The organism is Thioalkalivibrio sp. AKL9, assembly GCF_000377825.1.
In the GTDB taxonomy this organism is placed as follows: domain Bacteria; phylum Pseudomonadota; class Gammaproteobacteria; order Ectothiorhodospirales; family Ectothiorhodospiraceae; genus Thioalkalivibrio; species Thioalkalivibrio versutus.
Genome location: NZ_KB905103.1, coordinates 303666 through 416725 on the forward strand (window position 1 = coordinate 303666; position 113060 = coordinate 416725).

The following is a 113060-nucleotide window of genomic DNA, read 5'->3' on the forward strand; positions in this document are numbered from 1 at the left end:
GGCGGGCGAGCGAAGCGGCATCCTGGCTGCCACGTGCACAGAGCATCGCCAGACGGCGCTCCAGCCGCCGGCGACCACCCCCGAGGGCTGCACGAAAATCTTCCAGCTCGGCCGGGGGCAGGGCCGCCGGCCAGTCGTCGGCCTTCGCAAAGCGCGGCGAGGCCCCGATCAGCAGCAGCCCCTGGGGCCCCGACCACTGGCGCGCGGCGGCCAGCGCGACCAGACCGCCCAGGGACCAGCCCGCCCACACCGGACACTCGACATCCGCTGGCAGCGAAGCGATCAACGCCGCCGCGGTGCGCTCGGCATCCGCCAGCATCTCGCCATCACCGGCGGCCCCGTGCCCGGGCAGGTCTGGCGCCAGCACTCGTGTCGCACCCGGGAGCGCGGCCCGCAGCGGCGCCCACACCGCGCCGGAGAAGCCCCAGCCATGCAGGAGCACCAGCGTCGGAGCACCGCCCTGCGATTGCGCGGCAGGCACGTCAGCGCCCTGAACGGCGGCCACCGGCTTGCGTATCATGTGCGGTCGAATCCTCTCGCCAATCCGCGCAGGCAGGCTGACCGCTCATGGGCATCACAATCGGCATCATCATCGCGTATCTACTGGGATCGCTTTCCACGGCCATTCTGGTCAGCAAGCTGCTGCGCCTGCCGGACCCGCGCACCACCGGCTCGAAGAACCCCGGCGCCACCAATGTACTGCGATCGGGCGGCAAGACGGCGGCCATCATCACGCTCATCGGGGATGTCGGCAAGGGCTGGCTGCCGGTGTTCGTCGCCCTGCAACTGGACCTGTTCCCCGGCTGGGCGATCGGCCTGATCGGCCTGGCCGCCTTCCTCGGGCACGTGTTCCCGGTGTTCTACCGCTTTCAGGGCGGCAAGGGCGTGGCCACCGCGCTGGGCGTGATGCTCGCCATCAGCCCGCTGGTCGGCGGCCTGGTCCTGCTCACCTGGCTGGTCGTTGCCGCCATCTGGCGCTATTCGTCGCTGGCTGCCCTGGTCGCCGCCGGCATGGCCCCGGTGTACATGGTCCTGCTGGGCATGGACCACTGGATCAGTGCCGCCGTGGCCCTGATGAGCGTGATCCTGTTCATCCGTCACGACAGCAACATCCGCCGCCTGATGCGCGGGGAGGAATCGCGGATCGGCCAGAAGGACAAGGCCCCGGCGGCGCCAAAGGAATAACCCTTCGGCCTGCGGACGGGTTTACAGCCCCATCCGCAGCCCCCTTCATGCCACCGCGGGCGGCGCCAGCTCCGCCAGCGGCCAGCGCGCCCGCGCCGCCACCACCGGCGCCCCGGTTTCCGTCACCTGGCCGGCCTGCAGTCGCCGCAGCCCGGCCAGCGCGATCATCGCCCCGTTGTCGGTGCAGAATTCGGGCCGCGGGAAATACACTGGCACCCCCTGACGCTGCGCCATGGCCTTGAGCCCGGCGCGCAATGTCGTGTTGGCCGCCACGCCACCGGCGACCACCAGCGCCGGGGCCTCAGTTTGCTCCAGGCCGCGCCGGGTCTTCTCCACCAGGGTGTCGGTCACCGCTTCCTCGAAGGCGCGGGCGACATCCTCCGGCCGGTAGACCTGTTTCTTCAATGCGGTCAGCACCGCGGTCTTCAGACCGGAGAAGCTCATGTCCAGCCCCGGGCGGTCGAGCATCGGGCGCGGCAGGCGCAGGGCGTCCGAGCGCCCCTGCTCGGCCAGACGCGCGAGCGCCGGCCCACCCGGATAGCCCAGCCCCAGCAGCTTGGCGGTCTTGTCGAAGGCCTCGCCCGCCGCATCGTCGATGCTCTCGCCGATCAGGTCGTAGTCGCCCAGGGCACGCGCATGAATCAACTGGGTATGCCCGCCGGAGACCTGCAGCACCAGGAACGGGAAATCGAGCCCGGTATCCTCCAGAAACGGCGCCAGCAGGTGGCCCTCCAGGTGATGCACGGCCAGCGCCGGGATGCCCCAGCCCCAGGCCAGGGAGCGCGCTACCGAGGCCCCGGTCAGGAGCGCCCCCAGCAACCCCGGCCCACCGGTGTAGACCACCGCATCCAGGTCGTGGCCGTCCACGCCCGCCTCGTCCAGCACCGCGCGTACCAGCGGCAGCAACCGCTGGATATGATCGCGCGAGGCCAGCTCCGGCACCACGCCGCCGTAGACGGCGTGCAGGTCAGTCTGGCTGTACAGCCGGTGCGCAAGCAGGCCCCGGTCCGCGTCGATCAGCGCCACGCCCGTCTCGTCGCAGGAAGTCTCGATGCCCAGTACGATCATGGCGCAAGCATGCCGGGTTTCACGGGCCGCACCAAGCAGCCCCTGTGCGTCCGCGCCATTGCGTTGGGGCAAGCGCTCACAGTCGCCCCCGGCGATCCGGGATCCCGTCCAGCGGCAGATGTTCACAATCGCGGCCCAGGGCCATCACCTGAAAACGCTCGCCCATCTCCCCGGGCAGCGTCAGCATGCGCACGGCCTGAGCGGCCTGCATGGTCACACGGGCATCCTCGCCGCTGCCGACGCGCGCCTCGAAACGCCCTGGCAGCCCCGCCCCCAGCAGGAATTCGCCCTGTGCAGCATAGGCCAGCACGTCGAGACCCGCGGCGTCCGCCGCCTCTGCAACCCCGGTGAAATCTACGCTCGCGGTCAGATCCATCAGGCCCGGATGGGCCAGCGGGTCCTGGATCATCTGCTGGCGGTAATACCCCACCAGCGTCCCCTGGTGACGCTCCGGGGCGTAGTAGGCGCTGCGCGGAAAGCCATAGTCCACGATCACGGCGACCCCCTGTTCCAGGAAGTCGGCCAGCGCGGTCACCCACGCGGCCTGGGCCGGGCGCCATTCGGAGAGGTAGCCCTCGGGCCACGGGCCATGCTCGGCCTGGAGCCGCGCCACCGGCTCGGCGAGGCCGGGCGGGGCCGGGCGCTCGGCCAGGCTCAGGGTGCCGGCGGCATCGGTCGTGATCCCGACCTGCCAGACCCGGCCTTCACGCCAGCGGAAGAGCTCCACCGGCAGGGCATCCAGCACCTCGTTGGCCAGCACCACACCGCGCAACGGGGTCTCGGGCAGGGCATCCAGCCACGCCACCCGGGCGTACTCCGCGGGTTCAAGCGCAGCCTCCAGGTGGGCCTGCTGCCGCGCCCGCAGGTCCGGACTGACCTCGACGATCCAGTAGCGCTCCCACGCCACCCCGAGTTCGCGCAGCGTGGTGATCACATCCCCCGCGAGCCGCCCGCTGCCGGCGCCGAATTCGAGCAGTGTGCCGGTGCCGTTCAGATCGTCCCGCAACACCGGGGCCAGCCAGGTCGCCAGGGTCTCGCCGAACAGGGGCGACAGCTCCGGCGCGGTGACGAAATCGCCCCCCTCGCCCAGCTTGTGCGCCCCGTTCACGTAATAGCCAAGCCCCGGCGCATACAGCGCGGCCTGCATGTAATCGACGAACGGAAGGAACCCCTCGCCGGCGACGACACTCTGTTGCAGGGAGGCGTGCAGACGCCGGGCGATATCGGCGGCCACCGGATCGGCCGGGGCGTTTGTGCTAGGTTTCGGCGGCATCATGACGACGAATGGTACCAACCCGGGGGCAGGCGTGGCGCAGGTACAACCCGACAGCATGGACACGACGTCCGGGGAGGCACGGGTGGTGCTGGTCACCGGGGCCGCGCGGCGGGTCGGCGCAACCATCGCGCGCGGGTTGCACGCCGCCGGGTTGCGGGTACTGATCCACTACCGCGGCTCGCGCACGGATGCCGAAGACCTCGTCGCCGAACTGAACGCGGAGCGCCCGGACAGCGCCCGCGCCCTGCAGGCCGACCTCCTCGATCTGGTGGCAATCGAACGCCTGGCGCGCGAGGCCGAGGCGGCCTGGGGCCGCCTGGATTTCCTGGTCAACAACGCCTCGACCTTCTACGCCACCGCCGTGGGCGAGATCACCCCACAGAGCTGGGACGACCTGATCGGGTCCAACCTGAAGGCCCCGACTTTCCTCACCCAGGCCTGCAATCCGGCGTTGCAGCGTCAGCAGGGCGCGGTCGTCAATATCGTCGATATCCATGCGCTGCGCCCGCTCAAGGGCTACCCGGTGTACTCGGCGGCCAAGGCCGGGCTGTGGGCCCTGACCCAGGCCTACGCCCGCGAGCTGGGGCCGGACGTGCGGGTCAACGGCGTCGCCCCCGGCGCGATCCTCGCCCCCGAGGAGGCCGAAAACACTGGCACCCACGAGGCAATGATTGAACGCACCGCACTCAAGCGCGAGGGCACCCCGGAGGACATCGCGCGTACCGTGCGCTTCCTGCTGCTGGACGCGCCCTACATCACCGGCCAGGTGGTCCCGGTGGACGGCGGCCGGTCGGCATCGCAGTAGCCGCGACCCCGTCCCGCCGCGCTACACTGGTCCCAACCGAGCATTTGCGCCAGGAGACTGCAGCATGATCGATTCCAAACGCTTCGACGACCTCGCCCGCCGCATCACCGAAAGCCTGCCGGAGTCGGTACGCCACATGCAGGAGGACGTGCAGCGCCAGGTCCGCTCGTCGCTGCAAAGCGGCTTCGAACGCATGGACCTGGTGACGCGCGAGGACTTCGACATCCAGGTGGCCCTGCTGGAACGCACCCGCGAACGCCTGGCGGAGCTGGAGGCGCGGGTCGCCGCGCTGGAAGCCCGCCCGAGCGACGAGACCGGGCAGTAACCACCATCTGAAACCACCCGCCGGGCACGGAAGCCGGGCGGCAGAACGGAGGGGCACGGATGCCCGTCACCATCGCCTACGCCCGCGCCATCGACGGCATTCACGCCCCGCTGGTCACCATCGAGACCCACCTGGCCAACGGGCTACCCGCCTTCCAGATCGTCGGCCTGCCCGAGGCCGCGGTACGCGAGAGCCGCGACCGCGTGCGCGCGGCGATCCAGACCAGCGGCTTCGAATTCCCTCGGCGCCGCATCACCGTCAACCTGGCCCCCGCCGACCTGCCCAAGGACGGCGGTCGCTTCGATCTCGGCATTGCGCTGGGCATCCTGGCCGCCAGCCAGCAGATCCCGGTGGCAGGGCTGGCCCGGCACGAGTTCCTTGGCGAACTGGGACTGGACGGCACCTTGCGCCCGGTGGGTGGCACCCTGGCTGCCGGACTTGCGGCAGCCGACGCCGAGCGGGCGCTGGTGGTGAACCCGGAGGATGGGGCGGAGGCGGCCCTCGCCAGCCGCGCCCGGGTCCTCACCGGCTCGCACCTGAGCGCCGTCTGCGCCGCGCTGGCGGGGCGCGAGGCCCTGGTGCCGGCACAACCGCCCGAGCCGTCCGCACCCGCGCACCCCGACCTCGCCGACGTGCGCGGCCAGCACCAGGCGCGCCGGGCTCTGGAGATCGCCGCCGCCGGCGGGCATCACCTGCTGATGGTCGGCCCACCCGGGAGCGGCAAATCCATGCTGGCCGCGCGCATCCCCGGCATCCTGCCGCCAATGGACGAGGCCGAAGCCCTGGAGACCGCGGCCATCCACAGCCTGCGCGGCAGTTCGCACCTGCGCCAGGACTGGCGCGCGCGTCCGTTTCGGTCCCCGCACCACACCGCCTCGGGCGTCGCGCTGGTCGGTGGCGGCAGTACACCACGCCCCGGCGAGATCTCGCTCGCGCACCAGGGCGTATTGTTCCTCGACGAACTCACCGAATTCAGCCGCTCGGTGCTCGACGTACTGCGCGAACCGCTGGAGAGTGGCGTCATCCACATCTCGCGCGCGGCCCGCCAGGCCGAGTTTCCGGCCCGCTTCCAGCTGGTCGGTGCGATGAACCCCTGCCCACAGGGCTTCGATTGCGACCTCGCCGAACGCTGCGAATGCACCCCGGAGCAGCGGGCCCGCCACCGCAAGCGCCTTTCCGCACCGTTACTCGACCGGATTGACCTGGCCATCGAGGTCCCGCGCATCCCACCCGGGGACCTGGCCGGATCGGCCGACGCATCCGAAGACTCGGCCTCCGTGGCGAAACGCGTCGCGCGGGCCCGCAAGGTGCAGCGCGAGCGCCAGAACGGACTGAACAGCGCACTCGATGGCTCAGCCCTGGACCGGTACGCCGTCCTCGGCACGGCTGACCGGGAGCTGCTGGACAAGGCTGCGGAACGCTTCCGGCTCTCCGCGCGGGCCTACCACCGCATCCTGCGGGTGGCGCGCTCCATTGCCGATCTCAACGACGCCGAGGCGATCGCGACCCAGCACCTGACCGAGGCGCTGAGCTACCGCGCCCTGGACCACTGGCGCACGCAATAGCGACGACCAAAGAAAAACCCCGCCCAGGCGATACCTGGGCGGGGTTTTGTACTGCCGTTCCTACGGGGACGATCAGTCTTCGAAGGTGGCCACGTAGACGGCCAGGTCGGCGATGTCCTCGTCCGACAGGTTGGCCGCATTCGGCGTCATCAGCGCGGTCTGGTCGCCAACGGTCTCGCCGGCGCGGTAACGCACCAGCTTGTCGGCAATGTACTCGGCATCACGACCGGCCAGCTTCGGGAACACCGGGGTACCCTGACCCTGGGCACCGTGGCAGGCAACACAGGTGTTGTAACGCGACTGACCGCGCTCCGCATCACCATCTTCAACCGCGATGGCGGCAACCGCTTCGGCCTCTTCTTCGGCCGCCGCTTCGCCAGTCTCGGTAGTGGCGACCGGCTCTTCGCCCCCGGCAGCGTCTTCGGCGGCGGAATCGCCATTGCCGTTATCACTGCCTTCGTAGTCGTGATCGACCCCGGCCTCGTCCAGCATGTAGGCGACCACGTCGTGCACCTGCTCGTCGCTCAGGCTGGAATCGCCACCGCGCGCCGGCATGGCGCCGATGCCGTTGATCGAGTTGGCGAACAGGGTGTCCAGGCCCTTGTCGTTCAGGCGATTGCTCCACTCGTCGGTGTCGTCCTTGAGCGGGGCACCGGAAACACCAGCGTCATGGCAGGCCGCGCAGACGTTCGAGTAGATATCGCCCGGGGTCAGGTCCGCGGCTTCCTCGGCGCCATCCACCTCGCCGGACACCACCTGACCGATCGGTGCGATGCGCTGGGCGACGCGCTCGTCACTCACGGTGTCGGGCTGGGACACCTGCATGCCGCCAAGCCAGCCGGCCAGGTGCGACACCAGGAAAAGGACCGTACCCAGCAAGGCCAGGGACGAGATAAACAGCAACACCTTGTTCCCGGTGTCCATCTTGATCGGTTGATTTCCCACTTCTCTCCCTCCGAGATCCCGGCCTTGAGCGGCCATGTGGTGTGCTATTCGAAAGCCCTCGCGCATCAAGCGCAAATCGGGCGCAGAGTATAGGGCATCATGCAAACCACGACCACAAACCGAGTGTGGCGGTCAAATATGGCTGGACGCGTCAAAGCTCGCGCCCGTATCATTGCAGATCTTGCGCCCGTAGCTCAGCTGGATAGAGTACTGCCCTCCGAAGGCAGGGGTCGCAGGTTCGAATCCTGCCGGGCGCGCCATCATGACGACGAAGAAGGGCCCATTGTATGGGCCCTTCTTCGTTATGCGGATGGAACCCGGGGCCGGACGCCCCTTCTCCAGCCGAGGCCCGCTGAACGGGACAACCGATCCGCCCCACCCGGACAATCCCCAGTCTCTGCACATCGCAGACGACCGCCTTGCCCTCGCACAGCCCGATCAGACAACAGGCCCCACGGCCGCAGCCGGCAGCTCGACCTGCTGACACTGGCTCATGATCTGCATGAGAACGATCACGCGCTCTTCTCCGGTACGGGCGAGAAACAAGGCCTCGCGCCCCTGGAACGGCCCATCCGTGATGGTGACCGGCTGCTGCGGGGCGAAGTCACTGTCACGGGTAAGATCGAGACAGCCGCTCTCGGGGTCCAGGCGCAGGCGGATCCCCTCGATGACCGGCTCGGGAACCGGCACCGGGCTGGAGCCAAAGCGCACCAAACCAAGCACGCCGCGCGTGGAGCGAATTGGGGCCCAGTTTTCTGCGACCTCGCAAAGCTGTGCGAAGAGGTAGCGCGGAAACAGGGACTCGGTGACGGCGGTGCGACGCCCCCCGCGGCGAATGGGCCGGCGGATCAGCGGCCGGAACGTGCGGTACCCCTGGCGGTCGAGATTCGCCTCGGCGCGGGCTTCTTCCCGGGGTTTGCATTGAATGGTGTACCAGTGTTTCAAAGGGACCTCGTCGCAGCAGTGCACCGACAATGGCGCACCACCCATAGCATCAGCTCGCTCTAATGATAGGCCGACTGGCAGCAAACGTGCGTAGTTGCATCACGAAACTGGATGCACAGGGTTGCCGGGGCGATCGGCTACTGCCTTGATCTGGATCAAATTCGACAACCCGGGGCAGCGCTAGCTTCAGAGGTGCAACGACACCTCAGGAGAACCCTCATGCTGACCGAAATCATGTTCCAGTCGCCCATCGGCATTCTGACCATCATCACCCTGCTGGGGATCGTGGCCTTCTTTGGCTACGTGGGCTATTACATCATCCACGGCATGCGCCAGGACAAGCAGCGCGAATAAGACATCCGCGCCCGCCGGCCAGCGGCCACGACGGCCACGACGGCCGCCCATGAAAACGCCCGCGCAAGGCGGGCGTTCGATGTGCCACTTCAGCCAGCGGGGCTCAGGTGTGCTGGTCCCCGTGGTACAAGCGCACGACGTGCCGGGCCTCGGCGAAGAACAGCCAGCGCTCCATGATCACACCCGCCAGGGCCGCGACCAGGCCGAGCCAGGCCACGATGGCCGGCACGCCGGACAGGATCGCGGCGAACACCAGGATCGGGGTACCGAACGCGAGCAGGAACACGCCCATCTTCAGGGTGTCGGTGGTGTTCTTGCCTGCATCGTAGCCAAACTCGTCGGTCAGGAAGGTACCGGCGGTATGCCCGGTATCCAGCAAGCGCACGGTCGCGCGGTTGAAGGTGGTGGCGGTGTTGATGGTCGGGCCGGTCACGCGGGAGATCCAGAAGTAGTAGATCCCCTTGAGGACGCCGGCGATCAGCAGCAGCACGATGGCCACGCCCGCATGCATCGCGGTGGCGTTGCCGAACACACTGGCAATGGCGGCGAAGGCGACGGCGCCGGTGGCCACACCCAGCATGATGTAGTTAGCCGGGGTCAGCGCGGTGTTCCACTGGCGGATGGTCTTCAGGCAGCCGTAGATCATCCCGGTGGAGAACAGCGTGACCACCGCCAGCACGGCGGCGATGGCGCCAGCCACTGCGGCCAACGGACCGACTTCGTGGCCCTGCAGCAGCACGCCGAGGCCATAGATCGCGGCGAACGGGTAGAACAGCACGGCAAATACCGCCTCGCGCGAGAGCCAGGAGGTCTTGAAGCGCATGAAGGAACGCCAGGCGTTCTTCTTGTTCGCCAGGTGGCCCGTGGACAGCATGAGCCCGACGGTGATCATGCCCAGGGCCGCAACCCCGTGCGCGATCAGCTCGCCATGGCTCATGACCGGACCGATGCCCGCGAGATGGAAGGCCACCAGCAACAGGAACAGGCCGTAGCCCGCACCGGAGATGACAGTAAACAGAATGACGGAAAACGCCGGATGCATGGTTTTCTCTCCCCGATCGGGCGCGCTTAGCGCGCCACCATCTTGTTGACCCAGTCCTTCACCGAGGTGATCAGCGTGTTGGCACGCACGTCGTCGGTGGGGATGGAACGGGTGATCCGCGGCGGCAGATAGGTGTTGACCGGCTTGTAGCCAAGCTCGGGCATCTGCTTCACGCCGCCACGCTCGCGGACCAGGCGGCTCACCTCGGAGGCGTCGTCATCGAAGTCGCCGAAGAAACGCGCGTGCGCCGGGCAGGTGATGACGCAGGCGGGCTGACGCTCTTCCGGCGGCAGCTGCTCGTCGTAGATGCGGTCCACGCAAAGCGTGCACTTCTTCATCACGCCGTCTTCGCGGTCGAGCTCGCGAGCGCCGTACGGGCAGGCCCAGGCGCAGTAGTTGCAGCCCATGCACTTGTCCTGATCGACCAGCACGATGCCGTCTTCCGGACGCTTGTAGGAGGCGCCGGTCGGGCAGACATTCACGCAGTCGGCATGCTCGCAGTGCATGCAGGACATCGGGATGTTGACGGTCTTGTTGTTGGGGTAGTCCCCGACCTCGTAGTGGCGGATGCGGTTGAACCACACGCCGCTCGGGTCCTCACCGTAGGGGCGATAGTCGGTCAGCGGACCCGTGGTGCCGCTGGTGTTCCACTGCTTGCAGGCCACCGCGCAGGCATGGCAGCCCACGCAGGTGTCCATGTCGATTACGAGTCCAAGTCGCATGGTTGGTACTCCCTCAAATCGTTCGTGCGGGCAAGCCCCGCGATGGCCTTGAGGCCGTCGCGGAACCGGGCCGGATCAGTTTTTCTCGTCGTCCAGCGAACCGCGCGTGAGCACGTCGCGGATGTCGCGGTTCAGGTGCACGGGCTTGTGCGCGTGGTAGCGCAGCTGGTCCGGCGATTCGGACATGCCCGGCGTGGCCTTCACCTCGTCGAACTGCGGCCAGGCGCTCTGCTCGTCGGGACCGGCCGGGGTGATCTTGACCTTGAGGTCGTACCACGCGGCCTGCCCGGTGACCGGGTCGGAGTTGGTGATGTTGTCGATCGGGTCGCCCTTCTTCGGGAGCAGCTCGCTGATCAGGTGATTCATCAGGAAGCCCTTCTGCGACTCGTTCGCCTCCGGCTTCAGGCCCCAGGCGCCCTTCTGCTTGCCGATGGCGTTCCAGGTCCAGACGGTGCTGGGCTCGCAGCCCTCGATCAGCTTGACCTGCACGCGAATCTTGCCGTTGTGCGACTCCAGCCACACCCAGGACAGATCCTCGATGCCCATGGACTCCGCCTTCTGACGGTTCATGTACAGGTAGTTCTGGGCGCAGATCTGGCGCAGCCAGGCGTTCTGCGAATCCCAGGAGTGGTACATGAACATCGGGCGCTGGTTGACCGCGTAGAACGGGTACTCGTCCTCGTCGATCCGGGTCTGCTCCAGCGGCTTGTGCCAGATGGGCAGCGGATCGAAGTACTGGGTCAGCCGGTCCTTGTGCTCCTGCTTGGTCGGTTGCGGGCCGTCGTACAGGCCCTGGCCGGCCAGCTTGAAGCGCTGCTGGGTCTCGGAGTAGATCTCGATCGTGATCGGATCGGTCTTGCCTACCCAGCCGGCGTGCTTGGCCAGCTCCAGGTAGTCCTTGTTGGCGTAGCGGTAGAACTGCTGGTTCGGCGCCAGGTGGTACAGGAAGAACCCCTGGTTCTCGATGTACGCCTCCCACTGCTTCGGGTTCGGCTCGCCGCGCAAGTGGCTCTGGCCGTCCTTGCCGCGATAGCCGGACAGGAAGCCGATGCCCGGCTCCTTCTCGAAGTTGACGATGAAGTCCTTGTAGTCCGAGAACTTGCGGCTGCCATCGTCCTTGGTGAACGCCGGGAACTTCAGGCGCCCGGCCAGCTCGACCATGACCTCCTGCCACGGCCGCACGTTGCGATCGGGCTCGAGGATCGGGTGACGGATGGAATCCGCCGCCGCGGCCGGCTCGGAGATCGGGCGGTCGAGCATGGAGATGGTGTCGTAGCGCTCCAGATAGGTGGTATCCGGCAGCACCAGGTCGGCGAAGCTGACCATCTCGGAATTGAACGCATCCGAGACCACCAGGAACGGGATCTTGTACTCGCCGTTCTCGTCCTTGGACCGCAGCATGTCCATCACTTCGGCGGTGTTCATCGTGGAGTTCCACGACATGTTCGCCATGAAGAAGATCAGGGTGTCGATCGGGTACGGGTCGGCGTTGACCGCATTGGTCACCACCATGTGCATCATGCCGTGGTTGGACACCGGCGCATCCCAGGAGAAGGCCTTGTCGATACGCAGCGGGTTGCCGTCGTCATCGATGACCAGATCCTCCGGCGCGGTCGGGAAACCGAGCGGCGGGCTCTTCAGCGGGGTGTTCGGGGCGCATTCCTTGGCCGGCTTGATGCCCGGCGGGATGTGCTTCGGATATGGCGGCTTGGCCAGGTGACCGCCGGGGCAGTCCACCGAGCCCAGCATGATCTGCAGCAGGTGGATCGCGCGGCAGGTCTGGAATCCATTGGAGTGCGCGGAGATGCCGCGCATCGCGTGCATGGACACCGGACGCCCGAACACCTTGTCGTGCTTGCGGCCCCAGGAGTCGGTCCACTCGATGTCGAGCTCGATGGTCTCCTTGAACGCGACGTGGGCCATCTCCAGCGCCAGGCGCTCGGTCTGCTCGGCCGGGATGCCGGTCACCGCGGCGGTATTCTCCGGGGAATACTCGTCCGCCAGGTAACGTTCGGCCAGCAGGGTCATCACGGTCTTGACCGGGCGGCCGTCCGGGGCGGTGTACTCACCGAACAGGGCCGGCTTGATGTCGACCTGGCTGCCGTCGACGAAGGCCTCCTTCTCCAGTTCCCAGACCTGCGGGTTGCCGGCCTCGTCACGCAGGATCAGGCCGTCGCCCTTCTGGCCCGGGGTCTGTACCACCAGCTGGGTGGCGTTGGTGTAGCGCACCAGGAAGTCCCAGTCGAACTGGTCGTTCTTCAGCAGCACGTGCAGCATCGACAGCGCGAACAGGCCGTCGGTGCCGGGCTTGATGCCCACCCACTCGTCGGCGATCGCCTGGTAGCCGGTGCGCACCGGGTTGATCGCGACGAACTTGCCGCCGCTGCGCTTGAGCTTTTCCAGCCCGATCTTGATCGGGTTGGAGGCATGGTCTTCCGCCACACCCCAGAGCATGTGGTACTTGGTGCGATCCCAGTCGGGGTCGCCGAATTCCCAGAAGGCGAAGCCAGTGGTATACAGGCCGCCGGCGGCCATGTTCACCGAGCAGAAGCCACCGTGGGCCGCCCAGTTGTAGGTACCGAACTGGGTTGCCCACAGGCCGGTCAGGGCCTGCATCTGGTCACGGCCGGTGAAGAACGCCAGCTTGCGCGGGTCGGTCTCGCGGATCTTCTGCAGGCGCGCGGACAGGGTGTCCAGCGCCTCGTCCCAGGAGATCGGCTCGAACTCGCCAGCACCGCGCTCGGTGCCCGGCTTGCGGCGCATCGGCTGGTGCAGGCGCGCCGGGGACTGCTGCTTCATGATCCCCGCGTTGCCCTTGGCGCAGAGCACACCCTTGTTGATCGGGTGGTGCCGATTCCCCTGGATGTAGCGGACCTTGTTGTCCTGGACGGTAACCTTGATACCGCAACGACAGGCGCACATGTAGCAGGTGGTGTACTTGATCTCCTGCTCGCCGTGCTTTTCGAATTCGGGCAACGCGCTCATGGGGGCGACCTCGTGATCTCGGTTCAGTTATGCATCGCGCATTGTGGACGGAGCGGACACATTCTGCCAACGAGTCTTTTCTATTTGCGGATAAACCAGAATTATCGGGTGAAGATTTTTTTTATTGTGACGCGAATCCACAGATGATTTGCACGTTCGGGTGGCAAAGGCCGCAAAATGATCTACGATGTGTACCACGGAACATATCGCCCCACTCGACGTCACAGGCCCGCCAATGGAACACGCCGACACCCCCACGGAAGGAAACGCCCTGATCGACGCCTTCGGTCGCCGCATCGAATACGTGCGCCTCTCGGTCACCGATCGCTGCGATCTGCGCTGTTTCTACTGCATGCCCAAGGGCTTTCGCGACTTCGAGGAGCCGGAACACTGGCTCAGCTTCGAGGAGATCGAGCGCGTGATGGGCGCCTTCGGTCGCCTCGGCACCCGTCGCGTGCGCCTGACCGGCGGCGAGCCCCTGGTGCGCAAGAACCTCCCGGATCTGGCCGCGCGCCTGAATGCCCTGCCCGGCATCGACGATATCTCGCTGTCCACCAACGCCACGCGCATGGCGCGCCATGCGCAGGAGCTGAAGGATGCTGGCGTCGACCGGATCAACGTCAGCCTCGATTCGCTCAAGCCCGAGGTCTTCAAGGAGATCACCGGCGGCAAGCTGGAGAAGGTGCTGGACGGGCTGATGGCCTCCAAGGCCGCGGGCCTCGCCCCAATCAAGATCAACATGGTCGTGATGGGCGGGATCAACGAGCCGGAGGTCGAGGACATGGTCGACTTCTGCATCGAGCACGGCTTCACCCTGCGCTTCATCGAGACCATGCCGATGGGCGACACGGGCCGCCAGGCGAAAGAGGGCCATTACGTGAACCTGCAGGATGTGCGTGCCCGCCTGGAGCCGCGTTACAACCTGGTGCCCGGCGTGATGCCCGGGGGTGGCCCGGCGCGCTACATGCAGATCCCGGATACCGATGTGCGCATCGGCTTCATCACCCCGATCTCGCAGCACTTCTGCGATACCTGCAACCGCGTGCGCCTGTCGGTGGACGGCACCATCTACACCTGCCTCGGCAACGACCACAGCCTGAACCTGCGCCCCTACCTGCGCGAGGGCTGCACCGATTCGGAACTGGAGGACCTGGTGGTACAGGCCATCAACCTGAAGCCGGAACGCCACGAATTCTCCGAGCGCCCGGAGAAAGTCCTGCGCTTCATGTCCATGACCGGGGGCTGACGCCCGGTCAGCCGTCATCGCGAGAGCATGCCGCAGGAACGAGAAAGGCCCGCTGAAAGCGGGCCTTCTGCATGCCGGGAGGGCTGCGAGCCGCTTCAGTCGACGGCGCCTTCCGGCGGCAGCTTTTCCTTCATCGAGTCGGACAGCGGCACGTCGTGCACCACCAACACCGGCAGGCGCGCATTGCGCACCAGCCACTCGGTGGCAGAACCGGAGAGCATGTTGGAGATCTGGCTGCGCCCACGGGTCCCCATCACGATCATGTCCGCACCCCACTCTTCGGCGTGGCGGGAAATTTCCTCGGGGGCGCTGCCCACGGCGATGGCGACGTCGTCGTCTGCCTCGGCCCACTCCTGCATCTGGGCACGCACCTTCTCCTCCGCAGCATTGCGCATGTCCTTCGCGTTCAGCGGCGACGAGCCCGCACCACTGAACGCACCGGCAGAGCTGGGACCGGCCACGTCCGACGGCTTCATCACATAGAGCAACCGCTTCTTCGCCCCCGGGCAGTGCTGGCGGGCAATCGCCAGGGCCGAGGCCGAAGCGGGCGAGAAGTCGATGGCGATGATGACGCGCTGCAGCATGGGGATCCCCTTTGTGATCGCATGAAACCGACCCGGCGTACGCGCCCGGGGTCATGAAAACTTCAGAACCGACTACATAGAGTGGTACAATTTCGCGCCTTTCCTGAGCGGTTCTCAGTCTGTACTGGCACCGAACCGCTTGCAACCGCGCCATCCACTGGTGGCAACCGGGCCCGGCTACTTCCCGGGGAAGCGCGGATCCAACCCTTCGCGTGGATCCGCGCCTCCCAAAGTCTCTGGTACCTGTTCGTTCACCCGTTGATCCCGACCCTGGTCGGCTTCGGCGCGCACCGGTATTGGGGAACGCAACGTGCAGCAGACCATACAAGACTTCCTGTCCCGCCAGCGCAAGGTCTGGTTCTTCAATGTCCGCGGCGACCTGATCGCCGGGATCGTGGTCGCGCTGGCTCTGATCCCCGAGGCCATTGCCTTCTCCATCATCGCCGGCGTGGACCCGAGCGTGGGCCTGTACGCCTCGTTCACCATGGCGGTGGTGATCGCCTTCGCCGGCGGGCGGCCCGGAATGATCTCGGCGGCAACCGGGGCGATGGCCCTGCTCACGGTCACGCTGGTGGCCGAGCACGGGCTGCAGTATCTGCTGGCGGCCACCATCCTGACCGGGCTCATCCAGCTCCTGTTCTCGTGGGCCAAGCTCGCGCGCTACATGATGTTCATACCGCGCACCGTGCTGGTCGGCTTCGTCAACGCGCTGGCGATCCTGATCTTTCTCTCCCAGGTGCCCTACCTGGTCGATGGCGACACCACCATGTGGGCGCTGGTCGCGGCCGGCCTGATCATCCTCTACGGCCTGCCGATGATCCCGGGCTACCCGAAGCTCCTGCCGCCACCGCTGGTCGCGATCATCGCGCTAACCGCCGTCGTCTACTACATGGGCATGCCCACGCTGGAAGTCGGCGACATGGGCGACCTGCCCTCCGGCCTGCCGGTGTTCCTGTTCCCGGACATCCCGTGGAACCTGGAGACCCTGCAAATCATCTTCCCGACCGCGTTTGCGCTGGCGATCGTCGGCCTGCTGGAGTCGTTGCTGACCGCCTCCATCCTCGATGACCTGACCGACACCCCGTCGGGCAAGAACCGCGAGGCCCAGGGCCAGGGCATCGCCAACATCGTCACCGGCTTCTTCGGCGGCATGGCCGGCTGCGCGATGATTGGCCAGTCGGTGATCAACATCAAATCCGGCGGTCTCGGTCGGCTGTCCACCCTCGCAGCCGGGCTGTTCCTGCTGTTCTTCATCCTGGTGCTCGGCGATCTGGTGTCGATCATCCCGATGGCCGCGCTGGTCGCGGTGATGATCATGGTCTCCATCGCCACCTTCGACTGGGGCTCGCTGACCACGCTGCACAAGCTGCCGCGCACCGACGCCGTGGTGCTGATCGTGACCGTGGCCGTCACCGTAATCACCCACGACCTGTCGATGGGCGTGTTCGCCGGCGTGCTGCTCGCCGCGATCTTCTTCGCGCGCAAGATGGTCAAGGCGGTGGAAGTGAAGAGTGACCTGTCGGAGGACGGCAAGACCCGTATCTACACCGTTCGCGGCCAGCTCTTCTTCGTCGCCGTGGACAAGTTCATCGACAGCTTCGACTACCGCGAAGGCATCCATAACGTCGAGATCGACCTGACCCGCGCCTCGCTGTGGGACAGCTCGGCCGTGGCCGCGATCGACAAGGTGGTCGGCAAGTTCCGCCGTAACGGCATGGAGGTCGACGTGAAGGCCCCGCGCGGCGAGAGCGGCGAACTCCACGACAAGCTCGCCCTGCACGACAAGGGCGCCGACCTGGGGCCGGGCGGGCACTAATCCCGCCGTCCGCCTTCGGCACCGTCATTGCGAGGAGCCGAAGGCGACGCGGCACAAAAGCAGCGGAGCTGGGTTGAACGGCCGCAGGCCGGCCCGAAGGGCGTGCGGAGCGAGTAACCGCCATCCGGAACCACCGGCTCCCGACTCGGTGCCAGCTTTGGGAGGTTGCCACGGCCCCTGCGGGGCCTCGCAATGACGGTGCCAGGGGCGGCGCCCGGGAGCCAGAGAGATTGGACCTCGTGCCCGAGCGTGGCAGGCTAGGCGCATGATGAATCTGCGCCGGCCGGCACCCCCGACCGATCCCAGGGCCGAACGCGAGCGCATTCGGCGCGCCCTGATGTGGCCCATGCTCGGGGCCGGCATCCTGATCGCGATCCACGCGCTGCAGGAGCTGACCGGCGGTGACTGGTCACGCCTGGGCATCCTCCCGCGCGACGCGGTCGGGGTGCTGGGCATCATCACCTCGCCGCTGATCCACGGCTCCTGGGGCCACCTGCTGGCCAATGTCCCGACCCTCTGGGTGCTGGGCATGCTGACCCTCTACGGCTTTCCCCAGGCCACGCGCACGGCGGTGCCGCTGATCTGGCTGATGGGCGGGCTGGGCGTGTGGCTGTTTGCCCGCGAGGGGCTGCACATCGGGGCGTCCGGCCTTACCCACGGTCTGATGTTCTTCGCGGTCGTGATCGGGATACGCCGCCGCGATGCGCTGTCCATCGCGCTCGCCATCATCATCCTGTTCCTTTACGGCAGCATGCTGTGGGGCGTGTTCCCCAGCGGTCCCAAGGTGTCGTTCGAGGCACACCTGTTCGGCGCGGTGGTGGGCGCGGTCTGTGGCGGGCTCCTGTACCGGCGTGACCCGTTACCCCCGGCGCGCCGATCCTCCTGGGAGGACGACGACGAGACCGACCCGGAGACCCTGCGCAAGATCGAGCAGGGGCGGTTGGACGAGATCGAGCCCGGGAAGTCGTCGGACGAGCCGTGGCGTCGTGATTAGTCGGACACGCGTGTGGATGCGGTTCGCTGCGCTCAGCGCATCCTGCGGTCATGCTTCCGGACCCGCCGATCGCAGGGTGCCGTGAGCGCAGCGAACCGCACCGACCCCACCCCTCTCACTGTCCGAAATACATCCGCACCCCCGCCATCAAGGTCAGGCCCGGCGCTGGCTCGTAGTAGCGGCCGCCCGCCGCATTGATCCGGATGTTGTCGACATTGTCCGCATCCAGCAGGTTGTTGGCGGCGACGAAGGCCTCGGCGCGGGTATCGCCCTGCTGCCAGAACCGGCCGGCGCGCAGGTTCAGCGTCGTCTGCGGCCCCACCTTCTCCGTGTTCGCGTTATCCGCGTAACGCGACCCCACATGCAGCGCGTCCACGGTCACGAACCAGGGGCCGTCGCGCCAGTCGGCCTCGACGAACAACTGCTCGCGCGGCAGCCCCGGCATCCGGTTGCCGTCGAAGTGCTGGCCCCCGGCATCCGCATACTCCCGAAACTGAAAGCGGTTCAGACTCAGCGCACTGCTCAAGGTCCAGGCCTCCGACGCCCGCCACTCGACACCAAGCTCCACCCCTTCACGCGCCGTACGTCCCGCATTCTCATAGAAATCGCGGAAATCTCCCTCGTCGTCCACGACGATCTCGTCTCGAACCCGCGTGGCATAGACCGAGGCCTCCCAGGAGAGCTGCGGATTCTCGCGCCGGATACCGACCTCGATACTGCGCGCCCGTTGTGGGTCGACCTCGGGATTAAAGCCGCCTCCGCCCTCCGGATTGGCAAACTCGGTGAAGGTCGGGGTCTCGAAGTTGGTCGCCACATTCACGTAGGCGCGATACTCCGGCCGAAAGTGCCAGATCAGCCCGGCCATGCCGCTGGTCTCGTCAAAGGTCCGCCGGCCCGATCGGTCCGTGACGTCATCACCGTCGTCGAACCGCTCGACGAAGTGATCGTCGATGGACATGCGAATACGATCGTGACGGGCGCCGGCCACCAGGTTCCAGTCCGACCCGAGTGCGGTATCGGTCTGCACGAACACACCGCGCGAGCGGGCCCGCTCACGCTGGTCAAGCGCCAGACGGTCGAACGATTCCGGAGCCCGGTCGGCACACTCGCCTTCGTCTGGATCGAAAACCAGCCCGACAGAACAACGGCGAGTGCGGTCATCGCGCTGTTCTTCCAGGTCGATGCCGGTTAGCACACGGGTCGCCCCAACGTCGCGCTCGTACTGGGCATTGACTCCAAAGAAATCGCGCTCGTAGGCGACGCGGGAATCACCGGGGAAGGGCAACTGCTGCGCATAATCGCGCTGGGTCCAGAATCCGCCCAGGCGCAGCTCGCCCCCGGCCAGCGGCTGCTCCCATTGCAGGCCGGTGGTCAGCTGCTCGGCGGACTGGGTACTGTCCAGCGCCGTGGCCAGCGGGGCCGCGGCACGCCGATCCTCGCGCATCTCCTCGCGGGTCAGGCCGCCGGGGTCATCGGTGCGCGGCGCATCGAGGTAGCGCAGGTGAACGTTGAGGGTGCCGGCTTCCAGTTCCGAGGCGGTGTGCAGGCGCAGATAGCGCTTCTCGGCGGTGGACTGTTCGCGGTAGCCGTCGATGGCGAAATCATGTGCGGTCAGGGAATAGCGGTGGGTCCCATGGTTCTGCTCCGCCACCGCTTCGGCGCGACGATAACCGTAGCTGCCCATCAGCACGCCGCCACCGAAGCCGCGCGGATCCCGCCCGTCGCGGGTGCGCGCAGCGATCACGCCGCCAGAGGCGTTGCCGTACAACGCCGCGCTGGGCCCGCGCAGAACCTCGATGTCGCGCAGATTCAGCAGGTCGATCGCATCCACCTGCGACTGCCCGTCCGGCGTGGTCTCGGGGATCCCGTCCTGGAGGATGCGCAGTCCACGCACCCCGAACGGGGCGCGCGAACCGAAACCGCGGATCGAGATTCGCGCATCCTGGGCAAAGTTGTAGCGGTTCTGCGCGAACAGCCCCGGCACACGGTTGAGCGCCTCGTCCAGCTGCAGACCCTGGCGCCCCTCGGTGGCCTGGCGGTCGTCGACCCGGCTGACCGCCGCCGGCAGATCCGCCAGCGGGGTCGCCAGGCGCGGCGCCGTCACCGTGATCTCGACCGGATCGAGCACCGGCGGCGCCTCATCCTCCGCCCATGCCGGGGCGAGCCCCAAGCCTGCCAGGGGAAGCATCAGGACGGCCCCGCTGAATGCGCCACGGGCATCCCGGCCACTCGCACTGAGCAACCGCTTCGGCACGCTGCCGTTACTCCCGGAGAATCAGCCGTTCGGTCAGGAGCTCGCCATGGCCGAGGAAGGCGTCATACAACGCGCGGCTGCGCTCCGCCAGAGGAGAACCCTCTTCCCAGGCGCCGGGCCGATCGAACGCTTCCCCGATGCGGTAGCCATTGCCAACGGCCTGCACGAAGGCCGCGACCGACCGCGTGGTCACCCGGGGGTCGATGACGCGCCCATCGGCGTAACTGAGGGCCGCGGGGATCGTCCCGTCCTCCAGCTGGTAGTCCAGCGCACCCAACAATAACCGGTCGATCGCACGCCCCACCTGGCCTTCCAGCTCCGGGGTGCGCTCGCCGATCAGGCCCGCGGTGCCCTCACGCTCGCGCAGTAGCGAGAAGCCGCCAGTCAGCTGATGTACAAAACGCCACTGCGCCGCGGTATCCACGTAATCGGCGGCTGCTCGGGCATTGCCGTCCTCGAATTTCAGCCGGGCCGGAAGGCCCCAGTCGCGCATCGGGCCATGGCCCGCCATTACCGCACCGGCAATGGCTGCGGCGCGATCCGCCAGGGTCGCGGCGCGTTCGGCATCCGCCGAGTCACCGTACAGGTACAGCATCTCGTAGAGCGCCTTGTGGCCGCGCAACATCGCTCCGATCTGGTCCAGCGACCACTCCGCGCCCTGGTCAAGTTGATAGATGCCGGCCTCCGCGTCCCATGCCGCCTCCGCAGCCTCGGCCATGGCCCGGGCGACCTCCACCAGATCCTCGCGCGAGTGGCCCAGCCAGCCCTCCAGCGCGGCACGCTCCATCTTACCCATATCCTCTGCGCCACCCGGTTTGTCCTGGCGCACCCAGGCGTACGTCGCGGCATGCAGCGCGTCCAGCCCGTAGGCGAAGCCGTCGGCTTCGGAACCATTCGCCGCATGCATGACCCCGTCGGCGTGGCGCTCGTTGACGACATGGCTGGTGAGGATCGAGATCAATGGCGAGGGCGTATGCGTCAGCTCGTCGTACAGACCGAGATGCTCGAAACGCCCGGCGCTGTGATGCATGTGATAGAGGTAGGCCGCATCGGCATAGACCGCCGGGGCCGCCTCGTCATCACCCCCTGCATGCGCCCGGATGCGACCGTCGTCGACCAGCCGACCGTGCACGGTATCCAGCAGCTCCAGCCAGGTCTGGCCGACGGACTGCATGGGATCCTCCGACAGATCCGGCCGGTAGCCCTCATGGCCCAGCTCGCTGTCGCGCATCAGGCGGCCCTTGACGGTCAGCGCCCCCAACACCATGAACGCATCCTCGGCGGCCATGCCCTTGGCATGCACCAGGACCCGCTCGTCCGCATCCAGCCCCTGCGCCACACCCACCGGGGTGGCCTGGGCGTTCGCCATACCCGCCAGTGTGAACGCCACGACCGTGGCCAGCGCCTTTACGGATGTCGTCATGATCTTCTTCCCCTGATGTGTGTTCGACATTCGGGCAGATCGTGTCGCCCTTGCCTGAGCAGACCGGGCACGCTTCGACCGGTTCCCCCGGATAGCCGTTGCGTCTACACAACAGTGTTGCCTTTTAACGCGATCTTCATCGCAGCTTAACCGGGGCGTCACCCGGCCTCCCCATGCTTGCACCCTGTCGAGAGGCACTCGCGTCTCGCCAACGTTCAAACGCAAATAGGGGAGAAATCCATGAACCGCAAGCACCTGCTGACCAGCCTGATCGCCGCCGGCCTGGTCGTCCCGGCCCTGGCCACCGCCGACTGGACGCTGTACGGCCGCGCCCACCTGTCCGCCGACATCCTGGATGACGGCGCCGAATACAACGAATTCAACGTCTCGAGCAATTCCAGCCGCCTGGGCTTCAAGGGCGAGCGCGAATTCCGCGAACAGCTGGTCGGCATGTTCCAGATCGAGCAGCAGATCGATTTCGACACCAACGGCACAAACTTCGCGACCCGCGACACCTTTGTGGGCCTGAAGGGTTCCGAGTGGGGCATGCTGCGGATCGGCAAGTTCGACACCCCGTTCAAGCGCGCCCGTGGCCCGGCCAACTTCTTCGGCGATCAGGTCGGCGATATGCGCAACCTGACTCGCTCACGCGCCCAGACCGGACGTTTCGACGAGCGCTTCAACAACAGCATCCACTACCAGACCCCCAGCTTCGGCGGCCTGACCTGGAACATCCAGTACTCCAACGAGACCGGCGATGCCTCCACCGTGGACGGTGCGACCAACAAGGCCTACTCCACCTCGCTGAATCTCAACATGGGCGACCTGACCGGTGCCCTGGCCTACGAAAAACAGGAAGACGGCGCGATGGATCCGGATGCCTGGCGCCTGGCCGTTGGCTACCGCATCACGCCGGCCTTCCGCATGGGTGCCTTCTACCAGACCTCGGAAACTACCAATGGCGACGAAGCAGATGTGTACGGCCTGGGCGGGCAGTTCCGCCTGACATCGAACATGTACCTGAACGGCCACGCCTTCCAGCTGGATTCCGATCTGGACGATGCCGACGCCACCATGTATGCGCTTGGCCTCGAATACCGTGTCGACAGTGACCTGCGTTTCTACGGCAACGTCGCAATGGTCGACAACGACGCGAACTCCGCCTTGAGCCCCTGGAGTGCGGCCCGCAGTGCCAACCCCGACGATGCCAATCCCCTCGGCCAGACGGCCACGGCACTGTCGATCGGCATGCGCTACGACTTCTAACGCCGTAGCACGGACACCCCGACGGCCAGGACCGCCGGGGTGTCTACCACCCCAGGCCCTGCCGGATTACGCCCCGGCGGGGCCTTTTTCGTTGGTGCCCAGCTCGCGGACGGCAGCGAGGTCAGTCGCGCAGGTGCTGATTGACGAAGCGGGTGACGCGGATCATGGCGTCGCGCGATGCGAGGTCGTCGGCGAAGGTGCGGTTGTTGCCGTTGCGGAAGTCGAAGCCGCGGCCCACGCCCGGGTATTCGATCCAGTGCACTTCGCCCCCGCGGCTTGCGAGACCATCGGCGGCCATGCGCGCGGTGCGGTGGCGCTGGTACTGCTCCTCGTCCCCGATCAGGATCATCATCGGGATCTCGAGCTCGTTGACCTCGTTGGCGTAGCGATACACCTGGTGCGGCTCGCCCAGGTTCGGGTCCTGCAGGTGCGGGTAGTAGCCGGCCCAGCAGGCGACATCCTCGACCTGGCGCTCGAAGGTGACGGCGACCTTGAGCGCCTTGTAGCCGCCACGGGTGATGGAGAGCAGGCAGGCGCGATTGCCAATGATGTCCTCGCGCTCCAACAGCACGTCCAGGCCCTGGTTCAGGTCACCTTCCAGCTCGTAGTCATGGTCCAACGGATGACTCTCCATAAAGCGGCCGGTGTACAGATCCGGCGCCAGCACGACGAAGCCGCGCGCGGCCAGGCGCTTCACGTGCAGTTCGGCCAGATCGTCCAGGCCGCGCCGGCCATGGGTCCAGAGGATTGCGGGATAGTCCTCACCGTCCGCCGGACGGGCGACCATCGCCGGAATGCCGATGCCATCGCGCTCGTATTCGATGCGTTCGATCGCCACCTCGTGGTTTTCGAGATCGGCGTACATGACCCCGTCCTCCCACCAGTCGTCGTCCCACCACCAGTTGTCGGAACCGGTGGGTTCATCGGCCGCCAGCGGGGCCGAGATCAGGGCCGTGGCGGCCAGCAGACAGAAAGAACGCAGCACTGGAAACATCGGAAACCTCTCGTGGTGGACGTACGGACGCGATCGCCCTCGAAAGACGGACGGCGCGGGTGCTTTCTTCCGAGGGTAGTGCAATCCCGCAGGCCGTGCCCATCCCGCCAGGTTGGGATCATGCGCCGCCGGGAAACCCCAGCTGGCGCCAGGCCTCGTAGACCACCACCGCGACGGCATTGGAGAGGTTGAGGCTGCGGCTGCCCTCGCGCATCGGGAGACGCAGGCGATGCTCCGGCGGCAGGGTCTCCAGGACCGACTCCGGCAGACCGCGCGTCTCCGGGCCGAACAACAAGGCATCGCCATCGCGGAAGGTCGGGGCGTCGTAGCGGGCCTGCCCGCGCGTGGTCATGGCGAACACCCGGCCAGGCTGCACCGATTCCCGCCACTGGTCGAGGCTGTCATACTCTTGCACCCGGGCCAGCTCGTGATAGTCGAGCCCGGCGCGGCGCGCCCGCGCACTGTCCAGCTCGAAGCCGAGCGGGTGGATCAGGTGCAGCGCCGCCCCGGTATTGGCCGCCAGACGAATGATATTGCCCGTGTTCGGCGGGATCTCCGGTTCATAGAGGACGATGTGAAGCATGAGTGATTCGCGCACCGATCCGCGGCTGGCCCTGGAATTCTGCGGCCTGCATTTGAACACGCCGCTGGTGCTGCTGTCCGGCTGTGTCGGCTTTGGCGAGGAATACACCCGCGTGGCGGGTTTCTCCAACCGCGATGCCGGGGCCATCTGCCTGAAGGGCACCACGGGCGCCGCACGCCTGGGCAACGCGCCGCATCGCGTCTACGAGACCCCGGACGGGATGCTGAACGCAATCGGCCTGCAGAACCCCGGGGTCGATCACGTGGTGGACCACACCCTGCCGCAGCTGGATTTCGACGAGACGCGCTTCTTCGCCAACGTGTCGGGCTCCACCCTCGAGGAGTACATCGAGGTCACCCGGCGCTTCGACGACTCGCCCATCGACGCCATCGAGATCAACATCTCCTGCCCCAACGTGAAGGAAGGCGGCGTCGCCTTCGGCAATGACCCGGACATGTCCGCCCGGGTGGTCGAGGCCTGCCGCAAGGTCACCTCCAAGCCGCTGATCACCAAGCTCTCGCCCAACCAGACCGACATCGCCGAGAATGCCCGGCGCTGCATCGAGGCCGGCACCGACGCCTTTGCGGTGATCAACACCCTGATGGGCATGGCGGTGGACGTGGAGAACCGCCGCGCGGTCATCGGCAACAACCAGGGCGGGCTGTCCGGCCCGGCGATCAAGCCGATCGCGCTGCTGAAGGTGCAGCAGGTCTACCAGGTGGCCGCGCCGCACAACGTGCCGATCATCGGCCAGGGCGGCGTGATGAACGCCACCGACGCGCTGGAGTTCCTGATCGCCGGCGCCAGCACCGTGGGCGTCGGCACGGGCCTGTTCTACGACGCGCTGTGCCTGCCGAAGATCCTACATGGCATCAGCGACTACATGGACCGCCACGGCTACACCCACGTGCGCGACCTGACCGGCACCCTGCAGCTGAACGGTGCCGTCTCCGCCTGCGCCCCACCCGCTCCGCAGGATCCCACCACCTGAAAGGCCGGTTCACTAAAGAGCCTGTTGACCACGAAGCACACGGAGAAAGGCGCCAATTTTTCAGAGGGGTAGGATGCGTTGAGCCATGCGAAACGCATCGGGGCCGAGCCACCCCGCGTGGCCGATGCGTTTCGCATGGCTCATCGGCATCCTACCCGTAACAAGACGATCCCTGGTTTTCTCCGTGTCCTCCGTGATCTCTGGGGTTAAATCGCTTTTGCCCTTCTTCGTGCCTTCGCGGTGAAAAGACCTACTCGTCGTCGAGGCCGAGTTCCTGGATCTTGCGGGTGAGGGTGTTGCGGCCCCATCCAAGCAGGGCGGCCGCCTGCTGGCGGTGACCACCGGTCGCGTTCAGGGCCTCGCGGATCACCGTGCGTTCCATCTGCGGCAAGACCGAGCCCAGCAGGTCGTGATCGCCGCGCTGCCAGTGCTGACGGGCGACCTGGGCGAGTTCGGCGGTCCAGTCCCGCGGGCCGGCAGCGACACGGACCGGGGCACTCCCGGGCTCGGCACGGCTCTCGGTCGGCTGGTGCAACTCGGCCGGCAGGTCATCCAGGTGCACTTCGCGGCCCGACGCCATCACGGTGAGCCAGCGGCAGGTGTTTTCCAGCTGGCGGACGTTCCCCGGCCACGGCAAACGCTGCAGCTCCGCGACCACCTCGGGGCGCATGGTCTTGGCCTCTACCCCCAGTTCCTGAGCGACCTCGGCCATGAAGTGCTGCACCAGCAACGGGATATCCTCCGGCCGCTCGCGCAGGGAGGGCACGTGGATGCGGATCACGTTCAGGCGGTGGAACAGATCCTCGCGGAACAAGCCCGCGCGGACGCGTTCTTCCAGGTCCTGGTGGGTCGCGGCGATGATGCGCACGTCCACCCGGATCGGGGTATGGCCGCCCACACGGTAGAACGTGCCATCGGACAGCACCCGCAACAGACGCGTCTGCAGGTCGAACGGCATATCGCCGATCTCGTCGAGGAACAGGGTGCCGCCGTCGGCCTGCTCGAAGCGGCCCTTGCGACTCTGGTTGGCCCCGGTGAACGCGCCGCGTTCGTGACCGAACAGTTCGCTTTCCAGGAGATCCTTGGGGATGGCCGCGGTGTTCAGCGCGATCAACGGCTGGTCGGCGCGCGGGCTGTGCTGGTGCAGGGCCCGCGCGACCAGCTCCTTGCCGGTACCGGACTCGCCATTGATCAGCACGGTGATATTGCTGCGCGAGAGCCGCCCGATGGCACGGAACATCTCCTGCATGGCCGGGGCCTCGCCGATGATCGGGGTCTCCTCGATCTCGGGACCGGCGGGGCCGTTCTCCTGCCCGGCACGGCGCGCCTCCAGCGCGCGCTGCACCAGGGCCACGGCCTCGTCCACGTCGAACGGCTTGGGCAGGTACTCGAAGGCCCCGGTCTGGTAGGCGCCCACCGCACTCTCCAGATCGGAGAAGGCGGTCATGATGATGACCGGCGGCGGATCCGGGCGAGTCTGCATGCGAGCAAGGAAATCCAGCCCGTTCAGGCCCGGCATGCGGATGTCGGCGACGATGGTGTCCGGGACCGGATCGCGCTCGAGCGCCGCCCAGGCAGCGTCCGCGGTCTCGAAGCCGCGCACGGCGATCGCGTGACGCTGGAGGGCGCGTTCCAGCACCCAGCGAATCGAGTCGTCGTCGTCAATGATCCAGACGATGGGTTCCATCAGTGCGTCTCCTCCCGGCCCTGGGGGGAATCAATAGGAAGCAGGATGTCGAATGAGGTCGCCCCCGGGCGCGAATGGCATTCGATCAAGCCGTCATGCAGCTGGATCAGGCTCTGGGCAATCGGCAGCCCCAGCCCGGTGCCCTCGGCGCGCCCGGTGACCATCGGGAAAAAGATGCGTTCGCGGATCTCCTCCGGGATGCCGGGACCGTTGTCGCGCACACTCAGTTTGGCCACCAGCCGGTGGCGCTTCCCGGAGATCGTGTACTGGCGCAGGATCCGCGAGCTCAGGGTGATCTGCCCCCCGTCTTCCAGTGCATGCACCGCGTTCTGCACCAGGTTGAGGATCGCCTGCACCAGCATGTCGCGATCGGCCTGCACGTCGGGAATACTGGGGTCGTAGTCGCCGCGGATCTTCAGCCCCAGCGGCAGTTGCACGCTGACCAGGCCCCGGACGTGCTCCAGGACCTCGTGCAGATTGACGGCCTCGCGCCGCGGCATGTTGTTCGGCCCCAGCATGCGGTCGACCAGGCTGCGCAGGCGGTCCGCCTCGCGAATGATGATCTGGGTGTATTCCTTGAGGCCCGAGTCGTCCAGCTCGCTGGCGAGCAACTGCGCCGCGCCGCGCAGCCCGCCCAGCGGGTTCTTGATCTCGTGCGCCAGCCCACGGGTCACTGCACGGGTGATCGCCTGCTGCTTCTGCAACTGTTCCTCGCGGCTGATGCGCTCGTGGCGATCGATGGCGTTCAGTTCGAACAGCAGCTGGCCCGGCCGCTCGCCGGCGGCGTGCAGTGGCGTGATGATCACGTCGGCCAGGAAGCTGTCGGCTCGGAGGGGCTCCATCTGACGGGCACGCAGCGTGATCGGCTGATCCAGGGTCAGCGCCGAACGCAGGCGGTTGGCCAGATTCCGGTCCAGCTTGAGCCATTGCCCCAGTCCGTGGCCGACGATGCGTTCGCGACTAAGCCCGAGCAGGACCTCGGCCGCACTGTTCAGGCTGAGCAGGCGCAGTTCCGCATCGGTCACCAGCACGGCCGTGGAGAGGTCGTCCCACCAGGGCGGGGTGGTCATACCGGGATTGGCAGCGGGCGTAGTCATCGAAAGGCCTCAAGCAGGAATCGCGCCAAGCGAAAATCGCCGGGCGGGACGCTGAAGCCGAGGGCTGCGTCACACCAGAAGCCTGGCCGCCGACACCCTTGAAACCGAAACGCCCCAGAGTGGTGCAATAATAGCACCAATCTGGGGCGTCAACCGCACCACTTCGGTGCGCTATGCGAGTGCCGGCGTCAATTCGGGCCAGGCGTCACCGGCTGCGGCGCCCGGGGAGCCTGCGGTGCCTGCGGTGCCTGCGGTGCTCCGCCCGACGGAAACTGCTGGGGCCGTTGCTGCTGTTGCTGACTGCGCGGGATGGCCATGCGCAGCACGTTGAACTCGATGGTATCGCTGGCGCCCAGTTCCTGACCCGACTCGTCCACGACCCGCGCCTGCAGGGTATAGGCACCGCGGTTCAGGCCCTGGAAGGTCGCGCTCGTCGAGGCCCCCTCGCCGGCAGCCTCCCCGTCCAGCAACCAGACCACACGGTGACCGGCATCGGCGTCAAGCGCCGGTTCAATCTCGAGCTCCGCGGTCACATTGCCATCGTTCGCCCGCACGCCCTCGCCATCCCCCGGCCGCGCGATAGCGACCCGCTGGTAGGCACCCTCCGCTTCGGGCTGACCGCGCGGGCGCACGGGGCGCTCGAGGATCTCGCGCGCGCCCTCCAGCGGCACGCCCCGCATCGGCTCACGCACATCGACCGATTCGCTACGGCTCCCCTCGGGGGGGCGGTCGCCGAAGTGGACATTGCCTTGATCGTCGGTCCAGCGATAGACGTCGGCACTCAGGAGCGCAGGGGCGAGAAGGGCGGCCAGGGGCAACGCCAGCCAGACAGCGATTCGGAACATGGGCTTTCCTCCTTGGAAGGCACGGATCCACGACCCCGCCTCGTTGTGTTTGCGAACGACTGGCCCAGGCGCCCCACACGTCAGTGCGGGCCGACTGGGCCCTCAAGCCGCGGCGCGAACCCAGATACCCTGCAAGCGAGCCGCTTCTGCCTGAAGGGCTGCCAGCCGTTCGCGCTCGGTGCGCCCATCGGCCCCGGCCTCCAGTGCGGCAAGCCAGTCGTCCAGCGCAGCCAGGCGCAGCAGGGTTGGCGCCGCCCCTCGCTCGATGGCGGTCAACGGCCGCCGTCCGTTATATCCGGACAGCAACGCCCGGTAGCCCTCGGCATCCGGCCGCCCCGCGTCATCCACGGCGACCGCCAGGGCGAGCCGTGCAACCTGCCAGAAGGCCGGCACCGGCGCGGGCGGGAGGACCAGATCGGCCAGGCCGGCGCCCTCCGGATAGATGCGGACCGTCTGCCAGACGCTTCCCGCCAGCGGCAGGTCCTCGAAACGGTACAGCCCCTGATGGTGCAGCTCGGTATCCAGGATCGTCCGCGATTCGGCATCCAGCGAAGACGTGATTGTGTCCGCACGCTCACGCATCCTCTGCTGCAGCACGCCGCGGCGGTAGCCGTCTCCAGCGGGCAGGGCGCCGGCCGTGTGGCGGCCCTGCCAGTCGGCCGCGCGCTCGCCCAGGGCCTCCAGGCTGCCAGGCCCCTCGGCCGCGACCGTGCCCTGAATGGCCTGGCCACGCTCGAGCACCAGGACCACCTGCCCGGCCGCATCATCCGTACCCCGGCCGATCACGCGGCCACAGCCAGCAGGGACCTCGGCGACGGCCTGCTCCAGGGCCGGCGCCGCGGCGGCCGGCAGGCGCAGGCACTGCACCGGCCGGCCGTCGAGTTCCGGCCCCTCGGGACCGACCGTCAGTGCCAGATCGGCAAGCTCGCCGCAGCGCTGAATTTCGGATTCATTCATTACCATCGGAAAATCACCCAGGACGGGGGTACAAAGTCGGGATCCAGCTCGTTGCGGCGACCATCCAGCGTGCCATCGCCGGTGGTATCAATCAGGTAGTAGGTCGGGCCGACCGCGGGCGTAACCTCGACCATGACCAGCTCGCCCCCCATGCGGTACTCGCGCCGCGTCTCGCCATCGCGCTCGATAATGATGATGTCGGCTCCTTCCAGGGAGCGCTGCTCGCGGGCGCGCTCGTCCAGCACCGGAGGCGACGGGTCGGCAGCCTCGTCCAGTTCCGGCGGCGGCGGGGCACCCCCCCACTCGCGGTCTTCCTGCGCCAGCGCCAAACCGGGCACCAGCAGCAGGGCCGCCAGCAGCGACAGGGGCAGGCTCAGGCGGATCGGGGGCATCATCACAGCTCCATCAGTCGTTTCTTTTCTTCCCCGGACGGCTCGAAGCTGCGCGTCTCGTAGTGCTCGAAGATCGCGCTCACCACGTCCTCCGGCGAATCTACCAACGAGTATAGCTGCAGGTCCTCCTGGTCGATGGTGCCCTGTTCCACCAGGGTATCCTGGAACCAGTCGAGCAGCCCCTTCCAGAACTCGCTGCCCACGAGGACCACGGGAATACGTCGGGTCTTGCCGGTCTGCACCAGCGTCAGGATCTCCGCCAGCTCGTCCAGCGTGCCAAAGCCGCCCGGCAGGACCACGTAGGCGGATGCATACTTCACGAACATCACCTTGCGCGAAAAGAAGTGGCGAAAGCCGAGCCCGATGTCCTGATAGGGATTGGCACTTTGCTCGTGGGGCAGCTGGATGTTCAGGCCGATGCTGGGCGAGTGCCCGGCGAAGGCCCCCTTGTTGGCCGCCTCCATGATGCCCGGTCCGCCGCCGCTGACGACGGCAAAGCCGGCATCCGAGAGCTGCCGCGCGGTGGTCTCGCCCAGTTGGTAATAACGATGCTCCGGGGGAAAGCGGGCGGAGCCGAAGATGCTCACCGACGGCTTGATGTGCGCCAGGCGCTCGAAGCCCTCCACGAACTCCCCCATGATCTGGAAGATCTTCCAGCTCTCGCGGGTCAGGGCAGAGTCATCAATCGGGCGCAGGCCCGGGTGTTCGGCACGTTCACGGTTGTTCATGCGGCGGGTTCCTCGGATGGAGACTCAAGCGTAACGGGCGCCCCGCGTCCATACAAACGTGTCCATACAAATGGCCCGCACGAATGGGCGCCCCACGACCAGCCCTGTAGAATAGCGCGCGTTCCCTGTCCGGATTCCGCCTGCATGTCGCAACCGCCCCTCGTCCTGGTCGACGGCTCCTCCTACCTGTTCCGCGCGTTCCACGCCCTGCCGCCACTGACCGCGCCGGATGGCGCCCCGACCGGCGCGATGATTGGTGTGGCCAACATGCTGCGCAAGCTGCGCGCGGACTACGGGCCGGAACACATGGCGGTGGTGTTCGACGCCAAGGGCAAGACCTTCCGCGATGACATCTACCCCGAATACAAGGCCACCCGCCCCCCGATGCCGGATGAGCTGGCGGCCCAGATCGAGCCCCTGCACGAGCTGGTCCGGGCGATGGGCCTGCCGCTGCTGTGCGTCGGGGGCGTCGAGGCCGACGACGTGATCGCGACCCTGGCCGACCAGGCGGCACGCGCCGGCCACGCGGTGGTGATTTCCACCGGCGACAAGGATCTCGCCCAGCTGGTGGATGACCGCATCACGCTGGTGAACACCATGAGCGGCGTCACCCTGGACCCGGACGGCGTGCGGGAGAAGTTCGGCGTCGCCCCGGAGCAGATCGTCGATTATCTCGCGCTCATGGGCGACAGCGTCGACAACATCCCGGGCGTCGACAAGGTCGGCCCGAAGACCGCGGCCAAGTGGATCGCGAAGTACGGCGACCTCGACACCATCCTCGAGCAGGCCGACGACATCGGCGGCAAGATCGGCGAGAACCTGCGCGCGGCCACCGACCGGTTGCCGACCTCGCGCGAGCTGATCACGGTCAAGCGCGATGTCCCGCTGGAGGTCGGTCCCGACGACCTGGCCATCCAGGAACCGGACCACGACCGCCTGCTGGAGATGGTGCGCCGCTATGGCTTCACCCGCTGGCGCGCGGAACTGGAGAGCGACAACGGCGAAGCCGCCGGTGGCACCCCCGGACCGGCGCAGGCGCAGGGCCACTACCAGACCCTTCGCGAAGAGGCCGATTTTGCCCGTCTGCTGGAGCGCCTGGAACAAGCCGAGCGTGTCGCCTTCGACACCGAGACCACCAGCCTGGACGCGATGCGCGCCGAGCTTGTGGGCATGTCGTTCGCGTTCGAGCCAGGGACGGCGTACTACCTGCCGCTCGCCCATACCGGGCCGGATGCTGATCCGCAGTTGCCATTCGACGATGCTTTGGAGCGCCTGAAGCCCTGGCTGGAATCGGCGGACCACGGCAAGCTGGGCCATCACCTGAAGTACGACCGCAACGTGCTGGGCAATCACGGCATCACCCTGCGCGGCATTCAGGACGATACCCTGCTCGAATCCTTCTGCCTGGACGCGGGTGCCAACCGCCACGACCTGGATTCCCTGGCCGAGCGCCACCTGGACTACAAGACCACGCACTACGAGGACGTGGCCGGCAAGGGCGCGAAGCAGATCCCGTTCGCCGAGGTGGATATCGGCATCGCCACTGATTACGCCGGCGAGGATGCCGACATCTGCCTGCAACTGGATGCGGTGTTCCAGCCGCGCCTGAAGGAAGCGGAAGGCCCGGCGTTCGTCTACCGCGAGATCGAGATGCCGCTGGTCCCGGTCCTGGCGGATATCGAGCGCGCAGGCGTGAAGGTCGACCCGGACCAGCTCGGCGCGCAGAGCCAGGCGCTGCTGACCGAGATGGAGCGTATCGAGCGCGAGGCCTTCGAGGAGGCCGGCGGCGAGTTCAACCTCGGCTCGCCCAAGCAGATCCAGGAGATCCTGTTCGAACGCCTGGGGCTGCCGGTGCTGCGGCGCACGCCCAAGGGCCAGCCCTCGACCGCCGAGGACGTGCTGGAACAGATGGCGGGTGACTACGCCCTGCCACGCCTGATCCTGGAGCACCGCGGGCTGTCCAAGCTGCGCAGCACCTACACCGAGACCCTGCCCCGGCGCATCCACCCCAAGACCGGGCGGGTGCATACGTCCTATCACCAGTCGGGCGCGGCCACCGGACGCCTGTCGTCGTCGGAACCGAACCTGCAGAACATCCCGGTGCGCACCGAGGCCGGGCGGCGCATCCGCCAGGCCTTCATCGCCGAACCGGGCCACCAGCTGCTGGCGGCCGACTACTCGCAGATCGAGCTGCGCATCATGGCCCACCTGTCGCAGGACGCGGGCCTGCTGCGCGCCTTCGCCGAGGGGCAGGACATCCACCGCGCGACCGCCGCCGAGGTCTTTGGCACAGAGCCAGACCAGGTCTCGAACGACCAGCGCCGGGCGGCCAAGGCGATCAACTTCGGCTTGATCTACGGCATGTCCGCCTGGGGGCTGGCGCGCAACCTCGGCATCGAGCAGGGCGAGGCGCGCGAATACATCGACCGCTACTTCAATCGCTATCCCGGCGTGCACGACTATATGGAGAAGGCGCGCGCCAGCGGGCGCGAGAACGGCTATGTCGAGACGCTGTTCGGTCGCCGCCTGTACCTGCCGGAGATCAACAGTCGCAACGGCGCCCGGCGCCAGCAGTCCGAGCGCGTCGCGATCAACGCCCCGATGCAGGGCACGGCCGCCGACATCATCAAGCGCGCGATGGTACGGGTCGCGAACGACCTGTCAGAGGCGCGAATCGATGCCCGCATGATCATGCAGGTACACGATGAACTCGTATTCGAAGTCGCCGACGACGCACTGGATGCGTTGACCGACCTCGTGCGCCAGGCCATGAGCGGCGCCGCCGATCTCGACGTGGAGCTGGTGGTGGATATCGGCGTCGGCGCCAACTGGGACGATGCGCACTAAATGACGGACGCGCCCGCCATGCGCTTCAATCGGGTCGCCCCCTGGCTGGTCGCGATCCTGTTGCTGGCTACGGCCTGGGTGCTGGCTGATCGCTATCTGGACACCGGCGGTTCGGGCGACGTCACGATTCTCCAGCCGGGCGAGTGCGATCTGAACGTCGCCCCCTGCACCGCCACCCATCCGGCAGGCGGCACGCTCACCCTCGAGATCGCGCCGCGCCCGGTGCCGATGCTGCAACCCCTGGCCCTGACCCTGGATCTGGATGCGACCGCGCGGACCCACTTGGGCGACCCGGAGGCACTGGAACTGGACCTGGCCGGGGTGGAGATGTACATGGGCTTCCAGCGCCCGCGACTGGAACATACCGGCGACGGCCGCTACACCGGCGAGACGACGCTGCCCATCTGCACCACCGAGGCCATGACCTGGGCCGCCACCGTCATGCCCGCGGGCGACCCCGATGCGGCCCGGGTCCAGTTCCGCTTCGTCACCCGCCGCAGCCACAGCGACACACCCTGAGGGAGATCGACATGCAGCGCATTCCGCTGAGCAGCCTGTTATGGGCGCTGGCCGTGCTGGCGGCCGGCGCCCTGCTCGTCTTCGTGATGCTCCGCCCGGCACCGCCGCCCGTGCCCCAGGGGGCCGACCACGAACGCCTGCCGGTGGCGGATGCGGTATCCGGCGGGCCGATCGAACTGCCGGTATCCACCGAGGGCAACCGGTTCCGGCTCGCGGACCTGGAAGGGCAATACGTCTGGGTGTACTTCGGCTACACCGCCTGCCCGGATGCCTGCCCCACCAGCCTGGGCTGGATCAGCGCCGCGCTGGATCGCCTGCCCCCGGAACTGGAGGACAAGGTGGCCGCGGTACTGGTGAGCGTCGACCCGGAACGCGACGACGCCCAGCGCCTGGAAACCTACGTCGGCCACTTCCACCCGGCCATCCAGGCCGCCACGGGTTCCCACGAGGAGCTACGTCCCATCACCGAACGCTACGGGGTGTTCTACGAGCGCACCGAGATCGACTCGGCCATGGGGTATGTGGTGGATCACAGCTCTTCCACCTACCTGATCGGGCCCGAAGGCGAACTCCTGGAGATCCACCCGCACGGGACATCGGCAAGCGAGCTGGTGGCTACCTTGCAGGCCCGAATGGAGGGCCATGAAGGCCGCGAATAAGTTCGCCCCTTTCACGCAGAACGCCTGTGTAAGGCCGGGGCAATCGATTCTGTGAAAAAAATCGCAATCCAGACGGATCCGGCCGGAACTTTGCCCGGACGACGCTTTCTCACTTCATAAGCGCTCTAGCCCAGCGCGGCCCGCTTCTCTCCCTGAGCGGGCACTAGGCCTCTCCACCCCCTGTAGAGGCCGAAATTAGCCCCGGTCCCACCCCAAGGCCGGGGCTTCTTTTTGTCCAAGCCTCCTGACCCAACGCCTGACACCCGGACCCATGCCCGCGGGTCAATCGGACTCGTGGTCGACCAGCCAGTCGCCGAGCAGGCCGCGCAAATCGTCCACGCCCTGGTTTTTCAGGGAAGAAAAGGTCTGCAGCGTCGCCTCCACGCCCATGACCTCGAGCTCGCCATGGGCCTTGCGCAGCTGCCGATCGGCCTCCTGGCGCGAGAGCTTGTCCGCCTTGGTCAACACACAGTGCAGGCGGCAGCGCTCCAGCGGGACCCACTCCAGCAGCTGGCGATCCAGGTCCGTCAGCGGGCGGCGGATATCCATGATCAGCACCAGCCCGATCAGGTTTTGGCGCGTCCGCAGATATGCCCCCAGCAACTGGTCCCACTCGGCCCGCTTGCCGGCCGAGACCTTGGCGAAGCCGTAACCCGGCAGGTCCACCAGCCGCCAGTGCTCGGCCGGCGGCAGGCTGAACAGGTTGATCTCCTGGGTGCGTCCCGGTGTGCGCCCGACCCGCGCCAGTGCCTTGCGCCCGCACAGGGCATTCAGGGCACTCGACTTACCGGCATTGGAACGCCCGGCAAAGGCGATCTCGACGCCGGCATCCTCGGGGAGCTGGGATAGCTGAGCCACCCCGCGCATGAAGGCGGTCTCGCGGAATCGGGGTTGCATGGGAGGATACAGTCCTTGGCCGAGTGCGGGGCTCGGTTTATTTTTGAGTACAAATTAGCATTGTGCTATAAACTGCGCCCCTTATGTTGATCGCCCTACCATGGGGCACAAGGAACGGGTCGAGACCCGGCACGCATTTACAAGCAGGAGATTCTCCATCATGAACCACAAGCTTTCCGCTCTCTTTGCTGCCCTGTCCGTATCCCTGCTGCTCCCGCTGTCGGCGGCCCAGGCGGGCGATCCTCAGCGCGGCCAGGAACTCTCCCAGTCCTGCGCGGCTTGCCACCAGGCTGACGGCAACAGCGTCAACCCGGAATGGCCCAAGCTCGCCGGCCAGCACCCGAAGTACACCACCAAGCAGCTGCAGGATTACAAGTCCGAGCGCCGCGTGAACAGCCTGATGCTGGGCCAAGTCGCCAACCTGGACGAGCAGGACATGCGCGACCTTGCGGCGTTCTACGCCGAACAGAGCATCAGCAGCGGCACCGCCGACGAAGACGTCGTCGAGCGCGGCGAACAGATCTACCGCGGCGGCATCCCGTCGCAGAATGTCGCCGCCTGCATCGCCTGCCACGGCCCCAACGGCAACGGCAATCCGGAAGCGATGTTCCCGGCCGTCGCCGGCCAGCACGCGCAGTACAGCGCCGACCAGCTGCGCTACTTCCGCAGCGGCGATCGCGCCAACGACAACGGTCGCATGATGCGCAACGTCGCGCGCAACATGTCGGATTCCGACATCGAGGCCGTGTCCCAGTACATGGCCGGCCTGCAGACCGGTAACTGATCCGGTCCGCAGTTGCGCCGCGCAGGATGGGCGGCGAAGCGACCCAGGGAAGGGGCGGCCTCGGCCGCCCCTTTTTTTTGGGCGCAAGAAAAACACGCTTTGCGGGAATGCCTTCGTAGCCGCTTGCGTCATGGTGGGGCACGACCGAACTCCTCGGCACTCCATCGGTCCACCCAGTGCTCGCGGAACGCCCGTGCAGTTTGTCTTGGAAATTGAACCCCCTCGGGTTGCTTCGCATAGTCGCCAGGGTTAAAGCAGGTTTCAGAATGTCGAATATCGATCAGGCCGCAGACGCCGGCCCGTCCTCCGCATCTCGCCAGAAAGCCGCCCGCAAGCCGCGGCGCAGCCGCATCCTTGTGGATTTCATGGGCTCGATGACCCTCGCGATCACCCTGCTGGTGGCGCTGTCCATCGCCTCCGTGATCGGCACCGTACTGGTGCAGAACGAGCCCTATACGGAGTACCTGATGGATTTCGGGCCGTTCTGGCACGAGATCTTCGCCGGGATGGGCCTGTATCAGGTGTACTCCGCCACCTGGTTCCTGCTGGTGGTGGCCTTCCTGGTCATCTCCACCTCCTTCTGCGTCTACCGCCAGTCGCCCGGACTGCTGAAGGACCTTCGCCGCTATAACCTGCAGGTCAAGGAAAAGTCCCTGCGCTCGTTTCACTCGAGCGCCACCGGCGACCTCGACCAGCCGCAGGACGAATTCGTCCAGCACGCCCATCGGGTGCTGAAGGCCCAGGGCTTCAAGGCCCGCGAGAAGAACAGCGATGGCCAGACCGTTATTGCCGCGATGCGCGGGCGCTGGAACCGCCTGGGCTACCTGCTGACCCATGTCGGTATTGTCGTCATCTGTGTCGGCGCCCTGGCCGATGGCACGACCCTGCTCAAGATCAACGAATGGCTGGGGAACCTGGAGATCGAGACCCGCAGCGTGCCGATCTCCGAGGTCCCGCGCTCGGCCTGGATCCCGGACTGGAACCCGTCCTTCCGCGGTTCGGTGGAGATCCCCGAGGGCGCCTCGGCCAACGTGGTCTTCCTGCCGATGCGGGAGGGCTATTTCGTCCAGGAACTGCCGTTCCGCATCGAACTGGAGGAGTTCCGCATTGAGCGCTTCTCCACCGGCGCCGAGAGCTCCTACGAATCGGACCTGATCATCCACGATCCGAACCGCGACGAGCCGCTGCGGCATACGATCTCGGTCAACTATCCGCTGATCTACAACGGCTACGCCATCTTCCAGGCCAGTTTTGCCGACGGCGGCACCCGCCTGGACATCGACGCCATCCCGCTGGGTCCCGAGGCGCTGCAAGCGCTCGAAGTCCCCGGCCGCGTGTTCCAGGAGATGGACATCCCGACCCCGGATGGCGATACCCGCACCATCGAGTTCACCAACTTCCAGCTGGAGAACGTGGTCCCGCTCCTGAATGAAGAAGGCGTGCGCGAAAACCGGCACATGGGCCCGAGCTTCGACTTCCGCCTGATGGATCGCACCGGCCATGGCCTGTACTACCGCAACTACCAGCGCCCGGCCCTGCAGGAAGGGGCGATGTATTTCCTGAGCGGCGTGCGCGAGAGCCCGGCCGACGAGTTCCATTACCTGTTCCTTCCGGCCGATGCCGACAACTCGCTGGAACGTTTCCGCACCTATCTGGCCATGCTGCACAACCCGGAGGTGCGCAACGAGATCGCCCGCCAGGTCGCCCGTGACGACGACACCGTCGAGGGGTCGCAGAACCAGGCGATTGCGCAAACCGCGGCCGAACTCATGGGCCTGTTCGCCCAGGGCGGCTACATGGCCGTGCACAACGAGATCGAACGCCGCGTCCCGGCCGATCGCATCGAGGAAGTACGTGACCTGATGGTCCGCATCCTTCACGCCGGCCTCCAGGGGCTTTACATGGAGGTCCTGCAGGACGAGGGTGTGGTCTCGATCCAGGAAGAAGAACAGCGCTTCCTGGAGGACACGATCTCGGCGATCAACGCGATCAGCCTGTATCAGTCGCCGTTCTTCTTCCACCTGAAGGACTTCGAGCACCGCGAGGCCTCGGGCCTGCAGATCGCCCGCGCCCCGGGCCAAAGCACGGTGTACGTCGGCAGCACGATGCTGATCGTCGGGATCTTCCTGCTGTTCTACGTGTCCTATCAGCGCCTGTGGATCATGGCGCGGCGGCGCGAGGACGGCGAAGGCACCCACGTGGTGATGGCCGGCACCAGCAACCGCCATCAAGTGGAATTCGAGGAACGTTTCGCGCATCTTAAGCGCTGGATCATCGAGCAAAAGCCGGTCCGTTCGGACTCGGCTGGCGACGACAGTCACAACAAGAACGCCTGACCCGCGCGTCACCGGAGGAGCACACCATGTCTGTACCCCACGAGGCCCTGGATTTCGAACGGCCCGGTTTCTTCCGCCAACTGCAGTTGCGCGACTGGGCCTACTTTGCACTGATGGCCGCCGTAGCGGTGATCTCGCTGACGCTCTTCGGCGAGAACATGGACCGCTACGACATCGGCGGCCTGATCCTCGCGGTCGGCACCAGCGCCTGGATGGGCTGGTTCTGGCGCCCATGGCAGGCCTTCTCGGTCATCGTCGGGGTGCTGGCGCTGTTCGGCATCTGGCTTTACGGCGACAGCCTGGCCGCCAACGAGACCAATTTCTGGCTGAACTACATCGGTTCCGGTCAGGCCGGTGTCATGTGGATGAGCGTGTTCCTCTATCTCTCCACTGTCGCCTACCTGATGGGCCTGTTCTCCAATTCCGATTTCCCCGCCCGCGTAGGTGCCGCCTTCGCCTGGGTCGGCGCGGGTGCCGGGACCATGGCCCTGCTGGTGCGCTGGCGCGAGATCTACCTGACCGACCCGACCTGGGGCTACATCCCGGTGGCCAACCTCTACGAGGTGTTCATCCTGTTTGCGGCCCTGACTGCGCTGATGTACCTGTACTACGAGCAGCGCACCGGCTCGCGCAACATGGGCGCCTTCGTGATGCTCATCATCGCGGCCGCGGTCACCTTCCTGCTGTGGTACATGTTCACCCGCGACGCGCACATCGTAGAACCGCTGGTGCCGGCGCTGAACAGCTGGTGGATGAAGATCCACGTACCCACCAATTTCGTGGGCTACGGTGGCTTTGCCATCGCGGCGATGCTCGGCGTCGCCTTCCTGATCCGCGATCGCCTGGAACGCACGCGGCCGGACGCCGCGATCACCCAGCGCATCCCGTCCAAGGACACCCTGGACAGCGTGATGTACAAGGCCATCGCGATCGGCTTCGCCTTCTTCACTATCGCCACCGTGCTGGGCGCGATGTGGGCGGCCGAGGCCTGGGGCGGCTACTGGTCCTGGGACCCGAAGGAGACCTGGGCGCTGATCGTCTGGCTGAACTACGCGGCCTGGCTGCACATGCGCTTTACCAAGGGCTGGCGCGGGCCGACCATGGCCTGGTGGGCGATCGTGGGCCTATTCATCACGACCTTTGCGTTCCTGGGCGTGAACATGTTCCTGTCCGGCCTGCATTCCTACGGAGAACTGTAAATGAAGCGTCGTGAATTCATGGGCGCCCTGGGCGGCGCCGGCCTGCTGCTCGCCACCGGTACCAGCCTCGCGGCCGAATACCGCGAAGGTCAGCACTACCGCGCCATCCAGCCGCCGCTCGACACCGGCCTGGAGGACGGCAAGATCCAGGTCGTCGAGATCTTCTGGTATGGCTGCCCGCACTGCTACGAATTCGAGCCCAAGGTCCAGGCGTGGAAGCCCGGCCTGGCCGACGACGTACAGTTCGAATACCTGCCGGCACCGATGAACGATGTCTGGGCGCTGCATGCCCGGGTCTACTACACCGCCGAGAAACTGGGCGTGCTCGACGAGGTGCATCAGGCGTTCTACGACGCGATCCACGATCAGGGCCGCCAGCTGCGCTCGGAAAGCGCCATCCTGCGCTTCATCAACCAGCGCGGACTGGACGCCGACGAGTTCCGCGAAACCATGCGCTCCGACGCGATTCGCCAGCGGATCGTCGAGGCCACCGAGGCGGTACAGGACTACGGCGTGGGCGGCGTCCCCACCCTGGTCGTCAATGGCGAGGCTATCGTCTCTGCCAGCATGGCCGGCGGGCACGACGAAATGCTGGAGGTTGCCGACTACCTGATCGAACGTGCCCGCGGCTAACGCGGGCCCGTTCCGGCGGGTTCGGCCATGAGCGATCCGACCACCGCGCAGCGTCTGGTCGAGTGCCTCGAACAGGAGGGCGTTGAACGCATCTTCGGCCTCCCCGGGGAAGAGAACATGGCCGTTCTCGACGCCCTGGCCGATTCCCCCATCGAGTTCGTCACCACCCGTCACGAGCAGGGCGCGGCCTTCATGGCCGACGTTCACGGGCGGCTGTCCGGCAAGGCGGGCGTCTGCCTGGCGACCCTGGGGCCCGGTGCCACCAACCTGATCACCGGCGTCGCCGACGCCAACATGGATCACGCCCCCCTGGTCGCAATTGCCGGCCAGGCCAGCACCCATCGGCTGCACAAGGAATCGCACCAGGTCCTCGACCTGAAGGGCCTGTTCCAGCCGATCACCAAGTACAGCTCACAGGTGCTGGAACCCGAGATTCTGCCCGAGGTGATCCGCAAGGCCTTCAAGTGGGCCGAAGGCGGCAAACCCGGTGCCAGCTTCATCGAGCTGCCAGAGAACATCGCCTCGCTGCCGTGCCCGAATCCACCCTTGCCGGTACATGCCGGCCCGGCCGCCGTACCGGCCGAAGCCTCCCTGGAGGCGGCCGCGCGCCTGCTGAACGAGGCCCGGCACCCGCTGATCCTGGCCGGGAACGGCGTGATCCGTTCCGGCGCCAGCGGCGCCCTGGCCATGCTCGCCAGCGCCCTGAACATTCCGGTCGCCAACACCTTCATGGCCAAGGGCGTACTGCCGTTCCGCCACCCGCTGGCGCTGGGCTCGGTCGGCCTGCAAAGCCAGGACTTCGTGAATTTCGGCTTCCACAAGGCCGATGTGATCGTCTGCATCGGCTACGACCTGGTCGAATACCCGCCCAGCTTCTGGCATCCGGACGCCGACCGGACCCTGATCCATATCGACTCCGCGCCGTCCGAGATCGACGGTCACTACAATGTGACCGCCGAGGTACTGGGCGATCTGACGACCTGCCTGCACCGCCTGGCGGAACAGGTGAGCCCCCGCGAAGAGACCATCCTGCGTCCGCTACGCCAGAGTCTGATCGACGACATGAACGAGCACCGCAACGACACCCAGGTGCCGCTCAAGCCGCAGAAGCTGATCTGGGATCTGCGCACCGCCGCCGACCTCGACGCGATCATGATCACCGATGTGGGCGCGCACAAGCTCTGGATGGCGCGCATGTTCCGCTGCGAGCTACCCAATACCTGTCTGATCTCCAATGGCTTTGCCAGCATGGGCATTGCGCTGCCGGGCGCCATTGCCGCCGCCAAGCTCCACCCCGAACGCCAGGTGGTCGCGGTCACCGGCGATGCCGGCTTCCTGATGAACGTGCAGGAGCTGGAAACGGCGGTTCGCCTGGGCCTCAACTTCGTTGTGCTGATCTGGAACGACAACGCCTACGGCCTGATCGAGTGGAAGCAGGTGCGCGAATATGGCCGCAAGGCCTTCGTCGAGTTCGGCAATCCGGACTTCGTGCAGCTGGCGCAGTCGTTCGGGGCGCACGGCGTGCGCATCGAACCCGGCGACAGCCTGGAGATGGCGCTGCGCGAGGCCCTGGTAACACCCGGGGTCACGATCATCGACTGCCCAGTGGACTACAGCGAGAACATGAAGCTGACGGAACGTTTGGGCGAACTGGTTTGTCCATTCTGACAACGCGGATTTCCCCGCCAGCAGGAGACGACCCGCGATGACCTCGATCGCGTCCGGCCATGATCGCACCGCGCCCACCGGGCCCGAGGGCGCGACACAACCGGAAGCCTCCACCCCGGAACGCCTGGGATATCACCACGAGCAGGGGAGCCAGCGCCTGCGGCTATTGAGCTTCAACGCCCAGGTCGGCATCCACTCCTCCCGGTTGCATCACTACCTGACCAACAGCTGGAAGCACGTCCTCCCCTACGGTGGGCGCATGGACAACCTCGACCGGGTGGCGCGCTTTATCTCGGAGTTCGACATCGTCGGTGTGCAGGAGCTGGACGGCGGTAGCCTGCGCAGCAACTTCGTCGATCTGGCCTCCTATCTCTCCGAACGTGCGCATTTCCCGTATACCTACAACCGGATCAACCGCGATCTGGGGCAGTTCGCCAAGCACTCCCTCGCCCTGTTCTCGCGCCTGGAGCCGGACCGGGTGCAAATGCACCGTCTGCCCGGAGCGCTACCCGGCCGCGGCGCGATCGAGGCCCGCTACGCCATGGGCGACGGCGAGGAGCTGGTGCTGTTCCTGCTGCACCTGGCCCTGGGCAAGCGCACGCGGAAATCCCAGCTGGCCTACGTCGCGGAGCGCATCCAGGATTTTCCGCATGCCATCGTGATGGGCGACCTCAACTGCCAGCAGGACAGCGAGGAACTGCGGCAACTGATCGCGCGTACCGGGTTGATGGAGCCGATGGCCTGCCCCGCCACCTATCCCGCCTGGGACCCGCGTCGGGTCTTCGACCACATCCTGCTGACCCCCGACCTGCACGTCAGCGACGTGCGTGTCTACAACGTGGCGCTCTCCGACCACCTGCCGGTGGGTATCGAGATCGAACTGCCGCAGCGCCAGGCCCTTCATGATCCAGCGCACTAAACCGATGTCGAAAGACGGGTACGGTTCGAGCGCCAGTGTGCACATTAGTCCGTGTTTCCCTGGCATCCACCCCATTTCCGCGTTTAAATAGGCGCGCCTACTATCCGGGATTTCCCGATGTCCGACAGCGATCTGCGCAAGACCATTATCGAGCTCGAGCGCTCGCTGGATCGGGAGCGCGCCCTGCAGGACGCGATCCGCCGCGTCGCCCTCCGATCGCTCGCGGTGGTCTCCGCGAAGGTGCCGGCACTGGAAGGCGCCGTGCGCGACCTGACCCGCGCCATCGAATCCGACCCCGGCGACACCGCCTGGCTGGATCGCCTGAGCGGCCAGCTGGCCGATGCCGTGCGCTCCAGCGATCAGCGAGAGGACCTGGCCGACGGCATCCTCGCGGTCGTCCAGCGTGGCCTGCTCGGCTTCGAATTCCTCGACCCCGAGCTGGAGGCCCTCAACCGGGCCGCCGATCGGCGCGACAAGGCAGAGATCGAACGCACCCTCACACGCCTGTTTTCGGTGATGCACGACAAGTGCGAACAGGCAATGACGGAGCGCGAAGAACTCACCGAGGTCGTCGGCGAGATCTGGCACCGCCTGGAAGACGTGGATACCGCCCTGTCCGAAGACGAGGCGCGCGGCCAGCGCGCCCGGGAATCGGTCTCCGAGCTGCACGCGGGGATCTCCGGGGATGTCGAGCACATCAAAGGCCGGGTGGTCGACGTCGAGGACCTCGCGACGCTGCGCACCGAGGTGACCCGCGGTCTCGACCGCATGGTGGAGCGCGTCACCACGTTTCGGAACGAGCAGGAAGACGAACTGCAGGTGGTGCAGGAACGGAACCGCCTCCTGCGCTCCAAGGGCCGCAGCCTGGAGGGTCAGGTGCAAGCGCTGCGCAACCGGCTGGAACAGGCGCGCGCCGAAGCCAGTCGCGACAGCCTCACCGGCCTGCCCAATCGAATGGCCTTCGAACAGCGGCTGGAGCAACTCCCCGCGGAGCTCGAGAAATCGGGCGCGGCCTCGCTGCTGGTCTGGGACATCGACCACTTCAAGACCATCAATGACGAGTACGGCCACACTGCCGGCGACAAGGTCCTGCGGGCGGTCGCCGAGATCCTGGCCGAGGGCGTGCGCGAGCCGGATTTCGTCGCGCGCTACGGCGGGGAGGAATTCGTGATGATCATCCATCGCGAGCCTGACGCTGCATACAGCCAGGCCGATACCATCCGCGACGCTGTGGACCGTCTGATCGTGCGCTCCGGCAAGACGCGTCTGAAGGTCACCATCTCCGCCGGGCTGGCCGGAATCGATCCCGCCGCCGCCCCGGAGGCGATATTCGATGCCGCCGACCACGCGCTGCTACAAGCGAAAAAGCGAGGCCGTGACCGCATCGAGCGGGCCGGCGACTGATCCACTGCCGAGGGAACCCATGAACGGCACGCCTCAACCCCACCTGATCTTCGGCGAAGTCCTGTTCGATTGCTTCCCCGACGGTACGCGCGTCCTCGGCGGCGCACCCTTCAACGTCGCCTGGAACCTGCACCAGCTGGGCGAGGCCGCCTGTTTCGTGGGTGGAGTCGGGGACGACGCGGACGGCCGCAGCATCCGCGAGCGCATGAACCGCATCGGGATGGACACCCGCGGCCTGTACAGGCACCCCGCGGCCCCCACCGGCCAGGTCCGCATCGCCCTGGAAGACGGCGAACCGACCTACACCATCGTCCCTGACCAGGCCTATGACACCGTTCCGGCGGAATGGGCGGACCAGCTGCCGGACACCGCGGGCCTCCTCTATCACGGCACGCTCGCCCTGCGCGCGGACAACCGCGAGCTACTGGAACGGTTACAGGCCCGTGCACAACATCGTTTCGTCGACGTGAACCTGCGCGCCCCGTGGTACCAGCCAGACGACGTCCTCGCGCTGATGCGCGGGGCCGACGTGGTCAAGCTGAACACCGACGAGGCGGCCACGCTGGCCCCCGACGTCGCCGCACCGGAACGCTCGGCGGCGCTCCTGGAACGCGCCGCGATCCGCTCCGCCCTGATCATCACCCACGGCGCCGACGGCGCAGCCATCCACACCACCGATGGCCAGCACTGGCAGGCCCCGGCCCCCGCGGTCGACGGCTTCCGCGACGCCGTAGGCGCCGGCGACGCCTTCGCCAGTGTCGCCATCATCGGCCAGCAACACGGTTGGCCCTGGGCGACCACGCTGGAGCGCGCGCTCGGGTTCGCAGCCGCCGTCTGCTCCCTGCAGGGCGCCACCAGCGCGGATGCCACCTTCTATCGCGAGGCTTCGCGCGACTGGCGCTCGGCCTGACAGCGCCGGGACGCCCGGACTCAAAGATCGCACCCCGCGACATATCCCGCGCAAGCCTCCCTCTCTACGTTAGAAGCGGATGGGACGATCCGTAACCGATCTCTCGTTCTTCATCCATCGTGGACGGACTCTCCGTTACCGCTGCACGATCAATCCGCCCCCCCTGCCAGCTTCTGCACACTACTCTCCGGAAAAAGCGTTCACTCGCGCGGCGGGACCAGATGGGCTTGACCTCTGGCACCCGATCTAGAAGTCCACTGCCTTTAATATGGGTGCATATGGCGCTCGTATGAAAGGCAGCATTTAATAAAACTGGAATAGCGCTGTGTTGGCGCAAATTTGGTGACGGCCACAACGAAGAGGACGGCAGCACGCTCCAAGCGACGCGAAGGCACATATTCAGGAAGACTTGCGCGATAAACTTTAGCGAGCCGGCAGGCCTGCGGCGCGAGGGGAGATGCCACGCTGGCCCGCAGGGCTGGTATCCTCGCAGTCCATTGATGGCCGCCGTTTGGCGGTCCGCTGATTCGGTTCGGGCGGCGCCCGGACCGTGGATTCTGGAGGCCGCATGAGCAGTACCCACCGACCCACCGATATCCAGCTGCATCAGAAGTCGCGCATCCTGGAGCTGACGTATTCGGACGGCTCGCATTTCGAGTTGCCCTGCGAGTTCCTGCGCGTGTATTCGCCTTCGGCCGAGGTGCGCGGGCACGGCAAGGGCCAGGAGGTGCTGCAGGTCGGCAAGGAAGACGTGAGCATCACCGGGATCGAGCCGGTCGGAAACTATGCGGTGAAGCTCGTGTTCTCCGACGGGCACGATACCGGCATCTATGACTGGGACTACCTGCACGAACTCGGCACGAACCAGGAGCGACTGTGGCAGGATTACCTGGATCGGCTGAAAGAGGCCGGACACGAGCGCAAGACGCACTGACAACGGCACTTTGATGAAAGAAGAATCCGGCAAGACCCACTTCGGCTACCAGAGCGTCCCCGAGTCCGAGAAGGCCTCGCGCGTCGGCGAGGTGTTCCATTCGGTCGCCTCGCGCTACGACGTCATGAACGACCTGATGTCCATGGGCGTCCATCGCATCTGGAAGCGCTACACCCTGGAGCGCACGGGCGTGCGCCCAGGCATGAAGATCCTGGACCTGGCCGGCGGCACCGGCGACCTGGCCGGGGCCTTTGCCCCACGCGTCGGACCCAAGGGTCAGATCGTGGTCTGCGACATCAATGCCTCGATGCTGGAGGCCGGGCGCGACCGCATGCTGGACGAGGGCCATGTGGGTAACCTCGAGTTCGTGCAGGCGGACGCCGAACAGCTCCCCTATCCGGACGACTACTTCGACCGCGTGACCATCGCCTTCGGCCTGCGCAATGTGACCCGCAAGGAGCGCGCGCTGGCCGAGATGCGCCGGGTGATCAAGCCGGGCGGGCGCGTGCTGGTGCTGGAGTTCTCGCAACCGATGGCGCCGCTGCGCCCAATGTACGACGTCTACTCCTTCAAGGTGTTGCCGATGATGGGCAAGCTGGTCGCCAACGATGCCGACAGCTACCGCTATCTGGCCGAATCCATCCGCATGCACCCGGACCAGGAGACCCTGGCCGGCATGATGCGCGACGCCGGACTGGAACGGGTCGAATACGACAACCTGACCGGCGGCATCGTCGCCCTGCACCGCGGCACCAAGCTCTAGCGTTCTCATGGCCGAACCCTTCGCCCTGCCCAGTCCGTTCGCGGCCCTGATCGAAGCCACGCTGAACGAACACCTGGCCAGCGCCCCGGAGAAGGACCGGGCGCGGCTGGCCGGGCGTGCGATCGCGATCGTGATCGAGCCGCCGGGGCTCGCGCTGTCGCTGGTCGGGGCCGCCGACCGGCTGCAGGTTACAGGCGGCGTCGAGGAGCCAGTGGACGTGCAGCTGAAGGGCTCGCCGCTGTCACTGGCCGCGGCGATGGCACGTGACGACCGCTCCGGGTTGACGATCACGGGTGATGCAACCGTGCTCTCCGACCTGCAACATGCACTGCGCGATGCCGGCATCAACTGGGAAGATCTGTTCGAACGCTTTGCCGGCGCCGGAGCGGCCGGGCCGCTGCGCCACCTGCTGGACCAGGCGCGCGACAGCCTGCGGCACCTGGGCCGGCGCTCCGCCGAGGACACGGCCGACTACCTGCGCGACGAGCTCGAATGGCTACCGGCCGGCGGTGCGTTCGAGGCCTTCGCCGAAGACGTCGCCACGCTGCGCGACGACGTCGCCCGGCTGGATGCGCGGCTGCGTCGTCTGGAGGCACCGGCCTCCGCACCTGACGACCGGCAGGCCTGATGCGCCGCGCGCTGTACCGGGGCCTGCGGCTGTGGACCATTGCGCGAGTCCTGGTGCGCTATCGCCTGGACGTCATCCTGTTCACGCTGAAGCCACTGCGCCCGCTCAGCTTCCTGCTCTATCTCGCGCCCTGGAACTGGTTCCGCCGCACTGAAGGCACGCGCGGCGAACGCATCCGCCGCGCGCTGGAGGATCTGGGCCCGATCTTCATCAAGTTTGGGCAGATGCTCTCCACCCGGCGCGACCTGCTGCCGGACGACATCGCGATCGAGCTTGCGCGCCTGCAGGACCGGGTGCCGCCGTTCCCCAGTGACCAGGCGCGCGCCGTGATCGAGGCCGAGCTGGAACGCCCGATCGAGATCGCCTTCGCCGCCTTCGAGGACACGCCAATCGCCTCGGCCTCCATCGCCCAAGTGCACGCGGCCACGCTGCAGGACGGGCGCGAGGTGGTCGTGAAGGTGGTGCGCCCCGGCATCCTCAAGACCATCCGTGCGGATCTCGAGGTCATGCACCTGATCGCGGACCTGGCGGACCGCTACTGGTCCGAGGCCAAGCGCCTGCGCCCGCGCGAGGTGGTGGACGAATACGAAAAGACCATCACCGACGAACTGGACCTGATCCGCGAGGGCGCGAACGCCGCCGCGATCCACCGCAACTTCGAGGACAGCCACCTCCTCTACATCCCGGAGATCATCTGGGATTACACCCGCCGCAGCGTACTGGTGATGGAGCGCATCGGCGGCCTCCCGGTGGCCGATGTGGCCGCCCTGCGCGAACGCAACGTGGACCTGAAGCTGCTGGCCGAACGCGGGGTGGAGATCTTCTTCACCCAGGTGTTCCAGCACAACTTCTTCCACGCCGACATGCACCCGGGCAACATCTTCGTCGATGCCACCCACCCGGACGACCCGACCTACCTGGCCGTGGACTTCGGCATCGTCGGCTCGCTGCTGGACTCCGACCAGCGCTATCTGGCCGAGAACTTCCACGCCTTCTTCAACCGCGATTACCGCCGCGTGGCCGAACTGCACGTGGAATCCGGCTGGGTCCCGAAGGACACCCGCGTCGACGAGTTCGAGGCGGCGATCCGCACCGTGTGCGAACCGATCTTCCAGCGTCCGCTGGACGAGATCTCCTTCGGTCAGGTCCTGTTGCGCCTGTTCCAGACCGCGCGGCGGTTCAACATGGAGGTCCAGCCGCAGCTGGTGCTGCTGCAGAAGACCCTGCTGAACATCGAGGGCCTGGGCCGCCAGCTCTACCCCCAGCTGGACCTGTGGACCACGGCCAAGCCGTTCATCGAGAAATGGATGCACGAACGCATGGGCGTGCGCGCATTCATCCGCAACGCGCAGCAACACCTGCCGCGCCTGCTGGCGCACCTGCCGGAACTGCCGATACACCTGGAGAAGGCCCTGACCGTGGAGGAACAGCGGGCCGAGCGCGACGCCGCGCTACGCCGCCAGATCCTCGAGCTGGAAAACGGGCTGAGGCGCCAGTCCCGCCGCCGCAACGAAGGCTGGGCCGGCGTGGCCCTGCTGGCCCTCGCGGGGCTGGCCACGCAGCTGGAGGTCACCGCCTGGCAGGGGCTCGCCTGGCCGGTCTGGCCGCTCGCGCTGATCGGCGCCGGCGTGCTGCTGTTCAGCCTGCGCCCCGGCCCCCGGCGCCGTCCCGTCACGGACGACTGAGCCAGCCATCACGTGGGATGCGGCTTGAGTCGTAGCCTGACGCCACCTCACAGGGTCAAACGTCGAGCAGCAACCGCGCCGGGTCCTCGATGGCGTCCTTGATGGCGACCAGGAACTGCACCGCCTCGGCACCGTCGACCAGGCGGTGGTCGTAGGACAGGGCGACGTACATCATCGGCCGGACGACGACCTCGCCGTCCACCGCGACCGGGCGTTCCTTGATCGCGTGCATGCCGAGGATCGCGCTCTGCGGCGGATTCAGGATCGGCGTGGAGAACAACGAACCGAACACGCCCCCGTTGGTGATTGTGAAGGTGCCACCGCGCAGCTCGTCGATATCCAGCTTGCCGTCACGCGCGCGCTCGGCGTAGTCGCGGATGCGCCGCTCGATCTCGGCAATGGAGGCGTTGCCGGTATCGCGCAGGACCGGCACCACCAGTCCGCGCGAGGAGGAGACTGCGATGCCGATGTCGCTGTAGTGGTGATAGACGATCTCTTCGCCATCCAGTGCGGCATTGACGACCGGGAAGCGCTCGAGCGCGCGGCTGGCCGCGGCCACGAACAGACCCATGAAGCCGAGCTTGATGGAATGGCGCTTCTCGAAGGGCTCCTTGTAGCGGCTACGCAGGGCCATCGCCGCGGACATGTCGACCTCGTTGAAGGTGGTCAGCATCGCGGTGGTCTGCTTCGCTTCCAGCAGCCGTTCCGCGATGCGCGCCCGCAGGCGGGTCATCGGCACGCGCTCGATGCGCTCGGCTCGGTCTCCGGGGTCGGCCGGATGCGCCTGGGGTCGCGCCGCCCCGACGGAACCCGATGGCGTCGAAGAAGCCGCGGGCGCGCTGCGATCGCTGCGCGCCCGCTCCACGTCGGCACGCTGGATGCGCCCGTCGTCGCCGGTGCCCTCGACATCCTCCGGACGCAGGCCGGCTTCCTGCAGCAGGCGCCGCACGGCCGGCGTGGGCGGCGGGCTACCGGCCGCTCCGTTCCCGGCCCCGGACGGCGCGGGCTCGGGTGATGAGGCAGCGGCCGGTTCCTCTTCCCGTTCCCCCGTTGCAACAGACGCCGGCTTGCCGCCCTCCGTGGCTGTCGATGCCCTGGAAGGCGCTGCCTCATCCTCGGTCTCTTCGTCCGGGTCCTCCGGGGCGGCTTTGGCGGGCCCCAGATAACCCAGGATCGCGTCGGCCTTGACCACATCGCCCTCGTTGGCGGAGAGCTCCACCAGGGTTCCCGCACTGGGGGCCGACACCTCTAGGACCACCTTGTCGGTCTCCAGCTCGGCGATCAGCTCGTCGCGCTTGACGGCGTCACCAGCCTTTTTGTGCAGGGCGATCACGGTCGCATCGGCGACCGACTCGGGGAGTTCCGGGACCTGGATCGGGGTGCGATCGGATGCCATCTCGCTTCCTTGTTCTGTGCGTCTTTATCGAATGTTCAGGGCGTGGGGTGCGGCGTGTCACGCGAGCTGATCGGCCCGAACGCGCGCTCGAGCAGATCTTTCAGCTGCGCCTTGTGCACCTCGGGGTAACCGACGGCGGGCGCGGCGGCCGGGGGTCTCGCGACGGCGTGCAGGGTCTGGCCACGCACCGCCAGTAGCGGGTTGATACGCGGGGCGACAAACTCCAGGTAACCCTGGTTCTCCGGTTCATCCTGGACCCAGACGAATTCATCCGCCTCCGGATAACGCCCCAGCAATTCGGTCAGGCGCGCCTCGGGGAAGGGGTAACACTGCTCCAGGCGCAGGATCGCCGTATCCGCGTGCTCGCCCTCGGCCTGGCGCGCGGCCAGATCGTAGAAGATGCGCCCACTGGTCATCAGCACGCGCTTCACCTTGCCGGGATCCTCGATACGGGCGTCGTCGATGACCGTCTGGTACTGGCCCGTCGCCAGCGCATCGAGGTCGGAGACCGCGTCCTTGTGGCGCAAAAGGCTCTTCGGGGTCATCACGATCAGTGGCTTGCGATAGGGCCGCAGCATCTGCCGGCGCAGCAGGTGAAACATCTGCGCCGGCGTAGTGGGCACGCAGACCTGCATGTTCTCCTGCGCCGCCAGTTGCAGGAAGCGCTCCGGGCGGGCCGAGGAGTGCTCCGGCCCCTGCCCCTCGTAGCCGTGGGGCAGCAACAGGGTCAGGCCGGACAGGCGCCCCCACTTCTGCTCGCCGGAGGAGATGAACTGGTCGATCACCACCTGGGCGCCGTTCACGAAGTCGCCGAACTGCGCCTCCCAGACCACCAGGGCCTCGGGCGCGGCGGTGGCATAGCCGTATTCGAAGGCGAGCACGCCCTCCTCGGACAACAGCGAATCGATCACCAGGAAACGCGGGTGGTCCGGATCCAGGCGCCGCAACGGGACGATGGCCTTGCCGGTCTCCTGGTCGTGCAGGACCGCATGGCGGTGGAAGAAGGTGCCTCGGCTGGAGTCCTGCCCGGACAGGCGAATGCGGTAGCCGTCCTGGATCAGCGCGCCGTAGGCCAGGGTCTCGGCCGCACCCCAGTCCAGCGGCTGCTCGCCGCGCGCCATGGCCACGCGGGCATCCAGGATCTTCTGCACGCGGTCGTTCAGTCGGAAACCCTCCGGCGGGGTGGAAAGCTGCTCGAGGGTGCGCGCCAGACGGTCGGCGGGGGCGCCGGTGTCCACATCCTGGTCCCAGGTCTGGTTCAGATAGGGGCCCCAGTTGGTCGAGGATCCGGCATGGCTGTTGCGCTCGCGCAGCAACGACAGCGCCACCGGCTGGCCGGCATCCAGTCGGCCGCGATAGTCCTCCAGCGCTTGTTCCTGTGCGTCCTCGGTCGTCAGGCCCTCGCGGATCAGGCGTCTGGCGTAACGCTCGCGGGTGGTCGGCAGGTCGCGGATACGACGATACATATGCGGCTGCGTGGCGGCCGGCTCGTCGGCCTCGTTGTGGCCCTGGCGGCGGTAGCAGACGAGATCGATGACCACGTCCTTGCCGAAGCGCATGCGGTAGTCCAGCGCGATCTGGGTGATGAACACCACGGCCTCGGGATCATCGCCATTCACATGCAGGATGGGCGCGTTCACCATCTTGGCGACATCCGTGGCGTAATGCGTCGAACGAGCGTCCTTCAGGGTCGAAGTCGTGAAACCGATCTGGTTGTTCACCACCACATGCACGGTGCCCTTGGTGGAGAAGCCCCGGGTCTGGGACATGTTCAGGGTCTCCATGACCACGCCCTGCCCGGCAAAGGCGGCATCGCCATGGATCACCACCGGCATCACCCGGTTGCCCTTGCGATCGCCGACCCGCACCTGGCGCGCCCGCACTGAACCCTCCACCACCGGGGTGACGATCTCCAGGTGCGAGGGATTGAAGGCCAGCGCCAGATGCACCCGACCGCCCGGGGTATCCAGGTCCGAGGAGAAACCCATGTGGTATTTCACGTCGCCGGTGCCACGGTCGTCACGCGGACGCCCCTCGAACTCGTTGGCCAGCTCCTCCGGGGACTTGCCGAACAGGTTGACCAGCACGTTGAGGCGTCCGCGGTGTGCCATGCCGACCACGAACTCCTGCAGCCCACGCGCGCCGCCCCGCTGGATCAGGGCATTCAGCAGCGGGATCAGGCTTTCCGCGCCTTCCAGCGAGAAGCGCTTCTGCCCGACATAGCGCCGATGCAGATAGCGCTCCAGACCCTCGGCCGCGGTCAGACGCTCGAGGATCGCCAGGCGGGTGTCGTCATCGAAACCGAAGTGGCCATGGGCCGATTCCAGACGCTCCTGCAGCCAGCGCTTCTCGTCGGTGGCCATCAGGTGCATGTATTCCGCGCCGATGCCGGCGCAGTAGGTCTCCTTCAGCACCCGTTCGATCGTATCCAGCGAAACCCGCCCGTCGATGAACAGCGAGCCCGGATCAAAGGTGACATCGGGGCCGACCTGGTCGAGGCCGTGATGCTCGCGGCTCAGCTCGCGCGGTGGCTCCGGCGGTTCGCGCTCCAGAGGATCCAGACGGGCGCCAAAGTGACCGAGGTAGCGGTAGGCATTGATGAACTGCAGCACGCGGATCTGCAGCTGTTCATGGGCCAGATCGGGCCGATCGGTGGAGCGCCGGCGGCGTTCCGGGCGCGGCGCCCCTTCCAGCGAGCGGAAGTAATCGGCCCAGGCCGGCGGGACGGAATCGGGCTCGTCCTGGTAGCGCTCCAGCAGATCCTCGGCGAAAGCGAGGTTATCCGGGTGCAGCTCCTGCCCGGATACGGGGCTGTCCAGCCGGTGCCGGGATGGCATCTCGTTCATTCGCGGTCTCTTCCCATTCCTGATGCGTCGGCCTTTGGGACCTGATCGGCGCGCGAGGTTCCCGCGCGGAGTCGATGAATCAGCGTCTTCTTGAAGGCTGCCTCCGAGGGTAGCGCGTTTGCGCGGGCGAAGGCACACGGCCCGCATGCGGAACGTGCGATTCCGGCCGGGTTTCCCTACCATTCGCGCATGGATGTCTCCCCCCTGCTCGATTCCCTCAACCCGGCCCAGCGCGAGGCCGTGGCCGCCCCGCCGCATCCGGTGCTGGTCCTGGCCGGCGCCGGCTCCGGCAAGACCCGCGTGCTGGTGCACCGCATCGCCTGGCTGATTGGCGTCGAGGGCGTAGCCCCGCACAGCCTGCTGGCGGTCACTTTTACCAACAAGGCGGCGGCCGAGATGCGCGGGCGCATCGAGTCGTTGCTGGGGCACCCGGCCACCGGGCTGTGGGTCGGGACCTTCCATGGCCTCGCCCACCGCCTGCTGCGCCAGCACTGGCAGGAGGCGAAGCTGCCGCAGGCCTTCCAGATCCTCGACTCCGATGACCAGCTGCGCATGGTCAAGCGCGTGCTGCGTGCCCTGGAGCTGGACGAGTCGCGCTGGCCGCCCAAGCAGGCGCAGTGGTACATCAACGCGCGCAAGGACGAGGGCTCGCGCCCGGAACACCTGCCGGATACCGGCGACCCGGTCGCCCGCCAGTGGGTACGCGTCTACACCACCTACCAGCAGGCCTGCGAGCGCGCCGGTGTGGTGGACTTCGCCGAGCTGATGCTGCGCTCACTGGAACTGCTGCGCGACAACAAGGCCCTGCTAGAGCACTACCGCACGCGCTTTCGCCACGTGCTGGTCGACGAATTCCAGGACACCAACGACATCCAGTACGGCTGGCTGCGCCTGCTCGCCGGGGACAGTCCGGTGTTCGCCGTGGGCGACGACGACCAGTCGATCTACGGCTGGCGCGGCGCGAAGATCGAGAACATCCAGCACTTCCAGAAGGACTACCCGGGCACCCAGGTCGTGCGCCTGGAGCAGAACTACCGCTCCAGCGCCAACATCCTGAACGCGGCCAACGCCCTGATCCGGCACAACTCCGGCCGCCTGGGCAAGGAGCTGTGGACCGAGGGCCACGAAGGCGCACCGGTCCGCCTGTACACCGCGCTGAACGAGCAGGAAGAGGCGCGCTTCATCGCCGAGACCATCGCCCGCCACGTGGACCAGGGCGGGCTGTACCGCGAATGCGCGGTGCTATATCGCTCCAATGCCCAGTCACGCGTGCTGGAAGAGACCTTCATCGGCCGGCGCATGCCCTACCGGGTCTACGGCGGCCTGCGCTTCTTCGAGCGCCAGGAGATCCGCGATGCCCTGGCCTACCTGCGCCTGGCCGGCAACGGCGATGACGATGCCGCCTTCCTGCGCGTGGTCAACCAGCCCCCGCGCGGGATCGGCGAGAAGACCCTGGAGGGCCTGCGCCAGGCCGCCCAGGCAGCCGACACCAGCCTGCTGCAGGCCGCCACCCACGCGGTGGACGCCGACGCCCTGCCCGGACGCGCGCGCACCGCAGTCGCCGGGTTCGTGCAGCTGGTCCGCACCCTGCAGCAGGAGCTCCCGCGCCAGCCGCTGGCCGATCAGGTGGAACAGGCGATCGAGCGCGCGCAATTGCGCGAGCACTACAAAAAGGAAAAGGGCGAGCGTGGCGAGGCTCGGCTGGAAAACCTGGACGAGCTGGTAGGGGCCGCGCGCGCCTTCGACATGAGCAGCACCGCCGAGAGCGAGGAAGGCGAGGGTAATCGCTTGACCGAGTTCCTCGCCCACGCCGCGCTGGAGGCCGGCGAAGGTGCGGCCGACCCGCACGAGGACGCGGTACAGATGATGACCCTGCACTCGGCCAAGGGCCTGGAGTTTCCGCTGGTGTTCCTGACCGGCATGGAGGAGGGCCTGTTCCCCAACGCCCGCTCGCTGGAAGAGCCGGGGCGACTGGAGGAGGAGCGCCGCCTGGCCTATGTCGGCATGACCCGCGCCGAGCAGGAGCTGTACCTGATCCATGCCGAGACGCGGCGGCTGTATGGACGCGAGTCCTACAACGTCGCCTCGCGCTTCATCAACGAGATCCCCGAGGGCGCGCTGGAAGTGCTGCGCCCGCAGGCCTCACCGTATGGCGCGGGGCGCTTTGCCGCGGCCCGGAACAAGACGGCGGGCTTCGGGGCCATGGATGCGCAGGCCGCCGAGGCCTCCGCGGCGGGCCTGGCGATCGGCGCGCGGGTGCACCACGCGAAGTTCGGCGAGGGGCTGATCACCCAGTTCGAGGGTTCCGGCAACTCGGCCCGGGTCCAGGTGAACTTCGCCCACGCCGGCTCCAAGTGGCTGGTGCTGAGCTTCGCCAAGCTCGAAGTCCTGTAATCCACGGCTGAACGGCACGCCCGAAGCGGCCTTCCTGCACCACGAAGGGCACGGAGAAAAAGGACTCGAGGGGGTATCGCGCAAGGCCGGCGCATCCTGCCCGCGATGCCCCCCGTAGCGCACCCACCCCTGGCCGTCTTCGGACCTTCGTGGAGACACTAAAAAGCCCCGCCGAGGCGGGGCTTCGGGGCAAGCATGCGAAAGGCCCTTACTCGATTTTGATGTAGGCGAAGCCTTCCTCGTTCTGCAGCTCGGCCACGCGCACCACACCCGAGGGCACGAAGTTGACGTGGTCATAGATCAGGTCCTCGTCCAGACCGATCTGCGAACGGGTGATCTCGCACAGCTCGAGCTTCACGCCGTGGGTGCTGGCGAGGCTCATCAGGCGCCCACGCAGGGTGTCGCGCTCTTCCTTGAGTTCCTCGTCGGCCTCGAACGGGGTATCAGCCAGGTCGTCATCGGTCAGGAAGCGGATGCCGTGCGCCACGAACACGATGCGCACGTCGGCATCGATAAACTCGTTCTGGTAATGCGTCATCATGTTGTTGATGCTGGTCAGCATCGCGGAGAAGCGGCGCGGGTCGGCGAAGTCGGCGTGATAGACGACCTTGGCCTCCGGCTCGAAGGCCTTGGCCTGCGGCATGAAGGCAATGCTCGCCAGCAGGAGCGCCGCGAACAGCAGGGCCATGCCCGATGCTGTCGCCGGTGCGGCCCGAAGGGTCTGGTTGAATCGATTCATCCTGTTCTCCTTTGAATGGCTTTCTTTCTTCTACAGTAGACGCATGGACGGCCCCAGGCCATCCCCATCACGCGCAGGACCCGGTTGACGCTGGAGTGCCCCGGGGGTATGCTCTGCCGCCTTTCCAGAACCTAGCGATTTAACGCGAGGGAAGTACTTTGGCAAATATTGCTTCTGCCCGTAAGCGGGCCCGTCAGGCGGTCAAGAACCGCGCCCACAACATGGGGCTGCGCTCCCGTTTTCGCACGGCCATGAAGGCCGTGCTGAAGCCGCTGCACAAGGGCGATGCCCAGGCGGCCGCCGAGGCCTACAAAGAGGCCGTTCCGGTGATCGACAAGACCGTGAGCAAGGGCCTGATTCACCGCAACAAGGCGGCTCGCCACAAGAGCCGTCTGAACGCCCGCATCCGCGATCTGGCCCAGGGCTAAGCCCCCGGGTTCCGGGCCGGCACTGCCGGCCCGGCGGTTGCAGTGAATCGAAAAAAGCCGCTCCCCGATCTCGGGGTGCGGCTTTTTGTGTGGGCGCAATTCGTGAAGGCCTAGGATACTCTGATCCATTCGCGCGCCTCCCGGCACGCGCGTCCATCAGCGCGTCTTCAGGGCTGGAACACCCGCGCCTCGCCCTCGCCGCGCGGATCGGAAGCCGCCTCCAGGCGACCCGCCCCGCGCTCCCACAGGATGGCGTGCATGTCACCGAACGGACGCACCTGCGGCACCAGCTGATGCCCACGCGAGACCAGCTGGCCACGCAGTTCGGCATCGAACACCCCGGTCTCGTGTTCCACCCGATCGGGCAAATACTGGTGGTGATAGCGAGGCGCCGCGACGACCTCCTCGATGGATTGCCCCTCGAGCACGCCGAACACACCGTGCAGGACCATGGTAATGATGCGGCTGCCACCCGGCGTGCCCAGGATCGCCACGCGATCCTCGGTCTCGACGAAGGTCGGGCTCATGCTCGATAGCGGGCGGCGCTGCGGCGCGATGGCATTGGCCTCGAAACCGACCAGGCCATAGGCGTTGGGCTCGCCCGGCTTCGCCGAGAAGTCGTCCATCTCGTTGTTCAGTAGCACGCCCGTCCCGGGCACCACGTAGCCGGACCCAAACGGGTAGTTCAGCGTCAGCGTGGCCGCGACCCGGTTGCCCTCGGCGTCGATCACGGAAAAGTGCGTCGTCTCGCGGCTCTCGGCCGCGGCCGATCTCGGAACCTCGGCCTGCGGCTCCACTGACAGCGGCAGGTAGCGGCTGGGGGTGGCCGTGTCGGGATGGATGGTGGCGCGCAGGCCGGCCGCGTAGTCGCGCGACAGCAGCCGCTCCAGCGGCATATCCACATGGTCCGGGTCGCCCAGGTGCTCGGCGCGATCACGATAGGCGCGGCGCATCGCCTCGATGGTCAGGTGGACGCGCATATCCGGCGCCAGTGCCTCGAGGTCGTAGAACGCCAGGATGTTCAGGATCTGGCCGAGCGCGACCCCGCCGGAAGATGGTGGCGAGGCGGTGGTGATCGTGGCGCCAAGATAGTCCAGACGCACGGGGTCACGCTCGACGACCGCGTACCCCGCCAGGTCGTCCAGAGTCCAGATACCGCCGGCCTCGCGCACGCCGGCGACCAGGCGCTCGGCCAGATCACCGGTATAGAAACCATCACGGCCTTCGTCCGTCAGGCGCCGGAGGGTCACGGCCAAGTCCGGCTGGCGCAGAATCGCGCCTTCGTCCGGCAGGCGACCCGCCTCAAGGTAAATGTCTCGTGCGTCAGCCCCGTCGCGCAGGGCCTGATGACGAAACCCCGCCATCTGCAGGTAGCGGCCGCTGACCGGAACACCGTCCTCGGCCAGACGGATCGCCGGGGCCAGGCTGTCGGCCAGCGAAAGGCGTCCGTATTCCCGCGCCAGGTGATCCATGCCGGCGGGCATGCCGGGGATGCCGGCGCCAAGCACGCCATCCAGCGACAAGCCGTCGATCACCTCGCCGTCGGCATCCAGATACATGTCGCGGTCGGCCGCGGCCGGGGCGGTCTCGCGGGCATCGAGCATCACGCTGCGGTCAGAGGATGCCTCGTACAGCAGGAAGAACCCGCCGCCCCCGAGCCCGGAGCCGTAGGGCTCGGCTACACCCAGGGCAGCGGTAATCGCGACGGCGGCATCGAAGGCATTGCCGCCGTCGCGCAGTACGGCCTCGCCCGCCTCGGTGGCGGCCGGGTGAGCGCTCGCCACTGCGTGCTGCCCCGGGCCGGCCAGCGCCAGCGGCGCCGCCAGCGACAGGGTGACGAAGACCGCGCAGTGCAGGAGCGGGCGGCGCCAATCCATGTCGCGGCCTACTTCGCGGCCATCAGGGCGTCGTACTTGGCCGTCAGCTGCTCGCGGGTCTCCTTGTGATCGGGATCCAGCGGGATGCAGTCCACCGGGCAGACCTGCTGGCACTGCGGCTCGTCGAAATGGCCGACACATTCGGTGCACAGCGTGGGGTCGATCTCGTAGATCTCGTCCCCCGGGTAGATGGCCTCATTCGGGCACTCGGGCTCGCAGACATCGCAGTTGATGCATTCGTCGGTGATCATCAGGGCCATGGGCCGTTCCTCGTATCCAGTGGCGGGGCCCGGCTAGCGTGCTGCGCCGTTTTGTTCGGCCAGCATGCGCGCCACACCGGGGCTAACGAATTTTGAGACGTCGCCGCCCAGTCGGGCGATTTCCCGTACCAGACTGGAGGAGACGAAGCTGTACTCCTCCGCTGGCGTCAGAAACAGCGTTTCGACCTCCGGCGCAAGCTGTCGGTTCATCGCTGCGAGCTGGAATTCATGTTCAAAGTCGGACACCGCGCGCAATCCGCGCAGGATCACGTTGGCCTGCTGCGCATGGACAAAGTGCGCGAGCAGGACATCGAAGCCCTGCACCTCCACGCCCGGGATGTCACCCACCGCCTGCTCGGCCAGGGCCACGCGGGTCCCCAGCGGGAAGGCCGGACCCTTGTTGGGACTGGCGGCCACCGCGACCACCACGCGATCGAACAACCGTGCCGCACGCCGCACGATGTCCGTGTGACCGTGGGTGATCGGGTCGAAGGTGCCGGGATAGATGGCGGTAACGGACATGGGCGAAAGGCCGGCCGGGAAAGCCCCCATTAGACCGCAAGCACCACGAACAGACAAAATGCCTTTCGCGCACACCGCGCCCGCCCCAACCAAGGACTGCCCGATGAGTGATGACTACCGCCCCCCGCTCGCCGACTACTGGGACCAGCTCGAGTCCCGCTACGGCGGCGGCTTCAACTTCCAGCAGATCTCGCGCGACGAACTGGCGCAATTGGTGGAGCACCTGCGTCAAGCGGTAAAGAATGACCCGCAGGTCACGGACGTGGAGAAGCAGAACCTGGGCCTGGTGCTCAAGCACGCCGAACAGGCCCTGGAAAAACGCTCCGCCTGACGCAACAGGGACTGTCACTGCGAGCGTTGCGCGGTCATCCACACCCTGCCGATCGCCGCGGGCTTCGCGACTCGCGATGACGGAACCCGTGCGGTCTTACCGCGCGCGTGCCTCGGTCGCCACGGCACAGGGCGGCAGGACTCGACACTCGGCGCCGCCGTCCGGAGCCTCCGCCGCAGCGACCAGGGTGCGCGCATACGCTCCCGGTCCCGCCAGATCGGCCGCACAGCTCGCGGCCTCGCGTGCCTGCTCGCCGCATTCGCGGGCGATCAACACGTGCGCGAGGTTGTTCCAGCCCTCGTGGCGGGCCGGGTCGCGCTCGACCAGCGCCCGCAGGGCATTCTCCGCCGCCGGCAGATCGCCCTGGGCAAAGGCCACGTTGGCGCGGCCCACATAGGGGATCGGTTCATCGGGCCAGCGATCCATGGCGGTTTCGTAGCCCATGGCCGCCGCCGCAAAACGCCCGGTCTGTTCCAGTTCGTTGACCGCACGCAGCCAGCGCAGCGGCTGGGCGGTGGCCGGCAGGGTATCGGGGGGCATCACAAGGAAGGCCCAGCGCTCACCCCGCGCCCAGGTGCGCTCGAAGCGGGCAAAGGAATTCACGTGGCGCTGGATCGGGCCGCTGCGCAGGAAGATCTCCCGATCCTCCAGGTCGTATCCGATAACCACCGCAAAGTGCCATTCCGGGATCAGGGCCACCCCGAGGTTCTGGAACACCACCACCGGGTTGCCCGCCGCCACCTCGCGCAGGATCGCCTCCAGTTGGGGCTCGATACGGTAGGCCACCTGGTCGCGCGCGCGCACCGCCGCGCGCATCTCGGTCTGCAGGCTGCCCGCGCGGGCGGGGATGTAAACCTCCTCGATCAGATCATCCAGCGCGGCGTCGATACCCCGGGCATTCAACGCCGTGGCCAGCGCGGCGGGGCCGCACTGGTATTGCTCCTGGGGAAAGAACGGCGTGTCAGCCAGTTCGACGCGCGCCGGCAGGTCCGTCGGACGCTCGCTCGCCAGACCCGCGCTCTGCGGCGCGGTGGCACAACCGGTCAGCCAGAGAAGCGCGGCGAGCGCGAGAAACCCCGTAACTCGCCGCGTCGAGATGGACCCCATGCAGGGCGTGGCTTAGCGGGACGGTCCGACAAACGAGAAGATGTCGGTCACACCCACCGCATCCAGGATCACGAACACCACGAACACGATGGCGACCACACCCAGGACGCTGGCCGCGCCGGCCGGGTCGGTCTCCATGTGCGCCTCCAGCTGCGCCAGTTCGTCGTCGGTCAGGCGGGCCACACGCTGCTCGGCGCGCTCGGGATCAACCCCCATCTCGATCAGCTGCGCGCGAACCTCGGCGTCATTGAGCTGTTCCAGCAACTGGGCGCGGGTGTCGTCCGCGCTGGCCTGCTGGATCATGCTGCCGGTATCCAGCATGCCGACATCGGCGAATGCCGGGGTGGCGGGCAGCAGGGTCAGGGCCAGCGCGACCAGCAGTGCCGCGGGTGCGGACAGAACTCGACGGAACGAATGAACGCTCATGGGCAGACTCCTTGAAATCGGTGAACGGTTGTTAGAAGTGTAGCCCGCCAGAGCCGCGAATTGACCGGCCGCAAACGAAAATCGCGGCCGGTTTCACACGTCTGTCAGCTTTCGCCGGGGGCGTCGACCACCTTGATCTCGTACTCCAGGACCTCGACACCACGCGCCCAGGCCCCGCCGCACACGGAGTTGTCGCGCGTGCGCTCCTGGGTCTCGCCCGGACCCAGGGTGCGCCACAGGCGGGTCGTCGTGCGCACGTCGTCTTCCAGCTCTCCGGGACAGTTGTAGGCGGTCTTGGTGACCCGGACTTCCAGCCAGTCATCCGTGTTGTTGGTCGCGCGCCACTGTCCGCGCACATTGGCGCAGCCGTATTCGTGCATGCGGTATTCGAAGGCGACCTCGTCCGGCGAACCGTCCGCCGGAGCGAAGTAGGCGCCCTGGGCCGCGACCTGGCCGGGCGCGACAAACGCGGCGGCCAGCACACTGGCAGCGGTCAGGGCGAGAGTGCGATTGAGAATGCGCGAGTACATGATTTCCTCCATCCGGGATCCGGTTGTGGGCCCGTCTTGCGCGGGCTTGGCAGAGAATAGACGCTGGCCAGACGACGTTTGTGCCGATTCCGGTTGTCTGGCGGGGTTTTTTCCCGCCAGCCCCGGTCGTTGGCTCCCATCCTCGCAAACCGAGCTGAAACGCATATGAACGAGATCGTGCCCGATTCGACCCTGACCTGCCCGGAATGCGGGCACCAGAAGACGGAAACGATGCCCACCGACGCCTGCCAGTGGTTCTACGAATGCACCGGCTGCGGGGCCCTGCTCCGGCCACTTCCAGGGGACTGCTGCGTGTTCTGCTCCTACGGCACCGTGCCCTGTCCGCCCATCCAGCAGGAGGGCCCGGGCGGCTGCTGCGCCTCGTCATGAGGCCGGCGCGCGTGACCGCCGCCCTGGGACGCCTGCGCGGCGACTTCCCGCTGGAACAGCGCCTGCGGGATGCCCCCGAAGCCGTGCGCGCCGCCTATCTCGAAGTCCTGGAACACTGGCGCCAGCGCGGACGGCCACCAGAGGCCCGGGAGCTGGATATCCGCGCGCTGGAGCGACTGGCCGCGCTGGATGCCGTGGCGCATCAGGCCCAGGGTCTGGGCTGCTACCCGTACAGCGCCGCACCGGGCAGCATCACGGTCAGCGTCGCCGATGGCAGCCCGGTCGCCGCGATGTGCGCCGTCGATGCCCTGGCCATCCCGATGCTAAGCGGTGCACATAGCCGGATCGAGGCGGCCTGCAGCCACTGTGGCGCCGCGCTCAGCCTGGAATCCGGGCCCACCGCGGTTGCGGATACGGCCTCCGTGTGGGTGCATTACCGGCCGCGCCGCACGGACAACACCCCGTGCTGCACCAGCCTTTGTGAGGGCATCACCTTCGTCTGTGCGCGTTGTGCACCGGCCGAACACGCGGACTATCTGCGCGTCGACGAGGCGGACAGGGTCGCCCGGCAGTTCTTCGCCTTCCAGCGGGCCTGGCTGGACGCCGACGCCCACTCGCCCGGAAATGACTAGTCGGTCTTGACCTCGAACGGAGGGCAACGCTTGGGCAGCAATTCGCCCCGGATGCGCGGGTAGCAGGGCAGGCCCTGGTCGAACGGCGGGGCGTCCTCGCCCTGGATCAGCGGGCGCAGGTAATCGCGCGCGGCCTGGGTGATGCCGTAGCCGTCCGGGGTGATGTACTCGCGCGGCATGCCCTGCTCGACGTCGGCCACGGTCTCCAGCGGGGTAAAACCGATGCTCCAGCGGTAGGGATCGTTGGAATCGCGACGGATGATCGGCATGAAGGCATCCTCGCCGGCCACCACGCCCTCCACCGCCGCACGGCCACAGGCATAGGCCTGCTCCACGTCCACCTTCGACGCGATATGCCGCGCGGAGCGCTGGATATAGTCGACCACCGCCCAGTGCAGCTTGTGTCCGGTCTGTTCGCGGATCAGCTCGGCCAGGCGCGGGGCTGCGCCGCCCAGCTGGGTGTAGGCATACACATCATGGCTTTGTGCCACCGAGAACAGGGTGCCATCCGGATTCTTCAGACCCTCGGAGACCACCACCACACAGTAGCCGTGACGCTCGATCGTCCGGTTCAGGTGCTCGAGAAAGTCGTCCTGGTCAAACAGGGTCTCGGCGAACAGGATCAGCATCGGCGGCTGGCCATCGAACTCCTGCGCCAGTGCGGCGGCGGCCGCCAGCCAGCCCGCATGCCGACCCATTACCTCGAGCACGAACACCTTGGTGGAACTGGTGTGCATGGACTCGACATCCAGACTGGCCTCGCGCACGACCGTGGCGATGAACTTGGCGGCGGAGCCGAACCCGGGGCTGGAGTCGGTCACGGCGAGATCGTTGTCGATCGTCTTGGGCACGCCGATCGCCTTGATCGGGAAGCCCATGCGATCCCCCATCCTGGCGATCTTCAGCGCGGTATCCATGGAACCGCCGCCGCCGTTATAGAAGAAGGTGCCGATGTCATGGGCGCGGAAGACCTCGACCAGGCGTTCGTACTGCTCCGGATCCTTGTCAGGATCGCCCAGGTCGAAACGGCAGGAGCCGAACGCCCCGCCGGGGGTATGACGCAGGGCCGCGAGGGTCAGCGGGTCCTCCTGATCCAGGTCGATGATCTCCTCGCGCAGGACACCGAGGATGCCGTCGCGCGCCGCATAGATCTTGCCGAAATGGGCCGGATGGGCGCGCACCGCCTCGATCACCCCCCAGGCGCTGGCGTTGATGACGGCGGTAACCCCGCCGGACTGGGCGTACAGCGCGTTTTGCGGCATGCGAATCTCCCTTGTGGATACAGCCCCGGATGCCATGCACGACAAGTGCCAGCCCGCTCAAGCCATGAACTACCCGTCGGATCGGCCCATCCGGGTGCTTTTGCTACACTATGCCGGTTAAGACACTCGGCGCACCGGGGCCGTTCGCCCCGTCATGGTGCTCACGCACCTCGATTGCGCGGTGTCACCCGATTCACAACAGCATCAGGATTGCATCATGCATATCGGCACGACTTTGACCAACTACATTATCGAGACTCAGCGCGGTATCCAGGGCGCGACCGGCGAATTCACCGGCCTGCTGAACGATATCTCGGTGGCCTGCAAGAAGATCTCCGACCTCGTCGACAAGGGTGACCTGGTCGGCGTTCTCGGCTCCGCCGGCTCCGAGAACGTGCAGGGCGAGACGCAGAAGAAGCTCGACATCATCACCAACGAGGTGTTCATCGAGGCCCTGGGCCACAACGGCCACGCCGCCGGCCTCGCCTCCGAGGAGATGGACGAGATCTGCGAGATGCCGGCCGGCGCCCCGCGTGGTCATTACCTGGTCCTGTTCGACCCGCTGGACGGCTCCTCCAATATCGACGTGAACGTCTCCGTCGGCACGATCTTCTCCATCCTGAAGGCGCCGGAAGGCGTCTCCGATCCGAAGACCGAGGACTTCCTGCAGCCGGGCACCAAGCAGATCGCCGCCGGCTACTGCCTGTACGGTCCGTCCACCATGATGGTGCTGACCACCGGCAAGGGCGTGCAGATGTTCACCCTGGACAAGGACTTCGGCGAGTTCCTGCTGACCAAGGACAGCGTGCAGATCCCGGAAGACACCGAGGAATTCGCGATCAACATGTCCAACAGCCGCTTCTGGGAGGCCCCGGTCAAGCGCTACATCGACGAATGCCTGGCCGGCAAGGAAGGCGCCCGCGACAAGGACTTCAACATGCGCTGGGTGGCCTCCATGGTCGCCGAGGTGCACCGCATCCTGTCGCGCGGCGGCGTGTTCATGTACCCGATGGACTCCAAGATGCAGGCCAAGGGCACCGCCGGCAAGCTGCGCCTGATGTACGAGGCCAACCCGATGAGCTTCATCATCGAGCAGGCCGGCGGCGCCTCCACCACCGGTCGCGAGCGCATCATGGATATCAGCCCCACGGGCATTCACCAGCGCGTGCCGGTAGTCCTGGGCGCGAAGAACGAAGTGGAGCGGATCACCCGCTACCACAACGAGGGCTAAGAACCCCTCGCGCCTCGGGCACCCCGATGCGCTCCCCAAGGCCCGGCCCCGCAAGGCGCCGGGCCTTTTTGTTGCAATCAAGGACAACGCGGATGGGCTCGGACAAGCGCTGCCCAATCCGAACGGACGTGACGGATGACAGAGCCCTCGGATAAACGACCAGACGCCCCGACCCGGGGCGAAGCCTTTCGTTACTGGCTCAAGCTCGGCTTCATCTCGTTCGGGGGTGCCGCCGGGCAAATCGGGATGATGCACGAGGAGCTGGTGGAACGGCGTCGCTGGGTCTCCGAGAACCGCTTCCTGCACGCGCTGAACTACGCGATGGTCCTGCCGGGGCCGGAGGCGCAGCAGCTCGCCACGTATCTCGGCTGGCTGCTGCACGGCACCTTCGGCGGCCTGATGGCGGGGCTGCTGTTCATCCTGCCCTCGCTGGTCCTGATCACCGGGCTGTCCTGGGTGTACCTGGCCTTTGGCGACGCGCCCACGGTGGAGGCCGTGTTCTACGGCATTAAGCCGGCGGTGATCGCAATCATCGTCTATGCCGGCTGGCGCATCGGCGGACGCGTGTTGAACAACGGCCTGCTATGGCTGATGGCCGTTGCGGCGTTCCTGGCGATCTTTGTGCTCAACATCCCGTTCCCGTACATCATCATCGCCGCGGGGCTGCTCGGCTGGCTGGGCAGCCGGGTCTGGCCGGAACGCTTCCGCAGCGGCGAATCGCACAGCGCCGGCAGCCACAAGGCCACAGGGCCGGCCGTGGTGGACGACGACACCCCACCCGCGCCCTGGATGCAGTTTCGCTGGTCGCGGGTGTTCCGCTTCCTCTTGGTCGGCCTGGGCCTGTGGGCCGCGGTGTTCGGTTTGCTGCTCACGGTATTTGGCTGGGACGCCACGCTGACCCGCATGGGCCAGTTCTTCACCCAGACCGCGTTGGTGACCTTCGGCGGGGCCTACGCGGTGCTGCCATATGTCTATCAAGGCGGGGTGGAGACCTACGGCTGGCTGAGCCCGACCCAGATGATCGACGGGCTCGCGCTGGGCGAGGCCACGCCGGGGCCGCTGATCATGGTGGTCACCTTCGTCGGCTTCATCGGCGGCTGGACCCAGGCGTTTCTCGGCCCGGATCAGGTACTGCTGGCCGCCTTGCTCGGGGCGCTGGTCGCGACCTTCTTCACCTTCCTGCCGTCGTTCCTGTTCAGCCTGGTGGGCGCGCCCCTGGTCGAGCGCACCCGGGGCGATCTGCACTTCACCGGACCGCTGACCGGCATTACCGCCGCCGTGGTCGGGGTGATCGTGAACCTGGCCGTGTTCTTTACCTGGCACGTCCTGTGGCCTGCCGGCTTCGAGGGCACCTTCGAGTGGTTCTCGGCCCTGCTCGGCATCGCCGCCTTTATTGCCCTGGCCCGTTTCCGGGTGGGCATCATCCCGCTGATCCTCGTCTGCGCCGTGCTCGGCGCCGGGTATCGGCTCCTGCTGTAGGCACCCTGGCCTGCCGGGCCAGGCGAAAGGCACCGATCAAACCACTCGGCCCTCCAGGGTAGCCGCAGCCTCGGTATTCGCCGCCAGCACCTGCAGGTTGGTCACCGTGTGGTCCGCGATGTTGGTCAGCGCCTCGCGAGTCAGGAAAGCCTGGTGGCCGGTGACCAGCACGTCGTCGCGCTGCATCAGCCGCGCCAGGCGGCGATCGGGCAGCCCGGCCAGCGACCAGTCGCGGAAGAACAGCGAGGCCTCGTTCTCGTACACATCCATCGCCAGCCCGCCGAGCTGACCGGACTCCAGCGCGGCCTCGGCCGCATCCGTATCAACCAGCGCCCCGCGGGCGGTGTTGATCAGGAAGGCCCCGCGCGGGAGCCGCGCCAGACTGTCACTATTGATCAGGTGGCGGTTTTCGCGAGTCAGCGGACAGCTGAGGCTGAGCACCTCGGACTGCGCCAGCAGCGCATCCAGCTCGAGGTACTGGACGCCCGCGGCCTGCAGCTCGGCGTTCGGATACGGGTCGTGCGCCGCCACCCGGCAGCCGAAGCCCAGCATGATGCGCGCAAAGGCCTGGCCGATGCGGCCGGTGCCGACGATGCCCACCGAGCGGCCAACGAGATCGAATCCGGTCAGGTGATCGAGGCGAAAATCACCTCGCCGCGTGCGGTCCCAGGCGAGGTGAACGCGCCGGTTCAGCGTCATCAGCAGGGCGACGGCGTGCTCCGCAATCGCGTTCGGGGAATAGGCCGGCACCCGCGCCACGCGCACGCCACGCTCGCGGGCGCGGTCGATATCCAGGTTGTCGTAGCCGGAACAGCGCAGCGCCACCACATGCACCCCGTGATCGGCGAGCCCGTCGATCACGCGCCGATGCAAGTCATCGTTGGTAAAGACGCAGACCGCATCCGACCCTGTGGCAAGGTGCACCGTCTCTGCGGTCAGGCGTTCGGCATGCAGGAGAGGCTTCATGTCCGCCGCTTGAAAAGCAGGGAGCAGAAACTCGCGATCGTGTTGCTGAACACTGAATACGGTGACCCGCATAACGTTCTCTCTAATCCATAGGTTGAATAAGGGCTCGCGTAGTACCTGCGCACGCTAGGTCCCCAAGGGGTTTCCCAACGATGCCTCGTTCCGGTGTTTGCGCATGAGGGAGGAACCGGCCCTGGGCAGCGACGATGCGCGTGCCCCCATGGAACCGCCCCCGAGACCGGACGATGGCACCAGCATAACGCAGGATCGGGCGCTGTCACGGGCAGACTCCAACCCCCTGGTGGCTTTGTCAGACGAGGTCGCGGGGGATCTTCACGTCCCAGTTGCGGGCATAGACGCGACGCTCGCCCTCGTACGCATCCAGCTGGGCGTGGATCTCGAAATCGGTCGGGGTCGAGGTGAGCACCGTTCGGGTTACCGTGCGCACCGCCCAGTCGCCACGCCGGAAGCCGCGCTCCCACAAGGTCTCCCCACGCGCCGAGTTGAAGTCGTCACCCCGGTAGCTGTACCACTCCAGCGCCTTGCGCTGCATCTCCAGGTTCAGGTCGTCCAGCCGTACCGTCCCCGCATCGTTGGTCACCTCCAGGGTCGACTCGTCCTCGGCCAGGTCGCGAATGACCCGCCAGTTGTGCCGCTGCGGCGTTAGCTGATGGGTTTGTGTCGAGGGGGGCGCGCCCTCGGGGGGCGGGAAGGCGATTCGGGCATCCATGTCTTCGCGCGGCGCGCGCCGGGGCAGAAGCAGACGGCTCGCGCCCGCCATGATCCGCAGCCGCACCGGCCGCGGCGCCGGCCATGCCAGCGGGAAGTACGAAGTCGACAGCGACAGCCGGATGCGATGCCCCCCCGGGAAGCGCTGCGCGACGTCGTTGAACTTGACCCGGACGCGGTAGGTTTTCCCGGGCTCCAGGGGTTGCGGAGTCTCGGCGCCTTCGCGGTGGGTCAGGTTGAGCAGCCCGTAGGTGACGCGGGTCGCCTTGTCGTCAGTGGCAACATCGGACAATCGCGCCGCAACCATTGCGACGGGCTGGTCGACGCTCAACTCCAGCTCCAGCATCGCCGCGCCGAGGATCTCCAGGGACTCTTCCAGCGGGGCGCTGGTAAACACCAGGGCACCCCCATCCTCTTCGCGCTGGTCATGGGGCAGGTCCGGGGTCGCGGCATACGAGCACCACTTGCCGGCGAACAGTCCCACGCTCAACGGGGACTGCACGCTCATCTCGCGCTCCGGGATCACGACCGATCTGGTTTCCAGCCTGCCCGGCCAGGCCAGCATCAAGGGCTCGGGTTCGACGTTCGCCGAGGGCCAGTGCGGTTCCCCTACCCAGCGGCCAGGGCGTTCCTGGTAGTGGCTGGTTGGCGGGACGCTGTCCTGCATCCAGACCCGCAGCATGGGTTCGTCCATGATCCCGTTCTGCTCGCCCTTCAGCCAGCGGTCCCACCAGCGCAGACATTCCTGCAGGAAACCGATGGCCGGGCCCGGCACGCCCTGATGCGGATACTTGTGGCTCCAGGGGCCGACCAGGCCCAGTCGTGGCCCCTGCAGGTTGGCCAGCAGGCGAAAGACGGCATTGGAGTAGCCGTCCGCCCAGCCACTGACCGCCAGCACCGGCGTCTGCACCGCGGACCAGTCCTCGCAGATCGAGCCGTGTTGCCAGTATTCGTCGCGGCGCTGGTGGCGCAGCCACTGTTCCAGCCACAGGCCGCTGCCCTCCAGGCGCTGGAGCCACATCTCGCGCCAGCGCGCGCCCACGATCTCCGGATCCGGCGGCAGCGAGTTGTACGCGAACATGGTGGAGGCCCAGGACAGGGTGTCACCGAGCAGGCACCCGCCCATGTGGTGGATATCATCGGCGTAACGGTCGTCGGTGGAACACACGCTCACCACGGCCTTCAGCTCAGGCGGACGCAGGGCGGCGACTTGCAGGCCGTTGAATCCGCCCCAGGAGATGCCAATCATGCCGACGTTGCCATTGCACCAGTCCTGCTGCCCGATCCAGCGCAGGATCTCCACGCCGTCGTCCAGTTCCTGCTGCAGGTATTCGCCCTCCAGCACCCCCTCGGAGTCGCCCGATCCGCGCAGGTCCACCCGCAAGCAGGCGTAGCCGTGACCGGCAAAGTAGTGATGCATCGTGTCGTCGCGCAGCCGGGTCGAGTCACGGCGGCGGTACGGGATGTATTCCAGGATCGCAGGTACCGGCTGCTGCCCGGCGCCCGCAGGGCGCCACAGACGGGCGGCCAGGCGCGTGCCATCGGCAAGCGGGATCGGGATGTATTCCTCGACCTCCACCGCGCAGGGAAAGTCGTGGACAACATTCATGACTGTACCTCGCTCGGGGGTGTGGCGGGCTCGAACTCCATGGGTAGCCGCTCCATCACGCGTGTGTAGGTCCGCTCCAGTTCGGTGTTGTCCGCGGCCCCGATAAACAGGGTCGCGACCTCGTAGGAGTAGCTGTCCTGATAACAAAGCTGCGACAGCATCATGCCCTCCTGGACTTCGATCTGTATGGCCACACTCGGGAACTCGGCCTCGACGGCCGCGATGTCCGCCGGCGTGGGCATCCGCACGACCCGTGCATCCTGGTACCGGCGAACCATGAACTTGGCCGCACATCGGAAGGCCCCCTGGCGATGGGGCATCGTCGGCGCGCGCCCCAAGCCCAAATCAATCATCACCTGATGGTGATAGCAGCCATCCACCATCCGGAACAGCGGGGCATGAGACTTGGAGATGCGGGTGTTGATCTCCAGCAGCCAGATCCGGTCCGTGGCCTCATCCCAGTAGAACTCCACGTTGAACGGGGCGCAGTCATAGCCCACCTGCCGGATCACGCGGTCCGCTATCTCCTCCATCCGTGCCTGTACCGTCTGCGGAAGGATGGACGGGTACTGGTAGCGGGAGAATGAGGAGCCGGCCGCACCCTCGCGCAGGGAATCGACAGCACCGTAAATCCGGACCGCGCCCTGCCAGGCATACCCCTCCAGGGTGCACTGACGCCCCTCCGATATCAGCGCCTCGGCAATGCAGTGATTGCCATCGACCCCGGCCACCTCCGGAGGCAGTGTCGCGTGCCCCAGGACATGGTTGAAGGGCTCGCCGAAGCGGTCGATCTCCCTGCGGATCCGCTCCATGGCACGCCGGAAGTCGTCCACATCGTCGATGCGGAAGCCGAGGTAGGAGAGCACCGATTTCACCGGTTTGATCCAGAACGGAAAATCCAGGGTGACCTCGCGCAGGGGATCGTCGGCAAACGGGTTGACCGCGCAGAAGGCCGGGATGTGTTCGGGTGCAGCGCGGGCCTGTTCAAGCCGGCTCCAGTACTTGTGCTCGCACTTCAGCACGCTTTCCAGGGTCGGCCCCGGCAGGTCCCTGGCCTGACGCAGGAGGGGCAGGATCGTGCTGACCGGGAAGTCCCAGAAACCGACCACGGCATCCGCCGTGCCGGGAAACTGGCTCAACCGTTCGCGACCCTCGATCAGGATCCGACGCACCGGAAACCGGGCGCAGGGCTTGACCTCCTCGCGTGTGAACAGTGCGTGGAAGGCATAACCCTCCGCCCCAGGCAGGGTCTGGAGCTGGCCCAGATGGAAGTCGTCCAGACCGACGACGAAGATGTTGTGCCTCGCCGGCGAATTCATAACTGGCATCGTTTTCCCCGGACAACGGGTCGCCAGGGCCGCACACCGCCCTCCATGGAGTGTGGCAGGTATCCGGGTTATTACCAGCCCGGGATGTCGCTGGATCGCGCCCCGCTCTTGCCGCACTATGGACGGGTGTGGGGCCTTGCCGTACCGAGCGGCTCGCCCAAGGGCCAGGAGCCGTCTGTGGAAGTGATCGCACCACAAGCCGTGGATACGCTGATCCGCCTGCTGAGCGGCGACGGCTACGAGGTGGTGGGGCCGACACGGCGCGATGGCGCGATCGTCTACGACCGGGTGGGCGGCCTCGAGGACCTGCCGGTGGGCTGGACCGACGAGCAGGCCCCCGGGCACTACCGCCTGCGCGAACGCGACGACGACGCGCTGTTCGGCTACGTGGTCGGGCCGCATTCCTGGAAGAAGTACCTGTTCCCGCCCGAGGAGACCCTGTTCCGGCTGACCCGCCAGCCGGACGGCAGCTTCGTGACCCAGCCCGGCACCTCCGACGCGCCGCGCCGTGCCTTCATCGGCATGCGCGCCTGCGAGCTGGCGGCGATCGACGTGCAGGACCGGGTGTTCCTCGGCCAGGCGGTGCAGGACCGCGGCTATGCCGCCCGCCGGCGGGACCTGTTCATGGTTGCGGTCAGCTGCGCCGAGCCGGGCGGAACCTGCTTCTGCGCCTCCATGGATACCGGCCCGCGCGCCCGCGAGGGCTTCGACCTGGCGCTGACCGAGGTGATCGACGCCACCCAGCACTTTCTGGTCGCCGAGGCGGGATCCGAGGCGGGTCGCGCGATGCTCGACCGGCTCGATCCGCGCCCGGCCAGCGATGCCGAGCAGGCCGCCGCCGCGCGGGTGTGGGCCGAGGCACCGGAAAAGATGGGCCGGCAGATGCCGGCGGATGCCCGCGAGGTCCTGAACCGGGCCCTGGAACACCCGCGCTGGGAGGAGACCGCCGAGCGCTGCCTGTCCTGCTCCAACTGCACCCTGGTCTGCCCCACCTGCTTCTGCTCGCAGGTCGAGGAGGTCCCCGATCTGGAAGGCCAGCGCACCGAGCGCGTGCGGCGCTGGGATTCCTGCTTCAACCAGGAACACTCGCACCTGGTCGGCGGCGCGCACCGCGACTCGGTGGCCGCGCGCTATCGCCAGTGGATCACCCACAAGCTGGCCACCTGGCATGACCAGTTCGGCACCTCCGGCTGTGTCGGCTGCGGGCGCTGCATCACCTGGTGCCCGGTGGGCATCGACATCACCGAGGAGGTCACTGCGGTGCGGCGCGACCCGGAGGGCCGGACATGAAGGAGCTGCTGGCCATCATCGAGGAGCAGCCGTTCTTCGAGGACATGGAGCCCGCCCATCGGCGCCTGCTGGCAGCCTGCGCGGCGGGGCGCAACTACGAGGCCGGCGCCCGGCTGATGCGCGATCACGAACCGACCGAGACCTTCTGGCTGATCCGCTCCGGCCAGGTCGCGCTGGAGAGCCCGCTGCGCGAGGGCACCGTACCGTTCCAGACCCTCGGGCCCGGGGACATCCTCGGCTGGTCCTGGCTGCTGCCGCCGTACCGCGCGAGCTACGACGCCCGGGCGGTGACCGACATCCATACCTTGCGCTTCGACGCCGGTGTGCTGCGCGACCGCATGGAGGCCGACCCGGCCTTCGGCTACCTGCTGATGAAGCGCTTCGCCGCCCTGATCGTGCAGCGCCTGCAGGCGGCGCGGCTGCAGGGCCTGGACATCTACCAATCGGGAGGACCGGCTCATGGCGCCTGACACCATCCAGCCGCAGCCGGGCAGCGCCCTGCCGGAGCAGGCGATGGCGCCGCAGCCGTGGCGGATCCATTCGGTGCGCCGCGACGTGGCGAGCAACGAGGTCTTCAGCTGGGAACTGCGCCCGGAGCCGGGCGTGGAACCCGGGCCGCTGCCGGCACCCGGGCAGTTCAACATGCTCTACCTGTTCGGCGTGGGCGAGGTGCCGATCTCGGTATCGGCCACCACCGCGGAGGGCGGGGTCGTGCACACCACGCGCGCGGTGGGCAGCGTGACCCGCGCGATGCAGGGCCTGGAGGCCGGCGCGGTGGTCGGCCTGCGCGGGCCGTTCGGGTCGCAGTGGCCGCTGGAGCAGGCGAAAGACCGCGACCTGGTGCTGGTCGCCGGCGGCATTGGCCTGGCCCCGCTGCGCCCGGTGATCCACGCGGCCCTCGAACGGCGCTCCGAGTTCGGGCGCGTGGTGGTCTGCTACGGCGCGCGCTCGCCGGGGGACATGATCTTCCGCGACGAGCTGGATGCCTGGGAGGCGCGTGACGATCTCGATCTGCGCATCACGGTCGATCGCGGCACCGCGGCCTGGCGCGGCGACGTCGGCGTGGTCACCCAGCTGGTGGAGCGTGGCGGCTTCGACCGGCGCAACACCCTCGTAATGACCTGTGGCCCGGAGGTGATGATGCGCTTCACCGCCGCCTCGCTGGAACGCCGCGGGCTGAAGCCGGAGGACATCTTCGTGTCGATGGAACGCAACATGCGCTGTGCGGTGGGCTTTTGCGGCCACTGCCAGATCGGTCCGCATTTCGTCTGCCGCGACGGCCCGGTCTTCCCCTATCCGGTAATGGAACCGGCCTTCCGGGTGCACGAGCTATGAAGCGGGAACAGCCCACCCTGGCGGTCTTCAAGTTCGCCTCCTGCGACGGCTGCCAGCTGAGCCTGCTGGACTGCGAGGACGAGCTGCTGGCGGTCACCGACCGCGTGCGCATCGCGCATTTCCCCGAGGCCAGCAGCCAGCGCATCGACGGGCCGTGGGACCTGACCCTGGTCGAGGGCTCGATCACCACGCCGGAGGCGGCCGAACAGATCCGCGAGATCCGCAGCGCCTCCAGGTTCCTGGTGACTATCGGCGCCTGCGCCACCGCCGGCGGCATCCAGGCGCTACGCAACTTCGCCGATGTCGAGGAATTCACCCGCCAGGTCTACGCCCACCCGGAATACATCGAGACCCTGGCCACCTCGGATGCCATCAGCCAGCACGTGCCGGTGGATTTCGAGCTGCGCGGCTGCCCGATCGACAAGTACCAGCTCCTCGAGGTCATCAGCGCCTTCCTCTACGGCCGGCGCCCGCAGGTCTCCAACGCCAGCGTCTGCGAGGAGTGCAAGCGGGCGGGGCACGTCTGCGTGATGGTCGCCCACGGCACGCCCTGCCTCGGCCCGGTCACCCATGCCGGCTGCGGCGCGCTGTGCCCCGGCTGCAACCGCGGCTGCTACGGCTGCTTCGGGCCGAAGGAGACCCCCAACGCCCCCGGCCTGTCGGGTCAGCTGGAGACGCTGGGGATGGATCGCGCCACGCGCGTACGCTTCTATCGCACCTTCAACGCCGGCGCCGACGCCTTCCGCGAGGAGAGCGAGCGTCAGGAGAGCGGCGCGGCACCGCGCGAAGATTCAGGGAACCGGCCATGAGCGAGACCCGCACCATCGAAGTCGACTACCTCGCCCGAGTGGAGGGCGAAGGCGCGATGTACGTGCGCACCGAGGGCGGCCGCGTGGAGGAGGTGAAGCTGTCGATCTTCGAGGCGCCGCGCTTCTTCGAGGGCTTCCTGCGCGGGCGCGACTTCCGCGAGGCCCCGGACATCACCGCGCGCATCTGCGGCATCTGCCCGATCGCCTACCAGATGGGTGCCTCGCTGGCGATGGAGGACATCTGCGGCATCACCGTGGACGGCGTGCTGCAGGACCTGCGGCGGCTGGCCTACTGCGGCGAGTGGATCGAGAGCCACGCCCTGCACGTGTTCATGCTGCACCTGCCGGACTTCCTCGGCTATCCGGACGCGGTCACCGCCGCCAAGGACCACCCGGACATGGTGCGCAACGGCCTGCGCATCAAGAAGATCGGCAACTCCATCCTGCGCCTGCTGGGCGGGCGCGAGATCCATCCGGTCAACCTGCGCGTGGGCGGCTTCTACCGCGCGCCAACGCCCGCCGAGGTCGTCGGCCTGCGCGAGGAACTGGCCTGGGGCCTGGAGGCGGCCTGCGAGGTCGCCGAATTCCTCGCCACCCTCGACTACCCGGACCTGGAACGCGACTACGAATTCGTGTCCCTGGTGCACCCGGACGAATACCCGATCACCCACGGCCGCCTCGGCTCCAGCAGCGGCCTGGACGCGGCCATCCGCGACTACGACGCTATCTTCACCGAGGAACACGTCGCCCACTCCAACGCGCTGCACAGCCACCGCTCGGATTCCGGCGAGCCGGTGTTCATGGGCCCGCTGGCGCGCTTCGCGCTGAACCGCGAACGCCTCACCCCGCGCGCCGCCGAGCTGGCCGAACGCGCCGGGCTGGGGGCGGTCTGCCGCAACCCGTTCCGCAGCATCCAGGTCCGGATGATCGAGATCGTGCTCGCCTTCGAGGAGGCCCTGCGCCTGGTCGATGGCTACCGGACGGCCCCCACCGAGCCGGCCCTGCCGGTCACCCCCCGCGCCGGCACCGGCTTCGGCGCCACCGAGGCCCCGCGCGGCATCTGCTACCACCGCTACAGCATCGACGACGCGGGCCTCATCGCCGACGCCAAGATCGTCCCGCCCACCTCCGTCAACCAGCCGACCATCGAGGCCGACCTGCGCGAACTGGTACAGAACAACCTCGACCTTCCGGACGACGAACTGCGCCACCACTGCGAAGTCGCCATCCGCAACTACGACCCCTGCATCTCCTGCGCCACCCACTTCCTCGACCTGACCGTCGACCGAAAATGAACGGCGCCCGAAAGAGAGATGCGAGTTTCGGAAGGAACGCATGCGGAAGCCGACCAAACTGAATCAGGAAGAGCAGGAACTGCTCGATACCTTTGAAGCAGGCGAGTTCGAATCGGACAAGGACAACGAACGCAGGGCATCCATTGTCGAGGCCGCGGAAAATGGATCCCGCAAGACCCCTGAACAAACCCAAGAGGCCTCGGCCGACGATGGAAGATCGGCAGGCAAGGGCCCACTCGTCATCGGCATAGGGAACCCCTGGCGCGGCGACGACGGCATCGGCCACGCCGTGGTCGAGGCCCTGCAGGGCACCTCGGGCCTCACCACCGCCACCTGCAGCGGCGAGCCCGCCGAACTCATGGAGCTATGGCAGGGCCACGACCCCGTCATCCTGGTCGACGCCATCGTCACCGGCGCCGCCCCCGGTACCCTCCATCGTCTTGACGCCCGCGAGCCCCTGCCGCGCGGCGCCCGCTACTCCTCCCACGGCATCGGCCTCGCCGAGGCCGTCGAGCTCGCCCGTTCCCTCGGCGACCTCCCGGAAACCCTCATCGTCCACGGCATCGAACCCGCCCGCCTCGAGGACGGCGCCGGCCTCTCGCCAGAGGTCCGCGACACCCTGGCCCGGGTCATCACACGAATCACGGACAACCTCGCCGAGGCTGTGCCCCGATCCCGCCCGGCTCGCTGAATCGGTTCAGCCCAACGCCAGATTGCCGCCCCCTTCCGCGGCCCCGCAGGTGTTACGGGAAAGGGCGCACACTTGTTGTTCACCCATCCGGATCGTGAGCAACAAGCGGATTTAATGTTAACGCGATACCGACAACACCCGTTGGCGTTGATTTTCGGACCTTTCTTGAACACAAGCGGGATCGGGCGACTGGGTGACCCCGAAACCTCCAGCCGAAAGGTCCCGGGGTCATACCTTGCCTTTTTGCCACTGCCGAGGTCTGGCAAGCGGAAGGCAGGGCCCATGGGCGGAGGTATTCGGACCCGGGTACGGCTCCCACGGGTCCGGCCCGCGGGTCACCTGTAGCGAATATTGGACAAGGGTCGCCGTTGTATCCACTCTGCTATAAGGGAATTGAGTTGATGTGCTTCAATGTGGGCGGGTGCATCGGCCCCCTTGTACGACCACCGTTACCTTGAGGGGGGAACGAATGGAATCGGGTGACAAGCCCAGCATCCTGGAAGCGATCATCGGGCAGACCGACTATGCGGTGGTCATCACCACCGCCGATTTGGACCCGCCCGGGCCGGCATTCGTTTACGTCAATGATGCCTTCGAGCGCATGACGGGCTATACGCGCGACGAGGTCCTCGGCGCCACGCCTCGCATGCTGCAGGGGGAGGCGACCGAAAGTTCGGTCCTGGAGCGGCTCAAGGCGAACTTGCGCGCTGGCGATTCCTTCGAGGGGCGCACCTGGAATTACCGCAAGGACGGCACGCCATACCAGGTCGAGTGGACCATCACGCCGTTGCGCCTGGAAGGCCAAGGGATCGCGTATTTCTTTTCCGTGCAGAGGGAGGTCTCGGAACGGCACCCGCCGCAGGAAAGGTTGGCCACTCAGACCCGGCGATTGAGCGCCTTCCTGATCGCGGCCGGAACCAACCACGATCCGATCACCGGCGCCCTGAATCACCGGGGCATGCTGTTACGGCTCCAGCGCCTCATTGCCGAGACGAACGCCGCGCATTCGGTGACGGGGATCGTGTCATTGCACTTCAGGCGCCTGGACCGCGTCGATCAGGCCTTCGGCATCGAGGCGCTCAACCAGCTGTTGAACGATATCGGCGAGCGCCTCGGTAACCGGCTCGAGGCCAACGAATCCCTTGCGCGCTCGCACGAGCACACCTTCGCGATCCTCATCTCGGCGGCTACCGATGTGGCCGACGACGCGGATCGCCACCTGATGGCACGGGCCCATGCGCTGGTCGCCGCCGTGACGGAAGCGGGCTTCGAGGTCGCCGGTGACACGCTCCAGGTCCAGGTCTACGCGGGGGTCGCCCGCGCGCCGCCCGACAGCCGCGACGCACAGGAACTCGTCCTCCGCGCGGAGGAGGTCACGCAACGCGGAGCCAACAGCGACACGGAGCTCGTGCGCTGGGCAGATCACACGATCAAGCCGGCACAGCGCCAGCAGATCAAGTTCGAGAGCAAGCTGCAGCGTGCCGTCACCGAGCGGGAACTGGTGCTGCACTACCAACCGATTGTGGATCTGGCCAGCGGCGAGGTGGTGGGGGCCGAGGCCCTGGCACGCTGGCCTCAGCCTGACGGCCAGGCCCCCATCGGGCCGGATCACTTCATCCCCCTTGCCGAAGAGCTGGGGCTGATGGGTCGTCTCGGTACCCAGGTCTTCGAGGACGCCTGCCGCCAGCTGCATCGCTGGCAGGCGCACCCGGGCAACGCGGCGTTCTGGGTGTCCGTTAACGTCGCCCCGGCCCAGCTCCGGGACCCGGACATCGCCGACCACTTCAGCGCCATCGCGCGGGAAGTGGGCGTCTTGCCAGCGCACGTGAAACTGGAAATTACCGAGAGTGCGCTGGAACACGGCCTGGACGAGGTGATCCACGCCATCGATGCGCTCGCGGCCGCGGGCTTTCCCCTCGCCCTGGACGACTTCGGCACGGGTTATTCGTCGCTGAGGCGGCTGATCGACCTGCCGTTCAGCATCATCAAGGTCGACCGGAGTTTTGTCTCGCAGACACCGGATGGGCGCGGGGCGGGTGTCGTGGCAAGCCTATCGCAATTGAGCAGCCACCTCCACGTCCACGCCCTCGGCGAGGGCGTGGAGAACGCGGTGCACGTGGCCTTCCTGCGCTCACACAACTACCGCTTCGCCCAGGGCTATTACTACGCGAAGCCCATGGCAGCGGCCGACTTCGCGACCTGGTCGGGGTGGCCGCCTGACTGAGCCAACGTCGGCGTCAAGCGGGCGCGTACCCCCAGGCTTTCCCGGGTGAACGAAAGCAGGGGTTTGGCCCAGCCGACGTGTTGAATGCGCGGGCGGAATCCGGAACGCAGTATACGCCCGCGACCCGGCGTGGAGCCCCGGCGCACCCGGCGCGGGCAAGCTCAGATGTGGCCCATCGCCTCCATGGCGCGGGCGACCTTCACGAAGCCGGCGATGTTGGCGCCGACCGTGTAGTTGCCGGGCGCGCCGTATTCCTCGGCCGTTTCGTGGCAGGTGCGGTGGATGTTGGCCATGATCTCCTGCAGGCGCGCCTCGGTGTATTCGAAGGTCCAGGAGTCCCGGCTCGCATTCTGCTGCATCTCCAGCGCACTGGTGGCCACACCGCCGGCATTCGCGGCCTTCCCGGGGCCAAAGGCGATCCCGGCCTCGCGAAAGGTCTGGATACCCTCCGGCGTGACCGGCATGTTGGCGCCCTCGGCGACCGCGATGCAGCCGTTTTCGACCAGGACCTTGGCGTCCTTTCCGGTCAGTTCGTTCTGGGTGGCACACGGCAGGGCCACATCGCAGGGGATCTCCCAGATACTGCCATTCTCGCTGTACTTCGCGCCCTTCTTGCGCTCCGCGTAGGCACTGATCGGGCCGCGCTCGCGTTCCTTGATCTGGCGCACCAAGTCCAGGTCGAGCCCGTCCTCGTCGAGGATAACCCCGCGGGAGTCGGAACAGGCGATCACCCGGGCGCCCAGCTGCTGGGCCTTCTCGGTGGCATGGATCGCCACGTTGCCGGCCCCGGAGATGATCACGCGTTTACCCTCCAGCGAGTCGTTGCGCGCCTTCAGCATCTCCTGAGTGAAGAAGATCGCCCCGTAGCCGGTGGCCTCGGTGCGTGCACGGCTGCCGCCCCAGTCGAGACCCTTGCCGGTGAACACGCCGGCCTCGAAGCGGTTAGTCAGGCGCTTGTACTGGCCAAACAGGTAGCCGACCTCGCGCTGGCCCACGCCGATGTCGCCCGCGGGCACATCAGTGTACTCGCCGATGTGGCGGTACATCTCGGTCATCAGGCTCTGGCAGAAGCGCATGATTTCGGAATCGGAGCGCCCCTTCGGGTCAAAGTCGCTTCCGCCCTTGCCGCCGCCGATCGGCAGGCCGGTGAGGGCATTCTTGAACACCTGCGAGAAGCCGAGGAACTTGATGATGCCCAGGTACACCGAGGGGTGGAAACGCATGCCCCCCTTGTAGGGCCCCAGCGCACTGTTGAACTGGACGCGGAACGCCCGGTTGATGTGCAGCTCGCCCTTGTCGTCCTGCCAGGGCACCCGGAAGATGATCTGACGCTCGGGCTCGCAGATGCGCTGGATGATCTTGAGCTCGGCAAACTCCGGGTACTTCACCAGCACCGGCCCCAGCGTCTCCAGCACGCCATGGACGGACTGATGGAATTCCGTCTCACCGGCGTTGCGGTGCAGGACTTCCTGGTAAATGGGTTCGAGCTTCTCGTCGAGACTGCCGTTCATGGATCGCATCCTGATGGTCTGATTCGAACGCATTTAGGCATGCGGGTGCCGAGAAGACAATGCCGAGCGCCCCATGATGGTGCATTGCGTCACCGGCCGTGCAGCACCGGAAGGGAGCCAGGGAGCAGCGCCTCCGATGGAGTCACCATCGTCCGGCAACGCTCTGGGGCCGCCCGTCCGGAACGAGGGCACTTTTACTCGCCGGTCGCGGTCTCATCTGCTATGAATAGGTGAGCATCTTCGCTCGCCCCGGTCGCCTGCAGGTCTCCACCATGTCCGAACGTGCCCCCCCGATTGCCTGGACGCCGGCAGTTTTCTTTGCATTGACCAACCTGGCCGCGGTCACGCTGGTGCCATGGTGGTGGCTCACCCAGGGCTTCAGCGGCGCGGCCTGGCTGTTTTTTGGCCTGTTCCTGGTGCTAAGCGGCCTGGGCATCACGGTGGGTTATCACCGGCTCTGGGCGCACCGCACCTTCAAGGCGCGGGGGCCATTGCGCGTTCTGCTGGCGCTGAGCGGTGCCCTGGCGCTGCAGAACAGCATCTACAACTGGGGCGCGCGGCATCGCGTGCATCATCGCTACGTGGATGATGTGGAACGCGACCCGCATTCCATCAAGCGCGGTTTCTGGCATGCCCACATGGGCTGGATGCTGCGCAACTGGCCCACCAGCGAGCCCGACTATTCGCGGGTGAAGGACCTGGCGAAGGACCCGGTGGTGATGTGGCAACACCGGCATTACTGGACCCTGGCCTGGGGACTGAACCTGGGCCTGCCTCTGCTGCTGGGGCTGGCGTTCGGGGATGTGATCGGCATGCTGCTGCTGGCCGGCATTCTGCGCATGGTGCTCAGCCACCACTTCACGTTCTTCATCAACTCCCTGGCGCATTGGTGGGGCCGTCGTCCCTACAGTGACGACAGCACCGCCGTGGACAACGGACTGGTCGCCCTGCTCACCTGGGGCGAGGGGTACCACAACTTCCACCACGCCTTTCAGGCGGACTACCGCAACGGGGTGCGCTGGTGGCAGTACGACCCCTCGAAGTGGCTGATCAACCTTTTTGCCTGGACCGGACTGGTGTATGACCGCCGCTGGACACCGCGCTTCAAGATCATGCGCGCACGGCTGCACACCGAGTTTCGCCGCCTGCTCAATGCCGACCAGGCCGGGCCGGCGCACGACTCCTGGCGCGCAACCGTGGAGCGGGAGTATCAGCGTTTCCGCGATACCGTGAACCAGTGGCAGGAGGTGCAGGCGCGCAAGATGCGGGCCGGGCGCGAGGCCATGAACGATCGCTGGGTGCGCACGGAACTGCGCACCCAGTTCAAGGAACTGGAGTATCGCCTCAAGATGCAGCGCCGCCGCCTGCGCGCCCTGTCGGCCTCTCGTCGCGCGACCACGGCGTGAACGCGGGCCCCGGATTGCGGGGCCCGCGTACCTTCAGGCGCGATCACCCCCCAGCTTGGCTGCGACCCGGTCGGCCACCTTGCCACGGACCACAACCTCGTCGGCGCCCGCCTGGCGCGCCGCCTTGAGCATCGCCCCTTCCACGTGCGGGCCAAAGGCGAGAATCTTTGCGTCCGGGTAGCGCTCGCGCCAGGTCGACACCGCTTCCATGCCACGGCTGCCGAGGTCGACTACCACCAGGTCGGGCTGCTCCGGCGCCTGACTGCTAGAAACCGATGCGCCGGCCGAACGCCAGCGCGACTCCAGCCGCACGCGGGTCATCAGGTCGGGGGTGTCGAGGTGGATATGCATAGTCGGCCCCGGGCACGAAGCGAAGGCGTGAAACGAACACACTTTAGCCCCTCTCTGGCTCAGCGTCAGTCATTCGAGCGCCGAGAACACACCTGCCATGTCAGTGTTGATGATGCCCGCCTGCTGCGGGACGCTCCGCCCGCCGCACCACGGCCTGAAGATGCAGGTCGCGAAGGCCCTCCAGCTTCAGGCGGATCGGCACCTGCTGTCCTTGTTCGAGCGGCTCCAACAGATCGATCAGCATCACATGCAAACTGCCGGGCTGCAGCTCCACACGATCGTTGGCGGGAATGGTGATTGATGGAACCTCGCGCATGCGCATGACGCCGTGCTCGTCCTCGACGTGGTCGTGCAACTCGGTGACCGCAGCCACCGGCGACTCAGCGGAAACGATCTCGATGTCGCGATCGGTGGTGTTGCGCAGGGTCAGATAGGCCGCAGTACTCGGCATCGTCGGCGGCATCAGCCGCACCCACGGCTGGCCCTCGAGTTTGATGCCGTCCGGGCAGTCGCAGGCAGCATGCTCTGCAGCGTCATGGGTCGGCTCGGAAGCCACCGGGGTTGCCGCGCACAACAGGCCCACAAGCGCCAGTCCGCTCAGCGTTCGGTACAGAGGGATCATCGTTTTTCTCCTTGGGTAAGGCCGGACCAGCCGGAGCCGCGTCCGGCGATCGATCAAAATTCCACGGTCCACTTCGCCCAGAGGGTACGGCCTGGCTCGTTGATCGGCTGGGTGCTGGCTCCGAGATCGGCCGTACCGCGCTGGATGTGTTCGCTGTAAGTGCGATCGAACAGGTTGTCCACACCCAGCATCACCCGCGATCCGGAGGACACCTCCATGCCAGCGTACATCGCGGCGGTGGCAGAACCGGGGGTTTCTTCCTGGTCGAGGCTGTAGATGGTTCCATGGCCGGGATGAATCCGGTCCTGACGTGCGACACCTCGTACCTGGGCCCCGGCAAAGCGCCCGCCGGACTGGTACTCCAGGGCCAGGGTCATTTCAGCCGGCGGCGTCTGCGCGAGGGGCACACCATCGGTATCGTTGCTGGAGCGAACCCAGGCGGCACTGGCGCGCGCCGTCCAACGTGAGTTCATGGCCCAGGCAAGATCCATCTCGGCGCCATAGGTGGTGGCGTCCACGTTGCGCGCAGCCGGGGCCTCGTTGGCGATCAGGATGTAGTCGTCGTACTTGCCGTAGAACACGGCGACCGAGCCGGTGAGACCCCCGCGATGAACCTGCAAACCCGCATCCAGCTGGGTCAGGTTCTCGGTGTCGAGATCAAACACGCGGCGGCGTTCCCAGAAGTCAGCGGCACGCTCGGCGCGCCCCAGACCGACGTGCCAGCTTGCCGGGGCCGCATGGAGATCCTGCTCGTAACGCAGGAACCCGCTGGTCTGGTGAGTACGGTCGTGTTCCCCGGCCGCGGCCCCGCCGAAACCGTTGGCGGCCTGTGCCTCGGCCCGCGACCGGTCGGCACGCAGGCCAGTGACCAGGCGCTGGTAGTCCGAGAACGGGTATTCCAGCTCCGCGAACACGCCGGCATCCCGGAATCGGGCGGTATCCTGGCGCGGGACATCGCGCCAGCCGAGGGCCTCCATACCCATCAGGCGATTGCCCCGGTGCCGGTTGCGCTGGTGCTCGAGCCCGGCATGCAGCAGCACATCGCTCGGCAGGGCGAAGTCGGCAGCGATGCGCGCGCCGGTGGTCACGCGATCAGGGTAGCTGACCATTGGCATGTTCGGCGGCTCGCGCAAGCTATAGTTGTCCATCACATGGTCGATCTCGTTGTAGAACACCCGGGCCTCGACCTGATCCAACCACGGCGTGATGCGCTCGCGCGTCAGCGCTAGGCTGTAGCCGGTTCGTTCGAACTGCGTGCCGTCCATGCCGCGGTCGTCGTAGGCCGCCTCAGCATCCGAGCGGTCGAGGGTGAGTTCCACCAGGGTGTCGGCATCCGGCCGCCAGCCGAAGATCCCGGTGCCGCTCCAGCGCGAGTACTGCGAGTGCACCGTGTTGCCGTCGCCGTCCTTGTAATCGGCCTGATCGGACAGGGTGCCGATGCCGCGGATGTAGCCCTGCTCGCTGCCAGTGGCAACATCGGTGATCAGGTCGAAACGGTCGAAGCGCCCGACGGTGATCCCGGCAAAACCGGTCACACCGCCGTCGGCATCGAACACCGGGGCATCCCGCTCGAAACGCACCGTGCCGGCGGGATTGGCGCCATACCGCACGGTCTGGGGACCCTTGCGCACCTCAATGCGGTCGAAGGCCTGCGGATATGCGTAGGCGGTGGGCGGATCCATGCGTCCGCCGCAGCCGCCAAGGATTAGGTCATCGTCCAGCAGGATGGCCAGCCGCGAGCCACCCAGACCGCGCAACTCCGGATCGCCGCTGGTGCCACCCTTGCGGCTGACCGCGAAGCCGGGGATGGACGCTAGGTACGAACCTCCATCGTGTGCCGGCAACGGCAGGCGTGGCTGGCGTGGGTCGGTGGTGACCACGCCGGGCCCTTCCATTGCCGGTGCGGTGATCACCACCGGCGGCAAAAGGACGGCCGCTGGTTCGGACGTCCCATCGGCCAACGACGCACTGGGCCACATGGGTACACTGGCCCCCAGTACCATAGCCAGTGCGCGGCGCAGCGTTACATTCAGCATTACTACCTCTCCCTTGTCGTGATATCGAAGGCATCAGAGCAAGGGCCAGGCCAAACCGGTCAAGCGGCGGGCCATCGAATGCAGCGCTATGAATTGGCATGATTTTTTGGCAGACGGGCAACCGCAGGGGCTATAAACGGGTTCACCCGCATGTGGCATTTGCCACAGGGCACGGGTGATATCGCACATGCGCCAGCGATCTGGTTTGTCAGTACTCGCGGGGATAGGCAGGCTATATTGAAGGCAATCCACAGGAACTGCCGGCCACGGCGGCTGGCTGAATAGGTACGGACGGTGGGGATAGAAACCAGATCCGATCAGACGGGTGCTGAAATCATCGGCAATTCCCCGGAACTGCAGGCCGTGCTGCGCCAGGTCAGCATGGTGGCGGCCACCGATGCCACCGTGTTGGTGCTCGGCGAAAGTGGTACCGGCAAGGAGCGACTGGCGCGGCGCATTCATGCACAGAGCCGACGCCCGGACGGGCCGCTGGTAACGTTGAACTGTGCGGCCCTGCCCGCAGAACTGGTCGAATCGGAGCTGTTCGGCCACCGGCGCGGGGCCTTTACCGGTGCCAACTCCCACCAGACCGGGCTGGTACAGCAAGCGGCTGGGGGCACGTTATTCCTCGACGAGATCGCCGAGCTGCCGGCTGGGGCGCAGGCCAAGCTGCTGCGGTTCCTAGAGGCCGGGGAATGCCAACCCCTGGGCGCGGGGACGACCGAACACGTGGACGTGCGCGTGATCGCCGCCACCCATCAGGACCTGCATGCGTGGGTCGGTGCCGGACAGTTCCGCGCTGATCTCTATTACCGCCTGCAGGTGGTGCCACTGGAGATGCCGCCGCTGCGCCTGCGCCAGGGCGATATCCCGCTGCTCACCGAGCACTTTCGCAACACGCTGGCCGCCCACCATGGACTGACGCCGCCGACCTTTGCGCCAGCGCTGCGCAGGTGGCTGGCCCAATGGCCATGGCCGGGCAATGTCCGCGAGCTGAAGAACCTAGTGGAGCGCTGCGTGATCTTCATGCCGGGCCAGCAGGTGGCGCCGGGCGACATCCCAGACCACTGGATGCAGCTGCCGCCGGATCAGGCTGGTGGGCCGTGGGTTATCCCCCCGGGCGGATTGAGTCTGGAACGGGTGGAAATGGAGCTGATCCGTCAGGCGCTGGAACAGACCCGCGGCAACCGTTCGCGCGCCGCGCGCCTGCTGGGACTGACCCGCGACACGTTGTTGTACCGCATGAAGAAGCACGCCATCGGCTAGGTAACCACCTGAGAGCTGACAGACCCGCGGTCCCGGGTGGAGTGGGGCCGGGTCAGGCGCCCCGGAAACGGTTGCGGCCGGCTGACTTGGCAGCGTAAAGCGCGTCATCGGCGTGTGCGAGGATCACGTCGGGGGACTCGCCCGGTGCGGCAAGGTGGCCCCCGGCGCTGAAGGTGAGTGCCGTCTCCCCGGGCACGTCGACCGATGCGGCCGCCTCGACCAGAGCGGTGCCCATGGCATTCATGCGTTCGCTGTCGCACGGAAACAGCAGAACCAGGAACTCGTCGCCACCCCAGCGGGCCACCCGGTCCTCCGGGCCGAGGGCCCCGCGCAGTTTGTCGGCGACCCGCGACAGGGCCTCGTCACCCGCGGCATGTCCGTGGTTGTCGTTCAGGGGCTTGAAGTGGTCGAGGTCGAGATAGATCACGCCGAACGGGTCACCCGAATGCCGGGCGCGCTGGACGTGGTCGTCCAGCAGTTCGTCCATGCCGCGACGGTTGATGAGCCCGGTTAGCGGATCCTTCCGAGCCAGTCGGTGGAGGGCCTCGGTGCGTTCGCGCACCTTGCTCTCGAGGTCGCGCGTCTGTTCGCGGATGGCGTCGGCCATGCCCTGGTAGTGGCGGATCAGCCGGCCCATTTCGCCACGTCCATCGGGCAGCTCTACCGGCCTCAGGTCGCCTGACTGAATGCGAGCCATCGCCTGTTCCAGGGCAGTGGCCGGACGCAGGATCAGACGCTGCAATGCCAAATGGAACAGCAGCAGAGCGATCAGCAGGGTAAGGCCGAACACCACAAGCACCGGTGCGAAGTGGCGTACCGGCATGACCTCGTCGAGGTCCAGCAGGGTAATTTCGTACCAGCCCAGCGATGGAAGGTAGGCAATTCCGGCCAGCTGGCGCTGGCCATCGACCTGCACGAAGTCGGCTCGCACCTCGCCTTCCGGATCCGGGAGGTTGCGCAGCTCCTCCATCATTGCCTGGAGACGTTCCCGATCACGCGGGCGGTCCAGTAGCCGGTCCACGGTGCTTTTCTGCCCCTCCGGCTGGACCAGGCTGGCGAATTCGATGAACTCCGGATCGCGGTAGAGCTGGATGGCCCCGCTGAAGTCGGCGAACAGGGTGGTAATGCCAGGCTGGTCGATATCGATGACATCGCGCAGGACGTCCTCCAGCTCGAGCCCGGTGCCGGTCATGCCCAGAATGGTGCCGTCGCGGCCGCGGATCAGCACGTCGATCCACAGCTTGGTGACACCCAGCTCGGTATCCGGATTGACGTTCAGGTGAAAGTCCCGGCCCTCCTCGATCAGGCGGAAAAACCAGGCGTCGTCCGGCTTGTCCGGATCCAGGTGATAGCGCAGGGGTGCGTCGCGGAACTCGTTGGCCGCGTTGTTATGGTAGTAGGCGCCGGTTGCGCGCAGGGCGACGAAGTAGTTGTTGTCGCGGAAGTTGTTGCGAAAGCTCTCCATCTCCTCGATGGCGGCGGCCTCGCGGGCGGCGTCCTCCGGCGCACGGGCGAAGCGGCGGATGACGCCGGAATCGGCAAGCTGCCGGGAAAGGGCGATCTCGCGTTCCAGTGGCTGCTGCAGGCGGGCGCTGTCGTAGCGTACCTGGATCTCGGCTACGCGCTGGCCCCATTGTTCGATGATGCCTTCGGCGATCCGTTCGAAGGCAAGCCATGTGCCCGCCAGCCCCAGCAATACCAGGGCGCCGGCGATCAGCAAAAAACGGGTGCGCAGACTCATGCCGACGGGGCGGCTTGGTTGGAGCTGGACATGGGCCGAGTCTACCCCGGGAATTCCCGCGCCGCGAATCGGGTCGGTACCGTCCGGCCGTCCACCGGTTCGAGCTCCTGATGCGGCTCGTCCGCGTTGGTGTCCGGGATGACAGGCATCGCGGACGGTGCCAGCATCAGGGGAGTTCACCCTGTGGAGGAAAGCGGATGCACGAGTTTTCGCTGATGGCCGACCTGATGCGCAAGATCGAGCAGGTGGCGGCCGAACACGACGCCGCGCGGGTCACTCGGGTGCGGGTGTGGCTGGGCGCGCTGGCGCACATCACGCCGGAGCATTTCCGCGAGCACTTCGAGGACGGGACCCGCGGCACCGTCGCCGAGGGGGCCGAGCTGGAGGTGGAGACCTCGGACGACGAGACCCACCCCGAGGCCCAGCAGATCCTGCTGCGGAGCCTGGACGTGGCGTGAGCGCCGCCGCGACACGCGCCCCGTCGCCTGCGCGCTGGCTCCTGGTGGTCACCGGCCGGGTTCAGGGCGTTGGCTTCCGGCCGTTTGTCGCGGAGCGGGCCCGGCGGCTCGGCATCACCGGCTCGGTGGGCAACACGCCGTCCGGCGTGGTGATCCAGGCCGAGGGACGAGAGGCCGCGCTCGTCGCGCTGCGGGCTGCCCTGGAGCAGGAGGCCCCACCGGCCGCGCGGGTCGATGCGATCACCGTGACGGCATCTCGCCCCGTCGGCGATACCACCTTCCGCGTGGTTCAGGGTCCCGGGCAGGGCGGCGCGCCGGCCCTGGCACCGGACCGTGCACCCTGCCCCGACTGCCGCGCCGAGATCCGTGACCCCGCGGCGCGGCGCCACCACTACCCGTTTACCGCCTGTACGGCCTGCGGACCGCGCTGGAGTATAGCGACGGCCCTGCCCTGGGACCGCTCGCATACCACCCTGGACGGGTTCCCGCTGTGCGCGGCCTGCCGGGCGGCATTCGAGACCCCGGGGGACCGGCGCTTTCACGCGGAGGCCATGGCCTGCCCGGACTGCGGGCCGCAGGTAACGCTGCGCGGCCCGGACGGGAGCGAACACGCCACCGGCGAAGCGGCCCTGCACGCGGCGGTCAACACCCTGCGCGAGGGGCAGATCCTGGCGCTGAAGGGTCTGGGCGGGTTCCAGCTCCTGGTGGACGCGACCCGCCAGGATGCGGTGGCCCGCCTGCGCGCGCGCAAGCTGCGCCCGGACAAGCCGCTGGCGGTCATGCTGCCGGATGGCGACTGGCTGGACCAAGTGGCACGTGCCACCGGCGCCGAACGTACGCTGCTGGATGCGCCGGAGGCCCCGATCGTGCTGGTGGACCGCCGGCCCGGCGCCCCGCTGGCGGAGGACGTGGCGCCGGGGTTCAGCCGCCTGGGATTGATGCGGCCGGCGACGCCGCTGCATCACCTGCTGCTGGAGGCCTTCGCCGGCCCGCTGGTCTGCACCTCGGGCAACCGCGGCGGCGAGCCCCTTTGTATCGACACCGTGGAGGCGGTGACCCGACTGGGCATGATCGCGGACGGGATCCTGGACCACGACCGGCCGATCGCGCGGGCACTGGACGATTCGGTGGTCCAGATCGCCGCGGGCCGACCTCAATGCCTGCGCCTCGGCCGCGGGTATGCGCCGCTGCGAGTGCCCCTGCCAGACGCCGGGCCCGTCACCGTTGCGCTGGGGGGCCACCTGAAGGCCGCCCCGGCCCTGGCCCTGGAGGACGAGGTGGTCGTCGGCGCCCACGTCGGCGACCTGGACAGCGATGCGGCCCTGCACCGGCTGGCTGGCGAGGCCCGCGCACTGGGCGAGCTCTGTGGCGTGGACATCGCGCGCGTCGCCTGCGACCGGCATCCCGACTACGCCTCCACGTCGCTGGCCGGGGGCTGGGGGCCTCCGGTCGTCGCCGTACAGCACCATCACGCCCACGCGGCGGCCTGCCTGGCGGAGCACGGGGTACGCGAACCAGCCGTGGCGCTGGTCTGGGACGGCATGGGCCTGGGAGAGGACGGCATGCTATGGGGCGGCGAATGCCTGGCAGTGGACGCCGACGGGGGCTTTCAACGGCGGGGTCATCTGCGGCCCTTCCGCCTGCCCGGGGCCGAGGCCGCGATCCGCGAACCCCGGCGCGCCCTGCTGGGCCTGCTGCATGCCCACTTCGACGGCGATCCGGCCGCGCTGGAGGCGAGCCCCGCGCGGGCCTTGTTTACCGCTGCGGAATGGCACCCGCTGCTCGCGGCACTGGAGCGAGGGGTCAACGCCCCCTGGACGTCCAGCGTCGGGCGGCTGTTCGACGCGGTCGCGGCACTGGGCGGGCTGCGCACCGGTGCCGGCTTCGAGGGGCAGGCGGCCATGCTCGTGCAGCAGGCGGCGGAGGCCGCAGGGGGCGGGGTCGACGCCTCCGGCATTTCGCTGAGCACGGCCACAACGCCGTGGCGGGCCGACTGGGACCCGCTGGTCGCCGCGCTGCTGGCCGATCATGCCGGCGCGGCGACACCCGGACGCATGGCGGCCCGCCTGCACGGGGCGCTGGCCGGATTCGCGGTCGACGCCGCCCGGGCCGGGGGGCATGAAACCGTGGCGCTGACGGGCGGATGCTTCCAGAATCGGTGGTTGCTGCAACAATGCGTGGACGCGCTGCAGGCCGCCGGCTTCCGTGCGCTGTGGCCGCAGCGCATCCCGCCCAATGACGGCGGGCTGGCGCTGGGCCAGGCGGTGATCGGGCGCCGGGCCGCGGTGCCCCCGAACGGAGACTGAGCCCATGTGCCTTGCCATCCCCGGTCGTATCGACAGCGTGGACGGCGACGACCCGCTGTTCCGCCAGGCGCGCGTAGCCTTCGGTGGCGTCACGCGCGTGATCTCGCTGGCCTGCACCCCCGAGGCCGTGCCCGGCGACTACGTGCTGGTCCACGCCGGCATCGCGATCGCCACCCTCGACGAGGCCGCTGCCGAACGCACCCTGGCGGCCCTGCGCGAAATCCCCGCGCACGACCCGCCCGCCCCGGAGGGCCCGTGAAGCACCTGGACGAATACCGCGACCCGGCCCTGATCCTGCGCCAGGTGGAAGCGATCCGCGCCACCTGCACCCGGCGCTGGACACTGATGGAGGTCTGCGGCGGCCAGACCCACGCGATCCTGCGCCATGGCCTGGATGAACTGCTGGCGGACGCCGTCGAGCTGATCCACGGGCCCGGATGCCCGGTCTGCGTGACCCCGGCCGAAACCCTGGACCAGGCGGTACTGCTGACCCGACGCCCGGAGGTAATGCTTTGCACCTTCGGCGACATGCTGCGCGTGCCCGGGGCGCTGGGCGACCTGAACGCGGCGCGCGCGGCCGGGGGCGAGGTGCGCGTGATCTACTCGCCGCTGGATGCGGTAGCGCTGGCGCGCGAACACCCGGAGCGCGAGGTCGTGCTGCTGGCGGTGGGCTTCGAGACCACCGCCCCGGCCGCCGCGATCGCCGTGCTGCAGGCCGAGGCCCTGGGCCTGGGCAATCTGTCGCTGCTGGTCTCGCACTCACTGGTCCCACCGGCGATGGAGGCGTTGCTGGCCGACCCGGACAACCGCATCCAGGGCTTCCTGGCCGCCGGCCATGTCTGCACGGTGGAGGGAGCGACCGCCTATCACGCGATCGCCGAACGCTTCCGGGTCCCGATCGCGGTGACCGGCTTCGAGCCGGTGGACCTGCTGGCCGGGATCCACGCCTGCGTGGAGCAACTGGAACGCGGCGCGACCGGGGTGGAGAACCGCTACGACCGGGCCGCGCAGGACGACGGCAACGCAGCCGCGCGCGTTGCGGTCTCTCGCGTCTTCGAGCCGGTCGAGCGCGAATGGCGTGGCATGGGACGCCTGCCCGCCAGCGGCCTCGGGCTGCGCCCGGAGTACGCCCGGTTCGACGCCGTGGCCCGTTTCGGGCTCGTCCCACCCGAGGCGATCGGGGATGGCCCCTGCATCGCCGGCGAGGTGCTGCGCGGACTGCGCCGCCCCACCGACTGCCCCGCCTTCGGCCGCGATTGCACGCCGGATACCCCGCTGGGCGCGCCCATGGTCTCCTCCGAGGGGGCCTGCGCGGCCTACCTGCACTTTCGGGGCGAGGCATGACCACCGACGTCGTACGCCTCGCGCATGGCGGCGGGGGGCGGATGCAGGCAAAGCTGCTGGACGAGGTGATCCTGCCAGCGCTGGGCATCCCGGCCCTCGCCGCCCCCGATGCCGCCGTGCTCGACGCCCCGGGCGGGCGCCTGGCAATGACGACGGACAGCTTCGTGGTGCGGCCGCTGTTCTTCCCGGGTGGCGACATCGGCCGGCTCGCGGTGCACGGTACGATCAACGACTTGGCGATGGCCGGGGCGCGCCCCCTGTGGCTGACCCTCGGCCTGATCCTGGAGGAGGGGCTGCCGCTGGACGACCTGCGGCGCGTCCTCGCCTCGGTGCAGGCGGCCGCAGAGGAATGCGGCGTGCGGGTGGTCGCCGGCGACACCAAGGTGGTGGAGGCCGGGCGCGGCGACGGGGTCTACATCAGCACCAGCGGGGTGGGCGTCGTGCCCGAAGGCGTGCAGATCACGCCGGGCGCGATCCGGCCCGGTGATGTACTGCTCGCCAGTGGCGATCTTGGCCGCCATGGTGTCGCAATCCTCGCCGCCCGCGAAAACCTGGGCCTGGACCCGCCGATCCCCAGTGACAGCGCATCGGTCGCCGGGGCCGTGGCCGCACTACTGGCCGCCGGCGTGCCAGTCCGCGCGCTGCGCGACCCCACCCGCGGCGGTGCGATCGCCGCCCTGCAGGAGCTGGCCGATGCCTCCGCCTGCCGCCTGGTGCTGGAGGACGCCGCAATCCCCGTGCGCAACGACGTGCGCGGGGCCTGCGAGATCCTTGGTCTGGACCCGCTGCACTCCGCCTGCGAGGGCCGCTTCCTGGCCGCCGTTCCGGAACACGCGGCCGCTCAGGCCCTGAGGATTCTCCGGACCCGCGCGGAGACAGCCGGGGCCGTTGCCATCGGACGGGCGGAGGCGGGCGAACCGGCCGTCATCCGGCGCCTGGCGACCGGCGTGGAACGCCGCGTCATCCTGCCGGCCGGCGAGCAACTGCCACGTATTTGCTGAAGCGGCCTGCGTGTCGCGCTATGGTGGGTCAGAACGACAGGAGGACCCCGAGATGAACTTGCGCACCCTCATGGGAACCGCTCTAGCATTGGCCACCACGCCCGTCCTGGCCCACCCCGGCCACGGACACGGGGACGCCTTCTCGCTGCTCCACTTCCTGAGTTCACCCGAGCATCTCTGGCCCCTCGGGCTGCTGATGCTGGCCATTGTCGGGGGCCTGTTCGGTGCCCGCTGGTGCCGCCACCGGGCGCGACGCTGACGTCAGCCGGCGACGGGCGAACCTTCCACCGCCCACCAGTAGCGCTGTTCGTAGTCACGGTCGCGATCGCGCACCGGTACCGGGACGAAACCCATCGCCGCGAAGAAGCTGGCCGCCGAGGCCTGGGCCTTGACCAGCACCCCGGCCACCCCGGCCTCGTGCGCGGCGCTCCGGCAGGCCTCGACCAGTTGCCGGCCCACACCCTGCCCGCGGTCGGCTCGCCCCACGTAGAGGCCATGCAGCAGCAGCCCGTCGGCGGCACCCTCCGGCAGCTCGCGGGGCTCCGCCGTCTCCCAGGCGGCGACGCCGACCACCTCGCCCGCACGCTCCAGCACCGTCACCTCGAGGAACATCAGATCGGCCTCGGTATAGCGGTAGGCCGGCAGGGCGAGCCGGCGCACACGTTCGGGCAGGGGCCAATCCTCGATCGCCTCGGCCACCAGATGGTTGATGGTGTCGAGATCGCCGGGGCGGGCCGGGCGGAGGGATTCGGTAGATTTCGTCATGGGCATGTTTGCAGTATCGGGCACAGTCGGGCTCGTTGTCGGCATGGTTCCTGCTCGGACCTGTTCGACAGGCCGAAGTGCCGGGACAAACGGCGCGCGCGGGCCGTCACGACAACGCCATCCGCGATCGGGGATAATCGCAGCGCACTGAAAGGAGACGACACCGCACCATGACGGAACTGAAAAAGGCGATCGAGCACCAGCGCGACTACCTCGAGGACAAGCTGCATGAACCCCTGGCGGAGATCGCCGGCCGGCTGAGTGCCGCCTGGCCGCGCCGCGAGGCGCTGGACTCGATACTGGAGGAGGCGATCCGCCAGATCCCGGAAGCGACCTTCGTGTATGCACTGAACACCGAGGGGGTCCAGCTTTCGGACAACATCTCGCGCACTGGCGTACTGCCGGAACACTTCGGGCGCGATCGCTCTCAGCGCCCGTACATGAAGGAGGCCGTGCCCGCGGACGGCTTCCTGCTGTCGGATGCCTACATCAGCCTGCTCGGACGCCGGCCATCCCTGACCTCATTGCAGCTGGTGCGCGACGACCAGGGCAATGCGCTGGGCTTTCTCGGCGCGGACTTCGATCTGCGCAACCTGCCCGACTTTTCCGAGGACCTGTACGAGGAGCCCAGCGAGTGGCGCCAGATCAAGGGCGATCCGTCGATTCGCGGGACACTGTTCCTGCAGAGCCGCACCGAGAGCCTGATGGACCAGAACATGGACACCGCCCTGGCCATTCTGGAAGAACTGTTCACCGAGCGCGGCGTGTTCCAGGGGGTGTTCCACTTCTCCAGTTCGCGCGCCACGCTATGGACCACCGAGGACCCGTACCGCTACCGCATCCTGACCCACGAATCCCTGGGCGACCCGGACGTCTGCCTGGCGTTTCCGCACGAGCCGTACCCCGCGGAGGCGCTGATCCCGAAGGAGGAGGTCGGCCGCGTGCTGGAGGCGCTGCGCGCGCTGCGCTATGCCGACGAGACCGTGTACCTGCGCTCCGCCTCGATCAACCTGTTCAACGGCATGATCAGCCTGACCTTCTCGTGCGACGGCTCGCATTACATGACCTGGGACGACTTCCTCGGCCGCTCCATCCAGTTCTGGATCGGCGCCACCGGCTAGGGAGATGCGGATCGATGCGCGGCTCCCCCGGGGGCTGTCACACGCCGATCAACTCGGTCATCATGGTCACGGGATCACCGGGGCCACACGCACATGGAAACCGGATACGCCAGGGAGATGGGTGGCCGCGCCGAGCAACAGGACGCGGTGACCGTGCTACAAAACGCGGACGGGCAGAGCGCCCTGCTGCTGGTCGCGGACGGAATGGGCGGCCACGAGGGCGGGGCACGCGCCTCGCACGCCGCGATCGCGACCGCCGAACTCCTGTGGACCCGCTACGCGGGGCAGGCTGCCGATGCCCGTGCCCTGCTCCACGCTCTCTTCCACGAGACCCATGCAGCCTTGCTGGAGGCCGGGGGTACCGATCCGTCACAACGCCCCGGCACCACGCTGGTGGCACTGTATGTGACCCCGACCTCCGCCTGCTGGGCCCATTGCGGCGACAGCCGGCTGTACCACTTCGAGGGCGACACCCTTCAGCGGCGCACGCGCGATCACACCCGGGTCCAGCAGCTGGTCGACGAGGGGGTAATAAGCGAGGCGCAAATGGCAACGCACCCGGAGCAGAACCGGCTATTGCGAGGCCTCGGCGTGGTCGACCCGATCGAGGTGGACTACGCCGAGGCCCCCGTCACCCGTCACACGCGCTTCTTGTTGTGCTCGGATGGCTTCTGGGAACAGATCGGACCGATGGAGATCGCGGAACTGCTGGACAGCCCGGACCTCGACACGGCCACCGCGCGCGCAGCCGTCGAAGCGGCGCGACGCGGCGGACCCAAGGGTGACAACGTGGCCCTGGCAGCATGGCGGACCGGGCCGCCGCGCGGGCGTTTCTGGCGCCGGCACCTGAAGGCGCGCATCGGGCCCACGCTGGGCCTTCTGGCGCTACTGGCTGCGGCCCTTGCGATCCTGCTGTGGCCGCTGGACTGATGCCGACCGTATACTCGCGGACTCGCCGAGCCGCACCAGCCCTTGCCATGATGCCAGCCCACACCACGCTGCTTCGCCTCGTCCTGCTCGCCGTACTGACAGCGTTCCTGTCCGGCTGTGCGCAGCTACAGGGCTTGTTCGACCCCGAGGCGGAGGCCACCGAGGACGTGGTCGCCGCGACCGACGAGGCCCCGTCCGACCCGCTCGCCCGTGAGGAGCAGGACGAGCGCCTCAAGATCGCCGAGATCGTGCAGCTCTTGCAGGGCGGCGAGATGGACCGGGCACGCTCGGCACTAGACCGGATCCTCGCAGATGATCCGGGCAACCCCGCCGCCCGCGGCCTGCGTGAACAGCTCTCCGGGGATCCGCAGGCGACCCTGGGCGAGGCCTATTTCGTTCACACGGTGGAGCCGGGCGACAGCCTGGGCGGGCTGGCGCGTGAGCACCTCGGCGATGCCACCCGCTTTGTGATCCTCGCACGCTACAACGACATCGAACGCCCGGACCGACTGCTCGTCGGGCAACGGCTGCGCATCCCGCGGGATGTAGCGGGGCCGCAGCATGGCGAGACCGATCTGGACGAACAGCTGATGGCTCTGGACCCCGACGCCGCGCCCGGCGTCAGCGAGGACGGTTTGCGCCGCGCAATCGAGGCCGACCTGGCAGCCGGGCGTTATGGCGCGGCGCTGGAGGTCGTGGAGCTGGCCCGCGAGCACCCCGAGGCGCAGAACGAATGGGCCAGCTGGCTGGACCCGCTGGCGCGCGACGCGACGATCGGCTACTGGCACCGGCGGGGCGTGGAGGCGCGCGCGGCAGGCGCGACCGAAGAGGCGCTGGAGGCCTTCGGCCGGGTGCTCGAACAGGACCCGCAACACGCGACCGCGCGCCAGCACCTTGACGAGCTGGAGCAACAGCGCAAGGAGGCCCTGCACGCGGAGGCCATCGTGCGCTACCGCAACCAGGACCTGGAGACCGCCATCGCATTGTGGGACGAGGCCCTGGCGATCGACCCCGGGTTCGAGGCGGCGCGCGGCTATCGCCTGCGAGCCCTGGAACTGCAGCGTCGCCTGAATGCCCTGGACCGCGAGAACGGCCGGAGTTAATCCGTAGCGGTACGTCTTGAAGTGGCTTCGATCGGCAACTCGTCGGATGCGAGCTCCTGGGTGCGGTCGCCGTCAGCAACCGGCCCGGCAGCGCTGCGCTCGGGCGTCCCGGCGACCCGGCGCTTCATGCGCGCCTCCAGCGAGTCGGCCATCGCGTTGTAGGCACTGAAGACCCGCTCGAAGTCGTCGTGTCGACGGGCACGGATCCGGGTATCGAGCCGCCCCTGACCGATCTGGTCCAGCGCCCCGCGCAGGCGGTCCAGCGGCGCCTGAAGACGCCGGGCGAGCACGTAGGCCCCCAGGAGCACCGCGAGGAGGGTGACCAGCGTGAGCATCAGCAAGGCCATGAAGGTGGCCTCGTTCGCCGCGCGCAGCGACCCCGTGGACAGCCCGACCTGGAGTTGCCCAAGGTGATGATCCTGGCAGCGAACCGGGGCCTCGAACATGAACAGCTCTGCGCCATCCCGCCCGGTGACGGACCACACGGCCTGGCCGTCGCGACGCTGAAGCAGGCGGTCCTCGGAAGGCGGCTCGTAGGGCTGGCCCAGGGCCTCCGGGTCGCTGCTGGCCACCACCTCGCCGCGGTGGTCCACGACGCTCAGCAGGGCAATCTCCCGGTTCGCCTGCATGTCGCGCAGGCGGCCCTGGACCGCGATGGTGTCCTCCAGCAACAGGTCCTCGGCACTCTCCACCGAGATGATCTGCGCCAGCGTGGCCCCATAGTCAAACGCCAGATCGGTCATCACCTCGTTCTGCTTCTGGTGTACCAGCGTACCGCCGACAACCAGGGTGACCGCCACCAGTGCCCCCATGACCGCGGCCCAGCGCAGACGCAGCGGGATGATCCGACGCCCGGCACCTGCCCGTTCGCGCTCGGCGCGTTGCTCGTCGATACGCTCGAGGTCCACCAGTAGCTCGCCGGCCGACTGGTAGCGCTCGTCCGGCTCCTTCGCCAGCAGGCGCAGCACCAGCTCGATCAGTTCCTGCGGACAGTCGCGCACGATGACCCGCGGTGCGGGGACCGAATCCTTGACCACCCGGGTCAGCAGGGTCTCGACATCATGCCCGCGAAACGGGGTGGCCCCCGTCAGGAGCTCGTACAGCACCACGCCCACGGAATAGAGATCGGCACGAGCGTCGGTATCGCGGCCACGGACCTGCTCCGGCGCCATATAGTGCGGCGATCCTGCGATATAGCCGTCGTCGTCCTCGGCAAGCCAGTCGTCGTCGGCGCGCCAGTCGGGGTCCCTGAGGGTGCGGGCAATGCCGAAGTCCATCACCTTGATGTTCGCCGTGGCGCTGGTGACGATGATGTTCTCGGGCTTGATGTCGCGGTGCACGACGCCATGCCGGTGCGCATAGTCCAGGGCCTCCACCAGCTGGATGGCGATCTTCAGGACATTGCGCAGCAGCAGCGGGCGGAACTGTTCCGCGAACTCCGCGAGGGTGATGCCGTCCAGCAGCTCCATCGCGATGAACGGCTGCTGATCCGACTCGCCGACATCGAAGATGGTGACGATGCCCGGGTGGGTCAGGGTGCCGGCGGCGCGCGCCTCGGCCAGGAAGCGCCGGCGGTACTCGGGCCGTCGGGCGTAGTCCGGCTGCAGGCACTTGATCGCAAGCGGACGACGGATATCCGGGTCGTAGCCGCGATGGATGACAGCCATCGCACCGCGCCCGATCTCCTCGCCGACCCCGTAGCGTCCGATCCGCTGCATGCTCCGGCGACCCTGAGCCTCAAACCGTCTCGAGCAGGATGCGCGCGACGACCGCCAGTACCAGAACCGCCACCGCGATGCCCAGCCAGCGCCAGCGTGACCGAGGCCCACGGCCAGGCCGGGCATCGGAACCGTCGTCGCGGCGGCGGAACACGAACTCGGCCCGCCCGAAACGGACGTGGTCGCCGTCCTTCAGCGCAGCCTCGTGCACCTTCTCGTCGTTCACCCAGGTGCCGTTGGTGGACAAGAGATTGACGACCCGGCATTCGCCGCCGTCGTTGACCAGCCAGGCATGCTGCGAGGAGACGCTGCCCTCCTGCAGAACGATGTCATTGGTCGCCTGACGGCCCACCGAGCGCTTGCCCGGTTTCAAGGTCAGGCGCTGCTGGCCGAAGGGCTCGGAGATCCCCACCAGCACCGGGTGGCCGCCGGGGGGCGCCCCCTCGCTGGCGGTGTCCGCGGCACTTTCCTGCTCGGGCAAGGCCTGTCCCTGAAACAGCATTGTCCCCTGCGGCCCGCTGCGGCCGGCATCCCTGCGTCGTCCCTGATCGCTCATACATCCCCCTGCTTCACGAGCCTTGCGTGGCCCTGTTTTTCGGGTTGGCACTTGCTCGAGTATGCACGGGCGGCGCGCACCAAAACAACGAATGCGTCACACCATGAAAGGGCCTGCTATGCTCCGGCCATCCGCCCATCACGACAAGGAGTCTGAACATGGAACAGGACACCACCAACGGGGCCGACCTCCGTGGACTGATCGAGCCGCTCGTTCGCGGAAAATTCTGGATGCAGTTGATCGGGGTGATGATGATCATCTCGGGCGTGCTGACCGCCCTGTCGATCATCGGCATCATCATTGCCTGGATCCCGATCTGGGCCGGCGTGGTGCTGATGCAGGCCGCCGGCGCCTCCCAGCGCGCCTACGAAAGTGCCGATCCGGAAGCGATCAAGTACGCCCTCGGCCGCCTGCGCATCTACTTCACCATCTTTGGCGTGCTGCTGCTGATCTACCTGATCCTGATGGTCCTGGGCATGCTCTTCGGCATCGGCGCCGGTCTGATGGGCGGCTTCGGCCACATGCAGTAGAGTGCCCCCCGGCCGCGTCATGGCGAGCCCCCGGAAGGGGGCGTGGCAGACGAACACGAACACACCCGACGGCCGCCGTTGGGGCCGCAAGCGGCCTACCGATAGCCAGGTCGGACGCAACGTCCGGTGGGGCCAGAGGCAGATTGCTTCGTCGCTGCGCTCCTCGCAATGACGAGGATGTCGCTCAGACCTCGCGGTAGATCTGTGCGCCCTTGTTGACGAACTCGACCGCCTTCTCCTGCATCCCCTTCTTCAGGGCCTCGTCTTCGGAGACGCCCTGGGCCGCGGCGTAGTCGCGCACGTCCTGGGTAATCTTCATGGAGCAGAAGTTGGGACCGCACATGGAGCAGAAGTGGGCGACCTTGTGCGCGTCCTTGGGCAGGGTCTCGTCGTGGAATTCGCGCGCGCGTTCCGGGTCCAGCGCCAGGTTGAACTGGTCCTCCCAGCGGAACTCGAAGCGCGCCTTGGACAGCGCGTTGTCCTGCAGCTGCGCGCCGGGAAAGCCCTTGGCGAGATCGGCCGCATGGGCCGCAATCTTGTAGGTGATAATGCCGTCGCGCACGTCCTGCTTGTTGGGCAGGCCCAGATGCTCCTTCGGCGTCACGTAGCAGAGCATCGCGGTGCCGTACCAGCCGATGTTGGCCGCGCCGATCCCGGAGGTGATGTGGTCGTAGGCCGGGGCGATATCGGTGACCAGCGGGCCGAGAGTGTAAAACGGCGCCTCGAAGCAGTCTTCCAGCTCCTTGTCGACGTTCTCCTTCACCTTCTGCAGCGGGACGTGGCCGGGGCCTTCGATCATCACCTGCACGTCGTGCGCCCAGGCCTTCTGCGTCAGCTCGCCCAGGGTCTCCAGCTCGCCGAACTGCGCGGCGTCGTTGGCGTCGGCCAGGCAGCCAGGGCGCAGCCCGTCACCGAGGGAGAACGAGACGTCGAACGCCTTCATGATCTCGCAGATCTCGTCGAAACGGGTGTAGAGGAAGTTCTCCTCGTGATGCGCCAGGCACCACTTGGCCATGATCGATCCACCGCGCGAGACGATGCCGGTCACCCGATCGGCGGTCAGCGGCACGTACTGCAACCGCACGCCGGCATGGATGGTGAAGTAGTCCACACCCTGTTCGGCCTGCTCGATCAGGGTGTCGCGGAACAGTTCCCAGGTCAGGTCCTCGGGCTTGCCGTCGACCTTCTCCAGCGCCTGGTAAATCGGCACGGTACCGATCGGCACCGGCGAGTTGCGCAGGATCCACTCGCGGGTCTCGTGGATGTTCTTGCCGGTGGACAGGTCCATCAGGGTGTCGCCGCCCCAGCGCGCGGACCATACGAGCTTCTCGACCTCCTCCTCGATCGAGGAGGAGACCGCGGAGTTGCCGATGTTGGTGTTCACCTTCACCCGGAAGTTGCGGCCGATGATCATCGGCTCCAGCTCCGGGTGGTTGATGTTGGCCGGAATGATCGCGCGGCCGCGGGCGATTTCGTCACGCACGAACTCGGGCGTGATCGCCTCGGGGATGGACGCCCCGAAGGACTCGCCGGCGTGCTGGCGCAGCAGCTTCTTGTAGCGCGGGTCGGCGCGCAGCTCCTGCAGGCGGTTGTTCTCGCGGATGGCGACGAACTCCATCTCCGGTGTGATGGTCCCCTGGCGGGCGTAGTGCATCTGCGAGACGTTCGCCCCGGCATGCGCGCGGCGCGGCGGGCGGATGTGCTCGAAGCGCAGGCTGGCCAGTTCCGGGTCGGCGGCGCGGGCGCGGCCGTATTCGGAGCTCGGGCCATCCTGCCATTCGGTGTCGCCGCGCTCGTCAATCCAGCCGCCGCGCAGATCCGTCAGGCCCTGGCGCAGATCGATGGTCGCGTCCGGATCCGTGTACGGGCCCGAGGTGTCGTAGACCGGGATCGGCGGGTTCTCTTCCGGGGTGCCGGAGGTCAGCGTGGGGCTTTGTGCGACCTGGCGGAACGGCACGCGGATATCCGGGCGCGAACCCTGCACGAAGACCTTCTCGGAATTGGGAAACGGGCGCGTGACGTCGGCGGAGACCTGGGCGGTCTTGCGGGCGAAGGACTCGGGAATGGCGCTCATACGGTGACCTCTGCGATGCGGATGTGGCAGCAGAGGGAACAGAACGGGCCGGACAGACTGCGAACGGGGCGCGCGCGGACTGGATCGAGCACCGAGCTTCCCTCCGCCAGCGTTAACTGGTTCAGGTTCAAGGGGACTCTCTCAGCTCGCATCGATCGCGGGCACCCCCAGCTCTGACGGATGAGTGTACCGCACAGAGGGCGGCGGCGGGACCAACAAGACAGCGCGCGCTCCGGTGTTTTGCGTTAGATTATCGCTTTGTGACAACCTTCGCGCCGCCATGTCCCCCAAGAACTTCGTCTTCGAGCTGTTTGGCCGTTCCCCGGTACGCCCGCTACAGGCGCACATGGAAAAGGTGCGCGCCTGCATCGCCGAGCTCCCGCCGTTCATGGAGGCCATGGCCCGCGACGACTGGGAGACCGCGCGGGTACAGCAGAAGAAGATTTCGAAGCTGGAACGCGAGGCGGACCGCCTGAAGAAGGACCTGCGCCTGCACCTGCCCAAGGGCATGATGCTGGCCATGTCGCGCCGCGACGTGCTCGACACCCTGCTGATCCAGGACCGCATCGCCAACATGGCGAAAGACATCGCCGGGCTGATGCTGGGCCGGCAGATGCAGTTCCCCGACAACATGGGCGAGCCGCTGAAGCGCTTCCTCGATCGCAGCGTGGATGCCGTCGACCAGGCCGGCCGGGCAATCAACGAGCTGGACGAACTGGTGGAGGCGGGCTTCCGCGGCCACGAGGTCGAGGTCGTCAACGGCATCCTCACTGAGCTGGACCAGATCGAGCACGAGTCCGACGAGGCCCAGCGCGAGGTGCGCGAGATCCTGTTCGCGCAGGAGGCCGAACTACCCCCGGTCAACGTGATGTTCATGTATCGCGTGATCGACTCCATCGGCGAGCTGGCCGACCTGGCCCAGCGTGTAGGCAGCCGCCTGCAGCTGATGCTCGCCAAGTAACCACCGGCACCCAGGCACAGGCACCGAGGACGGCATGGAATACAGCACCCTGTTGCTCGGCCTTGCAGTGATCTTCGGCCTGTTCATGGCCTGGGGCATCGGCGCCAACGACGTTGCCAATGCCATGGGCACCTCGGTGGGCTCACGCGCGCTGACGATTCGCCAGGCGGTGTTTGTAGCCGCGATCTTCGTGTTCTCCGGGGCCTGGCTGGCCGGCGGCGAGGTCACCCAGACCATTCGAAGCGGGATGGTCGACTCCAGCCTGATGGCCGACAACCCCGAATTGCTCGTTTACGGGATGCTGGCGGCCCTGGCAGCCGCCGGGACCTGGCTGATGGTCGCCTCCTATTTTGGCTGGCCGGTCTCCACGACCCACTCCATCATTGGCGCCATCGTCGGCTTTGCCGTGGTCGGCCTCGGCTTCGAGGTGGTTCGCTGGGAACGTGTCGGCACCATCGCGATGTCCTGGGTGGTCTCGCCGCTCGTCGGCGGGATGATCGCCTTTGCCCTGTTCCGCAGTGTGCAGATCCTGATCCTCGATACCGTCGATCCGCTGAAGAACGCCAAGCGCTGGGCGCCGCTCTATATCTTCCTCACGGCCTTTGTCACGGCACTGGTAACGATGTTCAAGGGCCTGACCCACGTCGGCCTGGACCTCACGCCCGTGCAGGCCTATGGCTTCGCGATCCTGATCAGCGCCATCGTGGTCGTGCTCGGGATGATGGCAATCCGGCGCCTGCGCTTTGACGATCCCACCGGCGTGGGCGAGGAAGGCTCCCATTTCGCCAATGTCGAGAAGGTGTTCGGCATCCAGATGGTGGTGACCGGGTGCGCGATGGCCTTTGCCCTGGGCTCCAACGACGTCGCCAATGCCGTCGGCCCGCTGGCTGCAGTCGTGGACGTGATCCAGACCGGCGATGTGAGCACCGAGACTGTCGTGCCCATGTGGGTGCTGCTGCTGGGTGGGGTCGGCATCGTGTTCGGCCTGTTCACCTACGGCCACAAGGTGATCGCGACCGTGGGCACCGGGATCACCCAGCTCACCCCCAGCCGCGGCTATGCCGCCACCGCCGCGGCGGCGGCCACCGTGGTCCTGGCCTCCGGCACCGGCCTGCCGATCTCCACTACCCATACCCTAGTGGGCGCGATCCTCGGCGTGGGCCTGGCACGCGGGATTGCCGCGATCAATCTGGGGCTGGTGCGGATGATCTTCCTATCCTGGATCGTGACCCTGCCGGCCGGCGCGATCCTCGCGGTGGTCTACTTCTACATCCTGCGCGGCATCCTCGGATAAGTTGGCCCCGGTCTCCGGACGTTCCAGTCCGGGGTCCGGCCTGCACGCCCTCTCAGGACGAACAGCTTAGCTGGATCCCGCTCGCCCACTCCGGCGGCAGGTCCGCATAGGCCTCGTATTCCGGCTGTTCAGCGAACGGACGCGCCAGGATCTGCTGCAGACGCAGCACCTCGGATGCATCCCCTGCCTCGGCTTGCTCGATCGCGGCCTGGGCCAGATGGTTGCGCAGGATGTACTTGGGATTGACGGCATTCATCGCCGCGCGCCGCTCTTCAGGGGGCAGCCCCTCCCTCGCCAGCCGCGCCTGATAGCGCGACCACCAAGCCTGCCATGCGGCCCCATCCTCCAGTTCCGATTCCAGTTGCGCCCGGATCTCCGCCTGCTCGAGATCCGGCAGCTGGCGGAAGAAGCGAGTGTAATCCACACCCTCGGCTGCCATGCGCGCGAGCAGATCCTGGATCAATGCCTCGTCGTCCTCCTGTTCCACCTGCAGCCCGAGCTTCGCGCGCATACGCGCCAACCAGGCCTGCCGGTACTGCGGCTGGAAGCCCTGCAGCAGCGCCTTGGCGTGCTCGATCGCCGCCTCGCGGGTGGCGTCGGCGAAATAAATCACCAGGGTCTCGGCCAGGCGGATCAGGTTCCACTGCGCGATCTGCGGCTGCTGGTCGAAGGCATAGCGCCCGCCCTGGTCGGTGTGGTTGCAGATGTAGCCGGGGTCGAAGGCATCCATGAACGCGAACGGGCCGTAGTCGATGGTCAGGCCGGCCAGGCTCATGTTGTCGGTGTTCATCACGCCGTGACAGAAGCCGATGGCCTGCCAGTCGGCGACCATCTCCGCGGTGCGGGCGATCACCGCCTCCAGCATCGCGGCGACGGGATCATCGGCCCCCTGGAGTTCCGGGTAGTCATGCGCCAGGGCGTAGTCGATCAGCTCCTGCAGGCGGGCGCTGTAGCCGTTGTAGTGGAAGTATTCGAAATGGCCGAAGCGCAGGAAGCTGGGCGCGGCGCGCAGCACGATGGCCGCCGGCTCGACGCGCTCGCGGTACACCGGCAGGCTGGAGCCAAACAACGCCACCGCGCGGGTAGTCGGCACGCCCAACGCGGCCATCGCCTCCGAGACCAGGTACTCGCGCACCGAGGAACGCATGACCGCACGACCGTCCGCGCCGCGCGAGAAGCGCGTCGGGCCGGCACCCTTGACCTGCAACTCCCAGGTCTCGCCCGTTGGCGTGCGAACCTCGCCCAGGAGCTTCGCGCGACCATCGCCCAGTTGCGGCACGAAGACGCCGAACTGGTGTCCCGCGTACACCGAGGCCCGCGGCTCGGCCCCCGCCAGCTCGCTACCGTGAGTGCAGGCCCCGAGCCACGGGTCGCGGCCCAGGGCCGCAGCCTCCAGGCCCAGACGCTCGCACATGGCCGGGCTGCTCGCCAGGCAGGTCGCATCCGGAAACGGGGCGGGCGCCGGGCTCTCGTGAAAGGCCTCCGGCAGCCGGGCAAAGTGGTTGATCCACTCCAGCTGGCTCTCGGATGCGGTGGCGTTGACGGGGTCGGGGACCGACATGGGGCATTCTCGGCAGGTTGCGGTGTCAGGGGTTATCATGCGCGTCGCATCGACCCGGGTTCAGGAACCCACGGCGGTCGCGCGTTCATTTTCCGGCCGGATGCCCCACGGCAAACGGCACCCTGCATTCCGGAGGCAAACCCCGTGTCCGAACAAGACAACCCCAAGCCGCAGAACCTGAAGACCAACGAACGCCTGGTCTGGCTCGGCTTCATGCTGTTTTTCGTGGTCGTGCTGGCGATCTACATCGCCCGCGGCAACGGGCTCGAACAGGATCTTTCGGAGGCCAACCGCGATCTGCTGCAGGCGCAGATGCAGCTGCAGCAATACACCCGCCACGAGATCCCGCGTCCGGTGGAACTGGGCCTGACCAATGCCCATCTCCAGGACCTGCAGCGTCGCGGCATGGTGCGCCCGAACGAGCGTCTCGCCGATGACCTGATGCAGCAGACCGGCCTGATCCCGCACGAGGCGCCGGAAGGCGACGCATACGCGTTCCGCCGCGACGGCATCCACGTCCTTAACCACCAGTGGGTCCTGGCGAACTTCGAGGGCGACTCGGCGCACGGCCAGCTACTGCTGGCCTACGAGGTCGTCCACGGCAACGTCCACTGGGAAGTGCTGGAGTCCACGCTGGACCGGATCTGAAGGCGGGCCAGGCGGCACACAGACGCGCCCCGCCCCCGGGAACCGGAGTGCGGGGTGAACTAACTCAGCGGTCGGCGCGGGCCAGCGCGGCCAGGTGCTCGCGGGCGGCCGCAGCCTGGCGGCGCACCTGTTCCGGGGCGGTCCCCCCCGTGAGGTTACGCGCGGCGGCCGAGCCCTCGGGCGTCAGCACCGTGAACACGTCCTCGCCCACCGCCGGGCTGATCGCCTGCAGGTCCGCCAGCGGCAGCTCCGCCAGGTCCACCCCGCGCTCCTGCGCAATACGCACCGCGCGCCCGACGACCTCGTGGGCATCGCGAAAGGCCACACCGCGCCCGACCAGGTAGTCGGCCAGATCGGTCGCCGTGGCGAAGCCCTTGCGGGTTGCCGCCAGGGTGTTCTCCCGCCGCACCTCAAGGTTCGGCACCATGTCGCCGAACGCACGCAGCGAGCCCAGCAGGGTGTCGACGGTGTCGAACAGCGGTTCCTTGTCTTCCTGATTGTCCTTGTTGTACGCCAGCGGCTGGCTCTTCATCAGGGTCAGCAGCGACATCAGGTGGCCGTAGACCCGGCCGGTCTTGCCCCGCACCAGTTCGGGTACGTCCGGGTTCTTCTTTTGCGGCATGATCGAGGAGCCGGTGCAGTAGCGATCCGGCAGCTCGATGAAGGCGAACTGGGCGCTGGTCCACAGCACCAGCTCCTCGGCCTGACGCGACAGGTGCATCATCAGGGTCGCGGCGGCCGCGGTGAATTCGATGGCGAAATCACGATCGGAGACCGCGTCCAGGGAGTTGCGGGTGACACTGTCGAAACCCAGCAGTTCGGCGGTGTATTCACGATCCAGCGGATACGGCGTACCAGCCAGCGCGGCTGCGCCCAGCGGCAGGATGTTCACCCGGCGCCGCGTATCACGCAGACGCTCGGCATCGCGCTCCAGCATCTCGTACCAGGCCAGCATGTGATGGCCGAAGGTGACCGGCTGGGCGGTCTGCAGGTGGGTAAAGCCGGGCATCACGGTATCCGCCTCACGCTCGGCCAGGGCCACCAGGCCATCCTGATAGCCGCGGATCAGGCGCAAGACATCGTCGATGGCCGCGCGCAGCCACAGGCGGATGTCGGTCGCGATCTGGTCGTTGCGCGAACGCCCGGTATGCAGCTTCTTGCCGACATCGCCGATGCGCTCGATCAGGCGCGCCTCGATGTTCATGTGCACGTCCTCGCGCCCGACCTGCCAGTCGAACTCGCCGGCGGCGATCTCGTCGCGGATCGCGTCCAGCCCCGCGAGGATCTCCCCGGCCTCGGCCTCTGTCAGCACCCCGACCTTGGCCAGCATGCGCGCATGCGCCTGCGAGCCCTGGATGTCCTCGCGGTACAGACGCCGGTCGAAATCCACCGACGCGGTGAAGCGCTCGACGAAGGCATCGGTCGGCTCGGAAAAGCGCCCGCCCCACAGCTTGGCCTCACCGGAGGCGGCAGGCGTGGCGGCTGGCTTGTCGTGCGGGGAATCCTGCGTCATGGTGCATCCTGAAGCGGGTGGGGAAAGACACGGAAGTATACGGGCACAGCCGGGGAGTGAACATGGCGCGGTCCTGCGCCCGTTTGTGCACGGCAACAGGGGAGAGTGTTACGCATGGCCCAGGGGGAAACCACCAGGGACACCACCGGGGAGCTCTCGCCGCTGCCCGATTTCTGCAGTGCGGAGACGTTGCTGCGCGTGCTCATGGTGGCCGTGCTGCTGGCACTGGCCGTAGCCCTGTTGCGCGCCGGCGGCCAGGACTGGCTGTCGGCCCTGGCGCTGCACGCGCTGTTCATCTTCTGGGTGGCGCTGACCAGCCTGTTGATCCTGTGCGGGCTCAAGAGATCGCTGCACCGACTACCGCTGACCGCGCAGATCGTGCTCTCGCCCCTGGTCCCCATCGCGAACACCGCCATCGTCTATCGCCTCGCGGAGGAACTGGTGCTGGCCGACCCGGCGCTGCGCTGGCCGGTGATCGGCGTCGCCACCATCCTCAGCCTGATGGCCATGCACTACCTGTACCTGCAGGCGGCCTGGCAACGCGAAACCCGGGCCGTGGCAGCGGCCCGGGAACAGGCCATGCGCGCCCGCCTGCGCCCGCATTTTCTCTACAACAGCATGAACACCATCGCCGGGCTGTGTCGCAGTGATCCTGCGCGTGCGGAACAGATCACCCTGGACCTGGCGGATCTGTTCCGCGCCACATTCGCCACCGGGGATCGCCACTCGCTGCGTGAGGAGCTGGACCTGGTCCGCGCGTTCCTCGAGATCGAACAGACCCGTTTCGGCGAACGCCTGGTACTCGACTGGGACTGCCCCGACCATCCGGGCCTGGATCTCGATGTGCCTACGCTGATCCTGCAACCGCTGGCGGAAAACGCGATCCAGCACGGGATCGCACCCGCACGCGGCGCAGGGCGCATATGGGTGCGCTGCCGCATGGATTCCGGACGGGTCACGGTAACCATCGGCAACACCGTGGATCCACACGCACGCGGCGAGGGGACCGGCACCGCCACGGATGCGGTACGCCTGCGGCTGCAGCACGCCTTCGGCGGGCAGGTACACTTCGAGGCCGAGGCCGAGGTCGAGCGGTTCGAGGTCCGGATCCGTTTGCCGCTCGCGAACCGGGGGGAAACCACATGAACACCGCTCGACTGGAGTTATTGATTGCCGACGACGAGCCGATTGCCCGTCAACGGCTGACCGCGCTCGCGCAGGAGTTGGGGCATCGGGTGGTGGCGCAAGCTGCGCATGCCGGCGAGGTCGAGATGCAATTGCAGGACCACGCGCCGGATGCCCTGCTGCTGGATATCGACATGCCCGGGGAAACCGGGCTGGAACTCGCGCGGCGTCTGCATGCAGAAGATCCCGCGCTGACGGTGATCCTGGTCACCGCCCACGACCGCTTTCCGCTGGAGGCATTCGAGGCCGGGGTGCGCGACTACGTGCTGAAGCCGGTGCGCCGCGAACGGCTGGAACAGGCGTTGCAGCGTGCAGTGCAGCAAAAACAGGACCGGCCCGAGACCTTCCCGAACGAGGTCCACATCACCGTTGGCCGGCGCGAGGAACGCGTACCGCTGGAACAGGTGGACATCTTCATCGCGGAGGGCGGTTACGTCATGGCGCGTTCGGCACGCCTGGCCGGCTTCGTCGACGCCCGCCTGCGCGAACTGGAGGGCCGGTACGGCCCCGCCCTGTTGCGGGTGCACCGCGGCTGCCTGGCGGTGAAGGCCTCGATCAAGGGCGTCGAAAGCCTCGGCCAGACCGACCACCGCCTGCTGTTCCACGACGACCTGGACCCGATCCCCATTAGCCGCCGCCAGCTGCCCCGAGTGCGCGATTACCTGCGCAACGGGACCTGAGAGGGCCGCACACCCCTGCGGGATTCGGGGCGCGAAGCATTCGCCGTTATACTAGTCCGTTTGAACGCCCGGCCGCTCGCGCCGTGGCTCGCCCGGACAATCCATGAAGCCTGTACGCATCGCCACCCGAAAGAGCCCGCTTGCCATGTGGCAGGCCGAACACGTCGCCGCCCGTCTGCGCGCCCGTGATCCGGAACGCCCGGTTGAACTGGTGGGCATGACCACCCAGGGCGACCGTGTCCTGGACTCCCCGCTGGCGCGGATCGGCGGCAAGGGCCTGTTCGTGAAGGAGCTGGAGATCGCGCTGCTGGAGGACCGCGCCGACATCGCGGTGCACTCGGTGAAGGACGTGCCGATGGAGCTGCCCGAGCAGCTCGAACTGCCGGTGATCCTCGACCGCGAGGACCCGCTGGACGCGTTCGTGTCCAACCAGTACTCACATGTCGACGAGCTGCCGCAGGGGGCCCGGGTTGGCTCCTCCAGCCTGCGCCGGCAGTGCCAGCTGCGCGCGCGGCGACCGGACCTGGAGGTCCGTGACCTGCGCGGCAACGTGAATACCCGCCTGGGCAAGCTGGATGCCGGCGAATACGACGCCATCCTGCTCGCCGCAGCCGGGCTCAAGCGCCTCGGGTTCCATGAGCGGATTCGCAGCTGCCTGGAGCCGGACGTCAGCCTGCCGGCGGTTGGTCAGGGTGCCATCGCCATCGAGTGTCGCGCCGGCGATACCGCCATCGGCGCGCTGATCGCACCATTGAACGATGCGGATACCGCCGACCGCGTGCGCGCCGAGCGGGCCTTCAACCGTCGCCTGGAAGGCGGCTGTCAGGTCCCACTGGCTGCCCATGCGACGCTGGTCGGGGATCAGCTGCACCTGGACGGCCTGGTCGGCGCGGTGGATGGCAGTCGCCTGTTGCGCCGCCAGGTCGAGGGGCCGCGCAGCGACGCCCAGGCCCTGGGGATCCGCCTAGCGGACATGCTTCTGGAACTCGGGGCAGGCGAACTGCTCGCGGCCGCACATCGGGAACACGGCCAGGACACGAAGGGGTAGACGCATGACCGCATCCGCAGACGACAACACGGTGGTCGACAAGGCCTGCGGCCCGCTGGCCGGCCTTGGCATCCTGGTCACCCGCCCGGCCGCCCAGGCGGAGCCGTTCTGTACCGCCTTGACGGCCGAGGGCGCGAGCGTGATCCGCTTTCCCGTGCTGGAGATCCTGGCCCCCAGTGATCCCACCAACCTGCGCGAGGTGCTGGACCGGCTGGCGGACTTCGATATCGCCGTGTTCATCAGCCCGAACGCCGTCCAGCGCGTGCTCAATCTGGCCCTGGCGGAACATTCATGGCCCGCCACCACAAAGATCGCGGCGATCGGCAACCGCACGGCGCAGGAATTGAAGGGCTTCGGGCGCCCGGCGGACATCCTGCCGCCGCGACGCTTCGACAGCGAGGCCCTGCTGGCGCAGGAGGCGATGCAGGAGGTGGCCGGCAAGCGCGTGGTGATCTTCCGCGGCGATGGCGGCCGCGAATTGCTGGGCGACACCCTGAAGGCCCGCGGCGCCGAGGTGACCTTTGCCGAGGCCTACCGCCGCGGGCGCCCCGAGGGCGATACCGGCGAGCTGATGTACGCCTTCTCGCGCGGGCAGATCGGCGTGATCACCATCACCAGTGGCGAGGGGCTGCGCAACCTGTACGAGATGGTCGGCAAGCTGGGGCGCATGTGGCTGCGCAAGACCCCGCTGGTGGTCGGCAGCGAACGCATCGCGGAGATCGCGCAGGAGCTGGGCTTCAAGGCCGCCGTCGAGACCGCCGAGGACCCGACCGATGCGGCCATGCTGGCGGCAGTCCATCATCTCGCGGAACGCCTGCGCGCCGATGGGGCTTAGGTTTTTTCTGGCACGAAGAAGGGCGGTTACACCACAGGTGTTGGCCCGTCGTCCCCGTGCGGGGCTGTGGTGAGCAGACCCATCGGGCATCGAGGTCGGGGATCAGCGGTTCGCAGAGGGACTGATGCGATTCGCTGCGCTCATCCGCATCCTACCGTCCTTATGACGCCATCCCGGTTTTCTCCGTGACCTCAGTCTCCTCTGTGGTTCAACCGATTGTGACCTTGCCTTTCTTCGTGTCTTCGCGCCCTTCGTGGTGAATAAGCGACGCGGGCGCCGCGGTGTTACTCGGCCGGGGTGGCCGGTTCGAAGCTGTCGTAGTACAGCTGCTCCGGCGGCAGACCGGCCGCCTGGAAGGCCTCGCGGGCGGCGTGGATCATCGCCGGTGGCCCGGCCATGTAGACATCAAAGCCGGACAGGTCCGGGTACTCCGACAGCACCGCATCTTGAGGCCAGCCGCTGACGGCGGCAAAGCCGGCGGCGGTCTCGGCCGGGACATCCGACAGCACCG

Annotated in this window: 104 protein-coding genes, 1 tRNA gene and 1 riboswitch (2 of these 106 cut by a window edge); of the genes, 59 read left to right on the forward strand and 46 right to left on the reverse strand. The window is 67.4% G+C overall.

What is annotated here, in order from left to right:
- Positions 1-520: the 5' portion of an alpha/beta fold hydrolase gene (locus D573_RS0101555; protein WP_018937421.1), read on the reverse strand. The gene continues 305 nt to the left of window position 1, outside the view; 520 of the gene's 825 nt are visible here — the first part of the coding sequence; the start codon lies at positions 518-520; its stop codon lies beyond the left edge, outside the window.
- A gap of 47 nt (positions 521-567) precedes the next feature.
- On the opposite strand from D573_RS0101555, the gene plsY reads away from it, so the two are divergent.
- A complete protein-coding gene (gene plsY, locus D573_RS0101560) occupies positions 568-1185 on the forward strand; it encodes a glycerol-3-phosphate 1-O-acyltransferase PlsY (RefSeq protein ID WP_018168903.1) in 618 nt (205 codons plus the stop codon).
- 45 nt (positions 1186-1230) lie between these two features.
- Here the strand turns inward: plsY and tsaD are convergent, their stop codons facing one another.
- Positions 1231-2253, reverse strand: coding sequence for a tRNA (adenosine(37)-N6)-threonylcarbamoyltransferase complex transferase subunit TsaD (tsaD, locus tag D573_RS0101565; protein WP_018937422.1), 1023 nt, complete (start codon positions 2251-2253; stop codon positions 1231-1233).
- A 76-nt stretch (positions 2254-2329) separates the two neighbouring features.
- Entirely contained in the window at positions 2330-3529 is a 1200-nt protein-coding gene (locus D573_RS0101570; protein WP_038039532.1) for a class I SAM-dependent methyltransferase, read from the reverse strand.
- 82 nt (positions 3530-3611) lie between these two features.
- Here D573_RS0101570 and D573_RS0101575 point away from each other — a divergent pair, with 82 nt between their 5' ends.
- The 3 genes from D573_RS0101575 (at position 3612) to D573_RS0101585 (ending at position 6224) form a co-directional block, all read left to right on the forward strand.
- Entirely contained in the window at positions 3612-4334 is a 723-nt protein-coding gene (locus tag D573_RS0101575; RefSeq protein ID WP_026287886.1) for a pteridine reductase, read from the forward strand.
- Positions 4335-4398: 64 nt separating this feature from the next.
- Positions 4399-4659, forward strand: coding sequence for an accessory factor UbiK family protein (locus tag D573_RS0101580; RefSeq protein WP_018145076.1), 261 nt, complete (start codon positions 4399-4401; stop codon positions 4657-4659).
- A 59-nt stretch (positions 4660-4718) separates the two neighbouring features.
- Positions 4719-6224, forward strand: coding sequence for a YifB family Mg chelatase-like AAA ATPase (locus tag D573_RS0101585; protein WP_018937425.1), 1506 nt, complete (start codon positions 4719-4721; stop codon positions 6222-6224).
- A 72-nt stretch (positions 6225-6296) separates the two neighbouring features.
- On the opposite strand, the gene D573_RS0101590 is transcribed toward D573_RS0101585, so the two are convergent.
- Positions 6297-7169 (reverse strand): c-type cytochrome, encoded by an 873-nt coding sequence (locus tag D573_RS0101590; RefSeq protein ID WP_026287887.1) that lies wholly within the window; start codon positions 7167-7169, stop codon positions 6297-6299.
- A gap of 183 nt (positions 7170-7352) precedes the next feature.
- Here D573_RS0101590 and D573_RS0101595 point away from each other — a divergent pair.
- Positions 7353-7429 (forward strand) — tRNA-Arg (locus D573_RS0101595).
- Positions 7430-7607: 178 nt separating this feature from the next.
- On the opposite strand, the gene rfaH is transcribed toward D573_RS0101595, so the two are convergent.
- Entirely contained in the window at positions 7608-8159 is a 552-nt protein-coding gene (gene rfaH / locus D573_RS0101600) for a transcription/translation regulatory transformer protein RfaH (RefSeq protein ID WP_018937427.1), read from the reverse strand.
- A 174-nt stretch (positions 8160-8333) separates the two neighbouring features.
- Here rfaH and D573_RS14885 point away from each other — a divergent pair, with 174 nt between their 5' ends.
- Positions 8334-8468 (forward strand): hypothetical protein, encoded by a 135-nt coding sequence (locus tag D573_RS14885; RefSeq protein WP_018937428.1) that lies wholly within the window; start codon positions 8334-8336, stop codon positions 8466-8468.
- A gap of 103 nt (positions 8469-8571) precedes the next feature.
- On the opposite strand, the gene D573_RS0101610 is transcribed toward D573_RS14885, so the two are convergent.
- The 3 genes from D573_RS0101610 to D573_RS0101620 all read right to left on the reverse strand — a co-directional run bounded on the left by D573_RS0101610 (position 8572) and on the right by D573_RS0101620 (position 13217).
- Positions 8572-9510, reverse strand: coding sequence for a DmsC/YnfH family molybdoenzyme membrane anchor subunit (locus D573_RS0101610; protein ID WP_018937429.1), 939 nt, complete (start codon positions 9508-9510; stop codon positions 8572-8574).
- Positions 9511-9536: 26 nt separating this feature from the next.
- Positions 9537-10232, reverse strand: a complete 696-nt coding sequence (locus D573_RS0101615) for a 4Fe-4S dicluster domain-containing protein (RefSeq protein WP_038032074.1) — start codon at positions 10230-10232, stop codon at positions 9537-9539.
- Between the two features lie 75 nt (positions 10233-10307).
- Positions 10308-13217, reverse strand: a complete 2910-nt coding sequence (locus tag D573_RS0101620) for a molybdopterin oxidoreductase family protein (protein WP_018168893.1) — start codon at positions 13215-13217, stop codon at positions 10308-10310.
- Positions 13218-13452: 235 nt separating this feature from the next.
- On the opposite strand from D573_RS0101620, the gene moaA reads away from it, so the two are divergent.
- Entirely contained in the window at positions 13453-14463 is a 1011-nt protein-coding gene (gene moaA, locus D573_RS0101625) for a GTP 3',8-cyclase MoaA (RefSeq protein ID WP_018168892.1), read from the forward strand.
- 95 nt (positions 14464-14558) lie between these two features.
- On the opposite strand, the gene D573_RS0101630 is transcribed toward moaA, so the two are convergent.
- Positions 14559-15047, reverse strand: coding sequence for a universal stress protein (locus D573_RS0101630; protein WP_018145067.1), 489 nt, complete (start codon positions 15045-15047; stop codon positions 14559-14561).
- A gap of 310 nt (positions 15048-15357) precedes the next feature.
- Between D573_RS0101630 and D573_RS0101635 the strand changes: the two genes are divergently transcribed.
- Together D573_RS0101635 and D573_RS0101640 are read left to right on the forward strand one after the other, a co-directional pair.
- Entirely contained in the window at positions 15358-16863 is a 1506-nt protein-coding gene (locus D573_RS0101635; RefSeq protein ID WP_018937430.1) for a SulP family inorganic anion transporter, read from the forward strand.
- Positions 16864-17128: 265 nt separating this feature from the next.
- A complete protein-coding gene (locus tag D573_RS0101640; protein ID WP_018168890.1) occupies positions 17129-17857 on the forward strand; it encodes a rhomboid family intramembrane serine protease in 729 nt (242 codons plus the stop codon).
- Between the two features lie 115 nt (positions 17858-17972).
- Here D573_RS0101640 and D573_RS0101645 read toward each other — a convergent pair whose 3' ends face one another.
- Complete coding sequence (locus tag D573_RS0101645) at positions 17973-20045, reverse strand: TonB-dependent receptor domain-containing protein (RefSeq protein ID WP_018937431.1); 2073 nt, start codon at positions 20043-20045, stop codon at positions 17973-17975.
- A 73-nt stretch (positions 20046-20118) separates the two neighbouring features.
- On the reverse strand, positions 20119-21564 hold the full coding sequence (locus tag D573_RS0101650; RefSeq protein ID WP_018937432.1) for a hypothetical protein: 1446 nt from the start codon (positions 21562-21564) through the stop codon (positions 20119-20121).
- A gap of 210 nt (positions 21565-21774) precedes the next feature.
- On the opposite strand from D573_RS0101650, the gene D573_RS0101655 reads away from it, so the two are divergent.
- Positions 21775-22800, forward strand: a complete 1026-nt coding sequence (locus D573_RS0101655; RefSeq protein ID WP_018937433.1) for a porin — start codon at positions 21775-21777, stop codon at positions 22798-22800.
- 121 nt (positions 22801-22921) lie between these two features.
- Here the strand turns inward: D573_RS0101655 and D573_RS0101660 are convergent, their stop codons facing one another.
- The gene (locus D573_RS0101660; RefSeq protein ID WP_018937434.1) at positions 22922-23794 is read right to left on the reverse strand and encodes a dienelactone hydrolase family protein; all 873 of its coding nucleotides are present in this window, start codon (positions 23792-23794) and stop codon (positions 22922-22924) included.
- A gap of 118 nt (positions 23795-23912) precedes the next feature.
- Positions 23913-24377 carry a tRNA (cytidine(34)-2'-O)-methyltransferase gene (locus D573_RS0101665; protein ID WP_018937435.1) on the reverse strand — a complete coding sequence of 155 codons (465 nt, stop codon included), beginning with the start codon at positions 24375-24377 and terminating at the stop codon, positions 23913-23915.
- On the opposite strand from D573_RS0101665, the gene D573_RS0101670 reads away from it, so the two are divergent.
- Positions 24376-25368 carry a dihydroorotate dehydrogenase gene (locus D573_RS0101670; RefSeq protein WP_018937436.1) on the forward strand — a complete coding sequence of 331 codons (993 nt, stop codon included), beginning with the start codon at positions 24376-24378 and terminating at the stop codon, positions 25366-25368. The genes D573_RS0101665 and D573_RS0101670 overlap by 2 nt on opposite strands.
- Positions 25369-25618: 250 nt before the next feature.
- Here the strand turns inward: D573_RS0101670 and ntrC are convergent, their stop codons facing one another.
- The 6 genes from ntrC to D573_RS0101700 form a co-directional block, all read right to left on the reverse strand.
- A complete protein-coding gene (ntrC, locus tag D573_RS0101675) occupies positions 25619-27055 on the reverse strand; it encodes a nitrogen regulation protein NR(I) (protein WP_018145059.1) in 1437 nt (478 codons plus the stop codon).
- Positions 27055-28152: a nitrogen regulation protein NR(II) gene (gene glnL / locus D573_RS0101680; RefSeq protein ID WP_018937437.1), complete on the reverse strand. Its 1098-nt coding sequence runs from the start codon at positions 28150-28152 to the stop codon at positions 27055-27057. Before glnL ends, ntrC begins: the two co-directional genes overlap by 1 nt.
- A gap of 188 nt (positions 28153-28340) precedes the next feature.
- Positions 28341-28997, reverse strand: a complete 657-nt coding sequence (locus D573_RS0101685; RefSeq protein WP_018937438.1) for a DUF4124 domain-containing protein — start codon at positions 28995-28997, stop codon at positions 28341-28343.
- Positions 28998-29099: 102 nt separating this feature from the next.
- A complete protein-coding gene (locus D573_RS0101690; RefSeq protein ID WP_018937439.1) occupies positions 29100-29954 on the reverse strand; it encodes a hypothetical protein in 855 nt (284 codons plus the stop codon).
- Entirely contained in the window at positions 29954-30349 is a 396-nt protein-coding gene (locus D573_RS0101695) for a DUF2782 domain-containing protein (protein ID WP_018937440.1), read from the reverse strand. Before D573_RS0101695 ends, D573_RS0101690 begins: the two co-directional genes overlap by 1 nt.
- Positions 30349-31074 (reverse strand): TIGR00730 family Rossman fold protein, encoded by a 726-nt coding sequence (locus D573_RS0101700; RefSeq protein ID WP_018937441.1) that lies wholly within the window; start codon positions 31072-31074, stop codon positions 30349-30351. The genes D573_RS0101695 and D573_RS0101700 overlap by 1 nt, the downstream gene beginning before the upstream one ends.
- 144 nt (positions 31075-31218) lie before the next feature.
- Between D573_RS0101700 and polA the strand changes: the two genes are divergently transcribed.
- From polA to D573_RS0101715, 3 genes are read left to right on the forward strand one after another with little or no spacing between them, the layout of a single operon-like run.
- Positions 31219-33921, forward strand: a complete 2703-nt coding sequence (polA, locus tag D573_RS0101705) for a DNA polymerase I (protein WP_018937442.1) — start codon at positions 31219-31221, stop codon at positions 33919-33921.
- Positions 33922-34440 (forward strand): hypothetical protein, encoded by a 519-nt coding sequence (locus D573_RS0101710; RefSeq protein WP_018175969.1) that lies wholly within the window; start codon positions 33922-33924, stop codon positions 34438-34440.
- An 11-nt stretch (positions 34441-34451) separates the two neighbouring features.
- The gene (locus D573_RS0101715) at positions 34452-35099 is read left to right on the forward strand and encodes an SCO family protein (RefSeq protein WP_018937443.1); all 648 of its coding nucleotides are present in this window, start codon (positions 34452-34454) and stop codon (positions 35097-35099) included.
- 282 nt (positions 35100-35381) lie between these two features.
- Here the strand turns inward: D573_RS0101715 and yihA are convergent, their stop codons facing one another.
- On the reverse strand, positions 35382-35996 hold the full coding sequence (gene yihA, locus D573_RS0101720) for a ribosome biogenesis GTP-binding protein YihA/YsxC (RefSeq protein ID WP_018175968.1): 615 nt from the start codon (positions 35994-35996) through the stop codon (positions 35382-35384).
- A 160-nt stretch (positions 35997-36156) separates the two neighbouring features.
- Here yihA and D573_RS0101725 point away from each other — a divergent pair, with 160 nt between their 5' ends.
- The 12 genes from D573_RS0101725 (at position 36157) to ubiB (ending at position 49859) form a co-directional block, all read left to right on the forward strand.
- Complete coding sequence (locus D573_RS0101725; RefSeq protein WP_018937444.1) at positions 36157-36780, forward strand: cytochrome c; 624 nt, start codon at positions 36157-36159, stop codon at positions 36778-36780.
- Positions 36781-37046: 266 nt separating this feature from the next.
- Positions 37047-39116 carry a cytochrome c biogenesis protein ResB gene (locus tag D573_RS0101730; RefSeq protein ID WP_018937445.1) on the forward strand — a complete coding sequence of 690 codons (2070 nt, stop codon included), beginning with the start codon at positions 37047-37049 and terminating at the stop codon, positions 39114-39116.
- Positions 39117-39142: 26 nt separating this feature from the next.
- Positions 39143-40315 carry a c-type cytochrome biogenesis protein CcsB gene (gene ccsB / locus D573_RS0101735; RefSeq protein ID WP_018937446.1) on the forward strand — a complete coding sequence of 391 codons (1173 nt, stop codon included), beginning with the start codon at positions 39143-39145 and terminating at the stop codon, positions 40313-40315.
- Positions 40316-40948: a thiol:disulfide interchange protein DsbA/DsbL gene (locus D573_RS0101740; protein ID WP_018937447.1), complete on the forward strand. Its 633-nt coding sequence runs from the start codon at positions 40316-40318 to the stop codon at positions 40946-40948. It abuts the gene before it with no gap.
- Between the two features lie 27 nt (positions 40949-40975).
- On the forward strand, positions 40976-42616 hold the full coding sequence (locus tag D573_RS0101745) for an acetolactate synthase large subunit (protein WP_018937448.1): 1641 nt from the start codon (positions 40976-40978) through the stop codon (positions 42614-42616).
- Between the two features lie 37 nt (positions 42617-42653).
- On the forward strand, positions 42654-43535 hold the full coding sequence (locus D573_RS0101750; RefSeq protein ID WP_018937449.1) for an endonuclease/exonuclease/phosphatase family protein: 882 nt from the start codon (positions 42654-42656) through the stop codon (positions 43533-43535).
- Between the two features lie 117 nt (positions 43536-43652).
- Positions 43653-44939: a GGDEF domain-containing protein gene (locus D573_RS0101755; RefSeq protein WP_018937450.1), complete on the forward strand. Its 1287-nt coding sequence runs from the start codon at positions 43653-43655 to the stop codon at positions 44937-44939.
- Positions 44940-44958: 19 nt separating this feature from the next.
- On the forward strand, positions 44959-45849 hold the full coding sequence (locus D573_RS0101760; RefSeq protein ID WP_018937451.1) for a PfkB family carbohydrate kinase: 891 nt from the start codon (positions 44959-44961) through the stop codon (positions 45847-45849).
- Between the two features lie 568 nt (positions 45850-46417).
- On the forward strand, positions 46418-46783 hold the full coding sequence (locus tag D573_RS0101765) for a gamma-butyrobetaine hydroxylase-like domain-containing protein (RefSeq protein WP_018937452.1): 366 nt from the start codon (positions 46418-46420) through the stop codon (positions 46781-46783).
- Between the two features lie 13 nt (positions 46784-46796).
- Entirely contained in the window at positions 46797-47546 is a 750-nt protein-coding gene (gene ubiE, locus D573_RS0101770) for a bifunctional demethylmenaquinone methyltransferase/2-methoxy-6-polyprenyl-1,4-benzoquinol methylase UbiE (protein WP_018937453.1), read from the forward strand.
- Positions 47547-47553: 7 nt separating this feature from the next.
- Positions 47554-48174 carry an SCP2 domain-containing protein gene (locus D573_RS0101775; RefSeq protein WP_018937454.1) on the forward strand — a complete coding sequence of 207 codons (621 nt, stop codon included), beginning with the start codon at positions 47554-47556 and terminating at the stop codon, positions 48172-48174.
- The gene (gene ubiB, locus D573_RS0101780; protein ID WP_018937455.1) at positions 48174-49859 is read left to right on the forward strand and encodes a ubiquinone biosynthesis regulatory protein kinase UbiB; all 1686 of its coding nucleotides are present in this window, start codon (positions 48174-48176) and stop codon (positions 49857-49859) included. The genes D573_RS0101775 and ubiB overlap by 1 nt, the downstream gene beginning before the upstream one ends.
- 55 nt (positions 49860-49914) lie before the next feature.
- Here the strand turns inward: ubiB and odhB are convergent, their stop codons facing one another.
- Both odhB and D573_RS0101790 read right to left on the reverse strand, forming a co-directional pair.
- A complete protein-coding gene (gene odhB / locus D573_RS0101785) occupies positions 49915-51255 on the reverse strand; it encodes a 2-oxoglutarate dehydrogenase complex dihydrolipoyllysine-residue succinyltransferase (protein WP_018937456.1) in 1341 nt (446 codons plus the stop codon).
- A 35-nt stretch (positions 51256-51290) separates the two neighbouring features.
- A complete protein-coding gene (locus D573_RS0101790; protein ID WP_018937457.1) occupies positions 51291-54101 on the reverse strand; it encodes a 2-oxoglutarate dehydrogenase E1 component in 2811 nt (936 codons plus the stop codon).
- Positions 54102-54290: 189 nt separating this feature from the next.
- Between D573_RS0101790 and uvrD the strand changes: the two genes are divergently transcribed.
- On the forward strand, positions 54291-56495 hold the full coding sequence (gene uvrD, locus D573_RS0101795; RefSeq protein ID WP_038038012.1) for a DNA helicase II: 2205 nt from the start codon (positions 54291-54293) through the stop codon (positions 56493-56495).
- 208 nt (positions 56496-56703) lie between these two features.
- Here the strand turns inward: uvrD and D573_RS0101800 are convergent, their stop codons facing one another.
- A complete protein-coding gene (locus D573_RS0101800) occupies positions 56704-57234 on the reverse strand; it encodes a DsrE family protein (RefSeq protein ID WP_018937458.1) in 531 nt (176 codons plus the stop codon).
- 158 nt (positions 57235-57392) lie between these two features.
- Here D573_RS0101800 and rpsT point away from each other — a divergent pair, with 158 nt between their 5' ends.
- Complete coding sequence (gene rpsT / locus D573_RS0101805) at positions 57393-57662, forward strand: 30S ribosomal protein S20 (protein WP_019612252.1); 270 nt, start codon at positions 57393-57395, stop codon at positions 57660-57662.
- A gap of 167 nt (positions 57663-57829) precedes the next feature.
- Here rpsT and ggt read toward each other — a convergent pair whose 3' ends face one another.
- Genes ggt through coaD form a run of 3 tightly spaced genes read right to left on the reverse strand, consistent with a single transcriptional unit; the run spans position 57830 to position 60321 of the window.
- The gene (gene ggt, locus D573_RS0101810) at positions 57830-59539 is read right to left on the reverse strand and encodes a gamma-glutamyltransferase (protein WP_018937459.1); all 1710 of its coding nucleotides are present in this window, start codon (positions 59537-59539) and stop codon (positions 57830-57832) included.
- Positions 59540-59547: 8 nt separating this feature from the next.
- Complete coding sequence (locus D573_RS0101815; protein ID WP_018145021.1) at positions 59548-59799, reverse strand: YfhL family 4Fe-4S dicluster ferredoxin; 252 nt, start codon at positions 59797-59799, stop codon at positions 59548-59550.
- 33 nt (positions 59800-59832) lie between these two features.
- Complete coding sequence (gene coaD / locus D573_RS0101820) at positions 59833-60321, reverse strand: pantetheine-phosphate adenylyltransferase (protein ID WP_018939163.1); 489 nt, start codon at positions 60319-60321, stop codon at positions 59833-59835.
- Between the two features lie 103 nt (positions 60322-60424).
- Between coaD and D573_RS0101825 the strand changes: the two genes are divergently transcribed.
- Positions 60425-60652 (forward strand): hypothetical protein, encoded by a 228-nt coding sequence (locus D573_RS0101825; protein WP_018937461.1) that lies wholly within the window; start codon positions 60425-60427, stop codon positions 60650-60652.
- Between the two features lie 96 nt (positions 60653-60748).
- Here D573_RS0101825 and D573_RS0101830 read toward each other — a convergent pair whose 3' ends face one another.
- From D573_RS0101830 to D573_RS0101840, 3 genes are all read right to left on the reverse strand, one after another.
- On the reverse strand, positions 60749-61759 hold the full coding sequence (locus D573_RS0101830; RefSeq protein ID WP_018937462.1) for a PA2778 family cysteine peptidase: 1011 nt from the start codon (positions 61757-61759) through the stop codon (positions 60749-60751).
- A gap of 12 nt (positions 61760-61771) precedes the next feature.
- Positions 61772-62185 (reverse strand): PA2779 family protein, encoded by a 414-nt coding sequence (locus tag D573_RS0101835; protein WP_018145017.1) that lies wholly within the window; start codon positions 62183-62185, stop codon positions 61772-61774.
- 104 nt (positions 62186-62289) lie between these two features.
- Positions 62290-62727 (reverse strand): hypothetical protein, encoded by a 438-nt coding sequence (locus D573_RS0101840; protein ID WP_018937463.1) that lies wholly within the window; start codon positions 62725-62727, stop codon positions 62290-62292.
- A gap of 153 nt (positions 62728-62880) precedes the next feature.
- Between D573_RS0101840 and D573_RS0101845 the strand changes: the two genes are divergently transcribed.
- On the forward strand, positions 62881-63105 hold the full coding sequence (locus tag D573_RS0101845) for a GDCCVxC domain-containing (seleno)protein (RefSeq protein WP_018168852.1): 225 nt from the start codon (positions 62881-62883) through the stop codon (positions 63103-63105).
- On the forward strand, positions 63102-63737 hold the full coding sequence (gene merB / locus D573_RS0101850; RefSeq protein ID WP_018937464.1) for an organomercurial lyase: 636 nt from the start codon (positions 63102-63104) through the stop codon (positions 63735-63737). Before D573_RS0101845 ends, merB begins: the two co-directional genes overlap by 4 nt.
- On the opposite strand, the gene D573_RS0101855 is transcribed toward merB, so the two are convergent.
- Positions 63734-64999 carry a 6-phosphofructokinase gene (locus tag D573_RS0101855; RefSeq protein WP_018145013.1) on the reverse strand — a complete coding sequence of 422 codons (1266 nt, stop codon included), beginning with the start codon at positions 64997-64999 and terminating at the stop codon, positions 63734-63736. The two genes, merB and D573_RS0101855, sit on opposite strands and share 4 nt — an antisense overlap.
- A 217-nt stretch (positions 65000-65216) precedes the next feature.
- On the opposite strand from D573_RS0101855, the gene D573_RS0101860 reads away from it, so the two are divergent.
- Together D573_RS0101860 and chrA are read left to right on the forward strand one after the other, a co-directional pair.
- Positions 65217-66230 (forward strand): class 1 fructose-bisphosphatase, encoded by a 1014-nt coding sequence (locus D573_RS0101860; RefSeq protein ID WP_018168849.1) that lies wholly within the window; start codon positions 65217-65219, stop codon positions 66228-66230.
- 135 nt (positions 66231-66365) lie between these two features.
- The gene (chrA, locus tag D573_RS0101865) at positions 66366-67709 is read left to right on the forward strand and encodes a chromate efflux transporter (protein WP_018937465.1); all 1344 of its coding nucleotides are present in this window, start codon (positions 66366-66368) and stop codon (positions 67707-67709) included.
- Positions 67710-67745: 36 nt separating this feature from the next.
- On the opposite strand, the gene D573_RS0101870 is transcribed toward chrA, so the two are convergent.
- The 3 genes from D573_RS0101870 to D573_RS0101880 all read right to left on the reverse strand — a co-directional run bounded on the left by D573_RS0101870 (position 67746) and on the right by D573_RS0101880 (position 72332).
- Positions 67746-68747: a 2-hydroxyacid dehydrogenase gene (locus D573_RS0101870; RefSeq protein ID WP_018937466.1), complete on the reverse strand. Its 1002-nt coding sequence runs from the start codon at positions 68745-68747 to the stop codon at positions 67746-67748.
- 238 nt (positions 68748-68985) lie between these two features.
- Entirely contained in the window at positions 68986-71013 is a 2028-nt protein-coding gene (locus D573_RS0101875; protein ID WP_018937467.1) for a CocE/NonD family hydrolase, read from the reverse strand.
- Positions 71010-72332: an acetyl-CoA carboxylase biotin carboxylase subunit family protein gene (locus D573_RS0101880; RefSeq protein ID WP_018937468.1), complete on the reverse strand. Its 1323-nt coding sequence runs from the start codon at positions 72330-72332 to the stop codon at positions 71010-71012. Before D573_RS0101880 ends, D573_RS0101875 begins: the two co-directional genes overlap by 4 nt.
- Positions 72333-72518: 186 nt before the next feature.
- Here D573_RS0101880 and D573_RS0101885 point away from each other — a divergent pair, with 186 nt between their 5' ends.
- The 7 genes from D573_RS0101885 to D573_RS0101915 all read left to right on the forward strand — a co-directional run bounded on the left by D573_RS0101885 (position 72519) and on the right by D573_RS0101915 (position 79985).
- Positions 72519-73631 carry a 4Fe-4S dicluster domain-containing protein gene (locus D573_RS0101885; RefSeq protein ID WP_026287890.1) on the forward strand — a complete coding sequence of 371 codons (1113 nt, stop codon included), beginning with the start codon at positions 72519-72521 and terminating at the stop codon, positions 73629-73631.
- Complete coding sequence (locus tag D573_RS0101890; protein ID WP_018937470.1) at positions 73628-74101, forward strand: cyclic nucleotide-binding domain-containing protein; 474 nt, start codon at positions 73628-73630, stop codon at positions 74099-74101. Before D573_RS0101885 ends, D573_RS0101890 begins: the two co-directional genes overlap by 4 nt.
- Entirely contained in the window at positions 74091-74966 is an 876-nt protein-coding gene (locus tag D573_RS0101895) for an FAD/NAD(P)-binding protein (protein WP_018937471.1), read from the forward strand. Before D573_RS0101890 ends, D573_RS0101895 begins: the two co-directional genes overlap by 11 nt.
- Positions 74963-75775 (forward strand): oxidoreductase, encoded by an 813-nt coding sequence (locus D573_RS0101900; protein ID WP_018937472.1) that lies wholly within the window; start codon positions 74963-74965, stop codon positions 75773-75775. The genes D573_RS0101895 and D573_RS0101900 overlap by 4 nt, the downstream gene beginning before the upstream one ends.
- Positions 75772-77070 (forward strand): Ni/Fe hydrogenase subunit alpha, encoded by a 1299-nt coding sequence (locus D573_RS0101905; protein ID WP_018937473.1) that lies wholly within the window; start codon positions 75772-75774, stop codon positions 77068-77070. The genes D573_RS0101900 and D573_RS0101905 overlap by 4 nt, the downstream gene beginning before the upstream one ends.
- A gap of 40 nt (positions 77071-77110) precedes the next feature.
- Positions 77111-77761 carry a hydrogenase maturation protease gene (locus D573_RS0101910; RefSeq protein WP_018937474.1) on the forward strand — a complete coding sequence of 217 codons (651 nt, stop codon included), beginning with the start codon at positions 77111-77113 and terminating at the stop codon, positions 77759-77761.
- A 469-nt stretch (positions 77762-78230) separates the two neighbouring features.
- Positions 78231-79985, forward strand: coding sequence for a bifunctional diguanylate cyclase/phosphodiesterase (locus D573_RS0101915; RefSeq protein WP_018937475.1), 1755 nt, complete (start codon positions 78231-78233; stop codon positions 79983-79985).
- 161 nt (positions 79986-80146) lie between these two features.
- Here D573_RS0101915 and gdhA read toward each other — a convergent pair whose 3' ends face one another.
- A complete protein-coding gene (gdhA, locus tag D573_RS0101920) occupies positions 80147-81496 on the reverse strand; it encodes an NADP-specific glutamate dehydrogenase (protein WP_018937476.1) in 1350 nt (449 codons plus the stop codon).
- Between the two features lie 272 nt (positions 81497-81768).
- Between gdhA and D573_RS0101925 the strand changes: the two genes are divergently transcribed.
- Positions 81769-82902, forward strand: a complete 1134-nt coding sequence (locus tag D573_RS0101925; protein ID WP_038039557.1) for an acyl-CoA desaturase — start codon at positions 81769-81771, stop codon at positions 82900-82902.
- A gap of 33 nt (positions 82903-82935) precedes the next feature.
- Here the strand turns inward: D573_RS0101925 and D573_RS0101930 are convergent, their stop codons facing one another.
- From D573_RS0101930 to D573_RS0101940, 3 genes are all read right to left on the reverse strand, one after another.
- Positions 82936-83253, reverse strand: a complete 318-nt coding sequence (locus D573_RS0101930; RefSeq protein ID WP_018937478.1) for a response regulator transcription factor — start codon at positions 83251-83253, stop codon at positions 82936-82938.
- 100 nt (positions 83254-83353) lie between these two features.
- Positions 83354-83875 carry a copper chaperone PCu(A)C gene (locus D573_RS0101935; RefSeq protein ID WP_018937479.1) on the reverse strand — a complete coding sequence of 174 codons (522 nt, stop codon included), beginning with the start codon at positions 83873-83875 and terminating at the stop codon, positions 83354-83356.
- A 53-nt stretch (positions 83876-83928) separates the two neighbouring features.
- A complete protein-coding gene (locus D573_RS0101940) occupies positions 83929-85911 on the reverse strand; it encodes a TonB-dependent copper receptor (RefSeq protein ID WP_018937480.1) in 1983 nt (660 codons plus the stop codon).
- A 333-nt stretch (positions 85912-86244) separates the two neighbouring features.
- Between D573_RS0101940 and D573_RS0101945 the strand changes: the two genes are divergently transcribed.
- On the forward strand, positions 86245-87177 hold the full coding sequence (locus D573_RS0101945; protein ID WP_026287891.1) for a sigma-54-dependent Fis family transcriptional regulator: 933 nt from the start codon (positions 86245-86247) through the stop codon (positions 87175-87177).
- Between the two features lie 52 nt (positions 87178-87229).
- Here D573_RS0101945 and D573_RS0101950 read toward each other — a convergent pair whose 3' ends face one another.
- Positions 87230-88918: a GGDEF domain-containing protein gene (locus tag D573_RS0101950; RefSeq protein WP_018939164.1), complete on the reverse strand. Its 1689-nt coding sequence runs from the start codon at positions 88916-88918 to the stop codon at positions 87230-87232.
- A 41-nt stretch (positions 88919-88959) separates the two neighbouring features.
- Entirely contained in the window at positions 88960-89085 is a 126-nt protein-coding gene (locus tag D573_RS14890) for a hypothetical protein (RefSeq protein WP_018937483.1), read from the reverse strand.
- 30 nt (positions 89086-89115) lie between these two features.
- Here D573_RS14890 and D573_RS0101960 point away from each other — a divergent pair, with 30 nt between their 5' ends.
- The 6 genes from D573_RS0101960 to D573_RS0101985 are packed head-to-tail and all read left to right on the forward strand — an operon-like array spanning position 89116 to position 94286.
- Positions 89116-89376 carry a hydrogenase maturation nickel metallochaperone HypA gene (locus D573_RS0101960; protein ID WP_018937484.1) on the forward strand — a complete coding sequence of 87 codons (261 nt, stop codon included), beginning with the start codon at positions 89116-89118 and terminating at the stop codon, positions 89374-89376.
- Entirely contained in the window at positions 89373-91682 is a 2310-nt protein-coding gene (gene hypF / locus D573_RS0101965) for a carbamoyltransferase HypF (protein WP_018937485.1), read from the forward strand. The genes D573_RS0101960 and hypF overlap by 4 nt, the downstream gene beginning before the upstream one ends.
- Positions 91683-91686: 4 nt before the next feature.
- Complete coding sequence (locus tag D573_RS0101970; RefSeq protein WP_018937486.1) at positions 91687-91941, forward strand: HypC/HybG/HupF family hydrogenase formation chaperone; 255 nt, start codon at positions 91687-91689, stop codon at positions 91939-91941.
- Complete coding sequence (gene hypD, locus D573_RS0101975; RefSeq protein ID WP_018937487.1) at positions 91938-93026, forward strand: hydrogenase formation protein HypD; 1089 nt, start codon at positions 91938-91940, stop codon at positions 93024-93026. The genes D573_RS0101970 and hypD overlap by 4 nt, the downstream gene beginning before the upstream one ends.
- Positions 93023-94027, forward strand: coding sequence for a hydrogenase expression/formation protein HypE (gene hypE, locus D573_RS0101980; RefSeq protein ID WP_018168827.1), 1005 nt, complete (start codon positions 93023-93025; stop codon positions 94025-94027). Before hypD ends, hypE begins: the two co-directional genes overlap by 4 nt.
- Positions 94028-94079: 52 nt before the next feature.
- Complete coding sequence (locus D573_RS0101985; RefSeq protein WP_018168826.1) at positions 94080-94286, forward strand: hypothetical protein; 207 nt, start codon at positions 94080-94082, stop codon at positions 94284-94286.
- Positions 94287-94288: 2 nt separating this feature from the next.
- Here the strand turns inward: D573_RS0101985 and D573_RS0101990 are convergent, their stop codons facing one another.
- Positions 94289-94792 carry a GNAT family N-acetyltransferase gene (locus tag D573_RS0101990; protein ID WP_018937488.1) on the reverse strand — a complete coding sequence of 168 codons (504 nt, stop codon included), beginning with the start codon at positions 94790-94792 and terminating at the stop codon, positions 94289-94291.
- Between the two features lie 170 nt (positions 94793-94962).
- On the opposite strand from D573_RS0101990, the gene D573_RS0101995 reads away from it, so the two are divergent.
- The 3 genes from D573_RS0101995 to D573_RS0102005 all read left to right on the forward strand — a co-directional run bounded on the left by D573_RS0101995 (position 94963) and on the right by D573_RS0102005 (position 97946).
- Positions 94963-95913 carry a PDC sensor domain-containing protein gene (locus tag D573_RS0101995; RefSeq protein WP_018937489.1) on the forward strand — a complete coding sequence of 317 codons (951 nt, stop codon included), beginning with the start codon at positions 94963-94965 and terminating at the stop codon, positions 95911-95913.
- Between the two features lie 93 nt (positions 95914-96006).
- Positions 96007-96843 (forward strand): PP2C family serine/threonine-protein phosphatase, encoded by an 837-nt coding sequence (locus D573_RS0102000; protein WP_026287893.1) that lies wholly within the window; start codon positions 96007-96009, stop codon positions 96841-96843.
- Between the two features lie 47 nt (positions 96844-96890).
- Positions 96891-97946 (forward strand): LysM domain-containing protein, encoded by a 1056-nt coding sequence (locus D573_RS0102005; protein WP_018937491.1) that lies wholly within the window; start codon positions 96891-96893, stop codon positions 97944-97946.
- Here the strand turns inward: D573_RS0102005 and D573_RS0102010 are convergent.
- Both D573_RS0102010 and D573_RS0102015 read right to left on the reverse strand, forming a co-directional pair.
- Positions 97943-99664, reverse strand: coding sequence for a serine/threonine-protein kinase (locus D573_RS0102010; RefSeq protein ID WP_018937492.1), 1722 nt, complete (start codon positions 99662-99664; stop codon positions 97943-97945). The genes D573_RS0102005 and D573_RS0102010 overlap by 4 nt on opposite strands.
- Before the next feature lie 19 nt (positions 99665-99683).
- A complete protein-coding gene (locus tag D573_RS0102015) occupies positions 99684-100166 on the reverse strand; it encodes an FHA domain-containing protein (protein WP_018937493.1) in 483 nt (160 codons plus the stop codon).
- A gap of 212 nt (positions 100167-100378) precedes the next feature.
- Between D573_RS0102015 and D573_RS0102020 the strand changes: the two genes are divergently transcribed.
- Positions 100379-100750 carry a DUF5362 family protein gene (locus D573_RS0102020; protein WP_018937494.1) on the forward strand — a complete coding sequence of 124 codons (372 nt, stop codon included), beginning with the start codon at positions 100379-100381 and terminating at the stop codon, positions 100748-100750.
- A gap of 184 nt (positions 100751-100934) precedes the next feature.
- On the opposite strand, the gene thiC is transcribed toward D573_RS0102020, so the two are convergent.
- Positions 100935-102824: a phosphomethylpyrimidine synthase ThiC gene (thiC, locus tag D573_RS0102025; protein ID WP_018937495.1), complete on the reverse strand. Its 1890-nt coding sequence runs from the start codon at positions 102822-102824 to the stop codon at positions 100935-100937.
- An 81-nt stretch (positions 102825-102905) separates the two neighbouring features.
- A riboswitch (TPP riboswitch) is annotated at positions 102906-103003 on the reverse strand.
- A 101-nt stretch (positions 103004-103104) separates the two neighbouring features.
- Here thiC and D573_RS0102030 point away from each other — a divergent pair.
- Positions 103105-103785: a TIGR00153 family protein gene (locus D573_RS0102030; protein WP_018144982.1), complete on the forward strand. Its 681-nt coding sequence runs from the start codon at positions 103105-103107 to the stop codon at positions 103783-103785.
- Positions 103786-103819: 34 nt separating this feature from the next.
- Positions 103820-105079 carry an inorganic phosphate transporter gene (locus D573_RS0102035; RefSeq protein WP_018168816.1) on the forward strand — a complete coding sequence of 420 codons (1260 nt, stop codon included), beginning with the start codon at positions 103820-103822 and terminating at the stop codon, positions 105077-105079.
- A 52-nt stretch (positions 105080-105131) separates the two neighbouring features.
- Here the strand turns inward: D573_RS0102035 and D573_RS0102040 are convergent, their stop codons facing one another.
- On the reverse strand, positions 105132-106640 hold the full coding sequence (locus tag D573_RS0102040) for a YdiU family protein (RefSeq protein ID WP_018937496.1): 1509 nt from the start codon (positions 106638-106640) through the stop codon (positions 105132-105134).
- A 144-nt stretch (positions 106641-106784) separates the two neighbouring features.
- Between D573_RS0102040 and D573_RS0102045 the strand changes: the two genes are divergently transcribed.
- Positions 106785-107288, forward strand: coding sequence for a hypothetical protein (locus D573_RS0102045; protein ID WP_018649594.1), 504 nt, complete (start codon positions 106785-106787; stop codon positions 107286-107288).
- Positions 107289-107352: 64 nt separating this feature from the next.
- Here the strand turns inward: D573_RS0102045 and argH are convergent, their stop codons facing one another.
- Positions 107353-108801 (reverse strand): argininosuccinate lyase, encoded by a 1449-nt coding sequence (gene argH, locus D573_RS0102050; RefSeq protein WP_018937497.1) that lies wholly within the window; start codon positions 108799-108801, stop codon positions 107353-107355.
- A 114-nt stretch (positions 108802-108915) separates the two neighbouring features.
- Here argH and D573_RS0102055 point away from each other — a divergent pair, with 114 nt between their 5' ends.
- The 4 genes from D573_RS0102055 to D573_RS0102070 all read left to right on the forward strand — a co-directional run bounded on the left by D573_RS0102055 (position 108916) and on the right by D573_RS0102070 (position 112549).
- Complete coding sequence (locus tag D573_RS0102055) at positions 108916-109947, forward strand: sensor histidine kinase (protein ID WP_018937498.1); 1032 nt, start codon at positions 108916-108918, stop codon at positions 109945-109947.
- Positions 109944-110666: a LytTR family DNA-binding domain-containing protein gene (locus tag D573_RS0102060; RefSeq protein WP_018937499.1), complete on the forward strand. Its 723-nt coding sequence runs from the start codon at positions 109944-109946 to the stop codon at positions 110664-110666. Before D573_RS0102055 ends, D573_RS0102060 begins: the two co-directional genes overlap by 4 nt.
- 103 nt (positions 110667-110769) lie before the next feature.
- The gene (hemC, locus tag D573_RS0102065) at positions 110770-111714 is read left to right on the forward strand and encodes a hydroxymethylbilane synthase (RefSeq protein ID WP_081618716.1); all 945 of its coding nucleotides are present in this window, start codon (positions 110770-110772) and stop codon (positions 111712-111714) included.
- A gap of 4 nt (positions 111715-111718) precedes the next feature.
- Positions 111719-112549 carry a uroporphyrinogen-III synthase gene (locus tag D573_RS0102070; protein WP_018937501.1) on the forward strand — a complete coding sequence of 277 codons (831 nt, stop codon included), beginning with the start codon at positions 111719-111721 and terminating at the stop codon, positions 112547-112549.
- A gap of 284 nt (positions 112550-112833) precedes the next feature.
- Here D573_RS0102070 and D573_RS0102075 read toward each other — a convergent pair whose 3' ends face one another.
- Positions 112834-113060: the 3' end of a CDP-6-deoxy-delta-3,4-glucoseen reductase gene (locus D573_RS0102075; protein ID WP_018937502.1), read on the reverse strand. The gene runs 802 nt beyond the window's last position; only the last 227 of its 1029 coding nucleotides appear in the window; its start codon lies beyond the right edge, outside the window; its stop codon occupies positions 112834-112836.

Bases quoted from the DNA above. Each gene is read 5' to 3' on its own strand.
- plsY (WP_018168903.1), top strand. From the start codon at position 568: ATGGGCATCACAATCGGCATCATCATCGCGTATCTACTGGGATCGCTT.
- tsaD (WP_018937422.1), bottom strand. From the start codon at position 2,253: ATGATCGTACTGGGCATCGAGACTTCCTGCGACGAGACGGGCGTGGCG.
- D573_RS0101570 (WP_038039532.1), bottom strand. From the start codon at position 3,529: ATGATGCCGCCGAAACCTAGCACAAACGCCCCGGCCGATCCGGTGGCC.
- D573_RS0101580 (WP_018145076.1), top strand. From the start codon at position 4,399: ATGATCGATTCCAAACGCTTCGACGACCTCGCCCGCCGCATCACCGAA.
- D573_RS0101585 (WP_018937425.1), top strand. From the start codon at position 4,719: ATGCCCGTCACCATCGCCTACGCCCGCGCCATCGACGGCATTCACGCC.
- rfaH (WP_018937427.1), bottom strand. From the start codon at position 8,159: ATGGGTGGTGCGCCATTGTCGGTGCACTGCTGCGACGAGGTCCCTTTG.
- D573_RS14885 (WP_018937428.1), top strand. From the start codon at position 8,334: ATGCTGACCGAAATCATGTTCCAGTCGCCCATCGGCATTCTGACCATC.
- D573_RS0101610 (WP_018937429.1), bottom strand. From the start codon at position 9,510: ATGCATCCGGCGTTTTCCGTCATTCTGTTTACTGTCATCTCCGGTGCG.
- D573_RS0101615 (WP_038032074.1), bottom strand. From the start codon at position 10,232: ATGCGACTTGGACTCGTAATCGACATGGACACCTGCGTGGGCTGCCAT.
- D573_RS0101620 (WP_018168893.1), bottom strand. From the start codon at position 13,217: ATGAGCGCGTTGCCCGAATTCGAAAAGCACGGCGAGCAGGAGATCAAG.
- moaA (WP_018168892.1), top strand. From the start codon at position 13,453: ATGGAACACGCCGACACCCCCACGGAAGGAAACGCCCTGATCGACGCC.
- D573_RS0101630 (WP_018145067.1), bottom strand. From the start codon at position 15,047: ATGCTGCAGCGCGTCATCATCGCCATCGACTTCTCGCCCGCTTCGGCC.
- D573_RS0101640 (WP_018168890.1), top strand. From the start codon at position 17,129: ATGATGAATCTGCGCCGGCCGGCACCCCCGACCGATCCCAGGGCCGAA.
- D573_RS0101645 (WP_018937431.1), bottom strand. From the start codon at position 20,045: ATGCTTCCCCTGGCAGGCTTGGGGCTCGCCCCGGCATGGGCGGAGGAT.
- D573_RS0101650 (WP_018937432.1), bottom strand. From the start codon at position 21,564: ATGTCGAACACACATCAGGGGAAGAAGATCATGACGACATCCGTAAAG.
- D573_RS0101655 (WP_018937433.1), top strand. From the start codon at position 21,775: ATGAACCGCAAGCACCTGCTGACCAGCCTGATCGCCGCCGGCCTGGTC.
- D573_RS0101660 (WP_018937434.1), bottom strand. From the start codon at position 23,794: ATGTTTCCAGTGCTGCGTTCTTTCTGTCTGCTGGCCGCCACGGCCCTG.
- D573_RS0101670 (WP_018937436.1), top strand. From the start codon at position 24,376: ATGAGTGATTCGCGCACCGATCCGCGGCTGGCCCTGGAATTCTGCGGC.
- D573_RS0101665 (WP_018937435.1), bottom strand. From the start codon at position 24,377: ATGCTTCACATCGTCCTCTATGAACCGGAGATCCCGCCGAACACGGGC.
- ntrC (WP_018145059.1), bottom strand. From the start codon at position 27,055: ATGGAACCCATCGTCTGGATCATTGACGACGACGACTCGATTCGCTGG.
- glnL (WP_018937437.1), bottom strand. From the start codon at position 28,152: ATGACTACGCCCGCTGCCAATCCCGGTATGACCACCCCGCCCTGGTGG.
- D573_RS0101685 (WP_018937438.1), bottom strand. From the start codon at position 28,997: ATGTTCCGAATCGCTGTCTGGCTGGCGTTGCCCCTGGCCGCCCTTCTC.
- D573_RS0101690 (WP_018937439.1), bottom strand. From the start codon at position 29,954: ATGAATGAATCCGAAATTCAGCGCTGCGGCGAGCTTGCCGATCTGGCA.
- D573_RS0101695 (WP_018937440.1), bottom strand. From the start codon at position 30,349: ATGATGCCCCCGATCCGCCTGAGCCTGCCCCTGTCGCTGCTGGCGGCC.
- D573_RS0101700 (WP_018937441.1), bottom strand. From the start codon at position 31,074: ATGAACAACCGTGAACGTGCCGAACACCCGGGCCTGCGCCCGATTGAT.
- polA (WP_018937442.1), top strand. From the start codon at position 31,219: ATGTCGCAACCGCCCCTCGTCCTGGTCGACGGCTCCTCCTACCTGTTC.
- D573_RS0101710 (WP_018175969.1), top strand. From the start codon at position 33,922: ATGACGGACGCGCCCGCCATGCGCTTCAATCGGGTCGCCCCCTGGCTG.
- D573_RS0101715 (WP_018937443.1), top strand. From the start codon at position 34,452: ATGCAGCGCATTCCGCTGAGCAGCCTGTTATGGGCGCTGGCCGTGCTG.
- yihA (WP_018175968.1), bottom strand. From the start codon at position 35,996: ATGCAACCCCGATTCCGCGAGACCGCCTTCATGCGCGGGGTGGCTCAG.
- D573_RS0101725 (WP_018937444.1), top strand. From the start codon at position 36,157: ATGAACCACAAGCTTTCCGCTCTCTTTGCTGCCCTGTCCGTATCCCTG.
- D573_RS0101730 (WP_018937445.1), top strand. From the start codon at position 37,047: ATGTCGAATATCGATCAGGCCGCAGACGCCGGCCCGTCCTCCGCATCT.
- ccsB (WP_018937446.1), top strand. From the start codon at position 39,143: ATGTCTGTACCCCACGAGGCCCTGGATTTCGAACGGCCCGGTTTCTTC.
- D573_RS0101740 (WP_018937447.1), top strand. From the start codon at position 40,316: ATGAAGCGTCGTGAATTCATGGGCGCCCTGGGCGGCGCCGGCCTGCTG.
- D573_RS0101745 (WP_018937448.1), top strand. From the start codon at position 40,976: ATGAGCGATCCGACCACCGCGCAGCGTCTGGTCGAGTGCCTCGAACAG.
- D573_RS0101750 (WP_018937449.1), top strand. From the start codon at position 42,654: ATGACCTCGATCGCGTCCGGCCATGATCGCACCGCGCCCACCGGGCCC.
- D573_RS0101755 (WP_018937450.1), top strand. From the start codon at position 43,653: ATGTCCGACAGCGATCTGCGCAAGACCATTATCGAGCTCGAGCGCTCG.
- D573_RS0101760 (WP_018937451.1), top strand. From the start codon at position 44,959: ATGAACGGCACGCCTCAACCCCACCTGATCTTCGGCGAAGTCCTGTTC.
- D573_RS0101765 (WP_018937452.1), top strand. From the start codon at position 46,418: ATGAGCAGTACCCACCGACCCACCGATATCCAGCTGCATCAGAAGTCG.
- ubiE (WP_018937453.1), top strand. From the start codon at position 46,797: ATGAAAGAAGAATCCGGCAAGACCCACTTCGGCTACCAGAGCGTCCCC.
- D573_RS0101775 (WP_018937454.1), top strand. From the start codon at position 47,554: ATGGCCGAACCCTTCGCCCTGCCCAGTCCGTTCGCGGCCCTGATCGAA.
- ubiB (WP_018937455.1), top strand. From the start codon at position 48,174: ATGCGCCGCGCGCTGTACCGGGGCCTGCGGCTGTGGACCATTGCGCGA.
- odhB (WP_018937456.1), bottom strand. From the start codon at position 51,255: ATGGCATCCGATCGCACCCCGATCCAGGTCCCGGAACTCCCCGAGTCG.
- D573_RS0101790 (WP_018937457.1), bottom strand. From the start codon at position 54,101: ATGAACGAGATGCCATCCCGGCACCGGCTGGACAGCCCCGTATCCGGG.
- uvrD (WP_038038012.1), top strand. From the start codon at position 54,291: ATGGATGTCTCCCCCCTGCTCGATTCCCTCAACCCGGCCCAGCGCGAG.
- D573_RS0101800 (WP_018937458.1), bottom strand. From the start codon at position 57,234: ATGAATCGATTCAACCAGACCCTTCGGGCCGCACCGGCGACAGCATCG.
- ggt (WP_018937459.1), bottom strand. From the start codon at position 59,539: ATGGATTGGCGCCGCCCGCTCCTGCACTGCGCGGTCTTCGTCACCCTG.
- D573_RS0101815 (WP_018145021.1), bottom strand. From the start codon at position 59,799: ATGGCCCTGATGATCACCGACGAATGCATCAACTGCGATGTCTGCGAG.
- coaD (WP_018939163.1), bottom strand. From the start codon at position 60,321: ATGTCCGTTACCGCCATCTATCCCGGCACCTTCGACCCGATCACCCAC.
- D573_RS0101825 (WP_018937461.1), top strand. From the start codon at position 60,425: ATGAGTGATGACTACCGCCCCCCGCTCGCCGACTACTGGGACCAGCTC.
- D573_RS0101830 (WP_018937462.1), bottom strand. From the start codon at position 61,759: ATGGGGTCCATCTCGACGCGGCGAGTTACGGGGTTTCTCGCGCTCGCC.
- D573_RS0101835 (WP_018145017.1), bottom strand. From the start codon at position 62,185: ATGAGCGTTCATTCGTTCCGTCGAGTTCTGTCCGCACCCGCGGCACTG.
- D573_RS0101840 (WP_018937463.1), bottom strand. From the start codon at position 62,727: ATGGAGGAAATCATGTACTCGCGCATTCTCAATCGCACTCTCGCCCTG.
- D573_RS0101845 (WP_018168852.1), top strand. From the start codon at position 62,881: ATGAACGAGATCGTGCCCGATTCGACCCTGACCTGCCCGGAATGCGGG.
- merB (WP_018937464.1), top strand. From the start codon at position 63,102: ATGAGGCCGGCGCGCGTGACCGCCGCCCTGGGACGCCTGCGCGGCGAC.
- D573_RS0101855 (WP_018145013.1), bottom strand. From the start codon at position 64,999: ATGCCGCAAAACGCGCTGTACGCCCAGTCCGGCGGGGTTACCGCCGTC.
- D573_RS0101860 (WP_018168849.1), top strand. From the start codon at position 65,217: ATGCATATCGGCACGACTTTGACCAACTACATTATCGAGACTCAGCGC.
- chrA (WP_018937465.1), top strand. From the start codon at position 66,366: ATGACAGAGCCCTCGGATAAACGACCAGACGCCCCGACCCGGGGCGAA.
- D573_RS0101870 (WP_018937466.1), bottom strand. From the start codon at position 68,747: ATGCGGGTCACCGTATTCAGTGTTCAGCAACACGATCGCGAGTTTCTG.
- D573_RS0101875 (WP_018937467.1), bottom strand. From the start codon at position 71,013: ATGAATGTTGTCCACGACTTTCCCTGCGCGGTGGAGGTCGAGGAATAC.
- D573_RS0101880 (WP_018937468.1), bottom strand. From the start codon at position 72,332: ATGAATTCGCCGGCGAGGCACAACATCTTCGTCGTCGGTCTGGACGAC.
- D573_RS0101890 (WP_018937470.1), top strand. From the start codon at position 73,628: ATGAAGGAGCTGCTGGCCATCATCGAGGAGCAGCCGTTCTTCGAGGAC.
- D573_RS0101895 (WP_018937471.1), top strand. From the start codon at position 74,091: ATGGCGCCTGACACCATCCAGCCGCAGCCGGGCAGCGCCCTGCCGGAG.
- D573_RS0101900 (WP_018937472.1), top strand. From the start codon at position 74,963: ATGAAGCGGGAACAGCCCACCCTGGCGGTCTTCAAGTTCGCCTCCTGC.
- D573_RS0101905 (WP_018937473.1), top strand. From the start codon at position 75,772: ATGAGCGAGACCCGCACCATCGAAGTCGACTACCTCGCCCGAGTGGAG.
- D573_RS0101910 (WP_018937474.1), top strand. From the start codon at position 77,111: ATGCGGAAGCCGACCAAACTGAATCAGGAAGAGCAGGAACTGCTCGAT.
- D573_RS0101915 (WP_018937475.1), top strand. From the start codon at position 78,231: ATGGAATCGGGTGACAAGCCCAGCATCCTGGAAGCGATCATCGGGCAG.
- gdhA (WP_018937476.1), bottom strand. From the start codon at position 81,496: ATGAACGGCAGTCTCGACGAGAAGCTCGAACCCATTTACCAGGAAGTC.
- D573_RS0101925 (WP_038039557.1), top strand. From the start codon at position 81,769: ATGTCCGAACGTGCCCCCCCGATTGCCTGGACGCCGGCAGTTTTCTTT.
- D573_RS0101930 (WP_018937478.1), bottom strand. From the start codon at position 83,253: ATGCATATCCACCTCGACACCCCCGACCTGATGACCCGCGTGCGGCTG.
- D573_RS0101935 (WP_018937479.1), bottom strand. From the start codon at position 83,875: ATGATCCCTCTGTACCGAACGCTGAGCGGACTGGCGCTTGTGGGCCTG.
- D573_RS0101940 (WP_018937480.1), bottom strand. From the start codon at position 85,911: ATGCTGAATGTAACGCTGCGCCGCGCACTGGCTATGGTACTGGGGGCC.
- D573_RS0101950 (WP_018939164.1), bottom strand. From the start codon at position 88,918: ATGAGTCTGCGCACCCGTTTTTTGCTGATCGCCGGCGCCCTGGTATTG.
- D573_RS14890 (WP_018937483.1), bottom strand. From the start codon at position 89,085: ATGCTGGCACCGTCCGCGATGCCTGTCATCCCGGACACCAACGCGGAC.
- D573_RS0101960 (WP_018937484.1), top strand. From the start codon at position 89,116: ATGCACGAGTTTTCGCTGATGGCCGACCTGATGCGCAAGATCGAGCAG.
- D573_RS0101970 (WP_018937486.1), top strand. From the start codon at position 91,687: ATGTGCCTTGCCATCCCCGGTCGTATCGACAGCGTGGACGGCGACGAC.
- hypE (WP_018168827.1), top strand. From the start codon at position 93,023: ATGACCACCGACGTCGTACGCCTCGCGCATGGCGGCGGGGGGCGGATG.
- D573_RS0101985 (WP_018168826.1), top strand. From the start codon at position 94,080: ATGAACTTGCGCACCCTCATGGGAACCGCTCTAGCATTGGCCACCACG.
- D573_RS0101990 (WP_018937488.1), bottom strand. From the start codon at position 94,792: ATGACGAAATCTACCGAATCCCTCCGCCCGGCCCGCCCCGGCGATCTC.
- D573_RS0101995 (WP_018937489.1), top strand. From the start codon at position 94,963: ATGACGGAACTGAAAAAGGCGATCGAGCACCAGCGCGACTACCTCGAG.
- D573_RS0102000 (WP_026287893.1), top strand. From the start codon at position 96,007: ATGGAAACCGGATACGCCAGGGAGATGGGTGGCCGCGCCGAGCAACAG.
- D573_RS0102005 (WP_018937491.1), top strand. From the start codon at position 96,891: ATGATGCCAGCCCACACCACGCTGCTTCGCCTCGTCCTGCTCGCCGTA.
- D573_RS0102010 (WP_018937492.1), bottom strand. From the start codon at position 99,664: ATGCAGCGGATCGGACGCTACGGGGTCGGCGAGGAGATCGGGCGCGGT.
- D573_RS0102015 (WP_018937493.1), bottom strand. From the start codon at position 100,166: ATGCTGTTTCAGGGACAGGCCTTGCCCGAGCAGGAAAGTGCCGCGGAC.
- D573_RS0102020 (WP_018937494.1), top strand. From the start codon at position 100,379: ATGGAACAGGACACCACCAACGGGGCCGACCTCCGTGGACTGATCGAG.
- thiC (WP_018937495.1), bottom strand. From the start codon at position 102,824: ATGAGCGCCATTCCCGAGTCCTTCGCCCGCAAGACCGCCCAGGTCTCC.
- D573_RS0102030 (WP_018144982.1), top strand. From the start codon at position 103,105: ATGTCCCCCAAGAACTTCGTCTTCGAGCTGTTTGGCCGTTCCCCGGTA.
- D573_RS0102035 (WP_018168816.1), top strand. From the start codon at position 103,820: ATGGAATACAGCACCCTGTTGCTCGGCCTTGCAGTGATCTTCGGCCTG.
- D573_RS0102040 (WP_018937496.1), bottom strand. From the start codon at position 106,640: ATGTCGGTCCCCGACCCCGTCAACGCCACCGCATCCGAGAGCCAGCTG.
- argH (WP_018937497.1), bottom strand. From the start codon at position 108,801: ATGACGCAGGATTCCCCGCACGACAAGCCAGCCGCCACGCCTGCCGCC.
- D573_RS0102055 (WP_018937498.1), top strand. From the start codon at position 108,916: ATGGCCCAGGGGGAAACCACCAGGGACACCACCGGGGAGCTCTCGCCG.
- D573_RS0102060 (WP_018937499.1), top strand. From the start codon at position 109,944: ATGAACACCGCTCGACTGGAGTTATTGATTGCCGACGACGAGCCGATT.
- hemC (WP_081618716.1), top strand. From the start codon at position 110,770: ATGAAGCCTGTACGCATCGCCACCCGAAAGAGCCCGCTTGCCATGTGG.
- D573_RS0102070 (WP_018937501.1), top strand. From the start codon at position 111,719: ATGACCGCATCCGCAGACGACAACACGGTGGTCGACAAGGCCTGCGGC.